This window comes from Sphingobacterium arenae, assembly GCF_014692505.1.
GTDB lineage: Bacteria > Bacteroidota > Bacteroidia > Sphingobacteriales > Sphingobacteriaceae > Sphingobacterium > Sphingobacterium arenae.
Genome location: NZ_JACNYK010000009.1, coordinates 1 through 89,754, shown reverse-complemented (window position 1 = coordinate 89,754; position 89,754 = coordinate 1). Strand labels below are relative to the sequence as shown.

Here is an 89,754-nt window from a genome sequence, read left to right as displayed (position 1 = left end):
CCGAACAGAGCAGTCAAGCCCGCCAGAGCCGATGGTACTGCCGTAACAGGTGGGAGAGTAGGTCGGTGCCGATCTTTATACAGAGCCCCTGCAGCATATGCAGGGGCTTTTTTTATGGGTCAGTCTTGCTTTCTCTTAGAATCATGGTATTGTTCCTATGTTGTTGTTAACGACAACAGAATTTATTGAATAGGAAACGATATACTACCAAAAATGATTTGTTTTACCAGAGAACTGTCAAGGATAGGTTTTTTCAGGTTAGTTAGATCGTTACCGGTAAGGAATCTGTGTTTTACTGAAATTGCAACTCCATTACAAAATTGGAGAGGTGACGTTCAATTACGGAATGAATACTAATAGAAAAGAGAAAGCCCGGACTCACGTTCGGGCTTTTATAATTAGAAAGATTTTGTACAATTATTATTTTGCCAATTCTTCTGCAATAGCGACCCCAATTTCCGCAGGAGACTCTACTACGCGAATACCACATTCACGCATAATCTTCATTTTAGCTGCGGCTGTATCGTCTGCACCACCTACTATCGCACCGGCATGTCCCATGCGACGTCCTGGAGGCGCTGTCTGTCCTGCAATAAAGCCGACTACGGGTTTCGTTCCGTGTTCTTTAATCCAATGTGCAGCCTCTGCTTCCATACCACCCCCAATTTCGCCGATCATGATAATTCCCGCTGTCTCGGGGTCATTCATTAACAACTCGACAGCTTCTTTAGTCGTTGTCCCGATGATAGGATCTCCACCTATTCCAATAGCTGTTGTGATACCTAAACCTGCTTTTACTGTCTGGTCTACTGCTTCGTAAGTCAATGTTCCGGATTTGGAAACAACACCTACTTTTCCTTTTTTGAAGATAAAACCAGGCATAATACCTATTTTAGTCTCTTCAGCTGTGATAATACCTGGACAGTTTGGCCCAATTAATCTAGAATTTTTGTCACTCAAGTAAGATTTTACTTGAATCATATCTTTAGTCGGGATACCCTCTGTGATACAAACAATAACTTCGATGCCCGCTTGTGCTGCTTCCATAATGGCGTCGGCAGCGAATGCAGGGGGAACAAAAATGATTGAAACGTTAGCGCCAGTTGCTTCTACTGCATCTTGTACTGTATTGAACACTGGACGATCTAAATGAGATTGTCCTCCTTTTCCTGGAGTAACACCTCCAACTACATTCGTGCCGTACTCAATCATTTGAGATGCGTGATAAGTACCTTCATTTCCGGTAAAGCCTTGTACAATTACCTTTGAATCTTTATTTACTAATACACTCATTTTTTCTATTTTTTTGCAAGGCAAATCTACCATTTTGCGATGACTTCTGGAAATTTAAAATACTATTGTCAGCAGCGCGCCAATTTTTTACAACGGTATTGAATACAAACGTTTACACAACCGTAAGCTTTGCTTATAATAGTTTCCAATTTTGGCTAAACTGCCATAGTATGATGCCAATCGTAACAGAGACGTTTAATGAATGTTTAGTGCCAAATTGCGGAATTTCGATGCAGTCATCAACAATTTGCATAACTTCATCCGATACGCCATGTACCTCGTTTCCGAATATCAATGCATACTTACTTTCTGTTTGTATTCCAAACTGCTGTAAAGGTATACTTTCGACTGCTTGTTCTATAGCAAGAACAGTATAACCGTCTTTTTTTAATTGCTCAACGGCTTTGAATGTGTCAGAATAATAGACCCAATCAATAGATTGTGTAGAGCCCAGCGCCGTCTTCTCTATTTCACGATGTGGAGGAGTGCTCGTAATACCACATAGAATAACTTTTTCGATGGCAAATCCATCAGCAGTCCGAAATGTTGAACCGACATTATGCATGCTTCGCACATTGTCTAATACAACGACAATTGGGAGTTTTTCTTGATTTTTAAAAGAATTGATATCAACGCGTTTCAATTCTTCCATAGATAATTTTCGCATAGGCGAAATTAAAAAGTAAAAGAAGAAAAAAGAACGATAGCATAACATTTTTAAAATACATTTTGAATATTGGAAATAGTATGCTATTTTTGCATTCCGAATTTAGTATAAAAGAAAATATAAATATAGCTAGAGAAATGGCAAATCATAAATCAGCACTTAAAAGAATTAGGGCAAACGCAGCAAAACGCTTAAGAAACCGTTACCAGGCAAAGACTACTCGTAACGCAATCAAAAAATTACGTGGAACAACAGATGCAGAGGAAGCTAAAGTGTTGTTGCCGAGAGTTGTTTCTATGCTTGATCGTTTGGCTAAGAAAAATGTTATCCATAAGAATAAGGCTGCTAATAACAAATCGAAACTAACGAAATTAGTTAGTAAGTTAGGCTAACTATTAGCTGTTTATTAGAAATAAAGAAGGGATGTATTGATTTACATCCCTTTTGTTGTTTTTCTTTTATGGAAAATTGACTACAAGAGTTTTTGGATGATGGCTTTCAATTTTACGTTATCATCTTTGTATGGAGCCAAGTCATATAATTCCACTTTCCGAAAATCGATCGGATGACTTTCGCTTTGGAGATAGATAAATCCTTGATCTAAGAGTTTGCCGTCCTCTTTTTGGGCGAGATCATAATGTTCTACGTTTCCTCCTCCGATTTGAGGCTTGGTATATTCAAGTACTACTTCTCCTTCTAAAATGTGTTGAATAAGAGAATCACCTAAAACCAAAAAATCAGCCGTTACCCATTCGTCCCCGTGGTAAGTTTTTGAAGTTGAACTTGTGCAATGAGGTGTAAATAAGGTGTCGTCGATAACGACATTTGTTCCCGGCGTACACAAGTTAGATGTGGTACGTTCTTCCTTCCCATTTCCCCCTAAAAGCTGTCCTTCAATAGAAATTGGGAAATCTTGGTCTTTCAGCATAGTAGTGGGGGGCTGTCCATGAAGCATAGCTCCGCTGTTACGCCAAGCCCATCCCTCTCCACCTTTTACCTGCTCGTCCACGAACCGGTACTCAACACGAAGAAGGTAATAGCTATAAGGGGTGTTGTAGGCGAGGTGACCATATTGTTGGTTGAACTCGTCGTATCCGTCATAGCGAACTTTCAATAAACCGTCTTCTACACGAAAGGTGTTGGCATAGTTCTCTCCTACTTCGTGTAGTCGGATTTTGGGCGTCCAGTCGTTGATATCATTGCCGTTAAAAAGTTGAATAGGTTGAGGTGTATCATTGTTTGATGTTGCTGTTTTACTTCCTGCCGAAGAGCAAGCGGATAAAATGGTTCCGGTTGTTAGTACCGATAAAAAAAATAATTTGATTTTCATGCGACTGGTTTAAAGTTATAATAATAAATTTTTATGTTTAATGTATTCGCTAGGTCTCACTCCAATAACTTTATTGAATGTGTTGCTAAAGGTAGGTAAACTACTGTAGCCTACACGCATCGCAACTTCGTTTACGCTTACTTTTTCGTCTAGTAATAGTTTTAATGCTGTGAGCATTCGAAGAATGGTGTAATATTGAATAAAGCTCATGTTTAGTTCTCTTTGAAAGAGACGCGCCAACGTTCGCTCGCTGACCTCAAATTTATGCGCTAAATTTTTGAAGCTGACATTCTCTTCTATCCGTTGTTCTAAATAATTGACGATCACTTTGAGCTTTTCATGTTTTGGATACGGGAGTGCCAAAGGTAATTCTGCTTGTGATATTTCCGGAAGAATTAACTTAAAGGCTTTCGCGATGGAGAATTTAGGTTCCTCCGTAGGAAATATATTACCCGTCCAGCGATTAGTAAACATAATAAACTCGATTAAAAAGTCATTAACAGGATATATATTCACTTTATCAAAAAAATCAGTGTCCGTATCGAATTTGGGGAAATATAAATTTCGCATAACAACTTCTGGACTGCTAGGGTAGATGCTGTGGCGTACCCCGCCTGGAATCCATATATAATGACGTGCTGGAAGAAAGTAAGACTTTTCGACGGTTTTTAAAAATACGATTCCACCCTCTGTATAGAGAAATTGACCTTTCGTGTGGCTGTGTTCAGAGATGAAGCTTTCGCCCATAAGAGCGTGGTGACAATAGATACTCTTATCAAAAGTGTCGACTTCCGTCATATAATATTTGTCTACATAAAGGGTTCTATCCATTGTTTTGTGGGGTAAAAGGCATAAATTTCTACTTTTTTGGTGACATAACCAAAAAAGTAGAAGACATACATAAAAATGCTTATTATTGTTTATCTTACATTATTTTAAAGGGGTAATAGCATATTTATATGACTACGGAAAGAATAAAATTAGAGAGGTTAAGAGATAAAGTGATGACCGTGCAAGAAGCGGTTAGTTTTTTTCAGAACGATATGGTGGTGGGGGCCAGTGGCTTTACGAAAGCGGGAGACAGTAAAGTTGTGCTAGAGGCTCTGGCGGAACGTGCGAAAAATGAAGATATAAAAATCACATTAATGACGGGCGCGTCATTAGGGCATGATACGGATGGAAAACTTGCCTCTGCGGGAGCGTTAAAAAAACGGATGCCTTTTCAGGTAGATCGTACATTGCGAAATAAGATTAATGCAGGCGAAGTACTGTTTATAGATCAGCATCTCAGTGAGAGTGCAGAATTGTTGCATAATAAGAACCTTCCGTCTGTTGATATTGCTGTTATTGAAGTGACGTACATTGATCGAGACGGTAGTTTGGTGCCCACTACGTCTGTGGGGAATTCCGCGACCTTTGCTGAGCTTGCGGAAAAAATTATTATTGAGATTAATACGGCTCTTCCGATGGATGTTTATGGGCTTCACGACATTTATAAACCGGAGAACTACCCGTATCGAAATGTAATACCGATTGTTGCTCCATGGAATAAGATCGGGCGCAAGACTATTTCTGTTAATCCGGATAAGATTGTTGGAATCGTTTTTACAGATAAAAAAGATAGTCCGGCAGACATTGCCGAACCGGATGCAAAAACAACAGCGATAGCTGCCCACATCTTAAATTTCTTTGAGAATGAGGTGCAATTGGGGCATTTAACTGATCGTCTCCAGCCGTTGCAGGCGGGAATTGGAAAAGTAGCGAATGCCGTATTGATGGGGTTTAAAAATAGTAATTTTTATGACTTAACCATGTTTTCCGAAGTATTGCAGGATAGTACGTTTGATTTGATAGATGCTGGAAAACTGTCTTTCGCGTCTGCATCGTCTATCACCGTTTCTGAAGATTGTTATGAAAGGGTGTTCGGTAATTTGCAGCGATATCGGGATAAAATTGTACTTCGCCCCCAGAATATTTCCAATACACCGGGCTTGATTCGCCGGCTGGGAGTTATTGCTATCAATACAGCCATTGAATTCGATATTTATGGAAATGTCAACTCTACACATATTGGAGGATCAAAAATCATGAATGGTATTGGTGGTTCAGGTGATTTTGCGAGAAACGCCTACCTTAGTATTTTCGTAACGCAGGCAGCTTCTAAAAATAATACGATTTCGCATGTGCTGCCCATGGTGTCGCATGTAGATCATACCGAACATGACGTTGATATTTTGGTTACTGATATCGGTTTGGCGGATTTACGTGGACTCGCCCCAAGGGAGCGCGCCCAAAAAATTATCGATAATTGTGTTCATCCGGATTTTAGAGAAGAGCTTCAGTCCTATTTTGATAGAGCGTGTGAAAGAGGGGGGCATACACCCCATTTATTGGAAGAAGCCTTTAGCTGGCATTTGCGGCTCGCGGAAACCGGTACAATGAAAAAGTAAATTGACGCCTTTCATCTTAATAAATTGTTCTCATAATATTTTTATGCCTACTTTGCGGTAGGGTTCTAATAAAGGGCTGTCTGCAGGTAGTTCGGTTATGAGGTAATCAATTTGTTCGATTGATGAAACAATAAATTTTCTGTTGCTATTTAGTTTTTCACTGATACACATCACAACGGTTGTTTTTGACGATTGTATCATAGCTTTTTTAGCTTGAACGATTTCCCAGTCGATATCACTAAGCCCTTGTTCGGCGGAAAAGCCATTTGCTCCTAAGACGCATATATTCGCCCGGATATCTTTTAGCTGATTGACGACATCCGCCCCCGTGTGCAGATATGAATCTTTATGTAGCCTCCCTCCGATTGTGTTCACGATAGCATCGTTATTTTCTGCCAAAGCAATGGCTGTTTGCGGGCTTATGGTAAAAAAGTGTAAATTGAGATTTTTTGGGGTTACTTTCGCGAAAGCTTGGATGGTTGTCCCTCCCTCGATCAAAATAACCTGATCCTTCTTTAATAGGGAAATAGCCTTTTCTGCAATCACTTTCTTGGCTTCAGATCCGTAAACTGTTTCCTGTTGTTGAAAAGGGGTGACGAGCGAATTGCTTATTGCACCGCCGTGTACCTTGGTGATGAGTCCAGCTTCCGTGAGTTCTTTTAAATCCCGACGGACAGTGTCCTCGGAAACTTGCAACAGCTCACTAAGATCGGTGGATAGCACCTTGTTGTGTAGGTTGATTTCGCGCAGGATTATTTTTAAGCGTTCCTCTTTTAACATCGTTCAATTACTTTTTGGTCGTGTTTGTCAAAGGTAAGGTTTTGTGCGGATATTCATATTGCGTTTATCGCATGTTTAAAATACGCTTAAAAGCGCATTTATAGTTGTTTTTATGTTAATATTCGATTAATATTATATTAAATACTGTGAAATTATTTTGAAATACGTTTTTATGCGTTTATATTTGTTTTGAAAAACGCAAATAAACTTAATGTGTTTCTGTTCGAAGTAGAGAATAGGGGCGCATTAAAAAAATGATAGCCCTCATACAGTAAAATTATGAAGAAGACTGGATTGTATATTTTGTTTGTTCTTATAGCCGTAATAATCATACCACTGCGCGGAGCAAAAGGAGAGGTTGTGGAGAGTTCGCTATCTGGACAGAAAAAGGGGGGATTTGAGAATGATACTGCTGTTTTAAAGATTGTTGCGTTTGGGAATTCTATAACGGCAGTTCGTTCTAATGTACAGCAAGTTTTTGCACAGCGTTTGCCAGCATTGCTGAAAAATAGAGGAATAAATGCTGTTGTTATCAATTCAGGAATGGGTGGCAGCCATTCGGGCAGACTAATGGACAACGACAGGATACAGGTAAAGCACGGGTTAGATCGTTTTATACCAGACGTGCTCAATCATAAACCCAATCTTGTCATTATTGGGTTCGGTCATAATGATGCCTATATAGACAGTAATCGACTTGATGGAAAGTCACGTATCCCACTAGAGGATTATCGAAGCAACTTGATATATATGATCACGGAACTGCAAAAAACAAAATCAAAAATAATTTTAGTGACCCCGAGTCCAATTGCCCGGCTGCAACGGCCCTCTTTTCAAAATATCAGACTTTCAAAATATGCAGAGGTGGTTCGATCATTGGCTGTAGAGTATCAGGTAGGTTTGGCAGATAATAATAAGTTGTTTTTAGAATACAACAAGAATGGTAAACGCTATGAGAGCTTACTGACTGACGGCGTCCATCCAGATGATGATGGGCATCAGATGATAGCGGAGAACCTAGTTATAGAGATTGTAAAAATAATAGAAAATAAATACTAAAAACGATAAATTATGATGATAGCTAACCGTTCAGTTTTATTTATGCTACTGTTGTTCATAGCGGTTGCATGCGGAAAGGGAACTGCAGAGTCACTGCCAGAGCCAGATGAAGAAGAAAATGTCATTCGTATAGCGGTGTATAATACGCATTGGTGTACAGGTACCGATGGTGTATTAAGCCCACAGAGGATAGCCGAAGTATTGAAAGGTCTCCATGCGGATGTTATCGCTCTTAATGAAATTGACAGAAATTACGATCCCCGGAGTAATTATGAAGATCAACTCCAAATTATTGCAGATGCCTTGGAGATGAACTATCAATTTCAGAAGACAACATGGAAATCGGCGATTCCTGCGTCTGGAAATAAGCCTCGAGAATTTGGTCATGCTATTTTAAGCAAGCAACCTATAGAATTTTTGGATACCAGAATATTTGACGCATACTCCAAACATTATCATGGATTGTTAGAGACCAAGATCGTCGTGAAAGATAAGCCCATTTTGTTTTACGTAACGCATTTAGATACGGATCCTGCAAGTCTTCAATCACAATCTGTACAGCTAAAGCAATGGATGGCAGAAAGAGAAGGGACAAAAATATTAATGGGGGATTTCAATGCTGTACCAGATAATCCTTCCGTAAGATATATAAAAAATGGAATGATCGACGCTTTTGAGAAGCAACCAGATGCGTTTACGTTTAAATCCAATAACCCGACAATAAGGATAGATTATATTATAGGGAGTGGAGATGTTGAATTTGTAAATAGCAATGTCATTAAAACGCTTGCTTCAGACCATTTCCCTATCGTAACAGAGATAAAAATAAATGAATAAATATGATACGGTTTCAGACAGTAAATCCTAAATAATAATTAAAAATGAAAAAACTAACCCTAAGCAAATGAAAATAGCAACACACGATTTCAGAATGAAGCTCTTCAACAAATATTTTGTTGCTGTAGCACTCATCCTTTTTAGCCAATCATTAAGCTGGGCTTCCGACACCGACCCGTTTACAAATAGACAAAATAGAATAATCACTGGTCGAGTCACAGATGCTACTACGGGCGAACCTTTAGCAGGCGCTAAAGTGGAAGCGAAAGGACTATCCCTCGCGACGGCTACAAACGCAGATGGTTTGTACGATTTGGAAATTCCGAACCGAGCAGAAATCTTAATGGTCAGTTCCATCGGGTATCAGACATCGGAAATACAGATAAGCGGACGGTCGAAAATAGATATTACATTAGCTTCTGACGAACGAAGAGTTGAGGAAGTGATTGTTGTGGGGTATGGAACCCAGAGCAAGGAAAAAGTCACGGGCGCAGTAAACCAGGTCGGTGCGGAAGTTTTTCAGAACAGGCCAATTGTTAATCTTGCACAAGGATTACAAGGCGCAATCCCCAACTTGAACATTAGCTTTGGGGATGGTCAGCTAAACCGGGGAGGGAACTTCAACCTTCGTGGATTCACTTCGATCAACGGCGGTTCACCACTTATATTGATTGATGGAACACCAGGAGAAATCAACCAGCTTAACCCTGAAGACGTGGAAAGCGTTACCGTTCTGAAAGATGCTTCCTCTGCCGCTATATACGGCGCTAGGGCTGCCTTCGGGGTAGTGCTCGTCACGACGAAAAAAGGTAAGGAAGGCAGGCCACAAATAAGATATACAAACAATTTCGGTACAGGTTCGCCAATACGTATACCACGTGTGCTATTGAATTCGCTGGAACATGCCCGTATACAAAATGACGCCTATAGAGGATATGCTGGAACGGATGCGCCTGGATTGAATGCGGTAATTGATTATCTTGAGCAAAGAGAAGCCGATCCATCGTTGCCCGAATTAGGAATAGATGCTTCAGGGAATTTTATAAGAGGAGCTTCAACCGATTGGTATGGAGAGTTCTATAACGACAATATGCCGTTTTCGAAAAATTATCTCAGCATTTCTGGCGCGAATGACAATACCAATTATTTTCTTTCTGTTGGACACGAAAAAAGAGATGGTATTTATCGTGTGGAGACGGACAATCTGAAAAAATACAGTTTACGATTCAAATTGGATAAACAACTGGCAAACTGGATTAACGTTTTTAATAATACAGAACTTAATCAAGGGGTGTATGATACGCCGAATAGATACGTAACTGATGGAGGCTACAGTGTTTACAGATATCTTTCTCTGTACGCCAATCCGTATGAAGCGATCAGAACTGCAAATGGCAATTATACCCTTGCCGGGATGTCAACTTTTGGCCAAATGACTGACGCTGGACGAACGATCGAGAAGCGACAATTATTAAAGAACACGTTAGGTTTTCGTACAAATTTCTTAGATAATAGACTGAAAGTTAATGGAGATTATACTTATTTCGTTACGCAGGACAGAAACGATATACAGAATTTTCGCCAAACTTATGAAGATCGCAATAATAACATCACTACATTTAATGGCCCCGATTATTATCGCTCGTCTTTCGGTGAGAATAAACACCACATTATTAATCTATTTGCAGAATTTGAACAACAGTTCAACGATCATAATTTTAAAGGATTAATTGGCTACAACCAAGAATTGTATCAAATCGATAATTTCTTTGCTCGCAGAGATGGTAATATTACCAGAGATCTTGGATCGCTGAACCTCACCAACGGTATTCCTACATTAGGTGCGGGAAAGGCAGAATGGGCGTTGCAGGGTTATTTTACAAGATTAAACTACGATTATAAAAGTAAATACCTGGTAGAGTTTAATGGTCGTTACGACGGTACTTCCCGTTTTGATAGAAAAACAAGATTCGGTTTCTTTCCTTCTGTTTCCGCTGGCTGGGTAGTTTCCAATGAAGACTTTTTTAGTTCAATTTCCCCTGTCGTCAATAGCCTGAAAATTCGGGGATCTTATGGATCGCTGGGCAACCAGGCTCTGGAGGGGAATCAACTCAAAAATAGTTATGCTTATATCAGTTCGTTAGACCCTTATACGCTATCACGACTATTGGAAGTGGGAGGGCAAAGACCTTTAGCTGTGAGTGCTCCAGCCCTTATCCCTTTCAATCTGACATGGGAAACATCGACTACACTTAATGGCGGGTTTGATTTCAGTATGATGAATAATAGATTGGACGTCGGATTCGATTATTACATACGTGATACAAAAGACATGTTAACAAAGGGCCAGCAACAGCCCGCTGTGCTTGGTGCAACAGAGCCTCGAGAAAATGCCGCCGACCTGAGAACAAAAGGATGGGAACTTTCGTTAAAGTGGAACGATAGGTTTCAGTTGTTAGATAAGCCCTTTTCCTATAATTTATCCGTGGTGTTGTCTGATAACCGATCTCATATTACAAGATTCAATAATCCCAATAAATTGTTGACAGATACGTATTACGAAGGAATGGAAGTTGGTGAAATTTGGGGATACAAAACTTTAGGTTTCTTTCAAACAGATGCTGAATCAGCATCTCATGCCGATCAGTCCAGACTGCGTCTGTTTACCGGTATGCCTTTGGCAGGGGATATAAAGTTTGAAGATACCGATGGAAGTGGTCGCGTAGATTTTGGAAGCAATACAGTTGATGATCCGGGAGATCTACAGATCATAGGAAATACCACGCCTAGATATGCTTATGGTGTAAATGCAGGTTTTAATTGGTATAATTTTTCATTGGATGTCTTCCTGCAAGGGATAGGAAAACGCCAGTTCTATCCTGGTCCAGAATCAGCGGTATTCTGGGGTTTTTATAATCGGTGGAACCAGCCTGTATATGAACATATTGCTGGTAATTATTGGACACCCGAAAATCCAGACGCCTATTTTCCGAGACTGAGGGCCTATGAAGCATTATCCAATGATCGCTCGCTGGGAGCTACCCAAACCAGATATCTACAAGACGCTTCGTATCTGAGGTTAAAGAATGTTACTATAGGGTATTCTTTGCCGCAATCTGTGGTATCCAAGGCAAAGATGCAGGGCGTAAGAGTATTTTTTTCGGGGGAGAATCTCTACGAGTGGACCAAGCTTTCGAGAGCGTTTGATCCTGAAGGAATCAATGATGATGAGGAGGGAGGCAGAACGAACGGTCAAGGGTTTGTATATCCTATGATGCGTACTTTCACATTCGGTCTAGAAATTAACTTTTAAAAATTGCCTATCATGAAGAAGATACAGAAATTTATACTTTTACTTGTCGGTAGCGTTGTACTCGCTTCCTGCGATTCTAATTTTTTAGAACGTTATCCACAAAGCGAGATCAGCCCGCAAGTGTTTTTTAATAGCGAAAGTGATTTAGAATTATATACCAACAGCTTCTATACATATCTGCCAGGAAACAACATTCCCACAGATGATTTTTCCAGCGACAACGTAAATGTTTCTGGCCTAGACGAACTGGTGGCCGGGTTAAGAAGAGTGCCTAGTGACGCCGCTTCTGCGGGTTGGACTTGGACACCGTTATATAACATCAATTATTTTCTGGAACATTATGACAAGCCTTCTATATCCGAAGAGGCGAGAAGTCATTACGGCGGTATAGCGAGATTTTTTAGAGCCTATTTTTACTTTGAAAAGGTAAAACGTTTTGGCGACGTGCCGTGGTATGGGCGTTCCCTGAATGTGGGTGATCCCGAATTATTTAAGGCCCGGGATTCACGGACATTGATCATCGATTCTATCAAAGCTGACCTTAATTTTGCTATCAACAACATCCGGTCGGCGAAAACACCCGGTCGCATTAATAATTGGGCAGCATTAGCTTTAAAATCGAGGGTCTGTCTTTTTGAAGGAACGTTTAGAAAATATCATACTAATCTTGGATTGCAGTCTTCTGCTGATGCACTCCTACAAGAAGCAGCGAATGCCGCGGACTTATTCATCAGGACAAGCCCGTATAAATTAGCGCAAGGAAATCCAAATACTGTTTATCTTAATCTCTTTGCTTCGGAAACACCCAATTCGGACGAATATATATTGACAAGACTTTACGGTCTTGACGTGAATATGTCACACCCTACCAACGATATTTTTACGTCTGCTACAAGGGGTAATCCCGGCTTAACGAAATCGTTAATAGATTCTTATTTATTGACCAACGGAAAGCCATTTTCTTCGTTGCCAAATTATGATGAGTTGCCTTTCTGGGAAGAAGTGAAAAATCGTGATCCGCGATTGGCCCAAACCATACGCACACCCGGATACAGACGTATTGATGCCCCTGCTAGTTCCGCTCCACTGAAACCGGATTACGCAAACGCACTTACGGGATATCAGAATATAAAATTTGTGAGCAGCGTTGATAGGGGTACAGCAAGCTACACACCTTTGCCCATCTTTCGATATGCAGAAGTGCTTCTAAATTATGCAGAAGCTATGGCGGAACTTGGGAAGTTGACACAACCAGAGGCAAACAAGTCTATTAATTTCCTCAGGGATAGAGTGGGGATGCCGAGATTAATCGTCGATGCCGTTATTACTGACCCGCAAATAGCCGATTTATACAATAATGTTTCTAATCCGCTGATATTGGAAGTGAGAAGAGAAAGACGGATAGAGCTGGCTATGGAAGGGTTTAGATACTATGACTTGATGCGCTGGAAGCAAGGGCGTTTATTAGAGAAAACTTTTTATGGAGCCTATTTTCCGGGTAAAGGGACATTTGATCTGGATGGAGACGGCACCGATGATATCGGTATTGTAGATACCAGACCGTCTTCACCTGTTTCTGGAGTACAGTACTTTATTTTGGGATCGGATAGGGCGTTGAGCGAGGGTAACAAAGGTAATATTATTGTTCATCCGAATATCGTGAAAAAATTCGTCGAGGAAAAAGATTATCTATATCCGTTGCCGATAAATGAATTGCTTTTGAACAACCAGCTTGACCAGAACCCAGAGTGGGATGATGTCGAGCGAGACTGATAACAATTAACTAATATATTATAATTTAAAAATGAATGGAAGATGAAATATGTAAAATTATTTATTATGGGGATCGTGCTGGTACTGGCATTTGGTTCCTGTTCAAAAGACAACGACGGCGGGGGTGGAAATGAAGGGGAACCATCCATTGACTTTTCCTACGCGCCAGAAACTCCGACAGCAAGTACCTCGATAAAATTTACGGCTAATGTGAATCAGGGGTCTAGCAATATAGAATCATGGAAATGGTCTTTCGGCAATTCCACAGGGGCGACATCAACGGAAAAAGATCCTTCGTTTACATACAATCAAGAAGGATCTTTTGAGGTACAGTTGGAGGGAATGGATGCTGCAGGGAAAAAGGCGACGGTAAAGAAAACCGTTGTCGTCCAGGCCGATCCGACATTCGAGTTCCCGGCTGAATTGGCATGGACACTTGAGAATACGACGACAATTGATAATATGAACGATGCAACAAGACCATTAATTGGCGATGATGGTACCGTTTATTATATCGTAGGTGGTGTGTCATCTGCAGCGTCTAGACTAGTAGCAGTAACGGATGCGGGAAATAATGCAGAGGTGAAATGGGAATGGGCTCCGGGAGTAGGATTACGCGCAGCTCCCTCCATGGGAGGAGACGGAAATATATACCAAACGAAGTGGCATGTGAATAGCATAGCAAAAATAAATACGGCAAATGGTAACATGTTGTGGGATCAGCCAACGAACAACGCAGGATCATCCAATTCTACCGCAGCTATTGATAACGCAGGAAATATTTATGTCGCTTCCAGAATTACGGCAACCGCTGGCGGTATCTTTTCTTTCGACAGTAGTGGAAAAGAAAGATGGTCTGTTCTAGCAGCGACAGGAATTGGGGCAACATACTCCTCTCCCGCTATCAGCAAAGATGGCAGTACGGTTTATTTTTATAATAGTGGATTGGGGACGTTGTCGGCCTATCGCACAGCTGATGGTACCATAAAATGGGCTGCACCGGTAAAAGCAGAAGTCGGCCTGGGAACTTCTGTGTCCGTTAGCGCTGATGGGACAATCTATGCAACAAATGATAAAGAAGTCATTGCAGTAACGGATAATGGTACCACGGGAACGTTGAAGTGGAAAGCGGGAGATCTATTAAGCCCCAATAGTTCAGGAGTCGTCATTGGTCCTAATGGAGATTTATATGTTGGTACAAAAGGAGGTTTAAAAGCTTTGAATCCAACTACTGGGGCGGAAAAATGGACTTATCCAACATGGGTAGAGGAATGTGTGCCAGCAGTCGATAAAAACGGGAATATATATTTTGGTAATAATGAAGGGAAATTTTTGATTGTTAATGCGGAAGGAGAGTTAGAGAAACAGATTACCGTGGGGGGAGCAGCTGCTTTAGTCCATTCGCCTGTAATAGGTGACAATGGAAACGTTTATGTAGAAGTAGCAGATAACAACAAAATTAAATTATGTAAGATTACGGTAGAAGGTGGTGGTCCTGCAAACTCACCATGGCCCATGAAGGGACAAAATAGAAAGCATACTGGCTTGGCAAAATAGATAGTTTATTAAGTTGATTGATTCTCCTTCCCGCTCTGATCGATTTTATCATGTATCCAAAATCAGAAACTTGGAAAGTGCGCTCGGTTAAGCGTATTTGTAGAGCAGATGCATCAGATCATTGCGCTGTGTTTGCAGAATTAGAATATACAAAGCCTTAATAACAAATTAGTGTAGAGAAGATAGGATGAACATAATGAAAACAATGATTCTGCGGTGTAGCTTTAGTCGAGTTTTTCTGTTTCTTGCTTTTTTTGGAGTAACGACATATACACGAGCAGCTTCCTCGGACACATCGAAAAACACAGAAGTGTCGCCCGATTCTGTAATGAGGAACAAACTGTTTTATTTTTTCGAAGTTTTGAATTCAGAAACAAAAATAAAACAGTTAATAGAAGAAAATGAATTATTGAAAGAGATTTATACAGAGCAAATTACGCGCACGACCTCTTCCCAACAACGCTGTAATAGCGGAAGATGTTATGCGGAAGCACTATGTTGGACTGATAGAGAAATTGAGAAAGCAGGCACGGCGCTTATTAGCATATTAGAAAAAAATGAGAAAAGACAATCTATAATCAAAAATCTAAAAGAGTCGAGACATTATAATTTATTCCATGATCTGAACGATACCGCATTTATCCGTACTGTTTGGGAATACAACGCCCAAGGTATCAATAGAATATTTCGTATTTATTTAGGAGGAAATCCACCTAAGCGATATGCCGCTATAGATTCTATCAGTTGTAAGCAAGACGATCCTCGATTTGTTCAACGGGTTGATTCGATAATGACAGCGGTCACCACACCATTTAAAGATAGATCATCACTTTCTTTTTTTGAACTTTCTTTAAAAATAGCGCCTGCTATCCTTAATATTAATGGTAGAGATGAAGTTGCAAGATATGAACCGCTAACAGCGGGTTACAATAGTGAAGCTTTTATGGCCGTTAAAAATATAGATTGGAGTTTATACAAATATAGCGTATTACTGGTGCCGGGATTTGGGCCGGAAAAAGAAGGAGTAAGAATACATGAAAAAGGTATTACAAGGTGCAAAATGGCTGCGGAAAGATTTAAAAGCGGGTTGGCCCCACTTATTATCGTTTCAGGGGGGCATGTATATCCATTCAGGACACCTTTTAGCGAAGCGGTGGAAATGAGAAGATACTTAATAGAGGAGTTAGATATTCCGAAGGAAGCGGTAATTATTGAACCACATGCAAGGCACACGACAACCAATATCAGAAACGCGACTCGGCTGTTGTATCGATTTGATATACCCGATACATTGCCTGGTTTAGTTGTAACAGATGCTGCACAAGTAAATATGATAAAAAATCTGGCATCTAGATGTATTCGGGAACTAGGTTATGTGCCCTATAAAAATGTAAACGTCCTAAATGAAAATGAAGTAGAATTTACTCCTTCTACACAGGCGCTCCAAATCAATCTGGAAGATGTTTTAGATCCATAACAACTATTAAACATTAAACATAAACACCAACATACATATGACAAGAATAACAGAACAATCCTCCAGATATCGTCATCTCGAGAAAAAGACGGTGGAGGAAATTACTCACCTTATTAATACGGAAGATAAAACGGTAGCATTCGCTGTAGAGAAAGCGTTGCCACAGTTAAACAAACTGATCAATGAGGTTGTTACAAAACTGAAGGACGGGGGAAGAATGTTTTACCTAGGTGCGGGCAGTGGAGGACGACTGTCTGTATTAGATGTAATAGAAATGCCTACAACTTATGGCGTGCCCAAGGGACTGCTCAATTCTATCTTAGCTGGCGGAACGGAACACTTGGTAGAAGCACTAGAAGAAAAAGAAGATGATGTGGAAGCAGGATGGAGAATGTTGCAGGACGAACACGTCTCACGGAAAGATATCGTCATAGGAATATCAGCCAGTGGTACGACACCATTTGTATTGGCAGGGTTGAAACAATGTCGTACAAACAATATCACGACAGGCTGCATTGTCAGCAACCCAAACTCTATCATAGCTGCTAACGCAGATCTACCTGTCGAAGTAATAACCGGACCGGAATTCATATCAGGTAGTACACGTATGAAATGTGGAACAGCACAAAAGATAATCTTTGATATGATCAGTACGACAACAATGATTCAACTTGGTCGAGTGGAAGATAATAGAATGGTAAACGTTGCATTGATCAATCACAAAATAATAGATCGAGCGGTCAAAATATTAATGGAAAAAATAGAGCTGACAGACTATGAGCAAGCAAAAAAACTTTTAATGGATGCAGGTAGCGTTAAAGAGGCAATCGTTCAGTGGCAACTTCAACATCAATGATATGAATCCAAATATCCTATATCGAGGGAATACACAAAAAAGGCATATACAACGGAGGATGTGGACACTTTTTTTATGCATGCTGTGCTTGCTTTGTCAAGCACAGCATCAACCTGGTTATCAAGTTGGTTTTGCAAAAATGAGTATAGATCCGCCTGATAATATTTTTGGATTGGCATTGGCCGGATACGGGCTGCCGGCAGAAGGTCGATTTAGTACCACATGGGAAGCTGTAGATTCGCTGAAACGGTTTAAACTGATTACGTCTGATAAAGAAAAATTGCTAGCACTTGATAAGGAGAATACGTGGTTCTCAGCACAACAGACAGCGGGAAGTTTGCAATGGAAGGAAAATTCCTTGGAGATTACCGAACTAAATGCTGTTGTGGTTTTAGGAAAGCAGACGTTTGCCTTAGATAAAAGCGGAAAGCTATGGATTACGAAAGAGGGAAACAAGGTCAAAAAAGTGAAGTCACCGAAATTAAAGGCAATAGCATCTGGCGGACAACACCTCTATTCCGTTGATGCTGTAGGTAATATAAACCGGGGCGAGTATCATAATGATAAGGTAAAATGGGCGACGATAGCGAAGGAAGAAGTAGAGGCGTTCACGATATATAATGGTGATATTATCTTTTCGGATCCTGAGGACAGATTATGGAAAATACCGCTTAAGAAAGTATCTTCCGGAAAAGTACAGATTGGACGTTATAATGATATAATCTATACGGTGAAAATAAAACAATTGGCAGCAACGAATGACCGTATATATGCACTTGATACAAACGGAAGTCTTTTTGTTGGGAAGCATAAAAGTGAAAACAGTATGGAAACTGGGGCTGTTGTTATCCAAAATGATGATAAAAAAATAATTATCATTACCGTAGATGTGTGTGGAATTGATTATTCCTTCACACAAAAAATAAAGGAAGCTATTGCTTCAAAGCATAACTTATCCAAAGATGAAATATTGATTAATGCTTCGCATACCCATTTTGCTCCTGTCACACAAGCTTGGACGACGTGGGCGCATTTTTATCAACAACCAGATAGCAATTATCTAAATGACGTGGTTGGCAAAAACATCATAGCGGTTGCAGATAAAGCGATTGAAAACATGGAACCGGCGTCTATTTATTTTGGGAGAGGAGAAACTACTATAGGTTTAAACAGAAGAGATAATGTTAGAAAAAGTGAAGGGCCTGTGGATCGGACATTGGATGTCGTTAAAGTGATTAATCAACGGCAACAGCTTATGGGAACCGTGTTTTTTGCTGGATGCCATCCCGTATTTCAGAATGAAGGAGAGGAATCATTTACATTGAGTGCAAATTTTCCTGGGATAGCTAGAAATGTACTGGCTACGCATACTGGTTCTGACCACAACTTGTTTGTACAGGGATGTGGAGGAGATATCAATCCGGTGTCAGCTGATTATCGAGAGACCGGAGCTGATTTAGCAAAAAGTGTTTTGGAAGTGCTTTCGACTGAAATGCAAGAAATAACAGGAGCGCTTACGGCTTTTGTAGATAGTGTCTTAATTCCCATAAAGCCCATGTCTCGCGAAGAACTCATCGCGTTTAGGGAGAAGATCGCTGCACAGAGAAGTACAGTATATACCGATAAAGATTTACGTTGGGCAGACTTGATGGAGCATCGATACCACACTAACACGGTTCGACAGGAATTACCGGTTTATGTGCAAACATTAAACATTGGATCATGGAAATTGGTTGGGTTATCTCGTGAAGCGGTGACATCGTACAGTATGAAAATTCGCCATATATGGCCGAATCATAAAGTAAGCGTTGCAGGCTATTGCAATGATGTGTCCAGTTACCTCCCTGACCGCTGGCATATTGAAAAAGCTGTTTATGAAGGATATGAATCTTTTTTTTGGTACGGACAGAATGGGGTACCTCCGCTGAATGTCCAGGAAATTATAATCGACAAAATTAAATGGAAAAACAGATAAGTGAAAACTTAACCGATAAAAAAAGCACATCCCACTCGTGAGGGACGTGCTTTTTCTGTAACGATTATTTCCTTTTTTATCTTTGCCCCGGCAGATAGATCTGGAAACCAAGACTTACACCAAGTCCGCTTTGTCCACCTCCGGAATTGATATTAGCTTTGTTGTAATTGTAGCCTAACGTCGTTTCAAGTGCGACAGTTTGTGTAATAAAATGAGCGTATCCAGCAGCTATACCAAGTTCTAGCGATACATCGTCTCCTCTGGAACTACCGGCAATACCTACATTGCCATGACCAAAGAAACGTCCGCTTGCACTAGCCCCTCCCGGAAAATAGTAACGTACAAAAGGTGCTACACCGTAAGTCCACTCGTTATCCCCTTCTTTAACCGAAGCAAACCCTAGGCTGGCTTGAGCACCGATTGCTACCCCGTCGGATACAAAGTAACCTGCACGTGGTCTTAACCCAATGTTAAACGATTCTGCTTCAAAATTGTATCCGAGCCCAGCGAGCTCTCCTCCGACCATCCAGTTGCCTTGTCTGATAGGTTCTAGCCCTACATTAGCCGAGGATTGTGGTGTGGTCTCTACACGTTGTGCTTGTGTGCTAATTGCGAAACCTCCTAATAAGAGGCATAAAAATGTAAACTTCTTCATGTTACGATCTATTACGTTAAAATTATTTTATCTAAGTTAATAACGTTCCGCGATCATAATTGTTTGCTGTAATTGAAACAAACTATACGAAAATGTAGTGAAATAACCACGCTATCCACTGGAACGCTAATTGATAAAGGGAGAAGAGAGACCGCGTTGTTTGCTGTAATAATCTAATGCCTTTGCTGCTAGAAATGGACGATCCGTGCTTAATATGTCAGCACCATTTTCAATATATTCTGCGTAAACCTGTTCGCCCCTTTGCTGCGCTTGGCGATCTAAGTTTCCAATAGTGCCCAAAATACATAGGATACCGTGCTGATGCAAGAGATCGGTGAGATTTTTGTCAACCTGCGATGTACCGATAAAAGCAACAAGTCTCGTATCCGGAATATCTAGGTCATTTAAACGTATCAAATCTTCTACATTTTTTATAGAAGCCGAAATCATTAGATCCGGTGCTAGGTTATATACTGCAGCCGCTTGATTGGCACTATAAGTAATGATTACAGCATATGCTTCGGATTTTGTTTTCCTGATGGCATCTACCACGAGTTGGTAAGGTACGTTCCTTTTCACATCCAGCGTGAAAATAACCTGCCCTACGCCCCATCGTAATGTCTCTTCCAACGTTGGAATACGATAGTTGGTTAACGTCCCTGCAGGATCTTTTAAGTGTAACTCTCTTAGCTCAGCTAACGTATGTTGATTTACTTTTCCCTTTCCCGTTGTGGTACGATCTAAAGTCTCGTCATGCATTAAAACGAGAACAGAATCTTTCGTGAGTGCGATATCACATTCGATAATGGCAGACATTTTTGACGCTACGCGTTGAAAAGTTTCGATGGCATTCTCGGGATAGCCTGTATCCGGGCCACCCCGATGTGCGCTTACAAGCGGAACTCTATTTTCCGAATAGGTGAGGAAACGGTATAAGTCCTCAATTCCTTTAAAATTAAATACTTGCCGAGAATTGCCGAATCGAACGGTATCTGCTGTGGTGTTGCTTCTGAAACAGCTACAGAACAACAACAAAAACACAAGAAGCAAATAGTGGCTATTTATTTTTTGCATAGGTTTCAATGGATTGACATATGGTGTCTAAAGAGGTATTTATTTGGTCAATATGGATATGTGCCTGTTTATAAAAAGGTGCTCTTTCATCTAGTTTTTCCTCAATAAATTGTAATAAAGCTTCATCACGCAACCCTTGAAGAGCTGGACGAGAAGCGATATTTGATTGTTGAAGTCTAGTATGCAGTGCTTTGGGCGTGAGATAGAGATAAATGGATATACCGTTTTCCAAAATCCACTGCATGTTATCAAAAAAACAAGGACTTCCTCCTCCGGTAGAGATCACTGCTCGTTCGTCCTGTTGTTCTTTGAGAATCTGGCTTTCCAACTCACGGAAATTCCGTTCGCCATATTGTGTGAAATATTCCGGAATCGACATACCGATACGTTCTACAATCCGTTGGTCTAAATCAATAAAATTCATATGGAGACAGTTAGCAAGCTTCTTGCCCACGGTAGTCTTCCCGCTACCCATAAAACCAATTAAAAATATAGGCTTATTCATCATTTTCCTAAATACGCTTCTTCTAATTCTTCCTTCGTTGGAAACGTAATTTTTGACCATTTTTTTATAACCGTTCCACTTTGCAATAAGAGTACCCCGGGATTAGAGCGTACCATACTTTTAAGTGGAACAGCATCGACATAAAATGTTTCGAGCACCAAGTCCATTTCTTCATGGAGGCTTCTCGCCACTTGGGGTGGACTTGCAGTTAATAATAAGGCTCGGAGATTGTAATCTGTTGCTAGGTCGCGAATGGTGGTGTTGATGCGATCCAATGCGATAATATCTGCTAAAGACAATTTGTCTACATAGGTACTCACGACGACAAAGTTATAATACGGGTTCGTGATGATTTCCTCTGTTACATCGTTTCCTTCCGCATCCGAAATCACTAAGTCTGGGATGGGGATTTGATATCCTTTTTTAACAAGCTTCGATGTTGGCTCTCCAACAACTTCCCAATTGTCATCTTCCCAAATACCATCCATATACTCCTTGTCGGTTACTTTTTTGACTTCTTCCGTCTGTTTATGTCTGATTTCGTAAATATACTCGTATACATCGCTTTCTTTTCCTTCTGGAAGTACTTGTAAAGCGGGGATATTATTTCCTTCCTTATAAGGAAGAAAGTCTATAAAAGGCAGAAAGTACATTGTATAGACACCAATTCCAAAGGATAAAAGGACAACCAACGTACTGACGAGCCCCCTTATGGTTGGATTGGCAATGAGCGGCTTAATATGTGCCCTGTATTTGAAAATAATAAAAACGAAGACCAGTAGGATGATATCTTTGATGAAAGATTGCCAAGGTGTTAGTGGTATGGCATCGCCAAAACATCCACAGGAACTCACAACCTCAAAAAAAGCAGAATAGAAGGTCAGGAAGAGAAAAAATAGCGTTAACAGCAATAATCCCCAAGCTACTTTGTTTTTATGGAATCCCAGTAATAAGAATATCCCAAGAATAATTTCTATACCACAGATAAGGACAGCAAGCCAGGTACTATAATCGTTGAGAAAATCCATATGGAAAACAAGAAAATACTCTTGTAATTTGTATCCAAAGCCTGTAGGATCGTTCGCCTTGATAAAGCCCGAAAAAATGAAAAGTATACCGACAAATATTCGGCTAAACCCCAATGCAATATCCGCCGTATTGGTTTCTTTTTTTCGTGTGGGTGTAAAGTTCGTTTCCATGAGTCTAATTTTGTTCGGCAAGTCCTAATTTTATAAGTGCAAAAACAGCATAGTTGAGCATGTCTTGGTAATTTGCTTTCAATCCTTCCGATACAAGGGTTTGTCCGCCATTATCTTCAATTTGTTTTACACGATGAATTTTCATGAGAATAAGGTCTGTCAAGGAAGAGATGCGCATTTCTCGCCATGCCTCGCCATAGTCATGGTTTTTGGCAAACATGAGGTCACGTGTTTCATCAACTTTTTCGGAATATTGTTTGTCTACAATATTATACCCTAAATTCTCTTCCGCTTCCTCGGGTAACGCTAACTGCATCATCGCAATCACACAATAGTTGACGATACCGATGTATTCTCCTAAAATGTCTTCCCCGACTTTGGAAACTTTTTTCACTTCCAATGTCCGTATGCGTTGTGCTTTAATATAAATCTGATCTGTTATAGACGGTGGACGCATAATTCGCCAAGCAGTACCGTAATCTTTTGTTTTTTTCAGAAACAAATCCTTACAATGTTTTATAACGTTATTATATTCGGTAGTCGTGTCCGCCATTATTGCTGCCTTTTCTATTGATAGTTCTACAAACTACAAATATAATTAGAATATGTTTAAGGGATGGGCTATAAATAGATACAATTTGTTATAAACGAAACCATCATGATTTATCCAAGGCACATTTGAGTGATGAATAAATCTAGCTTACGAACTCTGGAATACTTGTTTAACAGACCTTGGCGATAAATCTGATAGCTTCATCGCCTTTTAAAAAAATAACCGCGTGTAATGAGCTCATTTATTCCATGGAAATCTTACAGTCATAAATAATTACTTACGGATGAAAAATAATTCCGTTCTTTGACGTAGTAAACGAACTTCTACGCAAGGGAGACTTCGTGTGTATAGATAACCGCGTGTAACGAGTTCATTTATACCCATGAAATTTTACACTGGATAAATAAGCATTCATCAACATGACAGCTCGGTTATTTACTCGAGCTCTCATCAGCAATAAGAAATATAAATAGATAAATGAAAATATTTAAACCAGAGATACGTGATGTACGTATCATACGCTATATCAAACCCTTTAGGGAGGGAGGGTCGTTACCAGCTCTGGTGGACGCGGACGATGGATTTAGCTATGTCATCAAGTTTCGTGGAGCAGGACAGGGAAGAAAAGCGTTAGTCGCTGAGTTGATCGGAGGCGAACTTTGTCGTATTTTGGGACTTCGTATGCCCGAATTAGTCTTTGCAGATCTTGACGAATCTTTCGCGCGGATGGAGCCGGACGAGGAAATACAGGATTTGTTACGTTTTTCGGTAGGGAAAAATTTGGGCGTGCATTTTTTGAATGGTGCTATCACATTTGATCCGAACGTGGATGAGATAGAAGCTGTCGAAGCTTCTAAGATTGTCTGGCTAGATGCGCTGCTTATGAACGTAGATCGTACCGTACGGAATACCAATATGTTGATCTGGCATAAAGAGCTTTGGTTGATAGATCACGGCGCATCACTTTATTTTCACCATGCATGGGATAATTGGGAGGAGCAGTTGGAAAAACCGTTTATACAAATAAAAGATCATGTATTGCTTAAATTTGCGTCAAAGGTAGCGGAAATAGATGCGCAATACCGACCTTTTTTTACAGAAGAAAATTTGTGGAATATATTGCAGGTTGTGCCTGATGAATGGTTAGTAGATGAGCATAGGCAATTGCGTGCAGACGACGCCCGACGAGTATATATATCTTTTTTGTTGGGAAGATTGACCCATTCGGCAAATTTTATAAAACAGATAGAACATGAGCGAGAGAACACTGTATGAGTATGCTATCGTACGCGTAGTCCCTCGCGTGGAACGTGATGAGTTTATCAATGTCGGTGTGGCACTCTACTGTCGAAAACAGCGATATGCACAGGTCAAGATTTACGTAGACGAAGCTAAATGCAGAATGCTTGATCCAGCTATTGATTTGGAGTTAATCACGAAACACCTGGATTCTTTTCAGCGTATCTGCGTTGGCGATAAGGGAGGAGGGAAACTGGCTACTTTAGAGCAGGCGGAACGTTTCCGTTGGCTAACGGCAAAACGAAGTACCGTTATACAATGTTCGGTAGTGCATCCCGGTTTATGCATTTCGGCGAAGGAGACCCATCAAGAACTATTTGAAAAATTAGTACTATAGAAGGCATAGTTTTTTTAAAAGGAATCTTAAATTTGGAGAAAGACGAAACCTCATATATAAAAATGAAAGAATTTTATCGACATATATATCAAAAACAAATGGAAGTGCAGGACATGCCGAGTAACGCCCGTATAGCCGATTGGGCAATGCATGTGCTCCATCTACTATTTCCTGAGCGACAATCATCTCATTTTCAGGATGTAGGTGACGTTCGTAAAGCTTTTGAAGAAGCCGAAGGAGAATTGTTGGAATTGTTGATGAAAACAAAAGCATGTTCACATTGTGACAACAAATTGATCGCACATCGTTTTCTCGAAGAACTTCCGGCTATTTACGACGTGATGCTCACGGATGCGCAGGCGATTATGGATGGTGATCCAGCGGCACGCAGTTTACGGGAGGTAATACGCACATATCCCGGTTTTACAGCCATATGCGTTTACCGCATAGCACACCAACTATGGAAATCGAATGTGCCACTTATCCCTCGTATATTGACCGAACATGCGCATTCGAAAACGGGAATCGACATCCATCCGGGAGCCCGAATAGGTCGCTATTTATATATTGATCATGGAACAGGATTGGTGATAGGGGAGACTTGTATCATTGGAGACCATGTCAAGCTATATCAAGGTGTCACACTGGGCGCGCTGAGTGTAGAAAAAAATATGGTTGACACCCAACGCCACCCTATTATCGAAGATCATGTAATTATCTATGCAGGTGCTACGATCCTCGGAGGACAAACGGTGGTCGGTCATCACTCCGTTATTGGTGGAAACGTATGGTTGACTTCTAGTGTAGACCCCTATACTACAGTTTATCACCAGCCTAACTCCAAATTTATCGACTCTAAACCTATCGTATAATGGGAAAACTAATAGACGCCATAGGCAATACTCCTCTTGTGGAAATTACCTCTTTTCACAAGAACCCTAACGTGAAGATTTTCGTAAAAATGGAAGGGAATAATCCGGCAGGTTCTGTAAAAGACAGAGCTGCCTTAAACATGATTCGTTCTGCTTTGGAAAGAGGGGAAATCACCAAAGACACGAAATTGATAGAAGCTACCTCTGGTAATACGGGTATCGCTTTGGCTATGATAGCCGGTATTTATGGCTTAGAACTCGAGCTCGTTATGCCTTCATCATCTACTCGTGAAAGAACCTTAACCATGGAAGCGTACGGAGCGAAAGTAACGTTGTTGCAAAATATGGAAGTTTGTCGTGATTATGCCGAGGAAAAAGCAGCTTCTGGTGAATATTTTATTTTAAATCAGTTTGCAAACCCCGATAATTATAAAGCTCATATCAAGACCACGGGACCAGAAATTTGGCGTGATACAGAAGGAAAGATTACACATTTTGTAAGTGCTATGGGAACAACCGGTACGATTATGGGATGTTCGATGTTCTTAAAAGATAAGAATCCAGCTATCCAGATTGTTGGTTGCCAGCCGACGGAAAAATCTTCTATACCCGGGATTCGTCGGTGGCCCGAAGCCTATCTTCCAAAGATTTTTGATGCTTCGCGGGTAGATCGGGTAATTGATATAGCTGAACAGGACGCCGTCCAGCGCACCCGAGAATTGGCAAGAAAAGAAGGGGTTTTTGTGGGAATGAGTACAGGTGGGGCATTTCACGCAGCTTTAAAAGTTGCTAGCGAAATCGATGAAGGTATTATTGTCTTCATTGCATGTGACCGAGGGGATCGTTATTTAAGCTCAGATTTATTTGGATAATCTCTCTCCAAAAATTTTTTCAAAAAATATTTCATTTTTTTACTAAGGTTTTTCCAAGTCGTTTGTATATACTCTTACCAAGGGAATATAAAAGATGGACGACATTTCTGACGTTATAATTTTGATAAGGAAAAAGATGGCTGGCACGATCAGTGATCAGGAACTGCTTTTTCTGGAAAAATGGGTAACGGAAAGTCCATTGCATGCAGAATTGTTAAAAAGAGCAGAAGACGAAGAGATCGTCTTAGAAGATATCCGGGATTGGTTAGCACTTAGAAATGGAGAACGAAACGGTGTATGGGATGAACGACTGAAATCCAAAACGCTGTATAAGATATATGCCGACAGTAAGAACAGCCAAATATACCGCATGTCCATTTTCCGCAAACTTCTACCTTATGTTGCGGTGCTATTAACGATATTGACGTTCATTTTTATATATTATCGTAGTCATGTATTGACAGAGCACTATGTTGAAATACATGATCTAGCTCCGGGAACGAACAAAGCGTTGATAACCCTTTCGGATGGCAGCGTCATCGAATTGAGCGACGATCAGGACGGAGTAGTTTTGGGTGAGGAGCTGACTTACGAGGACGGCACATCCATAATACGACTTAGTGATGAGGAGGTCGTATATTCCACCATACAAACGCCTAGAGGGGGACAGTATCAGATTACCTTGGCCGATGGTACTAAAGTATGGCTAAATGCGGAGACAAAGCTAACCTATCCTTCACACTTTACGGGTGGATTAAGAATGGTAGAGTTGGAGGGAGAAGCCTATTTTGAAGTAAAACCCTTTACTACACAAGGTCACAGAATCCCTTTTTTGGTCAAAACGGCACAACAAGAAATTGAAGTACTCGGTACCCAATTTAATATCAAGGCTTATGCTGATGAGGAAGGAGATACCCGTACTACCCTAGTAAAAGGGGCGGTGTTGTTGCGCGCAGCTGGTAACGTCCTCCCACTAATGCCGGGCGAACAAGGGCTTAACGATGGACGGGCGTTAAGTAAGAAAAAGGTGGATGTCAGCTCATATATAGCATGGAAGGATAACCGGTTTATGTTTGAAGAGTTAGAGTTACGCGAAGCACTGAAAATACTGAGCCGTTGGTATGATTTTGATTTTCAGATTGATCAGACCGTGAAGCACACCTATCTATATGCCAGTATCAGCCGAGGTAAAAGTCTAAAAGAGGTGCTCAGAATTATCGAAAGTAGTGGAATCAAATTTAGATTAGAACGTTTGGGAGAAAAGAATAAACTAACAATTTTTAACTAACTAGCACAAAAGTCATGATGAATTAGCACAAATGCCAATAGAAGAGTAGGTCCTAAAAAACGGACAGTGCGCCAACACTGCCCGCCATTGTTTTAGCGGTCTATCGTAATTATTTATCTCTGGTTTAAGAGAAATTCTTCATTTTAACAAATTACAATATGATCTAAACCGTACAAATGTATGAATTTTAACACAAAACCCGAAGACCTGAAGGGGTCTTCCGTAAACCGTTTTCTCCTTATTATGAAATGGATCGTTGCACTTATCCTGCTGAATATGACCACCGTAATGGCCGAGGGGGTTGCGCAGGACATTTCCTTGAAAACGAATGGCATGTCCTTGTTGCAGGTTATGAAGGCCATACAACAGCAAACTGGATATGAGTTTTTTATCAAGAGCAGAGAGCTGGGCAGGATCAAGGTCCATGCTGATATTGACGGTCTGCCTATAAACCAGACTATGCAAGTGTTGCTGCAAGACAAAGCCGCTACCTGGTTGCTTGAAGGCAATACCATAGTTATCAAACCTCGCCCCAACACGGTTGCGGGGAGCAAGCCTCCGGTGCGGGTAAGAGAACCTGTCCGCGTCGTTTCGCCCCATCAGCAAAATAAAATTACCGGTAAAGTGACGGATGCGTTTGACGACACGCCGATCGCTGGCGTGACGATCACCGTACAAAGGCAGCAATTAGGCACGATGACAGATGCCGACGGTATTTATGAACTCGAGGCCAATCAGGGCGATTCTCTGATCTTTTCGGCTATTGGCTATTTAGCGGATACCGTGGTCGTCGGTCGGGTTCGGTTGATTAATACGCGGCTTTCAAAAGATACTGAGGAGCTCGAGGAAACGGTAGTTGTTGCCTTTGGTAAGCAAAAGAAAGAAAGTGTGGTGTCTTCAATCACCACCGTTAACGTGAAAGAGTTGCGTACGCCGTCTAGCAACCTGACGACTGCGCTCGCCGGTCGCATGGCGGGTTTGGTAGCCTACCAATCTACCGGCGCTCCGGGCGAAGAGGATGCACAATTCTTTGTGCGTAGTGTTACTTCTTTTGGGAGTGGGTTGACATCTCCGTTGATTTTGATTGATAATATTGAGATGACCTCCAAAGACCTCGCCCGATTAAATCCGGACGATATCGCGAGTTTTTCGATTTTGAAAGATGCATCGGCAACAGCGTTGTACGGAGCGAGAGGGGCTAATGGTGTAGTTTTAGTGACGACGAAAGAGGGAGAACGGGGAAAGGTGAAGGTTTCCTTCCGGCATGAAAGCTCCCTTTCTACGCCAACAACGAAGGTTGATATGGCCGATCCGATTAGTTATATGGAATATGCGAATATCGCAAATATGACAAGGCACGGCGAACTAACGTATCCACAAAGCAAGATTGATTTCACCCGCGACCCGAATAGAAACCCGAATGTGTATCCAGCTGTAGATTGGAAGGATATGCTAACGAGGGATTACTCACTGAATCACCGAACAAACCTCAATCTTACAGGGGGAGGGAATGCCGCAACATATTATCTGGCAGGATCTTTTTCGCAGGATAACGGTATCCTAAAGGTCGATAATAAGAACCCTTTCAATTCAAATATTAACCTGAAAAAATATACGGTACGTTCCAACGTGAATTTGAATTTGACGAAAAACTTAGAAGCAAAAGTCCGCTTGAGTGCGAATTTCGATGACTATACTGGCCCTATCGGTGAGTCGGGGAGTGGAGGTGCGAACACCTATGGTAAAACCTTACTGGCTAATCCGGTACTCTTCCCTGCATACTATGAGCCAGATTATAATACACAATATGTTGATCGAATTTTGTTTGGTAATAATGCCGGCAACGACTTCGGAGAGGGCAGCCCGGGATATTTAAATCCCTACGCAGATATTATGCGAGGCTATGAGGATGTGCGAAACAATACCTTGCTTACACAGTTGGAATTGCACCAGGATTTAGGCTCTTTTACAAAAGGTTTAAAGGCCCGCTTTATCGGTAGTATTACACGCTATTCAGGTTTTAGTCTCCGGCGGAGTTATGACCCTTTTTATTATCAATATATAAGAGGAACGTATGATCCAAGTAACAGCTTTCCTTATCAATTGGCAGCATTAAATCCGGAGGATGGCTATGATTACATTGATTACCAGGCGGGAAGTAAGTTTGTTGAAGCAAGAGGATATGCAGAGGGCGCTTTGTTGTATAATCGTTCCTTTGGCAAGCATGATGTGGGCTCCTTGTTGGTAGGCTCGATTAAAGATCGTTTGGATGGCAGTGCGAATAATTTAGACTCGTCGTTGCCATCTAGGAATGTAGCGTTGGCAGGTCGCTTTACCTATGGTTATGGGAATAAGTATTTTGCCGAGCTTAATTTCGGGCTCAACGGATCGGAGCGTTTTGATCCGCGTTTTCGTTGGGGTTTTTTTCCATCCATCGGATTAGGCTGGCAAGTTTCCGATGAACCCTTTTGGGACAACTTACGAAATGCCGTACCTAAATTGAAGCTTCGTGGTACCTATGGTTTAGTCGGTAACGACGTCATTGTGTCTGATTCTGATCGTTTTTTCTTTACGTCCAACATCGACCTAAACGGGCCAAATGCAGGCTATTTCGGGAATAATTTTAACTCGCTTACTAGTCGACCAACGATAGAGGTGTTGCGCTATGCTAATCCAAATATCACGTGGGAGGTTTCTTACAAAACGAATTTAGCTTTAGAGCTAGGTTTATTCAATAACGATTTAGAATTGATTGCGGAAGTGTATCATGAAAACCGAACAAATATTGTGCAGGTACGACAGGATATTCCATCGATCGTAGGCTTGACGTCCAATGTGCGAACTAACTATGGGGAAGCGATAGGGAAGGGGCTTGATTTGACTTTAAATTATAATAAATCCTTGTTCAATGGGATGTGGTATATCCTGCGGGGTAATTTTACCTATGGAACCTCGGAAATCACCGTGTATGATGAGTTGGATTACTCCGGTGTTGCACCTTGGCGCTCCGTTGTAGGACGAAAAGTAGGTCAGTCCCAAGGATATGTCGCAGAACGTCTATTTATCGATGACAACGAGGTGCTGAATTCACCAGTGCAGATGGTGAATGGCAGCAATGCCTTATATCAGGCGGGCGACATAAAATATAGAGATATCAATAACGACGGCGTTATCGACCAGTTTGATATTGTCCCCATGGGTTATCCAACAAATCCGGAAATCCAATATGGTATAGGTGGGTCATTTGGATTTAAAAATTTTGATATTTCTGCCTTTATTCAGGGATCTTCCCGTTTTTCCTTTTTTATGAACGCTAGCGCCATGGCACCTTTTGTATCCGTGAGCTCCGGTGGAATGCGAGGGGATCGGGCGATGCTGAATTTTATTAAGGAGAGTTTGTGGACTGAAACAAATAGAGATCTCTATGCACAATGGCCACGCTTGTCACCAGATGCCGGAAGTGAAGCGATAGGTAACGCTAATAATTTTGTGAATAGTAATTATTGGCTTCGCTCAGCCAGTTATATTCGCTTGAAATCTGTCGAAATGGGATACAAAATAAATGATTTTTATGGACTGAGCCCGCGGATATATGCCAGTGGCACGAATCTTTTTACCCTTTCTGCTTTTAAGTTGTGGGATCCCGAAATGCGAGGGAACGGACTTTCTTATCCCTTACAAAAGGTATTTAACTTAGGGGTTCAGGTTAATTTTTAATAACAAGTTAGAACGCATTGATATGATAGTCAAAAATAAAATATACGCGGCGATAGTAGTCTTGTTATTGACCGCTGTGGGATGTAATAAATACTTGGATATATTGCCGGACGATAAACCGGTTTTGGAGGACGCATTTAAAGATCGGTATAACGCAGAGAAATATTTGTTTACATGCTATGGAAGTCTTCCTGTAGTTGCAGATCCGATCAATACGCTTGGCCTTTCTGGAGGTGGTGATGTGGTATACGATCCGTTGAATACGCCAGGAGGGAATACGGCACATATTACCAGCACCACCCTGCTATTTTTTAACGGAAATAATACGGCAAACCCTTATATGAATTTCTGGGATGGTGAGAATGGTGCAACCAAAAATATATGGCAAGGGATACGGCATTGCAACGTATTTCTGGAGCATATTGGTCCGGAAGATGGAGGCCCTAGAGATATGGATGAAATGGAACGGGAACGGTGGATCGCCGAGGTGAAAACCATTAAAGCTTACCTTAATTTCTATTTGTTTCAACTCTACGGCCCGATTCCAATTGTGGATAAGGTGATTCCTATTGCCGCAAAGGGCGAGGAATTAGCTTTTTACCGAGAGCCGGTTGATCAGGTAACGGATTATATCGTCAATTTGTTGGACGAGGCGATTGAATCTTTACCTGTTGTCGGGGAGATCGATCCGGCGTCGGAATATGGTCGTTTTACTAAAACGATCGCACGGAGTATCAAAGCCAAGACGCTGGTGTTGGCGGCGAGTCCGATTTTTAACAACAACAACTATTATCTTGGCTACACCGATAACCGTGGAGTGGAGCTTTTTCCGGAGGGTGATAGTCGGGAAAGATGGCAGCGAGCTTTGACAGCGGCTGATGAGGCGATACGTTCTGCCGAGGAAGCCGGATATCGTATACTGGTCAGTGCCGATGCAGGCTCCGGTGCTATTCCGGATGTGAATAGTACCAATATTAACGATACGACCAAAGCGATGATTAGCCTGCGCCAGGCTGTTACCCAGCCTTGGAATCAGGAAATTATTTGGGCGACGAATGCGAGTACACGACAGTTGCAGCGCTTTGCCAGTATGTTAAGCAATTCCGAATGGGATAATATGGCAGGCTCCGGTGCTCCGGATATTGGACAACGGCATGCACCTACATTGAACGTGGTGGAGTCTTTTTATTCAGCTAACGGAGTACCCATAGAGGAAGATGCCGAATGGGATCGAAATGGCTGGTATGCGAATCGTTATACAACGCAATTGCCGGAGGCAGATCATACCAAGTTTTTGATAAAAAGCGGACAAGAAACGGCATTGTTACATCATAATCGTTCCCTGCGATTTTATGCTTCCGTAGGTTTTGACGGTGGTATTTGGGAAGGTCGTTCTGAACCCCTGTCGAATCCGGCATTTCCGAATTTTATGCGGCACATGGGGAGTGGCTTTAAATATGGGGTAGAGTATGGTTTTTATCCTTTGTCGGGTTATCTGACGAAAAAAATGGTGCATCTCAGGACGACATATACCGCGACGCGGGTAGAATTAATTTACGAACCGTATTCCTTTCCGATTATTCGCTTAGCAGATTTGTATTTGCTCTTGGCCGAATGTCTTAATGAGGTCGATGGACCTCGTGTGACAGATTCTCAGGGAAACAATGCCTATCATTATCTAGATGTGATTCGTGCTCGTTCGGGAATGGAAGGCGTGGTCGATAGTTGGCAAAAATATGCTTCTGCCCCGTATAAGACGAAACCGGATAATCAGAGCGGATTGAGGGAGATTATCCGTCAGGAGCGTCTTAATGAACTGGCTTTTGAAGGGCATTATTATTATGATGTGCGTCGCTGGCTTATGGCAGAGGAAGTGTACAATCAACCTATTTTGGGCTGGAATAAAGAAGGCGAAAATAAAGCTGATTTTTATACCTTGAAAGTGCTTTTGCAACCGAGGTTTTCGATGAAGGACTACCTCATGCCGATCAAAACCAATACATTACTTCAGAATAGAAATCTTATACAAAACCCAGGGTGGTAATTAATTGATAGCGAAAATGAAAAGCAATAGAATATACGCAACCCTCGTGCTGATTATCAGTATGATGGCGGTCTCCTGCATGGACTCCTATTTAGGAATCGAACAGCCCAATTTTGGTACGGACACACCCGAAAAATTGACGGTGAACCGTGTGGTGCCGATGGCCGGAGCCTTAGAAATTCATTTTAGTTTGCCCGCCGGAAACCCGAATCACGCACAGGTGGTGGCTACCTATATCAATAAGATGGGCAATGAGGTGGAGTTCAAAGTGTCGCGTTATAGCAATACGATTTTGGTGGAAGGTTTTACCGGGACTAATGAAGTTACGGTGGATTTGGCGGTCATGGATGAAAGCGGCAACAGATCGGATATTACGCAAGTACGCGATAAGCCTTTGTTGTCGCCGGTGGAGGTCGCCCGGGCAAGTTTGTTGGCTACGCCGGCTTTTGGTGGTGTAAAACTGGAATGGGACAACAAAGAGGCTTTGCCTTTTGCGATCCATGTGTTGACGGAAGATGAAATACAACTGGGGGAGAAAACGTTGATTGAAGATCCTTCTAAAACGATTTATAGTTCGGATTCCCTCAATACAGCTACTTATTTGAGACAATACGATAATGTGGAGCAAACCTTTGGATTTGCGTTGTCGGATAAGTGGGGTAATCGGACGGATACCCTGATCGAAATGATCACTCCTTTTAAGGAAGATATCATTGATTATAATTTGGTAGAGGCAGTTACTTATTTCAATCCAACTTATGGGACAACAAGTAAAGATTTTGCAGAATTTGGAGTTGATCCGGTAACAGGTTTGCTAAACGATGCCACCACCCACAGTGCAGGCTTTGCGCCGATAACCATGTTTAACGGCGTAACGACCGCAAATAACTTTTTGGCGCGTAAGTTTTACGAGGAATCTTCGGATGGGCAACGTACATATATCGACGATGTTTACGTAACGTTTGACTTGCGCCAAGATTTACGACTTAGTCGTGTGCAACTTTACCCACGTCCATCGTCTAGTTACCTGTATTCTCGGTCGAGTGTAAAGCGGTTCAGAATCTGGGGAACCGATGATGCCAATGCATCGCGTTGGTCTAATTTTCCAGAAGGGTGGACGTTAATTGGTGAATACGAAGGTAAGATGCCGGCCAATTCAGCAAGTATCACGCAGGAAGAGACTGATTATTTTTATAACAGACAGGAATACGCTATCTCCGAGGACAACGTAAACCCAGAGGCAACTCCTACGGCATCGTTCCGTTATATGCGGCTTCAACTTATGGAAAGTTATACGGCAAACGAGAACTTCTATACCATCAATGAGTTCAAAATGTTTGGGGAGGTATTGAAGTATTATTAATCAAAAAAGAATGTTGACAATGTATAACTATATAAAACAAATGACAATAGGCTTGTTGGTGTTTACGGCAATAAGCTGTGATGACGCGGATGAATTGCTGAATCAGCACATCAAAAACGGACCGATTGTATATGCAGGAAAAATTGCAGAATTGGAAGTGAAATCAGGTTATGAAAAAGTAGGTGTTCGAATTCTACCTGTGGAGGATGTGAACAGAGCACACTGCGTGTTGAGATGGAACGCTGCTTCGGGTAATCCGGATTCGGTAAAGGTGAATTATGTGCCGGAAAACTATGAGGAAGATTTGGCCAGTTATTATGCTGAATTGGATATGTCCGGTATTGAAGGGAATGTTTTGATCGAGGCGTGGAATGTGGATGCTTTTGGAAACAGGTCATTGCTGACGGATCAAGGAGGTTTTGTGTATGGTCCGAATTATGTAGGAACATTGTTGCACGTCATGCCTCGATTTATTTCTGATGGTCAAACGATCGAATTCGATAATCGGGTAGGGGTTGTAGATAATTTGGTCAGTTACGAGCAGAGCAACGGACAGTTTACGGAAGAGGTGCGTGTCGTAGAACGCTTAGAGCTGCATGATGCTAAACCCGGAGGGTTCGTGCGGAGTAAAACACGATATCTAATTAATGAAAGTGATATTGATACACTCGTGACGCCAAGCTATCTGGAGTCGGTTATTCCTTAAACTCTTTCGGACGATGAAAATGATGATGAATAAAAGAATATGGACCATGAAAAATATACTCACCACGTTGATTGTGGTTATCATGACCGTGCAGCCCGGTTTTACGCAGAAACTTGAATATGCCACCAATACCGCCATAGACTCTATGGCGGCATTCCGCAAAACATCGCCTTTGCGCCTGGATGAGAAACGGTTAGCCTTTTTACATCAGTTTCAGCGCTATTCGGATCGTTTGGAAGCTAGTACCTTTAAAGCCTATTTAGCCAAGACGGAAGACGAAGCTGAGCAAATGGAAAAAGAAGTTCCGATGATCTACTGTTATCGGGAAGCTTTCGATAAAGTGCTGGATGAGGTGAAGAAGACCAAGTTAAAAAAGGGAACAGCCCGGGTTTGGTTATTGTATAACATGGGATTTGTCGTAAAGACCCCCTCTGGCTGTTTTGGTATCGATGTAGAACACCGATTGGCCGAGCAATTGGAACCTTATCTGGATTTTCTTTGTATCACGCATAACCATGGTGATCACGCGCATGTGAAGCTTATGGAAGCAATGACAAAAGCCGGTAAACCAGTCATTACAAATTTCTATAAAGGCTGTGCGGAGTATTTGTCAACAACGGCTACAAGTTATCAGATTGGTAAGTTTACCGTCCGAACAGATATTTCCAGTCATTTAAGAAGTCCTAAACTTCCCGATTTCGTGATGTCCTTGCGTATAGATTGCGGTGCCGATGGGGGAGGCTTCTCGCTGTTACATTGTGGAGATTCTGGTTTTGAATCCGATCGATTCGCTAATGTACAGGGTGATGTCGATATGCTGATCTTGCGTTGGGGTGCACCAAGGGAAAATGATATTATAGGCACTGCGGAGGGATTGGTTAATCCAAAATATGCGGTATTATCGCATCTGATCGAACTACGACATGAACCGAAGGGGCAAGCGTCTATCACGCAGACCTTGAAGCATCTTGCCGGCGTAAACTGCGAAAATACGATTATGCCTTTTTGGGGCGAGCAGATGGTTTGGAAGAATGGAAAACTGATTAGATGAAAAGTAACTTTTCTTAACAAAAACATAACGGCTCATTCTCAGGCTAGTCATATTTATTTTTGTTATTTTGCTTCTGTTTTTATACTAGATATGAAAAACCTGAAATGCAATTATTAGAGAGCAGAAAATACCTTGATATGCTACGAGCCGGTGAAGAAGACGGACTACTGTTTTTTATGTTGCAGTATGGCGAACAGTTGCGTTTTTTTGCATATAAAATTACCAAAAATAGGGAGGCTTCGGAGGAGATTGTTTCTGAGTCATTTTATAAGTTGTGGCAAGGACGTGAAAAGGCCGTATCTGTAGAAGCAATCAAATCTTTTCTGTACCTGACGATCCGCAATGCCTGTTATAATCATATAGGTTCTTCGTATCATAAAACAGTTGATTTACGGGAAGAGTTGTTGCGGGACATGGTAGAGACGAGGACAGATATACTCACGCATATCATCTATACAGAACTGATTGATCAGATTGTTGCAGAGTTGGACAAGCTCCCGACACAGCAGGCAGAAGTGTTTCGCCTGTCTTATCTTGAGGGACTGGGTACACTGGAAATTTGTGAGACCTTAGGAACCACCGCGAACAATGTATACTTTGCCAGGTCAAAAGCCCTTTCAGCTTTACGTCTGATCTTTAAAGAAAAAGATATCAGTTTTTATACCACGTTTTTAGTGTGTACATTCCTGACTAATTTTTAATCCTTTTACTTTTTATCTCTACTCCAAATTTCATATATAGGATCACCTTTTGAGCTCAAACCACTATGGTGCCAAGCACCATCTTTCAATTCACCATCAAAGCTTAAACGAGCTCCGACACGGGAATTATCTCGAGAGAAAAAGAGAATATACTCACTATATTTTCCATCGGTAAACGTATAATGTCCACCTCCCGTACCGGAAAAAGTCTTCGCTCCCGGATCTATAGCTACCCATTGGAAATAGCCATCCACTAAGAGCTTAATGGTTTTTCGTGTGCCACTTTGGTGTATTTGAACAAGATTGTCGCCTTGTTTTCGTCCGGTTATCCGCCACAACCCATCCAAATCTTGGGCCTTAGCCAGTACCTTTTTCCATGTCGATCCGGCTTGTTCTTGTAAACCGTCCGTATTTGCAGTCAAAGCGAAGCTTTCTGTTTGGCCAATCATACTCGCATCGACATCATTATATTCAATCTGAATGTTTAGTGTTCCATCTTGATAGGCGTAAGGGCCACCAAAGGTCGATACATAAGCGTCATCTTTGTAGGTAATCTGAGAAGAATATCCATCAATAAACATCCAAACGATATTCATACCGCCTTTTTTCGTTGTATATACACCTTTCAGATTTGACGAAGTTTGTGCCATAATTAGTGTGGCAATAAGCATTAAAACAGTTGATAAAATTAATTTCTTCATGATATGTCTATGTTGGTTCTACATAAAAATAACAAATTATACGAGAACATGTTCACACAAATTATACCTTTGTGCGTTTAAGATAATAATGAGATTGATACGTTATTGTTTCTTGTTGACCATTTTAGCCTTTTTTAGGAGCCATGCTGATGCCCAGCATTTTGGTACTTTGCACCATGTTGACACGACTGTACAGCTGCTGGACACCAGTAGGCAGGCTCGCTGGGGGAAACGTTTTCAAGCAGATTTGCCACTCCATTTCGCTCGTACCACCCAAGAACCTAAACGAGAAAAGAACTTTTTGCGTGCCGGTTCCGAGTGGCTCATTGCCAATATCGTTCCTGCTACTTTTAATCGGTTTATAACGAAAGACCCGTATTCCTACATCAGTTTAAAAAATTTCATCAACCATCAACGATTATCTGCTTGGGATTGGGATGATAATCAGTTTACGACAAATCATTTAGATCATCCTTATCACGGACAGCTATATTTTAATGCTTTCAGGAGCAACGGTTATAGCTTTTATCAATCCAGTCTGGCCACCTTCGCTGGGAGTTATCTTTGGGAAACCGGCGGTGAAACACAAGCCCCTTCTATTAACGATTTAGTAAATACCACGTATGGTGGAATTATCTTGGGAGAGATGACACACCGGATTGCGCGTAATATTTTGGGACGAGGAAATCGGCACCGTCGTTCACGTGTTTCAAATGAAATAGGTGCCTTTTTTGTTAATCCAGTGAATGGTCTAAATCGTTTGCTGGACGGAAAATGGGGGAAAGTAGATGCCTATAATGCAGTTGATTCCTCTACGATATGGACTGAAGTAAATATCGGTATCCGGCGCTTCGATGCGCAAGAAGGGGATATTGTGGAGCGAGGGAAAAACGGATCCTATGGTCGGCTCAGGTTATGGTACAGTAATGGCCCCGAAAATATAAAACGACCGTTCGATCAGTTTTATGTAAACTTGGAATTTGGAAAGGGAGACAGCACATTTATCAACGCAGTTAATGTGCATGCGCTCTTGTACGGGAATAAATTCTTTGAAACCAAGCATGGTGATCATCACGGTACACTGAGTGCTAATTATGATTTCTATAACAACGATGCATTTTTCTATGGCGCGCAAAGTTTGGCCTACAATTGGAATTCAGAATTCCGTTATAAAAAACAAAACCGCCTAAACATGAGTGTGGGCGTTGGTGCTATATTGTTGGCGGCTGTACCAGATCCTTATTTGCTGTATGGAGCCAGTCGGAATTACAATTATGGTTCAGGAGCAGGGTACCGCTACCATGCTGAGTTAAGTTTACTGAATCGCCTACTCATTACCGGTGATTATAATGGTGGTGTCTTTTTCACCATTAGCGGTAATGAATCCTATTATATTTTACATGCAGGAACATTGGAAGCCAATTTGCGGCTCGTCAAAAATTTTTCACTAAATGTCAGCTCTGGCTACTTCGCGTTGGAAGGACACTTTGAGGAAGAACAATATCCCGACTTCAATCGAAGTTTTCCATTTGGACGGTTGTCAATTGGGTATAATGTTAGATTCTAATATGTTTTTATGAATACTGCATATGCTGCAGTTCTTTTCCAAATAGATGGACATCCTTTATAGGTTTGAAACCCATGTTTACATAAAGCTCCTTTGCTTTAGGGTTATTTTTGTCTACCAATAATCCCAATACCTCACTATATCTGTGCACGAAAAGGTCGATAACGTAAAGCAATAGTGTTTTTCCAATGCCTCTTCCCTGTGCAATTGGTGATACCGCGATTGTGTCGATGTAAATTTCCCCACCCTGCGTTTCCTGACCTAGGTTTGGTTCCCGGTTATAATGCATCCGTAAATAAGAAAGAACGGGTGCCCGTAATTGTTCTAATGAATCCCCTGAATAAAGACAGATTTGCCCGACAATTTCTTCATCTTCTTCCGCTACGATGATATGTTCATAGCTATATTGATTTCCTGGTTGAGCGATATGATGTACTAAAAAGGCAATCGCTTTCTGTCGATCCGATTCACCAATAAAATAATAAATAATCTCTTCCATGGCGGTCAACATGATGGGTGCTATCGCACCTGCATCGCTGGGCTGGGCTTTTCTAATCCGTATCATCATACAAAAATAGCAAAGGCTACCCAAAAAAGATAGCCTTTGTTTGTGGTCATTGTTTTCTAAGACCCTTAGTTACTGTCTTTATCCAATTTTTCGAAATCTACATAAGAGATCTCCTGTGCTTTTAGCTTCACGTTTTCCTTCAGGTAATCAAACACCTTCAACGCTTTAGCTTCTTCAAAAAGACGGTTTGCTTGTTCTCTGTCTTGTAATAATTGAAGAGCATACTGACCTAGTTGTTCATCTGTAGGCTCGTCGTTGATGTTGTACATCTTGATTTGCGAATAGATACGTTCTTTTGCTAAGTTAATCACTTCGTCATATTTAACCTCTAGATTGTTAGCTGTGACGATGCGGTTTTCAATAATTGTCCACTTCAAGTTACTTAAAAAGTCAGCAAAACCCTCTTCCAGTTCCTCGTCAGAAATATTCGTATTTGTTGCCTTCAACCATTTTTTCAAAAAGGTCTCGGGGAATTTGACATCTATTTTTTCCATGCCATACGTATACATGTCGTTACGTAACTTCTGATCCGCATTTTGTTTGAAAAGACCTTCTACTTCTTCTTTTACTTTCGCTTCGAATTCTTCTTCCTTGGTTACGTCACCTGCAGGGAATAGCTTATCAAAGAACTCTTGGTTTAAGTCTGCCTCTTCCAAACGGTTGATGTTCTTAACCGTCAACTCAAACTTTGTTACGTCCAAGTTCTCAGCCTCGTCTTCAGTAATACCTAGAATACGTGCAGTATCGGCTACCTTAAATGCTTTTTTGATGTCGATTTTAGCGGTATCATCCTGTTTTAAGCCAACTAATGCCTTCTTCGTTTTCGCATCTTCAATAATGTCGGTGCGTACAGATGTCGTTTTTTCAATACCCTCTTCTTTGACTTGTTTCAATGTACCATATAGGACATCCCCTTCTTCCGAAACCTCGGGGTTAGTCATTTTGCCATAGCTGCGACGAAGATTTTTAACGCGTTCCGCTAATGTTGCATCGTCCGCCTTGATATCGTAAGTTGTAAATTCTGTTTCTTTAGCGAACGGAGTTTCGAATTCAGGAGCAAGACCGATTTCGTATGTGAAAGTGAATGTATCGTTAAAATCCCAACTGTACTGCGCATCCGCGTCACTTTCTGCTGGAAGAGGTTGCCCTAAAACTTCCAACTTGTTCTCACTAATATACTCCGAAATCTTATCGTTTATCAATTTATTGATTTCATCAAATAAAATTGATTTTCCGTAAGTGCGTCTGATGTGACCTACTGGAACCATTCCTGGACGGAAACCTGGTAATTTAGCCTTTTTTGCTTGTTCTTTAATAGCTTTATCTACCGAAGGGTTGTAATCTTCGGGCGCTAGTTCAACCTTGATGTTCGCGTTGATATTATCAACTGTTTCGTGTGAAATATTCATACTCTCGTTTCGCTTTTACGCATTTTACAAAAAAAATCCTCCCGAGTTTATTAAGTTCGGGAGGATATCAAGTGCGGAAGAAGGGACTCGAACCCCCACGCCTTGCGGCGCCAGATCCTAAGTCTGGTGCGGCTACCAATTACGCCACTTCCGCAGTTATTAGGACTTTTATTGTGGCACAAAGATAGTAAGCCTCCTCTTATCTTGCAAGATTTTTTTTGATTATTTTATAAAAAGTAAAAAAAGACATTTTTACCTTGCATAAGTGCTTTGTATTCATTTACTTTGTTTTTCAAAGTACTTTAATCGGATACGATGAAAAATGATTAGAATGGAGGAAAGCAGCTACATGAATATGCATATGGATCAACAAGATTTGATAAAAGAAATTGGGCATATCCGCTCCATGATGGAAAAATCGTCCAAAGTGTTGTCTATTTCGGGGCTTTCCGGGGTACTGATCGGTATTTATGCGCTGCTTGGCGCTGCGGCGGGTTACATCGTGGTGTATGGTTTTGATAGTGGTTTCGATTATAGGGATCATTACGTCACGGAACCAGCGGTTATCAATAACTTAATCGGTATCGCATTGGTTGTTCTAATCGCCTCATTAACGACAGGTCTATGGATGGCACGAAGAAAAGCGAAGAAGAGCCGTCAACTTATTTGGAATTCGTCCAGTAAAGCGATGCTGCTGGCTATGGTTATTCCATTGATGACAGGAGGGCTGTTCTCCTTAGTACTGCTTTCGAAAGGTTATTTCAGTTTAATAGGTGCAACACTGCTTATTTTTTATGGTCTGTCTTTAACATCTGGAGGTATTTACACGTTTAAAGAAGTACGCTGGTTAGGTATATTGGAGATTCTATTAGGGTTATTGGCCTTACTGTTTCCAGGATATGGGTTATGGTTTTGGGCATTTGGATTTGGTGTATTACACATCATTTATGGTTTTATTGTACATAGAAGATACGAATAATAGTGGGGTTGGATTTTTCTCTATATGATAAGGTATTCGAAAATCGTATACGCCTGCAAATCATGAGTGTGCTGATGGCTAACGATTCGTATGATTTCACTTCGCTTAAGGAAATGTTGGAGGTGACCGATGGCAATCTGGCATCCAACTTGAAAACGCTGGAGAAAGAGGGGTATATAAGTATAGAGAAGAGTTTTGTTGATAGAAAACCTAATACGCGATATAAGCGGACGGAAAAAGGGGCGAAAGCTTTCGAGAATCATTTAACAGCATTAGAAAATTTAATAAAACAGCAGTATAAATAATTTTTTTATTCACATACTTTGAAATTCAAAGTTCTTTTAAAAACAAAAAAATGGAAAATCAAAACACTCCCCCCGCATTTCCACCGTCTCAACCTACCTTTTTTGAACGGTTAGCTAATTCTGTCATCTTAAAATTAGGAATTATTCTTTTTTTAGTTCTCCTCTTACTTATTCCTATGGAGAGCGTGAAGGATTTAATAAGGGAACGTAAAAATAGGGATCAAGCTGTCAGTAATGAAATAGCGAGCAAATGGGGTAATAAGCAAGTTGTTTCCGGACCTATTATTGGAATACCTTATACCCATTCGTATAACGTGAATACAACCGATGAAAAAGGTGAGATCAAGGTAGAAAAACATGTCGAAAAAGATTATGTCTTTCTCGTTTCCAAAAAGCTCGATGTGAAATCTACAGTGGAACCTACCTATTTGAAGCGCGGAATCTATCAAACGGTGGTTTATAACGCAACGGTTGCGCTACGTGGTGAATTCGATGAAATAGACTTGGCAAAATTGGATTTAAATCCGGAAGATCTAGCTTGGGAAAAAGGAAAGGTATTTATTGGACTAAGTGATCTGAAAGGAGTAAAAGCTGTTCCAAAATTAAATATGGGGGCAGCGGACGCGGAGTTTGAAGTCGGTAACACCGATGTTTCGCTCTTTGAACAAACCATGGTTGCCAACGTAGATTTGTCGGATAGATCAACCAAAAACCAATTTGAGATAAATTTAGATATCCGGGGCTCGCGCAGTCTGACTGTTTTTCCAACAAGCAATGAGACCAGTATAATCGTTTCCGGTATCTGGGAAAACCCCAGCTTTAACGGCGGATTTTTGCCGGAGGATAGAACAATTTCACAACAGGATTTTGTCGCCAAATGGCGTATCCCCAGCTTCAGCCGAAAATTTCCACAGCAATGGAAAGGGGCGCGAGGTAATATGTACCAAGTAACAAACTATGAAGTTACAGATGTAGACTATCCTGTGGCTGTTATACCGGAACCTAGCGTTTCTTCTACAGGAGCAAATGTGCAGCTATCTACAGAGCAGGATATGGTACAAGTCAATTTTCTGGAATCTGTAAATAATTATCAGAAGACAACGCGTGTTGCCAAATATGGTATTTTGGTGGTACTCTTGACGTTTACTTCCTTGTTCTTTACCGAAGTCATTAAAAAGCAACGAGTTCATATTGTTCAATATGTATTGATTGGTTGTGCCATGGTGTTGTTTTATTCATTGCTATTGGCATTAAGTGAGCATATCGGATTTAACTTTGGCTATCTGATTGCTGCGTTAGCGACGATTATACTCATTTCCTCGTTTCTCTTTGGCATTACCAAAGAGAAAAAGATTGCATTTATTTTCAGCGGTATTCTTTCCGCTTTCTACATCTTTATTTTCTCATTGATGCAACTGCAGGACTATTCATTGATTGTCGGTACAATAGGTGTGTTTGTCATTTTGGCTCTATTGATGAAACTATCCACTCGGGTGAATTGGTATCAGTTTGAAAAGAAATAACTTTCTTCTCTTCTTTTTCCCCGTGAAAAAGAAGCAAAACTGAACAAAGAGAGCTCATGGACACCAAAATGAACACTTGTCCATAAACCTCGCCGCTTCGAATGTTTTACATTTGGGATAGTGCTAAAAATTAGTCTGTACAGTTGTAAAACATTCGGATGCGGCATTTTAAGGTTAAGGATGGGGTAATACAATTGCATGACCCCTCCTTAACTTTATTTGTCGCATCCAGCTATTTGAGGTATGTAGAGATTCATCCTTAGTACCATCCACTATCTCAAATAGCTGAAGCGACGATTTTTTTTGTATACTTTTTTTGAGAGAAAAAAAGTATAAGCCCTGCCGCGGCTTGAGCGGCATAAAAACATTTAAAGAAAACCTTTGATTTTTAAATCGAAGCTACATTTCCTATCTTGCAACAAAAAAAAGCGCAAACCTTATGGATAAAATTTCAATTTTAGCCTGTGCTATGCTAGCGAGTACCTTGTCTTTTGGACAGGAGAATTCGAATATGAGAGTAAAAAGACCGGTAACAACAAATAAAGTATATCATTTGAAGAAAGAAGTGATGACCCCGGAAAAACTGTGGGAATTAGGGCGTGTATCAGCAGAAGGGCTATCGGCAGATGGCAAATGGCTGGTGTATGGCGTATCCAATTATACGTTCGGCGAGAATAAATCAGAAAAAAACCTCTATGTCATTCCAATACAAGGAGGGGATCCTGTCCAATTCACGCAGGAAGAAGGCGGTGAATCTGTCGTTCAGATAAAAGAAAACGGCGAAGTCATTTATCTATATAAGGGTCAACTATGGTCCAAACCGTTAACGGGAGGTGAAACGAAACAACTAACAGATCTAGAAGGAGGCTTGGAAAACGTAAAGCTATCCCCCGATGGGAAACATATTCTATTTAGTCGGGCAGTACTCATTCATCCTTACCACAGTAAAGATAAATACAGCGACTTGACGAAATCAGATGTCTATATTTATGATGATTTAGACTACCGGCATTGGGATACTTTTAATGACGGTCGTTTTAATCATCCATTTATTGCTACTTATGATAATGGTAAGATAGGAGTGCCGTTGGATATCTTAAAAGGAGAGCCTTTTTATAGTCCGCAAGCGCCGTTTGGTGGTGCAGAAGATTTTACATGGAGTCCAGATAGCAAGGCCGTGCTATATGTATGTAAGAAGAGATTTGGTAAGGAATATGCCTCCAGCACGAATACGGATATATACCGATACGATCTGGAGAACAAAGGAACTATCAATATTACAGAGGGGATGAACGGTTATGATACACATCCTGTATATAGTCCAACTGGACAGCAGTTGGCTTGGTTGAGTATGAAAACCGATGGTTACGAAGCGGATAAAAATGATATTATCCTTTTTGATAAGGCAACAACACAGCGCAAAAATTTGACAGCACATTGGGACGGAACGGTTAATTCCTATATATGGAGCAAAGATGGCAGGAAGATATATTTTACGGCTCCGGTTCGTGGAACGGTACAGCTGTTTGAAATAGCGTTACCGAAAAATTCTGCCCGGAATACATCGTCTAAAATAACGCAGATCAGTGATGGTGAGTTTGATATCGCCGGTATTGTCGAAGAGGTAGATGGTGGTCTGGTCGTGGCGTCTACGACCATGACACGTGCGACAGAGGTCTATAAGTATGATTTCAAAAAGAAAACACTGGTCGCTATTACCAAGGTGAATGATGATATTTTCAATGATCTGGCTGAAACGAAAGTGGAGAGGCGTTTGACGGAAGCCTCCGATGGTAAAGAGCTGTTCTCTTGGGTTATCTATCCGCCTGATTTCGATCCCTCGAAGAAATATCCTACTTTGCTTTATTGTCAAGGAGGACCGCAATCAGCTTTAACGCAAACGTATTCCTATCGGTGGAATTTTCAATTGATGGCGTCGCAAGGCTATATTGTTATTATGCCGAATAGAAGGGGGATGCCGGGATGGGGTGTGGAATGGAACGCGGATATATCAAAGGATTGGGGTGGCCAGCCTATACGTGATTATCTTTCAGCAATTGATGATCTCGCAAAAGAATCTTATGTAGACCGAGAACGCCTAGGGGTAGTCGGGGCTAGCTATGGAGGATATTCTGCTTTTATGTTAGCCGGTGTTCATGAGGGACGGTTTAAGTCGTTTATTTCGCATTGTGGATTGTTTGACATGACTTCCTGGTACGGAACCACGGAAGAATTATTTTTTGCTAATCACGATTTAGGTGGCCCCTATTGGGATAAGAACAATGCAAAGACCTATACTGACTTTAATCCCCTAACGCATATCGATAAGTGGGATACGCCTATTCTGATTTTTCAGGGTGGGAAAGATTACCGTGTTCCTATTGGACAAGGCTTAGCCGCTTTCCAAGCTGCTCAGTTGAAAAATATCAAAAGTCGTCTAGTCTATCTTCCCGAGGAAAACCATTGGGTACTATCCGGACATAATGCATTGGTGTGGCAACGGGAATTTTTTAGTTGGTTAAAGGAGACACTATAATTATTTCGTGTCCTTTTTTCCAAAAATACTTAGACGGATATATTTGCCAGGCCTTTCCTCTACATCTTTAATTAAGTTATCCAGATTTTCGGAAGCACTATTAAGGTTGTTGTAGAGGTTATCGTCGTGTAATAGTAAGCCGATAGAACCTTCTCCATTATTGATTTTAGTGGTAATAACTTCCACGTTTTTCATCACTTGGGTAGCATTGTCAATCGTCGCTTTTATTTCCGTTTTGGCAAGATCGTCGGATAGGCTGTCCAGATTGGCAAGGATATTGTTTATTTTGGCGTTATTCTTTTTGAAGTTTCCCGTAATAGATTCTAGATTTTGCATAATCCTGGCGAATCGGATTTTTTCGGACCCCATCAATCCTTCGACATCGCTGGTGATGGCCTCCATGTTTCGCAATGAAACAGAAATACTATGTAGGCTGTTTTTAAAATCACGCTGAAATTCCTTGTCTAATGCTGTATTAACTGCAGAAAGGACAGAATCTAACTTCACGACGAGGTTTTCGACCTTTAATTGTAACGGCTCCACTTTTTCCAATAAGTTGGCTTGTACATCCGAGAGCAGGGGATCTCCACTTTTTGCTAAGGTGGTGCTGTTACCCAGCTCAAATACGATAGCCTTACTGCCTAGTAAGTCGGCACTTACAATGCGGGCAACCGTATTGGAAGGTATTTCATATTCATTCTTTATTTTAAAATGCGTACGGATCTTACCATTTTCTAGAAGTCGCATCTCCGACACACGACCAATTTGGTAGCCGCTGACAACTACGGGTTTCGAAATCGTTAAGCCATCCACATTATCATAATCCGTGTAAAACTCCTTTTCTCTGGAAAAAACATCATTTCCCTTCAAAAAGTTATAGCCTATAAACAATAAGGCGAGTGCAACTACGGTAATGATGCCTACTTTTGTTTCGTTTGAAATCTTCAAAATATGTCTAGCTTGGATAAATTAAATTCATTATACGTTTAACAACAAACGAATGTAACAAATGTTTATCGTTCTGCCGCTGTTTTATACGTTTTTATTGCGTCGAATAAGTTTTGCACAATCTCTTTTTGACCTCCTGTTGACAACATGTAATCTTCTTCAGTGGAGCTGCTCATGAAACCAAGTTCCGTCAATACAGCCGGCATACCTGCGGTAGAAAGTACGGCGAGGGATTGCTCTTTTACTCCCCTGTCCGGCCGACGAGAAGTTGAAAATTTATCCTGCATCAAAGAAGCAAGCTTGATACTCTCTCTGCGATATTGATTTTTCATCAATTGAAAGACAATCATACTGGAAGGATCCTTCGGATCAAAACCGCCATAGTTTTCTTCGTAATTATCCTCTAATAAGATAGAAGCGTTCTCTCGAATAGCAGCATCCTGTTGTCCTAACCGGTTATAACCACATACTAAGGTTTCTGTTCCCCTAGCGGGAGATCGGCGAGTCGCGGCCGCATTGCAATGGATGGAGATAAAAAGATCAGCTTTATGTTTGTTCGCTAGTGCCGGGCGCTCATATAGCGGTATGAAGATATCCGTTTTACGTGTGTAGACAACCTTCACACCAGGTAGTTCGGCTTCAATTTTTTTGCCTAATTTTAAAGCAACCGCTAGCGCGATATCCTTTTCATTCGCTTTTCTTCCTTTCGCACCAGGGTCTTTTCCACCGTGACCTGCGTCAAGTACGATAGTACGTAGAGGTTGTCGGGCACTTTTGGGATCTTGACCGGAAGAAGAAGAGGTAATGGATGAGGTTGTAAGCGTCAACGTAAAAATCGTAGCTACAAATAAAGTCAGCCTTTTTACATTTAAATTTCTCGTCATGTGTATTATATCCTTATATATCCTCGTTTAAAATACGGTACAAAGGTACAGTAAAATTATTTTTTATTAACGTTTGTCCGTCATGCTTTCTAAATCTTTTTTGCCTATTTTTGCCGATAGGTAGTTTTAGTACACACAAAAATAACATTCATAATTCACATTGAAGACGTTAACTTGTTTTTTCTGTAGCCTATTGTTCCTGTTTGTGGCCATTTCGGCCTCTGATGCACAGGTTGCTCCGTCTTCAAAAGCTATTACTTCTAACGTGGAAGATACCACATTAATTGTTGTGGACAGTGTGAAAAGCATCCGAGATACGGCAATCGTCGTCGATTCGACCAATTCGATAGACACGACCAGAAATCATTTAAAGGAAACACAAGGGCAGGACACCGTGATGATGGAGGACGATAGTGGTTTGGAGACGATGGTCACTATCGTTGCAAACGATTCATCTTGGAACGAGGTCAGCAAAAATATGCTTCATCTTTATAACGGTGCTAAAGTTAAATATCAAGATTTTGAATTGGCTGCCGACTATATTCGATTAGATCGGAATACCAACCAATTGTTTGCTAGTGGGGTAACCGATCATAATGGGAAGTATGTCGGTCGGCCTGTGGTTATATTTCCGGGTGAAAGCCCCAAGTCCGTCGATTCACTGGTGTATGACTATAAAAGCCGCGAGGGAAATACGTATGGTATCATGACAGAAGAAGATGGAGCCTATATTCAGGCGAGAGTCGTGCGAAAGAATCTATACGATGAGCTTTCTCTGCAAACGGGAATGTATAGTACCTGTAACTTACCTTATCCCCACACACACTTTGGTATTCAATTTACAAAGGGTTTATTAGCAAAGAACCATATTATAGTAGGACCAGCCTTTCTCGTGGTGGAAAATATCCCCATTAAGTTTGTAGCTATCCCCTTTGGCTTCTTCCCTAAGAACAACAAAAGATCTTCCGGACTTCTTTTTCCATCTTTTGGAGAGGATGCGACTCGTGGTTTTTCTATCCGTGATATGGGGTGGTATCTCGCATTTAATGATTATTGGGATTCCGAAATTAGGGGAAGCTTGTATTCGAAAGGCGCATGGGAAGCCAGTGTACGTACAAATTATTTGGTGAACTATAAATTCAGTGGCGGTTTCAACATCCGCTATGCGTCGACACCGTCTGGGGTAGAAGGTACGGAAAATTACGGCGTCAATCGGGATTTTAACGTAACTTGGAACCACACCCAGCGACAGGAGGCTAATCCCGGCACTTCCTTCTCTGCTTCCGTTAATTTTGGTACGAGTTCCTATTTCCGAAACACAGGGTTTAATCAACAAAATTCAATAGAAGATTTGACTCGGAATAATATGTCATCTTCGATAGCCTATGGTAAAGTTTTTGCCGATGGAAAAGTGAATTTCACGGCCAACTTAAGCCATCGTCAAGATATGGCGTCCGGGCAAGTAGACTTGGAACTACCGTCGTTCAGCTTAAACGTGTCCACGTTTAACCCGTTCGATTCCAAAGATCGTGTAGGCGATCAAAAATGGTATCAACGTATTACAGTCGGTTATAGTTTGCAGGGACGCAATACCATCTCTACCGCGGATTCACTACTTTTTAGAAAACAGGCATTAAATGACTTTACCAATGGTTTTCAACATAATATTCCCATTAGTTTGAGCTTAAACGCGTTCAAGTACTTTCAATTTAACACGTCGGTAAACTACACAGAACGCTGGTACCTGCAGAGCGTTCGTAAACGATTGGTCAATGAAGTCAATGGTTTTTCCCCTATGCGCGATACGGTCAGTGGTTTTGAGCGAGCGTACGACTACTCGATGTCTGCAGGTCTTTCCACGAAGATCTACGGTATGTACCCTAAAATGGGAAAAGTAGAAGCCATCCGACACGTGGTGACACCGTCTATTAACCTCAACTATCGCCCGGATTTTTCGGATCCTCGGTTTGGCTTTTACCGAGATTTTGTAAACGACAACGGTGTGGTGGAGCGCTATTCTATCTTTGAAGGAGGTATGTTTGGTGGACCCGGAGCAGGTAAATCTATGGGGATCGGCTTTTCTGTCGATAATAATATTGAAGCCAAGGTCAGGAATAATAACGATACGACGGGTAAAGAAGCATTCCGAAAAGTCAAGATTTTGCAAGGTTTGACCTTTAGTGGAAACTATAATTTCCAAGCCGATTCGTTGAAACTTTCGACTATTAGTTTCTCCGGACGTACATCACTGTTTAAAGAGAAGATTAACCTAAACTTTAACGGTACATTTGACCCTTACACCTTTAACCCCGAAACTGGACAACGCATCGATCGATTTGCCATTCAAGACGGGAGTTTGGCTCGACTCACTAACTTTGGGTTGTCGTTCGACTATAGCCTTAATCCCAACGCAAATAAAAGTAGGAACGACAATCTCGACTCCCTTCGCAACCAAATGCCCAATATGACGGCCGAGCAGGCGGATGCGCTCGCACGTATCAGCACGAATCCAAATGCATTTGTCGACTTTAATATCCCCTGGAACTTAAATGGCTCTTTCAGTATGAACTATAATAAGTCTTGGAATCGCGAAGAAAGACGGATGATGAATAATGTGACAGCTACAGTCAATATAAATGGCGACTTTAATGTAACACCTAAATGGAAGATACAATTTAATACGGGTTACGATCTTCGGCAAAAAGCCCTTTCGCTTACGCGGTTTAGTATTTATCGTGACTTGCATTGTTGGGATATGTCCGTGGGTTGGACTCCCTTTGGGCAATATAAGAGTTACAATATAACAATTCGTGCGAAAGCTTCGATATTGCAAGATCTGAAATTGACGAAGCGGGAGAGTCATTATAGTTATCGGTAGTCTTTCTTTTTTATCCATTCATATTTTTTTTAATTGTATGGATGAGCACTTCGTGGTTTAACTCAAAAAAGAAACAAAACCGAACGAAGTGAGCTCATGAACACTAAAATAAACACATGTTCATAAAAAATCGTCGCTTCGGATGTTTGAGAAAATGGATAGTGCTAAAGGTAAGTTTCTACAGGTCTCAAAATCCGGATGCGACATCCGAACTTACATTATGGGAGGTGCAAAAAATGAATAAAATCGATAACAATGCAGCTGTATTACGTACAGCAGAAATCATTACGATAGGCGACGAGCTATTAAATGGACAGGTAGTGGATACCAATTCCGCGTGGATTGCCCAGCACTTAGGAGCATTGCATATTTCCGTTGTTCATATAACCTCGATATCGGACAAACCTAAAGCTATACAGGAAGCTTTACGACAGGCGGAAGAGCGCGCAGATGTAATCATCATGACAGGGGGACTGGGACCTACTCGAGACGATATTACGAAAGCTGCTGTAGCAGCATATTTTGGTACCACACTGATACGCAACGAGACGGTCCTAGCGCATGTAGAAGGCATTTTCCGTCGTACCGGTAGAAAGCATATGCCAGCTATGAATATCGGACAAGCCGACGTATTGGCAAACGCAACAGTCCTGTTCAATGATGTCGGAACAGCACCGGGTATGGCCGTCGAACGTAACGATAAATATTTTGCCTTTTTGCCAGGTGTACCATTTGAGATGAAGTTTCTGATGGAAAACCGTGTCTTGCCTATGTTACACGGTATGCACAAAAATGATGTCTTTGTTTATAACACCTACTTATTAACGGTGGGTATTGGAGAGTCACATTTAGCCCAACAGATCGCCGATATTGAAGATACCTTACCTCCGTTTATTACCTTAGCCTATCTTCCGCGAATTGGAATGGTACGTTTGCGTTTTACAAGTGAGGGCACGGATATGGCGTATTTAACAAGCGTAACCAACAGTTTTAAACAACAGGTAGTTGAACGACTAAAAGAATATATTGTCTCGGTAGACAACGTTTCTTTCGAAGAAGTGTTAGTGCAAGCATTTACCACAGCCGGTATTACACTCTCTACTGCTGAAAGCTGTACGGGCGGTGCCATTTCTGCACAAATTACAGCAGTTCCCGGCGCTAGCCAGATGTTTCATGGGGCCGCGGTCGTCTATTCTAATCAAGCCAAGATGGATATTTTAGGCGTCTCATTGGATACCTTAACGCAATACGGCGCGGTCAGTGAATGCACTGTCAAAGAAATGGCAGAAGGAGCCAAGCGTGTATTCGGCACAGACTATGCTATTGCTACAAGTGGTATTGCTGGTCCTAGCGGAGGAACAGAAACAAAACCAGTTGGTACAGTCTGCATAGCTGTTGCGGGAAAATCAGAGACAAAGGCACAAACATTCCATTTTAAAAACGATAGAACCATTAATATTGAGCGAACCGTTATGGCCGGATTAACGATACTCTGGGATATGTTGAAATAATATTCTATTTTTGCTTCGATATAAAATATTATGTTTTGTTTAATTGAAATTGTTAGATTAAATGTTAATTTAGTAAATCATTCAATGAACTTAGGTCAATATGGGTATTTATAAAGTGGTGCTTCCAAAAATGGGAGAAAGTGTTTCCGAGGCGACCATTACGAAATGGGTGAAAGCGATTGGAGATTCAGTTGAGGAAGAGGATCCGATCGTCGAAATTGCGACAGACAAGGTAGATTCTGATGTTCCTGCGCCGGTGACAGGAAAGATATCTAAGATTTTTTTTGAAGAAAACCAAGTAGTCCAAGTAGGCGAAGTAATTGCGTGGATTGAAATAGAGGGAGATACGGATGAAGATACGAATCGATCTGAAATAGAAAAGATGGAGGATGCTGTTCCTGAATCGCAACCAGAAATCTCCCAAGAGACATTAGAAAATCATACTACAAAAGCGGAAGCTCTGGAGACCACTTCCGTCGTAAAAGAGGAAGATATCCAGTCCTCCGGTATTCCCGGTACGAATCTCTTAGCGCCAGAAATGCGCGAAAAGACGGTGTTGCATTCCGGTACGCGCTTCTATTCTCCTTTAGTCAAAAATATTGCACAGGAGGAAGGGCTTAGTCAAGCAGAGCTGGACAATATCCGAGGTACAGGTGCGGAAGGTCGGGTCACGAAACAGGACATCCTCGATTATATCGCAAAGCGGATGGCATCACCTCAAGTAACATCACCAGATCAACACCCTCCTGTGGAGGAAAAAGTAGAACGGACGAGTATTTCGCAAGTAGTGACGCCTGGCGATGAAATTATAGAGATGGATCGCATGCGCAGGCTCATAGCAGACCATATGGTAAATAGCGTTAAGACGTCGCCGCATGTGGCCTCCTTTGTGGAGGCTGATGTCACGAATTTGGTCAACTGGAGAAATAAGATAAAGGATAGCTACAAAAAACGGGAAGGCGAAAATATTACGTTTACCCCCATTTTTATTGAAGCTGTTAGTAAAGCGTTGCGTGACTTTCCTATGGTGAACGTATCGGTTGACGGGTATCAAATTATCAAACGGAAGAACATTCATATTGGTATGGCGGCGGCATTGCCCTCTGGCAATTTGATCGTGCCGGTAATTAAAAATGCGGATCAACTCAGTCTGGTTGGATTGAGTAAAGCGGTGAATGATTTGGCAAATCGAAGTCGGCAGAATCAATTAAAACCGGACGACACGAAAGACGGAACTTTCACGTTTACCAATATAGGCGCTTTTGGAAATATTATGGGCGTTCCTATTATCAATCAGCCGCAAGCAGCAATTTTGGCTGTCGGTACCATTAAGAAAAAGCCCGCGGTCTTAGAGACGGAACATGGAGACGTAATTGCCATCCGTCATATGATGTATCTGTCAATGTCTTATGACCATCGTATCATCGACGGTGCGTTAGGCGGAACATTCCTGAAGCGCGTTGCGGATTATCTAGAAAATTGGGATATCGATCGGGAGATTTAAATAATAGAAAACGGCATGTCATTATAACACGCCGTTTTTTTATTATTTTGTATTGTTAATGGCCTCTTGTTCCCGTAACCTGTCGATATTATTCTTTTCGCTGTATTCTTCCGTCTTTTCTTGGAAAGATTCTAGGATTTCTTTAATAGAATCCGAGTTGTCAGCAGTACGCTGATAGATATCAGGCATTTTAGATTCTATTAGTTTGTCCCCCAACTCAATGTTATCAACTTCGATTTTGCCTATCTTTTCTAAAACAGCCTGTTGACTATTTCGTACATCTTCCAGTTCCCTGACAATTTTTGCCATGAGGTCGAATTTTTTCAATTTATCCATATCACATTTTGTTTTAGTCCGTTATAATAAAACGAACTACTGAATAAATTGTTTGGAAATCTACGTAAACCTATCCACCCGCCGCCGAATAATGTTTCGGTAACGGATATATAACAATATGGAAGAGGTCAGCAATCCGAGCGAAAGCCCATACCATACACCCTGTACACCGATATGCAAATGGATGCCTAAAAGATAGGCTGCTGGGATACCAACAATCCAGTAGGCGATAAAGGTAATAAACGTCGGAATATTGACGTCGCCCATTCCGCGTAGAACCCCTAGTCCAACCACTTGCGTGCCGTCGAACAATTGGAATAAACCTGCTATGATGAGGAGTTGTGCAGAGATATGGATAACCGCTTGGTCGTCACTGATTATTCGCGGTAAATATTGGTTGAAAACAGCAAAAATAATCGCACAGATCAACATGAATACAATAACAAGATGATAGGAAACGGTAGCGAATTTCTTTACCCGTGTCATATTTCTTTTTCCATAACTATGACCTGTCTTGATGGTTGCCGCCGATGCAATGCCGCTGGCCATCATATAGGTCATGGAAGCCAAGGTAATGGCAACCTGATGGCTGGCTTGTTCTACGGCACCGATCTTTCCAGCAATAAGGGATGCCGCTGCAAAGGATCCAACTTCAAATACATATTGCAGGGCCATAGGGGCACCAATTTTAAAAATGCTCTTTATCCGAGCAAATTCCGCATGAAAAAAGGAAAATGTCTTGGTGTATAAATGGAACCGTTTGGAGCGTAAAACATAAAAAGACATGGCCAACATCATCAACACGCGATCAATCAAAGTCGCATATCCAACGCCTACAATTCCCATTGGCTTAATACCGAACATACCTTTCACAAAGACAATAGCCAAAATGACATTCAGCACATTGCCCCAAATCGTGATGTTCATCGCTTGTCGAGTAAAACCAAGACCTTCGGCAAATTGTTTGAAGGTGTTAAACGCCATTAATGGGATAACGGAGAACATCAATACCAATAAATAAGGTTTTGCTGTTTCTACAACCTCGGGATCCTGATCGAGGTGTTCCATGGCGTACATCGACCCAAAACCAATAAGAGCAAATAACAAAATAGCGGTGGCGACGTTCAGCCAGAGGCTACTGGCGAGCAACTTTCCGCAAGCGTCCTTGTCACCTTTGCCGTTGGCTTGGGCAATAAGTGGTGTTAGTCCATAGGAAATACCGAGTCCGATGACCAAAACCACAATAAACACCGAATGTACAAGGGAAACCGCTGCCAGAGGAATCGTGCCAGCAAATTTACCCACTACAACAGTATCAGCCGTTTGTACGAGTGTATGCCCCAATTGGGAAATAATAACGGGTCCAGCCAGCGCAAAAGCGCTCCAATAAAAATGTTTGTTTTTCTTGTAGTAGTGATGTGACATCGTGTTTCGCGAATTCGCCAATATATGCGTGTGCAAATATAGTTGTTTTTAGGTTTTGCATTACCCCCTTATTAATACTTGATGTCGCAGAGCTTTCGCTTTTAAAGATTTCACATGTTTTCCGTTTGACCTTTTGGTACGCGTCGCAACTAGAGCGCTCGCTGCGCTCCACGCCTCTTATGTTGCTCATGTGTATCCAAAGGGATCCCTGTACCATCGGTGACATTGATTCCGTGTTTTAAACCTGCTGGAGAGCAAGCCTTGGAGCAGCAAGCAAAGCGCAACGGATCCCAGCTTGTGAACAGCAGGTTTAAAATTTGGTGTTCATGAGTTCCCTTCGTTCGGTTTTTTTACTTTTTTTGAGAGAAAAAAAGTAAAAAGCCTTACCTTAGTCGTTTGTTAAGAGAGATTAAAAGGAGAACGATAAAATGACTTTAGGATTCTTGAATATCGGTACACAGGAGATGGTGCTTATTGTTATCGTCATTTTACTGTTGTTCGGAGGGAAGAAATTACCGGAATTGGCGAGAGGATTGGGACGCGGGATTCGTGAGTTTAAAGACGCGTCTGATGGGATAAAGCGAGAGATTTCGGATCAGATCAATAATTTTGAAAAAGATTTGGATGTTACCGTAGAGGATACACCACCTACCAAAACCCAATCCGAGAAAATATCGGAAGAGATCAGTCAGCAAGACGAGAAAGGAGAAGAGGATACCGGCTTGGACGAGGAAACAAAAAAGGAGTTTCCGAAATTTACGACGCCTGAAAATACGGTACAACACCATCCCGGTGAACAACCATCTTCAGGAGACGAGCATTATACCTATGGGTATAACGATCATTTTGCAAATGAACAAGACGGTGCCGACACATCAGAAGAAGCGACAACGCAAACCAATACAACACCTTCCGATGAGGAGCGACCTAAAAATGTTTAATTTTATTAGCGTATAATATCCATTATAAAAGCTGTTGGTCACTCCTGCAGCTTTCTTTTTTACTTCACTTAATATGGCATACGAAATTATTATTTCGCAAGAACTGGGGATAAATAGCCGCCAGGTATCCACGACGATCAGCTTATTGGACGACGGTGCAACTGTTCCGTTCATTGCCCGTTACCGAAAGGAGATGACGGGTAGCTTGGATGAAGTGCAAATTACGGCAGTCCGTGACCGCGTACAGCAACTGCGTGATTTGGATAAACGCAAAGAAGCAGTCTTGAAATCTATTACAGAGCAAGGGAAATTAACACCCGAGGTGGAGCAGCGGGTTCAGGGAGCGGAGACGATGGCCATTCTGGAAGATATTTATCTTCCGTTTAAACCAAAACGTAAAACGCGTGCCTCGACAGCCAGAGAAAAAGGCTTGCAGCCTTTGGCAGATAGACTGCTATTACAGCAGAAAGACAATATATCGTTGTTAGCAGCTGATTTTATCAATTCGGAAAAAGGCGTATCATCAGAAGAAGAGGCTTTGGCAGGTGCGCGGGATATTATAGCAGAACAGATTGCAGAGGATGCCGAAGTTCGGGCGGGATCGCGGAAAATATTTTTGGATAAAGGTTTGTTTGTTTCGCGCGTTGTTCCTGGGAAAGAAGAGGAAGCATTGAAGTATAAAGACTATTTTGAATGGTCTGAACCGCTCAAAGAAGCTCCGTCTCATCGTGTACTGGCGATGCGTCGTGGCGAGAAAGAGGAAATGCTGTATCTTGATATTGCCGTAGAGGAGGAGACGGTACTTTCGGTTATCGAAAAAATCTATATAAAAGCCACCACTGACGCGGCTATGCAAGTAAGAACAGCCTTGCAGGACAGTTATAAAAGATTGTTGAAGCCATCGATGGAAACCGAGATAAGAGTGTTAACCCGCCAAAAAGCAGATGAAGAAGCGATTCGTGTGTTTGCGGACAATGTGCGTCAACTATTGCTGGCGGCTCCACTCGGGCAAAAGCGGCTGCTGGCACTTGATCCGGGATTTCGTACGGGTTGTAAAACGGTTGTATTGGATGCACAGGGTACACTATTGGAGAACACAACGATCTTTCCGCACAACGGCGCGGGAGGTTTGGCAGATGCTGCAAAAACCGTCGAATTACTCGTGAAACGTTACGATGTGGAAGCGATAGCGGTTGGTAATGGTACCGCCGGACGTGAAACAGAAGAGTTTATCCGTAAGTTGGGTTTAAAAGATGTGACAATCGTCATGGTCAACGAATCTGGTGCATCGATATATTCCGCTTCTGAGGTGGCCCGCGAAGAATTCCCGGATTACGATGTGACCGTTCGCGGTGCGATATCTATTGGCAGACGGTTAATGGACCCCTTGGCGGAGCTCGTGAAAATTGATCCTAAATCCATTGGCGTAGGGCAGTACCAACACGATGTCGATCAAAACAAATTACAGAACTCATTGGATGATACGGTCATTTCTTGTGTAAATGCAGTGGGTGTGGAGTTGAATACTGCATCTAAACAAATTTTGGCGTATGTCTCCGGGCTTGGACCGTCCCTCGCACAACAAATAGTGAATTATCGTGTGGCGAATGGCCCCTTCAAATCACGAAGGGACCTAAAAAAGGTCCCTCGTTTGGGAGACAAGGCCTTTGAGCAGGCTGCCGGTTTTCTCCGTATCCGTCATGGCGAACACCCGTTGGATGCTTCTGCTGTGCACCCGGAACGTTATGTGCTCGTGGAGCAAATGGCAAAAGATCTCCATGCTGATGTACAGGATTTACTAACAAACGAAGCATTGCGCAAACAAATTGACTTAAAAAAATATGTTTCGGATGAAGTTGGGCTTCCGACCTTAAACGATATTATCGGGGAGTTGTCCAAACCAGGACGTGACCCGCGGGAGCAATTCGAAGAGTTTAAGTTTACGGATGGCGTGAACAGCGTTAGCGATTTGCGTATTGGTATGAAACTGCCTGGTATTGTAACCAATATTACCAACTTTGGGGCATTTGTGGATATAGGTGTTCACCAAGATGGTTTGGTACATCTGAGTCAGCTGGCCAATCGCTTTGTCTCTGATCCGAATGAAGTTGTTAAGGTACAACAGCGTGTTATGGTGACCGTAACGGAAATCGACGAAAGACGAAATCGCATTGGCCTATCGATGAAAAGTGAAGACAAACCGGCACCACGAAAGCTTCATGATAACCAACGAAAAGCGAAGACTAAGGCTCCCGAAACCGACATGGCAAGTAAATTAGCGGCTTTGGCAAGCAAATTTAAAGCATAAAAGAAAGGGCAGATCACTATGTCTGCCCTTATTTTTAATATCCTGGATTTTGCTCTAAAATATCCGGGCGGAGATTGATTTGTGCGGTTGGGATTGGATAAATGAATCCATTTTCATTCGCTAAAGTCCCGTATTTTTCCAAGGCTAATCCTGTTCGACAGAAATCAAACCAAGTTTCCCCCTCAAAAAGAAGTTCCCTTTCTTTTTCTTCCTGTATAAACTTTACAAAGCTGTCCACCGTGGTAAATTCACTCTTTTCTTTCGTTACGCCTGCTCGTGTCAACACCTTTTGGAGTGAACTGAATGCCAGATCACTTACACTATTACTAGCTCTTGCCTCTGCTTCTGCATGAATAAGTAAGATTTCTGCCAGACGGATGATAGGCAGATTCTGACTCGGTGGGGTTGCGTTCGGAAATTTCCCCATATAATAACGATCATTTGATCCGTGAAATATCGAGAAATCTTGCCTTTTATCGCCGTCTTCGAATAGCGATAGCATGGAAGCGTCTACATAAAATAACATGCTGGCGTTATCATTACTTACTGATGCTAGGGGGTTGGTGGTTTGATCATCAAACTGCAACTCAAAAATAGATTCCGCTGTATTTTCGGAAGACCAAATACTACCGAAATTGTCTACTAACTGAAAATTTTCGGAGTTTATGATTTCTGCGGCAGCATTTGCTGCTAAGACGTATTCGTTTGTAATCGACGCTTGATAAAGATAAACTTTCGCCAATAAGGCTTGCGCGGCGTTCTTTGTCGCACGGCCTTTAGTTGCTTCTGCCGTTTCGTGTGCCTCGGGAAGCGCTGTTATGCTTTCCGTGAGGTCTTTTACCAGTTGCTCGTATATCGCGGAAGGTTCAGACTGTGGAATAGCTACATCTTCGTCTTCGGTAGTAGCTGTCAGCTTTAAGGGCACGCGACCAAAAGCACGTACCAGAAAGAAATAGTTTAATGCACGTACAAATTTGGCCTCACCAATAAACTGTGCTCTCTTCTCTTCAGAGATCGTGTTTTCGGGCATTTCAGCGACCTGGGCAATAATGTTGTTGGCGGCGTTGATGGTAGAATAAATGCCCTGCCATGCATTGGCCACCCACGGGTTGGTCGCTGCAAGGTTGTGTGTCTTGAAATTTTCGTATTCCGGAAATATCGATGCATGAGCAACATGTCCGGCAGAAAACTCAGGAACGATGACCATTGTCTGTCCGTAGGTAAACGAGCTCGTCATGGTACGGTACATCCCTATTGCGGCGGAATTCGCATTGGTTTCCGAATTGAAATAGCTATCGTTGGTAACTTGCGCAAGTGGTTCCCTGTCGAGGAAGCTGTCGCAAGACGTAAATCCTGCGAGTAGTAAGATAGCGAAAGATAATTTATATATCGTGTTCATAAGAATGTGCATTTAACAGATTAGAAAGATAAATTGACTCCTGCGGTAAATATACGTGGCTGCGGATAACTTCCGTAGTCGTATCCATAGATAAGGCCGGTGTTGGCGCCCCCATGGCTGGAACTTACTTCGGGATCAAAACCACGATATTTCGTAAATACATAGGCGTTTTGAACCGTTATGTATGCCCTCAGTTTGCTAACTTTCATCCTTTCTGTAATAGATTGTGGTAGCGAATAGCCCAATGTAATGTTCCGCAGGCGGAAGAATGAACCATCTTGTAAAAATCTGTCAGATACCGCACCATTGTTGAAGTCGCCAGGCGTAGGACGCGGCATATCGGTCACGTCGCCCGGTTGTCGCCAACGATCCACCCAATCCACGAATGCGTTTGAGCTCGCGTTATAACCTTCTAGTCCATTCGCTAGGTTATAGTTGAAGATATCATTCCCATAAGAGAATTGGCCCATGATGCTAAAATCAAAATTTCCGTACTGAAAAGTATTGGTTATACCACCAAAGAAATCTGGATTTGGATCACCGATAATCTGCCGGTCTTGGTCATCTTCGGCTCTAACGGGTTCTCCATTTCTTCCTTCATAATCGATCATTCCCGTTTCAGGATTGACGCCAATCATGCGCCAACCGTAAAAAGAACCGAGCGGAAGACCTTCCCGCGCAATATTTATGGAGGACACGCCGCCTAGGATTTCGTTTACACCAGCTGGTAAGGCAAGCACCTTATTACGGTTGAACGTCATGTTTAAAGAAGTGGTCCATTTAAAATTACCAACAAAATTGCGGGTGGTCAACTCAAATTCGAAACCTTTATTTTCAATGTCACCAGAGTTGGTAAACCTGTTGGTATAACCCGCGTTGGTCAAAATAGGTACGCCGATAAGAAGATCGGAAGTTTTCTTATGGTAATAATCTGCTAAAATGGAAATTCTATTATCGAATAGGCCTACATCCACGCCGATATCAGACTGCCTCGTTGTTTCCCATTTGAGGTTTCGATCGCCCAAAACGGACGGAATAAAACCGGGCATACCTAAGTAGTTGTTTCCTCCTGCATAGAGAGAGTAGCTGGCGTAGTTTCCGATGTTTTGATTACCGGTAATACCCCAACTGGCACGAAGTTTCAGGTCACTGATGACAGGAAGAGTTTGGATGAAATCTTCTTCTGTAAGACGCCATGCCGCGGCAAAAGAAGGGAATGTTGCCCAACGGTTATCCCGGCCGAAACGGGAAGATCCATCGGTACGCAAGTTAGCCGTTAGGATATATTTCTTTTTATAATTATAATTTACCCGCGCAAAAGCGGATGCGATAGCCCACTCTTCGGGGTACGCGTCTGCCCGCATGATAACACCGCCAGCATTGATATGTTCGATATCGTTGGACGGAAAGTTAGAACGTTGGGCGTGAACAAATTCCAGTCGGGATTCCTGGACGGAGAATCCGCCAAGTGCATTGAGTTGGTGGTCGCCAAATAACTTGTCATATGTCAAGGTTGTTTCGTTGATCCAAAGCTGGTCACGTGTATTACGACGCGCACCGATACCGCCTTGGCTGGCAAAGGAGCGGATTCCATTCGGCGGCATAAAAAACGTCTCGTCGATAAAGCTGATATCCGTTCCGAAACTTGTCTTCAATGTTAATGATGGAATAAATTGATATTCGGCACTTACATTTCCCAATACACGCCAAGTTTGTGCATTGTTGGTGGGGAGCATCAACATCGCCACCGGGTTTTCGCGTGAAGCGGTAACCTGATCATATGCATAACCGCCCTGTGCATCGTACACAGGTATATTAGGCGGCGAGAATATCCCATTTTTCGTTGGCCCTTCTTTGGAATTTTCCTCCTGTACTCTGTCGTTTTCTGCTCGCGTCACATTGATAGCCGTGGCGAACCTCAGTTTATCGTTGTGTTGATGATTGAGGTTTATGCGTCCACTGATTCTGTTAAAATCGGAATTAAGCAATATACCGCCTTGTCGCATATAGCCCAACGAAGTATAATATTGTGTTTTTTCACTCCCTCCGCTAGCAGCAAGCTCGTAGCTTCTGGTACCTGCTTTTCGGAATACAGCGTCTTGCCAATCGGTATTCATGTCGGGGTTGGCTACTATTTGATCCGGTATCGTTGATGTGGGGTCGTCCTGCTGTTTAAAGTAATAATAATCCCGCATGTAGTCCTGATATTGCTGGGTATTCATCATCTCATACTTACGTTCGGAAGGCATTTCAGAATACCCTTCATACATATTGAAATGGAATTGACTCGTGCCGGGATCTCCTTTTTTAGTTGTGATGAGAACAACACCATTGGCTGCCCTTGCTCCGTAAATAGAAGACGACGCAGCATCCTTCAGAATCTCGATAGACTGTACATCGGAAGGGTTGAGCGATGAAAGAATGTTGATACCCTGCGTACCGCCCCCAAAATTAAAATCGGAACCACCTGTGAAGTTTGTCGTACTGTTTACCGGGATGCCATCCACCACATATAGCGGATCGGAACTTGCATTGATCGAGGTGGTACCACGTACGCGAATGCTAAGTCCGCCACCCGGCGAACCGGATTTCTGTGTTACCTGTACCCCACCCGCTTTTCCTTGAATCGCCTGCGGAATACTGGGAAGTACTTCATTTTCGATTTCATCCGAGCCGATACTAGATACCGAACTGGCTAATGTGGCACGCTCCATAGTACCATAACCAACAGCCACGACTTGTACTGATTCAATCGTTTTCGATTCTTCGTTCAGCAGTATATCCATTTTTCCACTACCGTTGGTCGACTCTTCATACGCTTTATAACCAACAACACTAAATACTAAAATGTCACCTGGATTTGCTTGGATACTGAATTGACCTTGTTCATTTGTAGCGGCTGAGGTCGGTTGTCCTTTTATGGAAACCGTAACGCCTGTTAGGGGGCCATTTTTATCGCTAACGGTTCCTTGAATAACGTTTTGATCGCTTTCTGTAGAATCCGACGATGAAATCGATGTGGTCGGTGAAGAAGGAGTCGGTAGGGGAATACCGGTTGTATCGGTGGTGTCGGTTACAGAAGTATGTCCTACTGCCGAATCCGCTTCTGCTGTTTTTAAGACAACGTGTATCTCGCTCCGGTTATTCACAAGCTCTTCGTGTCGGGCGAAATCCGTTTTATTAAAAATCAACGAAGCATCCGGCTTCATTTCTAAAGTAAACAAACCTTGTTCGTCAGACACGGCATTGACGGTTTCTCCTTTTACCGAAACGATGGCTCCCGCTATGGCCTTATTTTGCTCATCTTTGACAGATCCCTGTACGGTAATTAACGAATCTTGTGCATCGAAAGATGTTGTCCAAAATGGGTTAAGGTCGTTGGGATTTTTTTTGGAAGAAAGGAGAACGTCGTTTGCGGAAAGGGCCCAGTAGGGGATAAATAATAATAAGGAAATAGCATAAAGGGTATGTTTCATAGTGCGTACTGATTACGTGCAATCATTTTATTTATTTTTTTATCTAGTGTAACAAACAACTAGTTTTAATAGTTTTTCGTTTATAATGATTTTGTTACAATTCCTAACAGTAACGTATTCTTGGAAAGAAATAGTATTTATTTTAAAAAAAAGATGTAATTTGTTGGAATAAGTAAAACAACTATGACCTACGACGAATTTATTTTTTCAATCGAACATGCAGATACTATTCCCGATAAATTAGATGTCCATTTGCAAGCACTTTGGTATGATGCCAAAGGGGATTGGCAAACCGCGCACAACTTGATCGACCATCTGGAAGATCGTACCTCAGCACATGTACATGCTTATCTGCATCGTGTGGAGGGGGATTTGTGGAACGCACGTTACTGGTATAACCGTGCTCAGCAGCCAGAATATAAAGGCGACTTAAAGGACGAGTGGGAGCAGCTAGTGAAAATGTTATTATAGCAACTATTCTTCTTCCCGTTTTTTACGTTCATTCCAGATCCATAACTTTCTCCAAAATTCGGATAAAGAATTGAATTCCTGTCGATAAACGACGCCTACGGCACTGATATAGTCGCTATAAGGCGTGAACAAGAAATTCCGGGTATTGAGCCTGTTGTATGCCCTTAATACGAGATTTCCGTCTTGGCGTAGACGAAACGTTACCTCTGCATCGGTGGCTATTTGATCTGAGAAAAGCATGAGGTCGTTCAGCTGGTTTTGACTTCGGTCCGTAACCCCGCCGGTAAATACCAAGCGGTCATCAAAAAACCGTAAAGAAGCGGAAGCATCATTGAAAGAACGTATATTGAGATCCAGAAAATTCATATTAAGGGATTGGGAGATGATGCTGTTCAGCTGATTAAAAGCAATTTCCGTTCCTGCAGATAGCAGTGTATTGTTCACTTCTCTACCAAATTCCTGTGTGGAGGCGGGAGTGAAGCTCCGTCTTACGATAAGGCTAATGGCTTGTTGGTTGACATTGTTGACGTCGCTTAAATAACCCTGGAGTTCATCCTTTACATAAGGCGTCTGGGGGAAATTAAGGTCGAACGAAACGTCAGGCTGGGATAAAGTCCCCTTCAATATCATATCGGCCTGCGCTAGGATACGGTCGTTGTTTTCCGCTCGTCCAGCTGCATTATACAAGGGGGCAATCGATGTCCGTTGCTGATAGGTCGCACTCAGGTTAACCGTCGCGTCGGTGGGATTACCCGCCCACCGGATAGTTCCACCTTCTTTCAGATCAAAAAACTTGTTAAAGAAATCTTGTGCCGTAAAATGGAATTTCCCCGAAATAACGTGATAATCTCCGAACATCTCGAAATCGCCCAAATTTGAAATACGCAACGAAATATCACCTGTACCAATACCTGTGAGAGAGCCAATATTGTTTTCTAGATTCACTTCAGCGTCTGGTGTCACCGTGATATCCATATTCATGGTTAAACCTTGGAAAAGCCGTTTGGCGACGGGTGTTTTCTGTACAGTAGAATCCGGGTCAACAAAATAGATAAAGTCATTGTCACTTACTTTCAGCGAAGTATTAAAAGGAAGCGTGATAACCGTATTCGGATTTGGGCGTACATCGATATCCATCACCATAGCACTGGTGGGGCCGTTAAACCGGAACGTACCCGATGCGTAGGCTGTACCAAAAAACAACTCATTATCTTTTCGGACAGTGTTTAAAATTTGAAAATCTTCTGCCGTCACATGAATAGCTAGGGTCGGGTCACTGAGCGTATTGAGGTTGATTTCTCCGTTTGCTCTCGCTTTCGCATTCCGAACGTCATTTACCAGCAAGTCATCCAAAAAGATCGTATTCTGTTGGATGATAGCATGCTGATTGGAAATATTGTATTTCGTTTGTAGATAGTTAACTAAAAAAGAAGCGTCCTTGATATGCGTAATACCGTTAATTCTTGGTTGCCTGATCGTGCCGTTTATGGTCACCTCACCGCTCATCGTGCCGTATAAATTAGAAACAAGGGTGCGGAGGAAAGGTTGTACGACACCGAGATCTATATCGTTGACCGTTCCTGTTAGATGAAGTGCTTCATTTTCGGAATTAACGTCGTATGAGCCCTTAAGCACAAAGCCATCACCATCTACATCCAATAATTTGGATTGGAGTTGTATTAGCCCGGTTTGTGGGTCAAAACCGGCATTCACATCTAGACTGCCAATGGGAAGATCGTTGTATATAATTGGCGTAGTGGATATATTGGCGGACAGCATGGGCGAACCAAAAACCGAATGGATTTGCATCTCTCCACTGAGATGGCCAATTAAATCAATGCCTAACGGTCGCGTAATTCCCGATAGCGAGGCTAAGCTGAAGTCTTTAAAGGCAACATCCAGTTTATCGTCTTCGTTGGATAAGATACCATTTAGGCTGACTTCTTGACGATCTCTGGAAACGAGGAGGTTGTTTAGGTAAAATTTACCTTTAGAAACACGTAGATCTGCGTCTTGGTTTATTTTCCAGGATTCGTTGTTCAAAACAATTTCCGATTGGTCAAACCGAATATTAGCGGGTAGATTATGGGCAAAATGGATGTTTCCGTTTAATTTTAGATAGTTCGGACGATCTGTTTCGGACAGCGAAATATGGAAGTTCAAACTGTCGTTCGCCAATATATTGTTGATGACAATATGATCAACATAAGCAGAGTCCGAAAAACTAAAGCGATCAGCTGTTGCATCTAACGAAAATGCTTGGTTATCCGCCTTTTCTGTGAGTGCAAGATTTTTTATTTTCATGCCTTTATAGGACACTATTGGACTAAAAGCCTTAAAATTTGCCGTGTAATTATCAGATGAGAATTTGGCCGTTAGTTGCGCACCGTCTTCTAGTGCTAAACTGGGGTCGAATAAAGCAGATATAGGCGCAAAGGATTTGACGTCTATATGCAAATCAAAATTCTGTGGATTGTAGGGGTGGTTTTCGAGGTTGATTGCAGGGGCATAACGCATGGCAAGCGATCGAAAATACGCGCCTATAGTGGATAAATCTATTTGTCCCGACATTACGCCGTCAACGACATCGGATTTAAGCGTTAACTGTTTGGATTGTTCGTCTCCTTCCGATTCAAAATCAAGATAGTTTATAACAAAATCGCCTCTTGTCGTGCTGAACTGGAGGTGGTCGGAAGCAATATGGCCGTTTAAAGAGTTTAATGAGTTGCCGTGTAATTGTGCTTGGATATTGGATTGGCTGACGACGATACTATCTTTGAGATAAAGGTGCAGTTTTTTTAAGTTGAGATGTTCTATTGTAGAATTAAATTCGTATACCGGGTTTACGTCCTGCCAGTTAAGTTCACCGTTAAATGCTAAAATAGCATGCGGGTCATCAATCTCACCATTCGCAAATAAGATCTCATCTACAATTTCTCCTTCAAACTTCACCTGTCGGTAAGCATAGCTTTTGAATAAAAGATTGGATAGATGACCCTTGGTGGCTAGATGCAATGATTTTGCATCCGTTCCTTTTCCGTCAAATCGAAGGTCAAAACCTGTTGTGCCAATTTCTTTAGAACCTACGAATTTTCCCAAGTCAAAGGAATCGGCTTTTGTGTTGCCGGTGTATTGCAACGTAGGTTTTATGGTAACGGTGCTTTTGGTAGAAAGCGAACCTAGTGCCGTAGTAGCGGTGCCATCTACATCAAAAAGGTAATAGTATCCGTTAAGTGTGCCTTGGTACCCCACTGTTTCCAACAGATGGAGTTGGTCGGGGAGTGAAAAGGAAGATTGATTGGATAATGCCGGTACCAGTTCTTCGACATCTTTTGCAGAGGTTTGTAAATTCGTCAGTGCAAAACGAAATTTCGTTTGCTCAATATCCGGAAGACCATCGATCATAAAATCGCCTTGCAGACTGGTGTGCATTCCCGTTTGCAGATATACATCACGCGCCCTTAAATGCTCGACCGTTCCGGATACCGATGCTTGAATAACGTCTGTAGTGAATCGAACGTCCACCATGGTCGGTGCAAAAAACTCAATATCGCGTGAGTCTACAAAAGCGTTCTTAAGCGTTCCATCAATTTTGACTTTTCGAATGAAATCCGTGAAATCGGCAAAACCATCATAATAAAAAGCAAGGTAATCACCTACCCTGGAGCGATTGGTGTGCAGCACGAGATTGGTAAACTCCATCTTTGTGCGCGACACAAAGGACCGCGCGCTGAATTCCTGAAGATACAATCCGCTTTTATCTCTGAAGGTTAGTTGATGGACATCCGCTCGTATCGTGGTATCGTTATAATGGAATGCTTTAAAATCCCCCGAAATATCGGTTAAATCCAAGTCACTGAAATCGACGCCGCGATTATGGTGATTAAAGCGATGGTCAGTCAGCTTGAAACGATTACGATGCAAGGTGATGCGTTGCAAATCCCATTGTATTTTAGTTTTGTTCGGTGTTTGTTCGTTCTCTTTCGGCGAGAAATAATCAATCAGAAAGCTCGCATTGGTGCTGTCTTTATATATTTCATAGTTAATAAAAGCACTATCCAATGTGAGTTGTTGGATACCGATTTGCTTATTCCAGATCTTTACTAGAGAAATGTGGGCGATGACACTTTTCGCGGATAGTAGCGTGTTGCCGTCTCGGTCATTGATGAAAAAATTATGTAATTCCAGCGACTGAAAGGGATGAAAATATACTTTTTCTAAAGAGATATCGGTTTGGAGCTCTTCACTCAGGTAGTTCGCAACCTTTTTTGTTACATAAGTTTGTATTGTTGGGTAGCGTAATAGGAAAACAGCCAATACCGTTAGCAAGACTATGCTAAAGAGGGTAATGAACGTTATTTTAAGTATTTTTTTGATATTTTTGTATTCTATTTAAACATTGTACAATGGCTGTTATCCTCGGTATCGAGTCTTCTTGTGATGAAACTTCGGCCTCTATATGTATAGACGGTGAAATTAAATCAAATATTATTGCTGGTCAAGCAATTCATGCAAAATATGGAGGTGTCGTACCCGAATTAGCATCCCGGGCACACCAGCTACATATCATCCCAACGGTGGATGAAGCCATTCAACAGGCAAAAATACACAAAAATGATGTTGATGCGGTGGCTTTTACGCGAGGTCCCGGACTTTTAGGCTCGCTTTTGGTCGGTACGTCTTTTGCGAAGTCGTTTGCATTGGCCCGCCAAATTCCGCTGATTGAGGTCAACCACATGCAAGCACATATCCTCGCCCATTTTATTGAGGAGCCGAAACCCAACTTTCCTTTTCTCTGCCTGACCGTATCGGGCGGCCATACACAGATTGTGTTGGTAAAAGACTATTTTGAGATGGAGGTGCTTGGACAAACACTCGATGACGCCGCGGGAGAAGCTTTTGACAAAACCGCCAAAATACTGAACTTACCTTATCCTGGAGGGCCATTAATCGATAAATACGCGCAGACAGGAAATCCGAATGCCTATAAATTGCCCGAACCACAGATTCCGGAATTGAATTTTAGTTTTTCCGGTCTTAAAACCGCTATTTTATATATGGTGCAGGCCGAAGAAAAGAAAAATCCTAATTTTTTAATGGAAAATATAGCGGATGTATGTGCTTCGGTACAGCAGCGGATTGTGTCTATCTTATTGAATAAGCTGAAGAGAGCGGCAGAACAAACTGGTGTGCGGGATATGGCCATTGCGGGAGGGGTGTCTGCGAACTCGGGGTTACGTAGAGCGCTGCTGGAAATGGGTAAGCAATACCACTGGAATGTATTCATTCCCAAATTTGAATACTGTACAGATAATGCCGCTATGATCGCCATCGCGGGTTACCATAAATATTTGCGACAAGAATTTGTCGATCAAGACATTGCTCCTTTAGCACGGATGCACATGTAACCGTACACGAAAATTAATTATGGAATTTTCACCTTGTTGTCATCCTGAAAGAAAAGATGTAAACCTCAACACTTTTCGTTATGTGGAACAACAAACTAGATATTTACGCGAAAGAATGGCTGGATGTCGTTTTTTCTGCTCGCAACCAAGCCTACGGAGCGTACGATTTACGACGTCATTCTGCCGCCGCGACGAATCAAGCTTTACTTACTGTGGTGTTTGCTGTTGCTTTGTTGGTCGTTGGAAAATATGCCTACGACCGTATGCCGGCTACAAGCTCGGCACCAACAATTGACTACAGTATCCCTGTGACGCTCGACCGGTTGGCCATTCCCGAACCGCCAAAAGAAGAGGAAGTGATCCTTCCTGCAGAACAACCCGTCCAAAAGATTGCACAAGACCCACCTGGCCAGGACCTGATCCGTTTTGTAGAACCCGTGATAACTGATCGTAATCGAGCGGTTGAGGATGTTGCCTCGCAAGATGATTTGAAAGACAAGATGACGGCCCGGCTTACGCTAAAAAAAGTCGACGGCGGCTCCTTTGTTGCAAAAGGAGAGTTTGGCCCTACAAAGGAATTGGGAAATATTACCGGAACAGCTACGGGCGATCCCGACGGGGGCGCATTAAATAACGGGGAACCGTTTGTGTCGGTACAGGTGATGCCAGAACCCATGGGCGGTATGGCCGCATTTGTGAATTGGGTAGGAAAAAACTATGCCTATCCGGACAGGGCTTTGGAACAAGGAATTAAGGGTGCCGTAGTTGTCTCCTTTGTCGTAGAAACTGATGGCACCTTAACGGACATTACGGTGTTGCGGGATATTGGATTTGGTACAGGTGATGAGGCAATCCGCGTGTTAAAAAAAGCAGCGAAATGGAAGCCTGGCGTTCAAAATGGGCGCCATGTTCGGGTAAAATATACATTGCCTATCAAATTGAGTACGTTGTAAGACTAACGTTCGCGTCTTTACGCTTAACTTTTTTCCGTTTACGATTTGTGGTATTTTTATTGCTAGTACTTTGAGATCGTTTCCATATATCGTTTAGTGAGACATCACAATGCTACAAAAATTAATAAAATATGAGTGTAAAGAAAAAAGACAATTCAAGATGGTTGCACGTTGCTATCTCATGGGGAGCTAGTATCGTTATTATTGGCGTCCTATTTAAGATACTATATATAGGGGGAGCATTTGCTAACTATATGATTGGTATTGGTTTAGCGGTGGAAGCCTTCCTTTTTTTCCTGATGGGATTCAACCCGCCACCAAAGGAACATGCCTGGGAGCGGATATACCCTGAATTGGATGAGAATTATACCGGAGAGTTGCCGCAACGTTCTGTTGCACTTAGTCAACAACCGGCAGGACCATCCGCGACAGAGAAACTCGATAAAATGTTCGCTGATGCAAAGATAGAACCTGCACTGATTGAAAATTTGGGAAGAGGATTACGCGATTTTGGTGATAAGGTTTCAGCGATCAACCAAATATCAGATGTATCGTTCGCGGCGAATGAATTTACGGAAAAATTGAAGTATGCGAGTTCAAAGTTTGATAACCTCAGTGTAGCTTTTGAAAAGGCATCTGCCAATCTTGTAGCGATGTCCAATACAAATACGGATACTGCCGGTTACCATCAACAGGTACAAAATCTCACCAACAATTTGCAGTCTTTAAACGACATGTACGAACGGGAGTTAAGGGATTCCGCATCCCATCTCCAATCTATGAATCAATTCTACGAGAGCTTAAGTTATACAATGAAAAACTTCAATGAATCTTTAGATGACTCGAAAGTATTTAAAGAAGAAGTGAACAAGTTGGCTAAAAATCTAGCAGCCTTGAATACCGTGTATGGTGGTATGTTGACGGCGATGAATCAGCCACGTGTGTAGGAAAAATCATTTTATAACAAAAAAGGAAAAGAATGGCTTACGGAAGAGAGACTCCAAGGCAACGCATGATCAATATTCTATATTTGGTATTGCTCGCCTTACTCGCATTAAATGTACCAAATTCCATATTAGATGCCTTTAAAAACATCAATGATAGTCTAGAGACGTCGAAATCCAATGTGGACAGTTCGGTAGAACAGTTGTTTGCTGCATTTGAGAGTACGAAATTAAAAGAAGAACCCGAACGGGCGAAACCTATCTATGAACAAGCAAAACAGGCGCGCGCCGTTGTCGATGAATTGGATCAATACATTATGGAATTGAAACAGGAATTTGAGAAACAGGGCGGTGGATATGATGAGGATACAGGTGATTTGGTACGACGGGAAAATGCGGATATCGCACCGCATCTTATGATAAATGGTAAAAGAGGTACGGAACTAAAGGAAAAAATAAATACTACTCGGGAAAAACTATTGTCGTTATTGAATGAAGATGACCGGAAATCCGTTTCGTTTTCATTGGAAGCAAAAGACCCAGCGAAGGCTGCTAACGGCAAAAGGAAATGGGAAGAAGTCAACTTCGGGAGTGGAACACCCTTGACGGCTGCGATGACCACACTGACCAAGATACAAGTGGATGCGCAGAACGCAGAATCAGACGTGGTGAAGCTTATTCTGGGCAAAATGGATCAAGCCGTTGTGAACTTGGATAAGTTTGCTGCGGTAGCCGTAGCGCCTACTTCATATCTTGTACAAGGGCAACCTTATACCGCAGAAGTCTTTTTGACTGCATCCGACTCCAAGTCAGCGCCATCGATTAGTGTAAACGGAAATCCGTTACAAGTGGTGGATGGAAAAGGTGTATACTCGGTTCCTACTAGTCAGGAAGGTGTTTTTACGTGGACGGGAACGATTAAAGTACAGCAAACCGATGGCACGGTTAAAGAATACCGTACCCCAGAACAGACCTATCAGGTAGCGCGTCCATCGGCTGTCGTTTCACCAGATAAAATGAATGTACTGTATATAGGCGTCAATAACCCCATTTCTGTTTCTGCACCAGGTACACCCACCAATAAGATAAATGTCAGTATGAATGGTGGAGGAGGGCGTATTTCGGGCGCTGGTGGGAAATATAACGTGACGGTAAGCGCACCGGGTACGGCTCGTATATCGGTGTCTGCGGAAGTTGCGCCAGGCAAAACACAAACGTTGAGTACAACCGAATTTAGAGTAAAAAGAATTCCAGATCCGATTGCTAAGTTTGGAGGGAAAACAGGAGGAAATATGGCGACTGTAGCACTTAAAGCACAAAATGCCGTATTTGCATCGTTGGATAACTTCGACTTTGATGCTAAATTTAAAGTCACTAAATTCAGTATGATCATTGCCAAACCGCGAGCAGACGCCATCGTACTTTCTACCAATGGAGGTACGCTAAGCTCCAGTATGAAAACCGCACTAAATGGAATTGTTCCGGGCACTAGAGTAATATTTGACAATATTATAGCGGTAGGTCCAGATGGATCTCCAAGACAATTGAACGCTGTCGCTTTAACAGCAAACTAGCACGCAAGGAATTTGCGAATAATAAAAAAATGCCACTTTCAAGTGGCATTTTTTATTATGATATAATACACTGTAAAATAGCAACGCCTATTCCAATCCTTCCGTTTCTTCGGTAGGCTGTTGTTCTTGATTTTGTTGACTTTCTGTTTCGAGGGGCGTCTCTTCTTCTGCAGTTGTTGTTGGCGTTGTACCTGATGGATCGCTCACAGACGGCGTGTTCTTTTGTTGTTGCACCGGTGGTTGGTAATTTTCAAGCTCTTCTTGATTTATACCTTTTGGAGCAGACCAAAGCTTCTCCTTATACGTTTCCAATTTATCTTCGATTTGTTGAGCTTCCTGCAGCTGTTGTAAAGCGTTTTCTGCATATTGTGCTTCTTGACGCATAGCACTAGGCGAGGATTCTCGGACAATCGTACTGGCAAATTTCCGTTGCACAAAAAGATCATCCATGCTCATATCATAAAGTCCTCTATCCGGATCAGAAACATCAACCTTCACCAACGTATAGCGCAATTGAGGGAAATACAACCAGAATGCAGGTGTTGAACCTACGGATTCTGCAAGTTCTGCGGAAGAAGAAATATCCATTAACGGTGCTACACCGATAATGCGTGTCTCTAGACGGCCACGCTGTTTGTCGAAGAAAATATCTTCTTTGACTCTGAATTTTGTGACACGTTCGGGGTTAAATTCATTTAAGGCCATTTGTGCATCGATCTGATTCCCTTCCTCGTCAAAAATTGGAACCAATACGCTATCTGCAAAACGCGCGACACCTTCGCTCGCGGTCATTTTTGTTTTGAAAGAATCATCCTCCGGACTGTAAGGCGTTAATTTTCCTTCGTTTATTCCTTTCATGATGGCCTCAATTAAGGAGGCGCCCGGAATGGCATAGATATAATTCTCTTCATTGGACAGATCGATGTCCCTCCAAACCCGCTTATAAAAGCGGATATTTTTCATATTCACTTTAGGATAGGCAAATGGAACGGCATCTTCTAGGTTGTTTGCCTGATAGAAACCATCCGTGACGGGAATCGTATCCATTAATACCTCCTGATTGGTTGTATCATAAGAAAGTGCGTTTTGTTCATTCCCTAAAAATACGTCCTGTTGGAGCGTATCCATCCGAGAGGTGTCCTGTTGAGGTGGAATATCGACTTCCTGTTGTGCCATGAGGTGATTAACCCCAAGTAGTAAAGCCGCTGCTATTAAAATTTTCATTTCTGCTAATTTTATGTTTAATATAAAGTTGCTAAGGTCTTTTTAACGCTATTAACCTTCTTAACTTTCTAATTAATATTTCCTGGTTTTAACTTGTTGTGTCGGCATTTCCACTGCAGACATCACACAGCGGAAACCGATGTAAGAATGTGGTTCATAGTCTACCACATAGTTACGGGTTTCGCTGTTTAGCTGTTCGCCGTTATCTTTCCATGAACCTCCTCTTACTACTTTTCTTTTCAAGGCGTCGCTATCACTTTCGTTTGCATCGTATAATAGAACTGGATTCAAATCGTTAACGAAAGCAATAGCAGAGGGGCTATAGGCATCCAACGTCCACTCCGCTACATTTCCTGCCATATTGTAAATACCAAAAGCATTTGGAGTATACGATTTTGCTGGAACGGTAAAGGTTGACCCATCTTGTGAGTAGGTGCCTTCTCCTTGCTTGTAATTAACGGCCAATTTCTTTTTACCTTCTTTACCATCAATTGTTAGGCGAGTTCCCGATATGGTGTCTCGTGGATCGAGTTTTCCTTCGGCAGCATATTGCCACTGTGCTTCTGTTGGTAAGCTAAAGGTGAGATGATAACCATTCAAATAAGAATTTTTCATGATATTAGCCATCAACTCTTTTCCGCGCCAGTCCGTATAACCACGTGCCTGTTTCCAAGTAACGCCGACTACCGGATAATAATCAAACGATTCATGTGTAAAGTAATTGGCATCCATGGAAGCTAGCTGAGCATTGGGGAAATCCTCAGACCAAATGTCTTCAGTGGGCATCACCGCAACGGTATCGGTTACGTATTCGGTTTCTGTACGTCCGTTTGATTTCAAATAGGAAAACCGATATTTAACAGCTTCGGGGTTTAGTGTTCTGCGGGAACCCTTCATAGCAAGCATCGGTGCAAGTTGTTCCTGAATAGCAGGATCATTACTGCGCCATATTGGCGACACGCGCTTTACCCGTTTCCAGTTGATGCGGCGTTGCCCATCTTCACCGGCAATGTCCAAGAAATACTGGTCATCGTTTAAATAATCTGTTATCGCGACAGAATCCGCCACCCAGTTGACGAATTGGCGGTATTGCTTGTTGGTGACCTCTGTTTCGTCAATAAAGAATGCACTCAGACTGACGTTTTTGCCCACATCTCCACTATCTAGGGAGCCTTTGTATAAAATTGTTCCCGATGGAACGTATACCATGCCCGGAGGAGCAGGGAGTTTGCCACCCCTAAAAGCGGATACTTTTGGTGCGCTATAAAAATTGTTTGATTTACAAGCCGCGACGACTATTAACGACGTTAAAAGTGCAATAATAATAGTTCGAGGTTGGGATAATCTGTGTCTCAAATTCTTCTTATTCATTATACTATAATTTATAAGCTATGGATGTTCGATATTAATTACGATTAAACAAGGCTAATTTTACCCCTAAAGAAAGATAGGAATATTGATCCATCTTGCTATTAATAACACCATCAACATTATCCTTGGGAAGAAAGGACTGTTGATAATTGATGTTGATTGCCCAACGGGGGCCATAGAGTGTACGTCCGATAGGTATATCCAAGCCAACGTGGAGTGGGATAGTCAATTGATGGGAACTCAAATCTTCTGAAATCTCTCCACCTACGTTTTCGATAGATGTCCGATAGTTTGGGTCTATACGGTGATCGATGTTGTTTTTCATTACGCCTACACCAGCGCCGACATAGATGTTAGCCAATATTTTGCTGAATGTGCTCGCACCCAATGTATAATAGCTGTAGTTGGCCGGAAGAGATAGAAACTGACCGAGCCTTACTTTCGCATTGGCATTGATAGCGTGGTAGGAGTTCTCAAAATCACTGTTCCACCCGTAAGCGCTCAATATCCCTTTTTCGCCTTTAACCCCAACCGAGATAAAAGGAGTTACTAATCCTTCCGCTTCGATGTATCCTGCAAATCGCGTGTCCGTATTTCCCAAATCGGCCCAGACCATTGTACCACCTGCACCCGCACCGATACTTATCGGACGAGAAAATTGAGCGAAAACAGCTTGCGTTGAGAAAAAAACGAACAAAACAAAAACGGAAAATATACCTTTTTTCATTATATAAATTATTTTAGTGGCAATAAAGCATGCATGAGTTGCCACTCATTCAAGCTTCATATTTATGTATTGAATTATTAAAAATATCTTTTGTAGTTTGCCCACTACATCAAAAATCGATACAATGAAAGCAATTATCCTGCCTTAATTGTCATATTGTATTTTTTTTGTTCTTTTTTCTATATTTAGCGCTATGAAAATAGCATTCTTTTCCACCCAACCTTATGACCGCGTGTTTTTCGACCGTGAAAACCAAGATCGACGTTTTGCATATCAGTTTTATGAAACACATTTAGGCCCTCATATTGTAGAAGCGGTAAACGATGTGGATGCGGTATGCGTTTTCGTCAATGATCGTGTAAACCGGGAAGTGCTCAAAGTGCTGGCTTCACGCGGTGTGAAAATCGTGGCTTTGCGCTGTGCAGGTTTTAATAATGTAGATCTGGATGCTGCACAAGAGTTTGGTATCTCGGTGTGCCGCGTTCCGGCCTATTCTCCCGAAGCGGTGGCAGAACATGCTATGGCGATGTTGCTGACATTGAATCGTAAGACACATAAGGCCTATAACCGTGTACGCGAACAGAATTTTTCGTTGAATGGTTTATTGGGCTTTAATCTTCATGGGAAGACAATCGGTATTGTTGGGACAGGAAAGATTGGCAAGGCTTTTTGTCACGTAGCGAAGGGGTTTGGATGTGAATTGCTTGCTTTTGATATCTATGAAGATGAACAACTGAAGGACATCGGCGTGTTGTATGTGGATATGGATACTTTATATAGATCTTCCGATATTATTTCACTCCATTGCCCATTAACACCCGAGAATAAACATATGATTACGCAATCGACCATTCAACAAATGAAAGATGGGGTCATTTTACTCAACACGAGTCGAGGTGCGTTAATCGATACTTCGGCTGTAATCGACGCATTAAAAACCCGCAAAATTGGGGGGATTGCTATTGATGTATATGAGCAGGAAGAAAAATTGTTTTTTAAAGATTTAAGTGATACGATCATTGAAGACGACACGCTACAGCGTTTGATGAGTTTCCCGAATGTACTGATTACGGCTCATCAAGCATTCTTCACGCACGAAGCATTGACGCAAATAGCCTCTACCACGCTAAAAAATATCGAGGAATTGCTCCTCGGTCGTGAACCGTTTAATAAGCAAGCTATACTCGTGTAGACTCTTTTGTAATTTTACCCAGATATATACTATCGGTGCTGATATTACTCCCATCAGAAGCAAGAAACGCCAGGTAAACGTGATAGATTGTGTCCTGGGGTGCATGTTCTATCGAAATAATCTGTTCATGGTCTTCCAGATAACTATCTTGCAATACGCCGGCGGTATTTCTGGGATCTACACCGTTATCGGGATAGAGCAATGCTATGCACCGAAACATTCTTTCTCCGTACTTCTGTCTGAAGACATCATCCACATTCCATCGTATGATGACATGGCCGTTCTCCTGATGGATCCCAACGTTGGAAACCGGAGATGGCAGTCCGCGGCTTATGGCAAACTTTTCGTAATCTAGACGGTAGCGTCCGTCTTCCACAATAACGCTTTCGCGAAGGTTATACGACATCGCAGAGTTATGTCCTGTACGATTTGGGGCATACTCCATAAAGCCCAAACGAACAAAACGGACAATGGAGGAAAGAGATTCTTGCATAAAAGCGAATTTGCTCTGATTCTTTTACTGCCCTGAGGTAGGTTTTCGCTTTTTCGTTATGCGGGGCAGGCTTCTGACGTAATAAATGTCTTTCCATTTACAAAAAACGGATGGTCCTACTTTGCCTGAAACCGTTCCATTCACACCATTTTTAACTCTTGCCATAGTCTGAAAATTTATAATACAGGATTAAGATAGGAAATAGTAAGATATCAATCAAATATTAAATTTATAATAACAAAATATTTTAGTGTGATATTATAGGAATTTCAATCGGGGTTTATATGCTTTTATCCGAATGATCTCCGAACAAAGTCCGAATAAAGTCCCTATTAAAGCCTATTTATTTATTAAAAAAAATAAACTGTGATAAGGATGTGTGGAGACGCTGAACAGAACAGGGGAAGCATAAGCGTATAATGCGATATTGTCGTAGATAATTAACGACAATGTTAAATGAGACAACTACAGCCTGTATAGCGATTAAGCTCCAAAAAGAACAGGCTTAAAATTGTTTAAATAGACAATAGGCTAACTTATTGACACATTGATTATTTAGGGCTTGTCGTATAAATTCTACAAAACTTTTTTTTTGATAGCAGCGCAATCGATTTGAATCATTAAATTAGTGCATTGCTAATTTAAACTATAGTATTATGGAAGTTAAGATATCTTCGAAGTTTGTTGCCGAGTTGATTGGTACATTTGGTTTGGTTCTTTTTGGATGTGGTGCGGCAGCTATTGCCGGCATAGATACTGTCGCGGGCTTATCTGGTTTGGGATTACTGGGCATAGCTACGGCTTTTGGTCTCTCCGTGGTGGTGTTTGCTTACGCTATTGGTGGTATTTCCGGTTGCCATATCAATCCAGCGGTCACGATTGGTGTATTGTCGGCAGGTAGAATCTCTGTAAAAGACGCGGTGGTGTACATCATCGCACAGGGTCTAGGTGCACTTCTTGGCGCATTTGTTTTGCAACAGATACTGCAGGGTCAACTGGCAGGTTTTACAGCTGGCGAATGGGCGTATGGTGCAAACGGATGGGGTGAAGGATACCAAAATGAATACGGGACCGCTGCCGCGTTCCTGACAGAATCGGTTTTGACCTTCATTTTTCTAATCGTTATCTTAGCGACTACTTCTAAAGTGGGTAACGGTACTATGGCAGGTTTGGCAATAGGCTTTACGTTGTTATTAATTCATCTTGTTGCTATCCCGGTTACGGGTACATCTGTTAATCCCGCCCGTTCTTTTGGACCTGCGTTGCTGGCTGGCGGACAGGCTTTATCGCAGTTGTGGTTATTTATTGTAGCACCTATTGTCGGGGCTGTGATAGCGGCTATCGTGTGGAAAGTAATAGAACCGAAAGCGGTGAGCGTATAGTTGGTCAATTTTGACCCCCGTTTTTTTACCCTTTATTTTGTAGCGTTTACTTTTTAAAATCCTTATATTCGTGCAATGGATAATTTTATTGTTTCAGCACGGAAATATCGCCCGGTGACCTTCGACTCTGTTGTGGGGCAGCAGCATATTACGAGTACGCTCAAAAATGCGATCCACAATAATCAATTGGCACAAGCTTTTTTGTTTTGTGGGCCGCGTGGTGTGGGTAAAACAACCTGCGCCCGTATTTTAGCGAAAACAATAAATTGTGAGCAAATCACGCCGCACGTCGAAGCCTGCGGTACTTGCGAGAGCTGTAAATCTTTTCAACAAGGAAATTCGTTTAGTATCCACGAATTGGATGCGGCATCTAATAATTCGGTGGATGATATCCGTAGCCTGATCGAACAAGTTCGAATTCCGCCACAGGTCGGGAAATATAAAATCTATATTATTGACGAGGTGCACATGCTTTCGCAGGCAGCTTTCAATGCGTTTTTGAAAACGTTGGAAGAACCGCCTTCCTATGCAATTTTTATTCTCGCGACCACAGAAAAGCATAAGATTCTTCCTACTATTCTTTCCCGTTGTCAGATATTTGACTTTAATCGAATTAAGGTTGAAGATATGGCGAATCACCTGGCCAGTATCGCACAGAAAGAGGATATAGCGTTCGAATCGGATGGGTTGCATGTTATTGCTCAAAAGGCTGATGGTGGACTTCGGGATGCACTTTCGATGTTTGACCAAATCGTAAGCTTTTCGAATAAGCATATTACCTATCAAACGGTAATCGATAATCTGAATATTCTCGATTACGATTACTACTTCCAATTAATGGACCATGTGGCGGCAGAGGATGCTGCTCAGGCCCTGTTGATTTTTGATAAAGTTCTAAATAACGGCTTTGATGGTGGCCATTTCATTAGTGGTCTAGCGACACATACACGTAATCTATTAGTTTCTAAAGAGCCCGCAACACTGAAATTGCTCGAAGTAAGTGAGAATATTAAGCGAATGTATCTGGAACAATCACAGGCACTTAGTTCGGGTCTTTTGCTCTCTGTGCTGAATGTTGCGAATCAATGTGAAATAAATTATAAAACCAGCAAAAACCAACGTTTACAAGTAGAGTTAGCGCTGTTGAAGATGTGTCATATAGCGTCAGCTATTATATTAAGTCAGCAGGGAAGTCTTACATCCGCTGTTACATCAGAGGTAAAAAAAAAACTCTCTGAACCAGCGATAAGCCACCCGGTGACGGTCACGAATAGTGTGCCTGTGGCAAAAACGGCTCCGGCAACACCGCAACCGCAGACGCCTGCAACGCCATCGACATCAATCACCGCCCCTACACCTACAATAGAGAAATCGGTGATAACAGGAGCCAATAAAGCAATAAAAAAAGGTTGGGGTAAAATTTCTACTTCGGTAGATGTGCCAAACTTAAATACTATTTTTGAAGATAAGGCGCAAGCGGAAACAGATAAACCGGACCTTGTCGAAGGTAGTGAGTTTCGAGAAGTGACTTTCAATACATTTATTGGCCAATGGAATACCTTTGCAGACCGTCTGAAGCAAACAAATCGCATTACGCTCTATACGATTATGACGGCTAATCCTCCGCGTTTAAACGGTGTAATGATTGAAGTGGATGTAGAGAATGCAGTACAGATGGATGAGCTTAAACTAGGTAAAATAGATATGTTAAATTACTTGCGCGTAGCGTTGCAAAACTTTTCGCTTGACATAACAGGCGTGCAAGTAGAGGTCACCAAAGTTCGTAAGCCCTATACGTCGGTAGAAAAATATCAGGCGATGGTCTCCAAAAATCCCGCTTTGGAAACACTGCGTAAAGCATTTAATCTTGGACTGAGTTAAATCCCCCTTTCTTTTGTTATCTTTGCCCGAATAATTTCTAATTTAAGAATATGCGAAACTTCCAACATAAGGAAAGAGGAGAAAAGCGAGAATCAAATCAAATGGTGTTCGGTATCCGTGCTGTTATTGAAGCGATAGATAGCGGTAAGGAAATAGAATCATTGTTTATTCAGCGCGGGTTAAGTGGTAGTCTCTTCTTAGAGTTAAAATCGTTGTTGAAAGAGCATAATATGGGCTATCAACAGGTGCCTATAGAGAAGTTAAATCGTCTTACTCGAAAAAACCATCAGGGAGTCATTGGTGTAATCTCGCCTATTACTTACCAGCGTATCGAAGATTTATTACCCGTGATTTACGAAAAAGGAGAAACACCACTTTTGTTGATGTTGGATGGTGTAACGGATGTTCGTAATATGGGAGCTATTGCGCGAACAGCAGAATGTGCAGGAATTCATGCCCTTATTGTTCCTAAAAAAGGTTCGGCGGAAATCAATCCAGATGCGATTAAAACTTCCGCAGGAGCACTATACAAGATCCCGGTCTGTCGGGAAGATGTATTGGGCCGTACCGCACGTTTCCTGATCGAATCAGGGGTGCAGTTGGTCGTGAGTACGGAGAAAACAAAAGACTCTGTTTACGATGTGGATTATACAGTCCCAACCTGTATTGTTTTGGGAGCGGAAGATGTGGGTGTGTCAGATGACTTAATTCGTGTTTCAGATAAATTGGCAAGAATACCTATGTTTGGTGAAATAAAATCCCTTAATGTATCTGTTTCGGCGGGTGTTGTCATTTATGAAGCTATACGTCAACGTCATAAATAGGGGTTGTCATAGTTGAAAAAGCAAATTTATAGGCAACTTCGCGTATATCGATACGTTTTTTACCGAGAAACACTCGTTGATCCCCGTGAACATTTTTGGTCTTTTGTCGGCGCTTTCGTCGGCATTTTTATTATTGCCTTTATTCAATCGTTACATTTGCCCATATTGGAGAATGTATTTTTAATAGGCTCGTTTGGTGCCTCTTCGGTATTAGTGTATGGAGCGATACAAAGTCCATTGGCACAACCTCGGAATCTAGTTGGTGGGCATGTGGTATCTGCTTTTGTGGGCGTGACGGTGGCATACTTGTTGCCTCCCGTTATCTGGCTTACGGCCCCGCTAGCAGTAGCTTCTTCTATTGTTTTTATGCAAATGACCCGAACACTTCACCCTCCGGGTGGAGCGACGGCATTGATCGCGGTGACGGGGGGTACAAAAGTGGCTTCGATGGGATATTGGTATGTGTTTAGTCCGGTTTTATCTGGGGCATTGATTTTACTCCTCACTGCACTTGTTTTCAATAATATAACCACAAAGCGCCATTATCCAGTTAAATATTCGCGATTGCGTCGCTCTCGACGAAAGCATTTAAAAGCCAGACGACTTGGAGGAAGACGTTAAGGTTTTCTGAAGAACAAAAAAAGCCGGTTTTTCTGAATGAAAAACCGGCTTTTTGTTTGGAAGCCAACTTATAAAAGCTGAGCGCTATTTGCTTAATACTTGGAGCGTGAAGCAGAGCGTCTGCGTTCTCCTCCGAAGCCTCCAGAACTACGTCTGTCGCCTCTGAAAGAGCCTCCTTTTCTGTCTCTATCTCCACCGCCGCTTCTGCGTCTTCCGCCGCTGTCACCGCCTCGACGAGCACCTCCACGACTTTCTTCGCCGGATACTTCGACGCGAACCGCACGACCATTGTACTCCGTACCCTGGAATCCGTCAAACACTTTCTTCACGTCAGCATCTTGCACCTCGAAGAAAGTGAATACACCTTTCATATCGATTTTTCCGACTGATTTTCCAGAAATATTTGCGGCGTCGCAAATAAGGCCGAGCATATCACCACGTGAAAACTCATCTACAGAACCAAGGTTTATGAACAAACGTGTGAATCCCTTGGAAACAGATCTTTCTCTACGTTCTCCGCGCTCTCCTCTTTCTCCACGGTCGCCGTCTCTTTCGCGGGCGTCAGCATTCAAGTCTGGCGCATTTTGGTAATAATCCAAGAAACGGTTGAATTCTAGTGAAGCGAAGCGTTTGATGATGTCTTCTTTTGATAAGTCCTGCATACTTTCCATAATACTAGGAAGGTATGGTGTTATTTTTTCCTCGTTGATTTCAACATTATGTATTTTGTTCATCATAGCAAGAAGTTGTTTTTCAATAACTTCGGTAGCTTGAGGTATTTGTTTCTTCTCAAACTGTTTGCCGATGATTTTTTCGATACGACGGATTTTCCCTATTTCTTTAACGTTTACTAATGAAAGAGAGATACCGGTCTTACCGGCGCGAGCTGTACGACCTGAACGGTGTGTGTAGTTCTCCACTTCATCCGGTAAGGAGAAGTTGATAACGTGTGTCACATCGTTTACATCGATACCACGAGCCGCTACATCTGTTGCAATGAGCAATTGTAAGCTACGGTCGCGGTAGCGTTTCATGACTTTATCGCGTTGTTGTTGAGATAAATCTCCATGCAACGAGTCTGCATTATAGCCATCCCGTACCAAGGCTTCTGCGATTTCCTGTGTTTCAATCTTTGTACGACAGAATACAATTCCGAAAATATCTGTGGAATAATCTACAATACGTTTGAACGCCGCATATTTGTCTCTAGCCTTAATGACATAATAATGGTGTTCAATGTTTTCATTACCGGTGTTTTTTGTACCAACGGTAAGCTCTTGTGGGTTGGTCATGTAGTTTTGTGCTATACGACGTACCTCTTTTGGCATAGTTGCTGAAAACAACCATGTTTTCTTAATTTCGGGTGTTTCCGAAAGGATGTTGTTGATGTCCTCTTGGAACCCCATGTTCAACATCTCATCTGCTTCGTCCAATACAACATACTTCACATTCGAGAAGTCGATTGCTTTTCTGCCGATGATGTCCAACATACGTCCAGGGGTAGCTACCACAATCTGTACGCCGCGACGAATCTGGCGTAGCTGGTCAGAAATATTTGCGCCACCGTATACAGCAACAACATGTACATCGTCCATGTACTTTGCATATTTCTCTAAATCTTTTGCAATTTGTAAGCAGAGCTCACGCGTAGGACATAATACTAACGCCTGCGGGTGCTTTTGAGTAAAGTCGATTAACTCTAAAAGTGGAAGACCAAATGCCGCTGTCTTTCCTGTGCCGGTTTGGGCTAATCCGACAAAATCGTCGTTACCAGTCATTAAAACAGGAATGGCTTTTTCCTGAATAGGAGATGGTTTCTCAAAACCCATCTCAGTGATGGCATTAACAACTTCATGACGGATTCCCAAGTCTAAAAATGGGTTCATGAAATAAATTATACAATAGGCTCTATTGCCTAAGGCGGTGCAAAGATAAGGGTATTTTTTTATTTAAAAAAATAATATTCTATTTTTTACGAGGTGTGCATAAAAAAAGGCTGCTCAAATGGAAGAGCAGCCTTTTTTATTTTGTTGTTTCCTGCCTTAGTACAATGTAAATTCTACGCGACGGTTTTGCTGACGACCATCCGCTGTCGCATTCGTAGCAATTGGTTGTGTTGGGCCATAGCCTGTAGCTTCGATACGAGAAGCGTTGGCTCCTTTTGATACGAGATAAGCTTTGACAGCCTCTGCGCGTTCTTTGGATAACCGCATGTTTGTCTGCATAGAACCTGTGTTATCGGTGTGTCCCGCTAGCTTCAGGCTGAAGTTTTTCTCAATAAGAAGAGCAGCTACGCTATTCAATGAAGCGTAAGAGCTTGAGCGGATAGTTGATTTCCCTAAGTCAAACTCCAGATTTTTAATCGCTTCATCTACCACTTTCCTGTCTTCTTCCGTCACCACAATCTTTTCGATTACTTTCGTTTCATTTTTTAATTCTGGAAGAGGGCAGCCCGACCCATCTACCTTAACACCGGCAGGCGTATTCGGACACTTATCGAATTTATTTGCTACGCCGTCGCCGTCATCATCTTGCAGGTCATTGTTTAATCCGGTCAGTTGAGAAGATAGCGCTTCGTTTTCTTTTCTCAACGCGTCGTTTTGCGCTTTGAGATCATCATACTTCATGGTGTAATCATTCACCAGTGTAGCAACAGGATTGGAATTGTTTAATGCGGGTTTAGATTCGTTGCCTAAAGCAATTTCAAGCCCCGCGTGTGCATAGGAAAAAAGATCGTTTTTAAATGTTCCGCCGGCTTTTCCATCAAAATGTTGGTTTGTCCAATTCAGTTGGTAACCTAAATCAATGTTAATGCCTCGGGCAACTGCAAATTTAAAGCCGAAATCTGCTGGTACATACAGCTTAGTGGTCGCATCGTGTTTTGCTGATGTGCCCTCAACATCGGTTACGGTTGTTTCAAAATTCAGTGCACCAAGACCTACCGCGAAATAAGGTTTAATAAAACTATTGAAAAAGCGCCAGTTGGTGTTGGCCATTGTCCATTCTCCCGATAAAGCAGCTGACCAAGGCATTTTTGTTTCAAATGCGGCAACAGCCGTCGCTGTAGCATCTTCATTTTTACCAGCGACTTTTCCACCCATGTATTGTGCTTTAAGACCAAATGATGGGGAAATTTGTTTTTTAATGTAAGCGCTATATCCAAGGTTGTGTTCCAATTTGTCAAAACCGTCCCGATTGAAACCGAAGATATTGGATTGGTTTAATACGCCTGCATTCAAACCCACTGACCATGTTCTGTATTGGGTTTCCGGTCCGAGGGGAGATGTGCCTTCAATACTTGCTTGTTTTTGAGCCTGAGCAACCGAGATACTGCCCAGTAGGCTGGCCACGCTGACGATGGCTAAATTTTTAAAGTTAAAGTTCCTCATATAAGAATTATTAGTAACTATTTTGATTATATCAACACCAATGTTATACAATTGTTTTGCCAAAAGTACGGCAAAAAAAAGCTTACTGTTTACTAAAAACAGTATTGTAGCCCAGCCGCTACAAGCGAGAGGAACAGGGCTAAAATGAAGTAAGGAAACCTCAGTCTTTACGTGCGCCGCACAGGGGCAAATAGGGTCGGTATAGTCATGTTGTAAGCCATTTTGCGTACAATGTTTTCCTCTATTAATCGCCGAAAAATACTTTTACGGCTTCGGGTAATCAGCAGCAAGTCAATCTGTTCGTCGATTAAAACATTCGAGATGGCATGTGACACATTTTCTGCAGCACGATTATAAAGCACCTGTGGTTTTATCGTATAAGAAATATTCTGAATACCTGTGCGGTTGATGATTTCCTCGATCCAGTCTTTAAATTGTGCGTCGATGTCACTTATGCGGCGGTCATCTTTGTTGACATAAATCAATACCAGCTCAAAGTTGTTCCCGATAAGTTTAATCGCATGTTGCAGTACTTCGATTTCGCCTTCTTTGAAATTACACAGTAAGCCAATTCTGTTCTTTTTGAATCCTTTCGTGTTTTGAGGAACCCCTAATACGGGCGTTTTTGTGTTCAGGATCACATCATAGGTGTTGCTGCCTAAGAAGATGGCTTCCAGCCCCGACGAGCCTTTTGTTCCCATAATTACGGCATCATAGTTAAACGATGCAGTTACTTTGCTGATTTCTTCAAACAGGTTGCCGTCTTTAAATATGCTGTTGAATGTAATGTCCGGATATTCGCCATGGAGTTTCGCTAGGAGTCTCTCCATATCTTTTTCCGAAATTTTCATCTGCGGATCTTCAATAGGGTAAGCTTGCCGGTTTATATAAGAATTGGTGTGGTATGTGAAAACATGGATGAGATCCACACTTTGTTTTTGCTCATTTTGTGAGATGAGTTGACTGGCATATTGGATGGCTGTTAATGAGTCCTCGGAAAAATCAACGGGTATTAATATTTTTTTCATGCTATAATTGTTTAAATGGTTTTTCCAAAAAAGGCGGGCTTTTGTAACCTCAACGTCATGGCTTTGGATACCGATGGTGTAAATAATCTTTCAAAAAAGGTTTTTCGAGTCTTTGAAACTAAAATAATATCAACATGCTGGTTATCGATCAACTTGCTGATAACCTCTGGAATAGTATCCTGATCTTTATCCTCCTTTAAAGTAGGGGCAATTAGCTTATTGGTTTGCCGAACCGCAGAAAACTCCTCTATATTAAAGGCCCAAGACGCTAATCGGTTGTTTACCGAAGTCTCTTTTTCACTTTCCTTGTATACATGTATAAGAGCGACATCGATCTCCTGATGGAAAATATGGACAAACTCTTGAAGTGTAGTTAATTCTTCCTGTTTGAAATTGGTTAACAGTCCCACCTTTTCTATAGCTGTTGAGATATGTTCTATATTGGGTATGACAATAACTGGGATCGGTGATTTCGCTACAATCAGCGCTGTGTTGCTCCCCCAAAATATGTTTTTGTTTGCGGATGCTCCTGTAGTCCCCATGGTAATCGCGACGTAATCTTTCTTTTTTGCTTCTTTAGGGAGCGCTTCATCCAAAAGTCCTCGATCATTGTGATACGATATCAGTATGTTTGGGTATAATACCTGAAGTTTTTGCACCCATTCTTTTATCGTAATATCAGCTTTTAAGATAGGAGATTGGTCACGCTCTGTTTCTAGTTCGTTTTCCTCAAAACCAGATGATATCGCTGTGTAGAAATGGATAACATGTAAACTATATTGGTGCTTTTTAGCGATTTCCGCGGCATATCGGGCAGCCAAAAACGCATTTTCCGAAAAGTCCGTTGGTACTAAAATTTTCATCTAAATAAAATATTTGTGAGTGTTTAATCTCATTGGTATAGATGAGCCCGTTACACTCGGTTTGTTTTCTTTGATGATGAAGTTTGCATGGACTGCATTATTTATATCCGTTTTTAAATGGTAGCTCATGCCGGCTTCCTTCATTATAAGTTGATCATTACTGTATAAAAGTACAAATAATATGTGGTTTTTAGAATTTAAAAGTTATCCATGTATAGCGGGAATTCTAAACGTTGTGAGAGCAAGCATTTTTAGCTATTTTTGTACCTCGAAATAAGTATATTATATATAGGATTCCATGACCAGTAAAGAGATACGCGAGGTTTTTTTAAGTTTTTTTAGGGACAAATCCCACCATATTGTGCCATCTGCTCCGGTTGTTGTCAAAGACGATCCGACTTTGATGTTTACCAATGCAGGGATGAACCAGTTTAAAGAGGTTTTTTTGGGAGAGGTGGCCGCAAAATATTCCCGTGTGACAGATACCCAGCGCTGTCTCCGGGTTTCGGGGAAACACAACGATCTGGAAGAAGTAGGTATCGATACCTATCACCATACGCTTTTTGAGATGTTGGGCAACTGGTCTTTCGGCGATTATTTTAAGAAAG

71 protein-coding genes, 1 tRNA gene and 1 pseudogene are annotated in these 89,754 nt (G+C 41.9%); 43 read left to right on the top strand and 30 right to left on the bottom strand.

What is annotated here, in order from left to right; all coding sequences use genetic code 11:
• Window positions 1–189, top strand: a 189-nt coding sequence (locus H8B17_RS20725) for a hypothetical protein (protein WP_223816707.1), incomplete at its 5' end; no start/stop codon positions are given.
• 231 nt (window positions 190–420) lie between these two features.
• Here the strand turns inward: H8B17_RS20725 and sucD are convergent.
• A complete protein-coding gene (gene sucD, locus H8B17_RS20135) occupies window positions 421–1,293 on the bottom strand; it encodes a succinate--CoA ligase subunit alpha (RefSeq protein WP_190311036.1) in 873 nt (290 codons plus the stop codon).
• Between the two features lie 133 nt (window positions 1,294–1,426).
• Entirely contained in the window at window positions 1,427–1,960 is a 534-nt protein-coding gene (locus tag H8B17_RS20130; RefSeq protein ID WP_190311035.1) for an RNA methyltransferase, read from the bottom strand.
• 137 nt (window positions 1,961–2,097) lie between these two features.
• Between H8B17_RS20130 and rpsT the strand changes: the two genes are divergently transcribed.
• Window positions 2,098–2,352 carry a 30S ribosomal protein S20 gene (rpsT, locus tag H8B17_RS20125; protein WP_190311041.1) on the top strand — a complete coding sequence of 85 codons (255 nt, stop codon included), beginning with the start codon at window positions 2,098–2,100 and terminating at the stop codon, window positions 2,350–2,352.
• Window positions 2,353–2,432: 80 nt separating this feature from the next.
• On the opposite strand, the gene H8B17_RS20120 is transcribed toward rpsT, so the two are convergent.
• Window positions 2,433–3,290 carry a 3-keto-disaccharide hydrolase gene (locus H8B17_RS20120; RefSeq protein WP_190311034.1) on the bottom strand — a complete coding sequence of 286 codons (858 nt, stop codon included), beginning with the start codon at window positions 3,288–3,290 and terminating at the stop codon, window positions 2,433–2,435.
• Window positions 3,291–3,305: 15 nt separating this feature from the next.
• Window positions 3,306–4,121 (bottom strand): helix-turn-helix transcriptional regulator, encoded by an 816-nt coding sequence (locus tag H8B17_RS20115; RefSeq protein ID WP_190311033.1) that lies wholly within the window; start codon window positions 4,119–4,121, stop codon window positions 3,306–3,308.
• Window positions 4,122–4,249: 128 nt separating this feature from the next.
• Between H8B17_RS20115 and H8B17_RS20110 the strand changes: the two genes are divergently transcribed.
• Window positions 4,250–5,740, top strand: coding sequence for a succinate CoA transferase (locus H8B17_RS20110; protein WP_190311032.1), 1,491 nt, complete (start codon window positions 4,250–4,252; stop codon window positions 5,738–5,740).
• A 30-nt stretch (window positions 5,741–5,770) separates the two neighbouring features.
• Here H8B17_RS20110 and H8B17_RS20105 read toward each other — a convergent pair whose 3' ends face one another.
• Window positions 5,771–6,520: a DeoR/GlpR family DNA-binding transcription regulator gene (locus H8B17_RS20105; protein WP_190311031.1), complete on the bottom strand. Its 750-nt coding sequence runs from the start codon at window positions 6,518–6,520 to the stop codon at window positions 5,771–5,773.
• 279 nt (window positions 6,521–6,799) lie between these two features.
• Here H8B17_RS20105 and H8B17_RS20100 point away from each other — a divergent pair, with 279 nt between their 5' ends.
• The 8 genes from H8B17_RS20100 to H8B17_RS20065 all read left to right on the top strand — a co-directional run bounded on the left by H8B17_RS20100 (window position 6,800) and on the right by H8B17_RS20065 (window position 19,367).
• A complete protein-coding gene (locus tag H8B17_RS20100; RefSeq protein WP_190311030.1) occupies window positions 6,800–7,579 on the top strand; it encodes an SGNH/GDSL hydrolase family protein in 780 nt (259 codons plus the stop codon).
• 12 nt (window positions 7,580–7,591) lie between these two features.
• A complete protein-coding gene (locus H8B17_RS20095; RefSeq protein WP_190311029.1) occupies window positions 7,592–8,416 on the top strand; it encodes an endonuclease/exonuclease/phosphatase family protein in 825 nt (274 codons plus the stop codon).
• A 67-nt stretch (window positions 8,417–8,483) separates the two neighbouring features.
• The gene (locus tag H8B17_RS20090) at window positions 8,484–11,729 is read left to right on the top strand and encodes a SusC/RagA family TonB-linked outer membrane protein (RefSeq protein WP_190311028.1); all 3,246 of its coding nucleotides are present in this window, start codon (window positions 8,484–8,486) and stop codon (window positions 11,727–11,729) included.
• 12 nt (window positions 11,730–11,741) lie between these two features.
• A complete protein-coding gene (locus tag H8B17_RS20085; RefSeq protein ID WP_190311027.1) occupies window positions 11,742–13,502 on the top strand; it encodes a RagB/SusD family nutrient uptake outer membrane protein in 1,761 nt (586 codons plus the stop codon).
• Between the two features lie 42 nt (window positions 13,503–13,544).
• A complete protein-coding gene (locus tag H8B17_RS20080) occupies window positions 13,545–15,059 on the top strand; it encodes a PKD domain-containing protein (protein ID WP_190311026.1) in 1,515 nt (504 codons plus the stop codon).
• Between the two features lie 361 nt (window positions 15,060–15,420).
• Window positions 15,421–16,536 carry a YdcF family protein gene (locus H8B17_RS20075; protein ID WP_190311025.1) on the top strand — a complete coding sequence of 372 codons (1,116 nt, stop codon included), beginning with the start codon at window positions 15,421–15,423 and terminating at the stop codon, window positions 16,534–16,536.
• Window positions 16,537–16,573: 37 nt separating this feature from the next.
• A complete protein-coding gene (locus H8B17_RS20070) occupies window positions 16,574–17,392 on the top strand; it encodes an N-acetylmuramic acid 6-phosphate etherase (protein ID WP_190311024.1) in 819 nt (272 codons plus the stop codon).
• Window positions 17,340–19,367 (top strand): hypothetical protein, encoded by a 2,028-nt coding sequence (locus tag H8B17_RS20065; protein WP_190311023.1) that lies wholly within the window; start codon window positions 17,340–17,342, stop codon window positions 19,365–19,367. The genes H8B17_RS20070 and H8B17_RS20065 overlap by 53 nt, the downstream gene beginning before the upstream one ends.
• Before the next feature lie 76 nt (window positions 19,368–19,443).
• On the opposite strand, the gene H8B17_RS20060 is transcribed toward H8B17_RS20065, so the two are convergent.
• From H8B17_RS20060 to H8B17_RS20040, 5 genes are all read right to left on the bottom strand, one after another.
• Complete coding sequence (locus tag H8B17_RS20060; RefSeq protein WP_190311022.1) at window positions 19,444–20,022, bottom strand: hypothetical protein; 579 nt, start codon at window positions 20,020–20,022, stop codon at window positions 19,444–19,446.
• A gap of 126 nt (window positions 20,023–20,148) precedes the next feature.
• Window positions 20,149–21,096: a glycerophosphodiester phosphodiesterase family protein gene (locus H8B17_RS20055; RefSeq protein WP_190311021.1), complete on the bottom strand. Its 948-nt coding sequence runs from the start codon at window positions 21,094–21,096 to the stop codon at window positions 20,149–20,151.
• A complete protein-coding gene (locus tag H8B17_RS20050; RefSeq protein ID WP_317171082.1) occupies window positions 21,080–21,604 on the bottom strand; it encodes a shikimate kinase in 525 nt (174 codons plus the stop codon). The genes H8B17_RS20055 and H8B17_RS20050 overlap by 17 nt, the downstream gene beginning before the upstream one ends.
• Window positions 21,601–22,800, bottom strand: coding sequence for a BT_3928 family protein (locus tag H8B17_RS20045; RefSeq protein WP_190311020.1), 1,200 nt, complete (start codon window positions 22,798–22,800; stop codon window positions 21,601–21,603). The genes H8B17_RS20050 and H8B17_RS20045 overlap by 4 nt, the downstream gene beginning before the upstream one ends.
• Window positions 22,801–22,804: 4 nt before the next feature.
• Complete coding sequence (locus H8B17_RS20040) at window positions 22,805–23,353, bottom strand: DUF1599 domain-containing protein (protein ID WP_190311019.1); 549 nt, start codon at window positions 23,351–23,353, stop codon at window positions 22,805–22,807.
• A 477-nt stretch (window positions 23,354–23,830) separates the two neighbouring features.
• On the opposite strand from H8B17_RS20040, the gene H8B17_RS20035 reads away from it, so the two are divergent.
• From H8B17_RS20035 to H8B17_RS19985, 11 genes are all read left to right on the top strand, one after another.
• Window positions 23,831–24,628: a HipA family kinase gene (locus H8B17_RS20035; RefSeq protein WP_190311018.1), complete on the top strand. Its 798-nt coding sequence runs from the start codon at window positions 23,831–23,833 to the stop codon at window positions 24,626–24,628.
• Complete coding sequence (locus tag H8B17_RS20030; protein ID WP_190311017.1) at window positions 24,606–24,989, top strand: DUF3037 domain-containing protein; 384 nt, start codon at window positions 24,606–24,608, stop codon at window positions 24,987–24,989. The genes H8B17_RS20035 and H8B17_RS20030 overlap by 23 nt, the downstream gene beginning before the upstream one ends.
• Window positions 24,990–25,051: 62 nt before the next feature.
• On the top strand, window positions 25,052–25,861 hold the full coding sequence (epsC, locus tag H8B17_RS20025) for a serine O-acetyltransferase EpsC (protein ID WP_190311016.1): 810 nt from the start codon (window positions 25,052–25,054) through the stop codon (window positions 25,859–25,861).
• The gene (cysM, locus tag H8B17_RS20020) at window positions 25,861–26,733 is read left to right on the top strand and encodes a cysteine synthase CysM (protein WP_190311015.1); all 873 of its coding nucleotides are present in this window, start codon (window positions 25,861–25,863) and stop codon (window positions 26,731–26,733) included. Before epsC ends, cysM begins: the two co-directional genes overlap by 1 nt.
• Window positions 26,734–26,827: 94 nt before the next feature.
• Window positions 26,828–28,021: a FecR family protein gene (locus H8B17_RS20015; protein ID WP_223816706.1), complete on the top strand. Its 1,194-nt coding sequence runs from the start codon at window positions 26,828–26,830 to the stop codon at window positions 28,019–28,021.
• A gap of 180 nt (window positions 28,022–28,201) precedes the next feature.
• Window positions 28,202–31,738 (top strand): SusC/RagA family TonB-linked outer membrane protein, encoded by a 3,537-nt coding sequence (locus H8B17_RS20010; RefSeq protein ID WP_223816705.1) that lies wholly within the window; start codon window positions 28,202–28,204, stop codon window positions 31,736–31,738.
• A 22-nt stretch (window positions 31,739–31,760) separates the two neighbouring features.
• Window positions 31,761–33,782: a RagB/SusD family nutrient uptake outer membrane protein gene (locus tag H8B17_RS20005; RefSeq protein ID WP_190311013.1), complete on the top strand. Its 2,022-nt coding sequence runs from the start codon at window positions 31,761–31,763 to the stop codon at window positions 33,780–33,782.
• A gap of 16 nt (window positions 33,783–33,798) precedes the next feature.
• On the top strand, window positions 33,799–35,145 hold the full coding sequence (locus H8B17_RS20000) for a DUF5000 domain-containing lipoprotein (protein ID WP_190311012.1): 1,347 nt from the start codon (window positions 33,799–33,801) through the stop codon (window positions 35,143–35,145).
• Window positions 35,146–35,164: 19 nt separating this feature from the next.
• Window positions 35,165–35,851 (top strand): DUF4998 domain-containing protein, encoded by a 687-nt coding sequence (locus H8B17_RS19995; RefSeq protein ID WP_190311011.1) that lies wholly within the window; start codon window positions 35,165–35,167, stop codon window positions 35,849–35,851.
• A 46-nt stretch (window positions 35,852–35,897) separates the two neighbouring features.
• Entirely contained in the window at window positions 35,898–36,902 is a 1,005-nt protein-coding gene (locus tag H8B17_RS19990; protein WP_190311010.1) for an MBL fold metallo-hydrolase, read from the top strand.
• A gap of 104 nt (window positions 36,903–37,006) precedes the next feature.
• A complete protein-coding gene (locus H8B17_RS19985) occupies window positions 37,007–37,603 on the top strand; it encodes an RNA polymerase sigma factor (RefSeq protein ID WP_190311009.1) in 597 nt (198 codons plus the stop codon).
• A gap of 5 nt (window positions 37,604–37,608) precedes the next feature.
• Here H8B17_RS19985 and H8B17_RS19980 read toward each other — a convergent pair whose 3' ends face one another.
• On the bottom strand, window positions 37,609–38,304 hold the full coding sequence (locus H8B17_RS19980) for a hypothetical protein (RefSeq protein ID WP_190311008.1): 696 nt from the start codon (window positions 38,302–38,304) through the stop codon (window positions 37,609–37,611).
• A gap of 88 nt (window positions 38,305–38,392) precedes the next feature.
• Between H8B17_RS19980 and H8B17_RS19975 the strand changes: the two genes are divergently transcribed.
• A complete protein-coding gene (locus H8B17_RS19975) occupies window positions 38,393–39,871 on the top strand; it encodes a DUF3943 domain-containing protein (protein WP_223816704.1) in 1,479 nt (492 codons plus the stop codon).
• A 7-nt stretch (window positions 39,872–39,878) separates the two neighbouring features.
• Here H8B17_RS19975 and H8B17_RS19970 read toward each other — a convergent pair whose 3' ends face one another.
• The 3 genes from H8B17_RS19970 to H8B17_RS19960 all read right to left on the bottom strand — a co-directional run bounded on the left by H8B17_RS19970 (window position 39,879) and on the right by H8B17_RS19960 (window position 42,002).
• Window positions 39,879–40,439 (bottom strand): GNAT family N-acetyltransferase, encoded by a 561-nt coding sequence (locus tag H8B17_RS19970; protein ID WP_190311006.1) that lies wholly within the window; start codon window positions 40,437–40,439, stop codon window positions 39,879–39,881.
• Between the two features lie 65 nt (window positions 40,440–40,504).
• Window positions 40,505–41,848, bottom strand: a complete 1,344-nt coding sequence (locus tag H8B17_RS19965) for a trigger factor (RefSeq protein WP_190311005.1) — start codon at window positions 41,846–41,848, stop codon at window positions 40,505–40,507.
• Between the two features lie 72 nt (window positions 41,849–41,920).
• Window positions 41,921–42,002 (bottom strand) — tRNA-Leu (locus H8B17_RS19960).
• Window positions 42,003–42,170: 168 nt separating this feature from the next.
• Between H8B17_RS19960 and H8B17_RS19955 the strand changes: the two genes are divergently transcribed.
• The 4 genes from H8B17_RS19955 (at window position 42,171) to H8B17_RS19940 (ending at window position 47,191) form a co-directional block, all read left to right on the top strand.
• A complete protein-coding gene (locus tag H8B17_RS19955) occupies window positions 42,171–42,827 on the top strand; it encodes a hypothetical protein (protein WP_223816703.1) in 657 nt (218 codons plus the stop codon).
• Between the two features lie 8 nt (window positions 42,828–42,835).
• Window positions 42,836–43,132: a winged helix-turn-helix domain-containing protein gene (locus H8B17_RS19950; RefSeq protein WP_223816702.1), complete on the top strand. Its 297-nt coding sequence runs from the start codon at window positions 42,836–42,838 to the stop codon at window positions 43,130–43,132.
• Window positions 43,133–43,182: 50 nt separating this feature from the next.
• Window positions 43,183–44,655 carry a cell envelope integrity protein CreD gene (gene creD / locus H8B17_RS19945; RefSeq protein ID WP_190311003.1) on the top strand — a complete coding sequence of 491 codons (1,473 nt, stop codon included), beginning with the start codon at window positions 43,183–43,185 and terminating at the stop codon, window positions 44,653–44,655.
• A 439-nt stretch (window positions 44,656–45,094) separates the two neighbouring features.
• Window positions 45,095–47,191 carry a S9 family peptidase gene (locus H8B17_RS19940; RefSeq protein WP_223816701.1) on the top strand — a complete coding sequence of 699 codons (2,097 nt, stop codon included), beginning with the start codon at window positions 45,095–45,097 and terminating at the stop codon, window positions 47,189–47,191.
• On the opposite strand, the gene H8B17_RS19935 is transcribed toward H8B17_RS19940, so the two are convergent.
• Window positions 47,192–48,139 carry an MlaD family protein gene (locus H8B17_RS19935; protein WP_190311002.1) on the bottom strand — a complete coding sequence of 316 codons (948 nt, stop codon included), beginning with the start codon at window positions 48,137–48,139 and terminating at the stop codon, window positions 47,192–47,194. It abuts the gene before it with no gap.
• A 65-nt stretch (window positions 48,140–48,204) separates the two neighbouring features.
• On the bottom strand, window positions 48,205–49,023 hold the full coding sequence (locus H8B17_RS19930; protein ID WP_190311001.1) for an N-acetylmuramoyl-L-alanine amidase family protein: 819 nt from the start codon (window positions 49,021–49,023) through the stop codon (window positions 48,205–48,207).
• Between the two features lie 160 nt (window positions 49,024–49,183).
• On the opposite strand from H8B17_RS19930, the gene H8B17_RS19925 reads away from it, so the two are divergent.
• The 3 genes from H8B17_RS19925 (at window position 49,184) to H8B17_RS19915 (ending at window position 54,916) form a co-directional block, all read left to right on the top strand.
• On the top strand, window positions 49,184–51,901 hold the full coding sequence (locus tag H8B17_RS19925) for a putative LPS assembly protein LptD (RefSeq protein WP_223816700.1): 2,718 nt from the start codon (window positions 49,184–49,186) through the stop codon (window positions 51,899–51,901).
• Between the two features lie 236 nt (window positions 51,902–52,137).
• Window positions 52,138–53,412 (top strand): competence/damage-inducible protein A, encoded by a 1,275-nt coding sequence (locus H8B17_RS19920; RefSeq protein ID WP_190311000.1) that lies wholly within the window; start codon window positions 52,138–52,140, stop codon window positions 53,410–53,412.
• Between the two features lie 100 nt (window positions 53,413–53,512).
• Window positions 53,513–54,916, top strand: coding sequence for a dihydrolipoamide acetyltransferase family protein (locus H8B17_RS19915; RefSeq protein ID WP_190310999.1), 1,404 nt, complete (start codon window positions 53,513–53,515; stop codon window positions 54,914–54,916).
• A 42-nt stretch (window positions 54,917–54,958) separates the two neighbouring features.
• On the opposite strand, the gene H8B17_RS19910 is transcribed toward H8B17_RS19915, so the two are convergent.
• Window positions 54,959–55,252, bottom strand: coding sequence for a hypothetical protein (locus H8B17_RS19910; RefSeq protein ID WP_190310998.1), 294 nt, complete (start codon window positions 55,250–55,252; stop codon window positions 54,959–54,961).
• Window positions 55,253–55,312: 60 nt separating this feature from the next.
• Complete coding sequence (locus H8B17_RS19905; RefSeq protein ID WP_190310997.1) at window positions 55,313–56,677, bottom strand: MATE family efflux transporter; 1,365 nt, start codon at window positions 56,675–56,677, stop codon at window positions 55,313–55,315.
• A gap of 428 nt (window positions 56,678–57,105) precedes the next feature.
• On the opposite strand from H8B17_RS19905, the gene H8B17_RS20855 reads away from it, so the two are divergent.
• Both H8B17_RS20855 and H8B17_RS19895 read left to right on the top strand, forming a co-directional pair.
• The gene (locus H8B17_RS20855; protein ID WP_190310996.1) at window positions 57,106–57,618 is read left to right on the top strand and encodes a Sec-independent protein translocase subunit TatA/TatB; all 513 of its coding nucleotides are present in this window, start codon (window positions 57,106–57,108) and stop codon (window positions 57,616–57,618) included.
• Window positions 57,619–57,691: 73 nt separating this feature from the next.
• The gene (locus H8B17_RS19895; RefSeq protein ID WP_190310995.1) at window positions 57,692–59,926 is read left to right on the top strand and encodes a Tex family protein; all 2,235 of its coding nucleotides are present in this window, start codon (window positions 57,692–57,694) and stop codon (window positions 59,924–59,926) included.
• Window positions 59,927–59,960: 34 nt separating this feature from the next.
• Here H8B17_RS19895 and H8B17_RS19890 read toward each other — a convergent pair whose 3' ends face one another.
• On the bottom strand, window positions 59,961–61,325 hold the full coding sequence (locus H8B17_RS19890; protein WP_190310994.1) for a RagB/SusD family nutrient uptake outer membrane protein: 1,365 nt from the start codon (window positions 61,323–61,325) through the stop codon (window positions 59,961–59,963).
• A 20-nt stretch (window positions 61,326–61,345) separates the two neighbouring features.
• Window positions 61,346–64,801, bottom strand: coding sequence for a SusC/RagA family TonB-linked outer membrane protein (locus H8B17_RS19885; RefSeq protein WP_190310993.1), 3,456 nt, complete (start codon window positions 64,799–64,801; stop codon window positions 61,346–61,348).
• A 183-nt stretch (window positions 64,802–64,984) separates the two neighbouring features.
• On the opposite strand from H8B17_RS19885, the gene H8B17_RS19880 reads away from it, so the two are divergent.
• A complete protein-coding gene (locus H8B17_RS19880; RefSeq protein WP_190310992.1) occupies window positions 64,985–65,272 on the top strand; it encodes a hypothetical protein in 288 nt (95 codons plus the stop codon).
• A 3-nt stretch (window positions 65,273–65,275) separates the two neighbouring features.
• Here the strand turns inward: H8B17_RS19880 and H8B17_RS19875 are convergent, their stop codons facing one another.
• A complete protein-coding gene (locus tag H8B17_RS19875) occupies window positions 65,276–69,601 on the bottom strand; it encodes a translocation/assembly module TamB domain-containing protein (protein ID WP_190310991.1) in 4,326 nt (1,441 codons plus the stop codon).
• Window positions 69,602–69,678: 77 nt separating this feature from the next.
• On the opposite strand from H8B17_RS19875, the gene tsaD reads away from it, so the two are divergent.
• The 4 genes from tsaD (at window position 69,679) to porM (ending at window position 74,151) form a co-directional block, all read left to right on the top strand.
• Entirely contained in the window at window positions 69,679–70,680 is a 1,002-nt protein-coding gene (gene tsaD / locus H8B17_RS19870) for a tRNA (adenosine(37)-N6)-threonylcarbamoyltransferase complex transferase subunit TsaD (RefSeq protein ID WP_190310990.1), read from the top strand.
• An 80-nt stretch (window positions 70,681–70,760) separates the two neighbouring features.
• Window positions 70,761–71,633: an energy transducer TonB gene (locus H8B17_RS19865; RefSeq protein ID WP_190310989.1), complete on the top strand. Its 873-nt coding sequence runs from the start codon at window positions 70,761–70,763 to the stop codon at window positions 71,631–71,633.
• A gap of 131 nt (window positions 71,634–71,764) precedes the next feature.
• Complete coding sequence (porL, locus tag H8B17_RS19860) at window positions 71,765–72,580, top strand: type IX secretion system motor protein PorL/GldL (protein ID WP_190310988.1); 816 nt, start codon at window positions 71,765–71,767, stop codon at window positions 72,578–72,580.
• Window positions 72,581–72,612: 32 nt separating this feature from the next.
• The gene (porM, locus tag H8B17_RS19855) at window positions 72,613–74,151 is read left to right on the top strand and encodes a type IX secretion system motor protein PorM/GldM (RefSeq protein WP_190310987.1); all 1,539 of its coding nucleotides are present in this window, start codon (window positions 72,613–72,615) and stop codon (window positions 74,149–74,151) included.
• An 87-nt stretch (window positions 74,152–74,238) separates the two neighbouring features.
• Here porM and porN read toward each other — a convergent pair whose 3' ends face one another.
• From porN to H8B17_RS19840, 3 genes are all read right to left on the bottom strand, one after another.
• The gene (gene porN, locus H8B17_RS19850; RefSeq protein ID WP_190310986.1) at window positions 74,239–75,375 is read right to left on the bottom strand and encodes a type IX secretion system ring subunit PorN/GldN; all 1,137 of its coding nucleotides are present in this window, start codon (window positions 75,373–75,375) and stop codon (window positions 74,239–74,241) included.
• 72 nt (window positions 75,376–75,447) lie between these two features.
• Window positions 75,448–76,746, bottom strand: coding sequence for a T9SS ring complex lipoprotein PorK/GldK (gene porK / locus H8B17_RS19845; RefSeq protein WP_190310985.1), 1,299 nt, complete (start codon window positions 76,744–76,746; stop codon window positions 75,448–75,450).
• 34 nt (window positions 76,747–76,780) lie between these two features.
• Entirely contained in the window at window positions 76,781–77,473 is a 693-nt protein-coding gene (locus tag H8B17_RS19840; protein WP_190310984.1) for a hypothetical protein, read from the bottom strand.
• Between the two features lie 193 nt (window positions 77,474–77,666).
• On the opposite strand from H8B17_RS19840, the gene H8B17_RS19835 reads away from it, so the two are divergent.
• Window positions 77,667–78,665, top strand: a complete 999-nt coding sequence (locus H8B17_RS19835) for a 2-hydroxyacid dehydrogenase (protein ID WP_190310983.1) — start codon at window positions 77,667–77,669, stop codon at window positions 78,663–78,665.
• Here H8B17_RS19835 and H8B17_RS19830 read toward each other — a convergent pair.
• Window positions 78,652–79,164, bottom strand: a pseudogene (locus tag H8B17_RS19830) (DUF6266 family protein); the annotation flags it as partial. The gene H8B17_RS19835 and the pseudogene H8B17_RS19830 overlap by 14 nt on opposite strands.
• A gap of 18 nt (window positions 79,165–79,182) precedes the next feature.
• Window positions 79,183–79,323 (bottom strand): hypothetical protein, encoded by a 141-nt coding sequence (locus H8B17_RS19825; protein WP_190310981.1) that lies wholly within the window; start codon window positions 79,321–79,323, stop codon window positions 79,183–79,185.
• Between the two features lie 491 nt (window positions 79,324–79,814).
• Here H8B17_RS19825 and H8B17_RS19820 point away from each other — a divergent pair, with 491 nt between their 5' ends.
• From H8B17_RS19820 to H8B17_RS19805, 4 genes are all read left to right on the top strand, one after another.
• Window positions 79,815–80,540 (top strand): MIP family channel protein, encoded by a 726-nt coding sequence (locus tag H8B17_RS19820; protein ID WP_190310980.1) that lies wholly within the window; start codon window positions 79,815–79,817, stop codon window positions 80,538–80,540.
• A gap of 75 nt (window positions 80,541–80,615) precedes the next feature.
• Window positions 80,616–82,421 (top strand): DNA polymerase III subunit gamma/tau, encoded by a 1,806-nt coding sequence (locus tag H8B17_RS19815; protein WP_190310979.1) that lies wholly within the window; start codon window positions 80,616–80,618, stop codon window positions 82,419–82,421.
• Between the two features lie 50 nt (window positions 82,422–82,471).
• Window positions 82,472–83,245 (top strand): 23S rRNA (guanosine(2251)-2'-O)-methyltransferase RlmB, encoded by a 774-nt coding sequence (gene rlmB / locus H8B17_RS19810; RefSeq protein WP_190310978.1) that lies wholly within the window; start codon window positions 82,472–82,474, stop codon window positions 83,243–83,245.
• A gap of 12 nt (window positions 83,246–83,257) precedes the next feature.
• Window positions 83,258–83,866, top strand: a complete 609-nt coding sequence (locus tag H8B17_RS19805) for an HPP family protein (RefSeq protein WP_190310977.1) — start codon at window positions 83,258–83,260, stop codon at window positions 83,864–83,866.
• 92 nt (window positions 83,867–83,958) lie between these two features.
• Here the strand turns inward: H8B17_RS19805 and H8B17_RS19800 are convergent, their stop codons facing one another.
• The 4 genes from H8B17_RS19800 to H8B17_RS19785 all read right to left on the bottom strand — a co-directional run bounded on the left by H8B17_RS19800 (window position 83,959) and on the right by H8B17_RS19785 (window position 89,146).
• A complete protein-coding gene (locus H8B17_RS19800) occupies window positions 83,959–85,752 on the bottom strand; it encodes a DEAD/DEAH box helicase (protein ID WP_190310976.1) in 1,794 nt (597 codons plus the stop codon).
• Window positions 85,753–85,908: 156 nt separating this feature from the next.
• The gene (locus H8B17_RS19795) at window positions 85,909–87,255 is read right to left on the bottom strand and encodes an OmpA family protein (RefSeq protein ID WP_190310975.1); all 1,347 of its coding nucleotides are present in this window, start codon (window positions 87,253–87,255) and stop codon (window positions 85,909–85,911) included.
• Window positions 87,256–87,422: 167 nt separating this feature from the next.
• Window positions 87,423–88,283, bottom strand: a complete 861-nt coding sequence (locus H8B17_RS19790; RefSeq protein ID WP_190310974.1) for a universal stress protein — start codon at window positions 88,281–88,283, stop codon at window positions 87,423–87,425.
• An 11-nt stretch (window positions 88,284–88,294) separates the two neighbouring features.
• Window positions 88,295–89,146 carry a universal stress protein gene (locus H8B17_RS19785; protein WP_190310973.1) on the bottom strand — a complete coding sequence of 284 codons (852 nt, stop codon included), beginning with the start codon at window positions 89,144–89,146 and terminating at the stop codon, window positions 88,295–88,297.
• 298 nt (window positions 89,147–89,444) lie between these two features.
• Here H8B17_RS19785 and H8B17_RS19780 point away from each other — a divergent pair.
• The coding region (locus H8B17_RS19780; protein WP_262891647.1) for an alanine--tRNA ligase-related protein at window positions 89,445–89,754 on the top strand (310 nt) is incomplete at its 3' end.

Excerpts from the sequence above, each read along its gene's own strand:
- H8B17_RS19965 (WP_190311005.1), bottom strand. The coding sequence starts at position 41,848 with ATGAATATTTCACACGAAACAGTTGATAATATCAACGCGAACATCAAG.
- H8B17_RS20855 (WP_190310996.1), top strand. The coding sequence starts at position 57,106 with ATGACTTTAGGATTCTTGAATATCGGTACACAGGAGATGGTGCTTATT.
- H8B17_RS19885 (WP_190310993.1), bottom strand. The coding sequence starts at position 64,801 with ATGAAACATACCCTTTATGCTATTTCCTTATTATTATTTATCCCCTAC.
- porK (WP_190310985.1), bottom strand. The coding sequence starts at position 76,746 with ATGAATAAGAAGAATTTGAGACACAGATTATCCCAACCTCGAACTATT.
- H8B17_RS20040 (WP_190311019.1), bottom strand. The coding sequence starts at position 23,353 with ATGGCGGACACGACTACCGAATATAATAACGTTATAAAACATTGTAAG.
- H8B17_RS19795 (WP_190310975.1), bottom strand. The coding sequence starts at position 87,255 with ATGAGGAACTTTAACTTTAAAAATTTAGCCATCGTCAGCGTGGCCAGC.
- H8B17_RS20120 (WP_190311034.1), bottom strand. The coding sequence starts at position 3,290 with ATGAAAATCAAATTATTTTTTTTATCGGTACTAACAACCGGAACCATT.
- H8B17_RS19820 (WP_190310980.1), top strand. The coding sequence starts at position 79,815 with ATGGAAGTTAAGATATCTTCGAAGTTTGTTGCCGAGTTGATTGGTACA.
- H8B17_RS19840 (WP_190310984.1), bottom strand. The coding sequence starts at position 77,473 with ATGAAAAAAGGTATATTTTCCGTTTTTGTTTTGTTCGTTTTTTTCTCA.
- H8B17_RS19880 (WP_190310992.1), top strand. The coding sequence starts at position 64,985 with ATGACCTACGACGAATTTATTTTTTCAATCGAACATGCAGATACTATT.
- H8B17_RS20000 (WP_190311012.1), top strand. The coding sequence starts at position 33,799 with ATGAAAAGCAATAGAATATACGCAACCCTCGTGCTGATTATCAGTATG.
- porL (WP_190310988.1), top strand. The coding sequence starts at position 71,765 with ATGAGTGTAAAGAAAAAAGACAATTCAAGATGGTTGCACGTTGCTATC.
- H8B17_RS20100 (WP_190311030.1), top strand. The coding sequence starts at position 6,800 with ATGAAGAAGACTGGATTGTATATTTTGTTTGTTCTTATAGCCGTAATA.
- H8B17_RS20060 (WP_190311022.1), bottom strand. The coding sequence starts at position 20,022 with ATGAAGAAGTTTACATTTTTATGCCTCTTATTAGGAGGTTTCGCAATT.
- H8B17_RS20010 (WP_223816705.1), top strand. The coding sequence starts at position 28,202 with ATGAATTTTAACACAAAACCCGAAGACCTGAAGGGGTCTTCCGTAAAC.
- H8B17_RS20095 (WP_190311029.1), top strand. The coding sequence starts at position 7,592 with ATGATGATAGCTAACCGTTCAGTTTTATTTATGCTACTGTTGTTCATA.
- H8B17_RS19895 (WP_190310995.1), top strand. The coding sequence starts at position 57,692 with ATGGCATACGAAATTATTATTTCGCAAGAACTGGGGATAAATAGCCGC.
- tsaD (WP_190310990.1), top strand. The coding sequence starts at position 69,679 with ATGGCTGTTATCCTCGGTATCGAGTCTTCTTGTGATGAAACTTCGGCC.
- H8B17_RS19825 (WP_190310981.1), bottom strand. The coding sequence starts at position 79,323 with ATGGCAAGAGTTAAAAATGGTGTGAATGGAACGGTTTCAGGCAAAGTA.
- H8B17_RS20130 (WP_190311035.1), bottom strand. The coding sequence starts at position 1,960 with ATGCGAAAATTATCTATGGAAGAATTGAAACGCGTTGATATCAATTCT.
- H8B17_RS20080 (WP_190311026.1), top strand. The coding sequence starts at position 13,545 with ATGAAATATGTAAAATTATTTATTATGGGGATCGTGCTGGTACTGGCA.
- H8B17_RS19995 (WP_190311011.1), top strand. The coding sequence starts at position 35,165 with ATGTATAACTATATAAAACAAATGACAATAGGCTTGTTGGTGTTTACG.
- H8B17_RS19980 (WP_190311008.1), bottom strand. The coding sequence starts at position 38,304 with ATGAAGAAATTAATTTTATCAACTGTTTTAATGCTTATTGCCACACTA.
- H8B17_RS19970 (WP_190311006.1), bottom strand. The coding sequence starts at position 40,439 with ATGATGATACGGATTAGAAAAGCCCAGCCCAGCGATGCAGGTGCGATA.
- H8B17_RS19815 (WP_190310979.1), top strand. The coding sequence starts at position 80,616 with ATGGATAATTTTATTGTTTCAGCACGGAAATATCGCCCGGTGACCTTC.
- H8B17_RS20090 (WP_190311028.1), top strand. The coding sequence starts at position 8,484 with ATGAAAATAGCAACACACGATTTCAGAATGAAGCTCTTCAACAAATAT.
- H8B17_RS19890 (WP_190310994.1), bottom strand. The coding sequence starts at position 61,325 with ATGAACACGATATATAAATTATCTTTCGCTATCTTACTACTCGCAGGA.
- H8B17_RS20070 (WP_190311024.1), top strand. The coding sequence starts at position 16,574 with ATGACAAGAATAACAGAACAATCCTCCAGATATCGTCATCTCGAGAAA.
- H8B17_RS19975 (WP_223816704.1), top strand. The coding sequence starts at position 38,393 with ATGAGATTGATACGTTATTGTTTCTTGTTGACCATTTTAGCCTTTTTT.
- rlmB (WP_190310978.1), top strand. The coding sequence starts at position 82,472 with ATGCGAAACTTCCAACATAAGGAAAGAGGAGAAAAGCGAGAATCAAAT.
- H8B17_RS20105 (WP_190311031.1), bottom strand. The coding sequence starts at position 6,520 with ATGTTAAAAGAGGAACGCTTAAAAATAATCCTGCGCGAAATCAACCTA.
- porM (WP_190310987.1), top strand. The coding sequence starts at position 72,613 with ATGGCTTACGGAAGAGAGACTCCAAGGCAACGCATGATCAATATTCTA.
- H8B17_RS19865 (WP_190310989.1), top strand. The coding sequence starts at position 70,761 with ATGTGGAACAACAAACTAGATATTTACGCGAAAGAATGGCTGGATGTC.
- H8B17_RS19835 (WP_190310983.1), top strand. The coding sequence starts at position 77,667 with ATGAAAATAGCATTCTTTTCCACCCAACCTTATGACCGCGTGTTTTTC.
- H8B17_RS20055 (WP_190311021.1), bottom strand. The coding sequence starts at position 21,096 with ATGCAAAAAATAAATAGCCACTATTTGCTTCTTGTGTTTTTGTTGTTG.
- H8B17_RS20030 (WP_190311017.1), top strand. The coding sequence starts at position 24,606 with ATGAGCGAGAGAACACTGTATGAGTATGCTATCGTACGCGTAGTCCCT.
- H8B17_RS19800 (WP_190310976.1), bottom strand. The coding sequence starts at position 85,752 with ATGAACCCATTTTTAGACTTGGGAATCCGTCATGAAGTTGTTAATGCC.
- H8B17_RS19920 (WP_190311000.1), top strand. The coding sequence starts at position 52,138 with ATGAATAAAATCGATAACAATGCAGCTGTATTACGTACAGCAGAAATC.
- sucD (WP_190311036.1), bottom strand. The coding sequence starts at position 1,293 with ATGAGTGTATTAGTAAATAAAGATTCAAAGGTAATTGTACAAGGCTTT.
- H8B17_RS19915 (WP_190310999.1), top strand. The coding sequence starts at position 53,513 with ATGGGTATTTATAAAGTGGTGCTTCCAAAAATGGGAGAAAGTGTTTCC.
- H8B17_RS19990 (WP_190311010.1), top strand. The coding sequence starts at position 35,898 with ATGAAAAATATACTCACCACGTTGATTGTGGTTATCATGACCGTGCAG.
- H8B17_RS19785 (WP_190310973.1), bottom strand. The coding sequence starts at position 89,146 with ATGAAAATTTTAGTACCAACGGACTTTTCGGAAAATGCGTTTTTGGCT.
- H8B17_RS19930 (WP_190311001.1), bottom strand. The coding sequence starts at position 49,023 with ATGACGAGAAATTTAAATGTAAAAAGGCTGACTTTATTTGTAGCTACG.
- H8B17_RS20035 (WP_190311018.1), top strand. The coding sequence starts at position 23,831 with ATGAAAATATTTAAACCAGAGATACGTGATGTACGTATCATACGCTAT.
- H8B17_RS20050 (WP_317171082.1), bottom strand. The coding sequence starts at position 21,604 with ATGATGAATAAGCCTATATTTTTAATTGGTTTTATGGGTAGCGGGAAG.
- H8B17_RS20110 (WP_190311032.1), top strand. The coding sequence starts at position 4,250 with ATGACTACGGAAAGAATAAAATTAGAGAGGTTAAGAGATAAAGTGATG.
- H8B17_RS19910 (WP_190310998.1), bottom strand. The coding sequence starts at position 55,252 with ATGGATAAATTGAAAAAATTCGACCTCATGGCAAAAATTGTCAGGGAA.
- H8B17_RS19955 (WP_223816703.1), top strand. The coding sequence starts at position 42,171 with ATGATTAGAATGGAGGAAAGCAGCTACATGAATATGCATATGGATCAA.
- H8B17_RS19985 (WP_190311009.1), top strand. The coding sequence starts at position 37,007 with ATGCAATTATTAGAGAGCAGAAAATACCTTGATATGCTACGAGCCGGT.
- rpsT (WP_190311041.1), top strand. The coding sequence starts at position 2,098 with ATGGCAAATCATAAATCAGCACTTAAAAGAATTAGGGCAAACGCAGCA.
- cysM (WP_190311015.1), top strand. The coding sequence starts at position 25,861 with ATGGGAAAACTAATAGACGCCATAGGCAATACTCCTCTTGTGGAAATT.
- H8B17_RS19940 (WP_223816701.1), top strand. The coding sequence starts at position 45,095 with ATGGATAAAATTTCAATTTTAGCCTGTGCTATGCTAGCGAGTACCTTG.
- H8B17_RS20015 (WP_223816706.1), top strand. The coding sequence starts at position 26,828 with ATGGACGACATTTCTGACGTTATAATTTTGATAAGGAAAAAGATGGCT.
- H8B17_RS19790 (WP_190310974.1), bottom strand. The coding sequence starts at position 88,283 with ATGAAAAAAATATTAATACCCGTTGATTTTTCCGAGGACTCATTAACA.
- H8B17_RS20085 (WP_190311027.1), top strand. The coding sequence starts at position 11,742 with ATGAAGAAGATACAGAAATTTATACTTTTACTTGTCGGTAGCGTTGTA.
- H8B17_RS20045 (WP_190311020.1), bottom strand. The coding sequence starts at position 22,800 with ATGGAAACGAACTTTACACCCACACGAAAAAAAGAAACCAATACGGCG.
- H8B17_RS20115 (WP_190311033.1), bottom strand. The coding sequence starts at position 4,121 with ATGGATAGAACCCTTTATGTAGACAAATATTATATGACGGAAGTCGAC.
- porN (WP_190310986.1), bottom strand. The coding sequence starts at position 75,375 with ATGAAAATTTTAATAGCAGCGGCTTTACTACTTGGGGTTAATCACCTC.
- H8B17_RS20065 (WP_190311023.1), top strand. The coding sequence starts at position 17,340 with ATGCAGGTAGCGTTAAAGAGGCAATCGTTCAGTGGCAACTTCAACATC.
- H8B17_RS20005 (WP_190311013.1), top strand. The coding sequence starts at position 31,761 with ATGATAGTCAAAAATAAAATATACGCGGCGATAGTAGTCTTGTTATTG.
- epsC (WP_190311016.1), top strand. The coding sequence starts at position 25,052 with ATGAAAGAATTTTATCGACATATATATCAAAAACAAATGGAAGTGCAG.
- H8B17_RS19905 (WP_190310997.1), bottom strand. The coding sequence starts at position 56,677 with ATGTCACATCACTACTACAAGAAAAACAAACATTTTTATTGGAGCGCT.
- creD (WP_190311003.1), top strand. The coding sequence starts at position 43,183 with ATGGAAAATCAAAACACTCCCCCCGCATTTCCACCGTCTCAACCTACC.